General features: G+C 36.8%; 86 protein-coding genes, 10 tRNA genes, 2 rRNA genes, 2 pseudogenes, 2 riboswitches and 2 other annotated features (2 of these 104 running past the window's edge). Of the genes and pseudogenes, 78 read left to right on the top strand and 22 right to left on the bottom strand.

The annotated features are described in order from the left end of the window. A protein-coding gene (locus D1B17_RS04080; RefSeq protein WP_120142908.1) for a GH25 family lysozyme crosses the window boundary here: on the top strand, positions 1-560 show its 3' portion. It extends 466 nt beyond the left edge of the window; only the last 560 of its 1026 coding nucleotides appear in the window; its start codon lies beyond the left edge, outside the window; its stop codon occupies positions 558-560. Positions 561-830: 270 nt separating this feature from the next. On the opposite strand, the gene D1B17_RS04085 is transcribed toward D1B17_RS04080, so the two are convergent. Continuing rightward, positions 831-1034 carry a DUF2951 family protein gene (locus tag D1B17_RS04085; RefSeq protein WP_120142907.1) on the bottom strand — a complete coding sequence of 68 codons (204 nt, stop codon included), beginning with the start codon at positions 1032-1034 and terminating at the stop codon, positions 831-833. Positions 1035-1324: 290 nt separating this feature from the next. Beyond that, positions 1325-1396 (bottom strand) — tRNA-Arg (locus D1B17_RS04090). 202 nt (positions 1397-1598) lie between these two features. Between D1B17_RS04090 and D1B17_RS04095 the strand changes: the two genes are divergently transcribed. The 14 genes from D1B17_RS04095 (at position 1599) to D1B17_RS04160 (ending at position 19555) form a co-directional block, all read left to right on the top strand. After that, positions 1599-2666: a sugar-binding transcriptional regulator gene (locus D1B17_RS04095; protein WP_240704455.1), complete on the top strand. Its 1068-nt coding sequence runs from the start codon at positions 1599-1601 to the stop codon at positions 2664-2666. Between the two features lie 34 nt (positions 2667-2700). Further along, positions 2701-3729: a type I glyceraldehyde-3-phosphate dehydrogenase gene (gene gap, locus D1B17_RS04100; protein ID WP_120142905.1), complete on the top strand. Its 1029-nt coding sequence runs from the start codon at positions 2701-2703 to the stop codon at positions 3727-3729. Positions 3730-3851: 122 nt separating this feature from the next. Beyond that, positions 3852-5066: a phosphoglycerate kinase gene (locus D1B17_RS04105; protein ID WP_120142904.1), complete on the top strand. Its 1215-nt coding sequence runs from the start codon at positions 3852-3854 to the stop codon at positions 5064-5066. A gap of 26 nt (positions 5067-5092) precedes the next feature. Then, positions 5093-5845 (top strand): triose-phosphate isomerase, encoded by a 753-nt coding sequence (gene tpiA, locus D1B17_RS04110; protein WP_057888561.1) that lies wholly within the window; start codon positions 5093-5095, stop codon positions 5843-5845. A gap of 85 nt (positions 5846-5930) precedes the next feature. Beyond that, a complete protein-coding gene (gene eno, locus D1B17_RS04115) occupies positions 5931-7232 on the top strand; it encodes a phosphopyruvate hydratase (RefSeq protein ID WP_120142903.1) in 1302 nt (433 codons plus the stop codon). Positions 7233-7777: 545 nt separating this feature from the next. Further along, positions 7778-8836: an oxidoreductase gene (locus tag D1B17_RS04120; RefSeq protein WP_120142902.1), complete on the top strand. Its 1059-nt coding sequence runs from the start codon at positions 7778-7780 to the stop codon at positions 8834-8836. 15 nt (positions 8837-8851) lie between these two features. Then, complete coding sequence (locus D1B17_RS04125) at positions 8852-10393, top strand: ClC family H(+)/Cl(-) exchange transporter (protein ID WP_120142901.1); 1542 nt, start codon at positions 8852-8854, stop codon at positions 10391-10393. Positions 10394-10466: 73 nt separating this feature from the next. Then, the gene (gene secG / locus D1B17_RS04130; RefSeq protein WP_057892842.1) at positions 10467-10703 is read left to right on the top strand and encodes a preprotein translocase subunit SecG; all 237 of its coding nucleotides are present in this window, start codon (positions 10467-10469) and stop codon (positions 10701-10703) included. Positions 10704-11022: 319 nt separating this feature from the next. Next, a complete protein-coding gene (locus D1B17_RS04135; protein WP_120142900.1) occupies positions 11023-11760 on the top strand; it encodes an alpha/beta hydrolase in 738 nt (245 codons plus the stop codon). Positions 11761-11768: 8 nt separating this feature from the next. After that, the gene (gene rnr / locus D1B17_RS04140) at positions 11769-14096 is read left to right on the top strand and encodes a ribonuclease R (RefSeq protein ID WP_120142899.1); all 2328 of its coding nucleotides are present in this window, start codon (positions 11769-11771) and stop codon (positions 14094-14096) included. 5 nt (positions 14097-14101) lie between these two features. After that, complete coding sequence (gene smpB / locus D1B17_RS04145; RefSeq protein ID WP_120144275.1) at positions 14102-14572, top strand: SsrA-binding protein SmpB; 471 nt, start codon at positions 14102-14104, stop codon at positions 14570-14572. Between the two features lie 204 nt (positions 14573-14776). After that, positions 14777-15742: a S66 family peptidase gene (locus D1B17_RS04150; protein WP_120142898.1), complete on the top strand. Its 966-nt coding sequence runs from the start codon at positions 14777-14779 to the stop codon at positions 15740-15742. Positions 15743-15777: 35 nt separating this feature from the next. Continuing rightward, positions 15778-17580, top strand: a complete 1803-nt coding sequence (locus D1B17_RS04155) for a DUF2207 domain-containing protein (protein WP_120142897.1) — start codon at positions 15778-15780, stop codon at positions 17578-17580. A gap of 166 nt (positions 17581-17746) precedes the next feature. Continuing rightward, the gene (locus tag D1B17_RS04160; RefSeq protein ID WP_166806614.1) at positions 17747-19555 is read left to right on the top strand and encodes a DUF2207 domain-containing protein; all 1809 of its coding nucleotides are present in this window, start codon (positions 17747-17749) and stop codon (positions 19553-19555) included. A 54-nt stretch (positions 19556-19609) separates the two neighbouring features. Here the strand turns inward: D1B17_RS04160 and D1B17_RS04165 are convergent, their stop codons facing one another. Next, positions 19610-21895, bottom strand: coding sequence for a SpaA isopeptide-forming pilin-related protein (locus D1B17_RS04165; RefSeq protein WP_120142895.1), 2286 nt, complete (start codon positions 21893-21895; stop codon positions 19610-19612). A gap of 260 nt (positions 21896-22155) precedes the next feature. On the opposite strand from D1B17_RS04165, the gene D1B17_RS04170 reads away from it, so the two are divergent. From D1B17_RS04170 to D1B17_RS04230, 13 genes are all read left to right on the top strand, one after another. Then, on the top strand, positions 22156-22800 hold the full coding sequence (locus tag D1B17_RS04170) for a deoxynucleoside kinase (protein WP_120144273.1): 645 nt from the start codon (positions 22156-22158) through the stop codon (positions 22798-22800). Between the two features lie 746 nt (positions 22801-23546). After that, a complete protein-coding gene (locus D1B17_RS04175) occupies positions 23547-24041 on the top strand; it encodes a QueT transporter family protein (protein ID WP_120142894.1) in 495 nt (164 codons plus the stop codon). A 78-nt stretch (positions 24042-24119) separates the two neighbouring features. Continuing rightward, entirely contained in the window at positions 24120-25319 is a 1200-nt protein-coding gene (locus D1B17_RS04180; RefSeq protein ID WP_120142893.1) for a glycosyltransferase family 4 protein, read from the top strand. Further along, entirely contained in the window at positions 25312-26352 is a 1041-nt protein-coding gene (locus D1B17_RS04185; protein WP_120142892.1) for a glycosyltransferase family 4 protein, read from the top strand. Before D1B17_RS04180 ends, D1B17_RS04185 begins: the two co-directional genes overlap by 8 nt. Next, positions 26345-27388 (top strand): lysylphosphatidylglycerol synthase transmembrane domain-containing protein, encoded by a 1044-nt coding sequence (locus D1B17_RS04190; RefSeq protein WP_120142891.1) that lies wholly within the window; start codon positions 26345-26347, stop codon positions 27386-27388. Before D1B17_RS04185 ends, D1B17_RS04190 begins: the two co-directional genes overlap by 8 nt. Beyond that, positions 27388-29454: an LTA synthase family protein gene (locus D1B17_RS04195; RefSeq protein WP_120142890.1), complete on the top strand. Its 2067-nt coding sequence runs from the start codon at positions 27388-27390 to the stop codon at positions 29452-29454. The genes D1B17_RS04190 and D1B17_RS04195 overlap by 1 nt, the downstream gene beginning before the upstream one ends. Before the next feature lie 904 nt (positions 29455-30358). Beyond that, positions 30359-33115 (top strand): cation-translocating P-type ATPase, encoded by a 2757-nt coding sequence (locus D1B17_RS04200; protein WP_120142889.1) that lies wholly within the window; start codon positions 30359-30361, stop codon positions 33113-33115. A 610-nt stretch (positions 33116-33725) separates the two neighbouring features. Beyond that, positions 33726-35292, top strand: a 16S ribosomal RNA gene (locus D1B17_RS04205). 85 nt (positions 35293-35377) lie between these two features. After that, positions 35378-35452 (top strand) — tRNA-Ile (locus tag D1B17_RS04210). Between the two features lie 24 nt (positions 35453-35476). Beyond that, positions 35477-35549 (top strand) — tRNA-Ala (locus D1B17_RS04215). Between the two features lie 110 nt (positions 35550-35659). Beyond that, positions 35660-37568: a sequence feature (23S ribosomal RNA rRNA prediction is too short), on the top strand. 83 nt (positions 37569-37651) lie between these two features. Beyond that, positions 37652-37768 (top strand): 5S ribosomal RNA (gene rrf / locus D1B17_RS04220). Between the two features lie 9 nt (positions 37769-37777). Then, positions 37778-37850: transfer RNA gene (locus tag D1B17_RS04225), tRNA-Asn, on the top strand. A gap of 14 nt (positions 37851-37864) precedes the next feature. Then, positions 37865-37955, top strand: a tRNA-Ser gene (locus tag D1B17_RS04230). A gap of 139 nt (positions 37956-38094) precedes the next feature. On the opposite strand, the gene D1B17_RS04235 is transcribed toward D1B17_RS04230, so the two are convergent. After that, entirely contained in the window at positions 38095-38562 is a 468-nt protein-coding gene (locus D1B17_RS04235; protein WP_120142888.1) for a VOC family protein, read from the bottom strand. Positions 38563-38730: 168 nt separating this feature from the next. On the opposite strand from D1B17_RS04235, the gene D1B17_RS04240 reads away from it, so the two are divergent. Beyond that, a tRNA-Arg gene (locus tag D1B17_RS04240) sits at positions 38731-38804 on the top strand. An 88-nt stretch (positions 38805-38892) separates the two neighbouring features. Here D1B17_RS04240 and dapF read toward each other — a convergent pair. Together dapF and D1B17_RS04250 are read right to left on the bottom strand one after the other, a co-directional pair. Further along, positions 38893-39858 (bottom strand): diaminopimelate epimerase, encoded by a 966-nt coding sequence (gene dapF, locus D1B17_RS04245; RefSeq protein ID WP_120142887.1) that lies wholly within the window; start codon positions 39856-39858, stop codon positions 38893-38895. 13 nt (positions 39859-39871) lie between these two features. Continuing rightward, entirely contained in the window at positions 39872-41230 is a 1359-nt protein-coding gene (locus D1B17_RS04250) for an aspartate kinase (RefSeq protein ID WP_120142886.1), read from the bottom strand. 146 nt (positions 41231-41376) lie between these two features. Beyond that, positions 41377-41558, top strand: a riboswitch (Lysine riboswitch). Positions 41559-41635: 77 nt separating this feature from the next. Between D1B17_RS04250 and lysA the strand changes: the two genes are divergently transcribed. From lysA to D1B17_RS04305, 11 genes are all read left to right on the top strand, one after another. Then, complete coding sequence (lysA, locus tag D1B17_RS04255) at positions 41636-42919, top strand: diaminopimelate decarboxylase (protein ID WP_120142885.1); 1284 nt, start codon at positions 41636-41638, stop codon at positions 42917-42919. Between the two features lie 15 nt (positions 42920-42934). Next, the gene (gene dapD, locus D1B17_RS04260) at positions 42935-43639 is read left to right on the top strand and encodes a 2,3,4,5-tetrahydropyridine-2,6-dicarboxylate N-acetyltransferase (protein WP_120142884.1); all 705 of its coding nucleotides are present in this window, start codon (positions 42935-42937) and stop codon (positions 43637-43639) included. A gap of 2 nt (positions 43640-43641) precedes the next feature. After that, positions 43642-44799 carry an N-acetyldiaminopimelate deacetylase gene (locus D1B17_RS04265; RefSeq protein ID WP_120142883.1) on the top strand — a complete coding sequence of 386 codons (1158 nt, stop codon included), beginning with the start codon at positions 43642-43644 and terminating at the stop codon, positions 44797-44799. Beyond that, positions 44800-45669, top strand: coding sequence for a 4-hydroxy-tetrahydrodipicolinate synthase (dapA, locus tag D1B17_RS04270; protein ID WP_120142882.1), 870 nt, complete (start codon positions 44800-44802; stop codon positions 45667-45669). 11 nt (positions 45670-45680) lie between these two features. Beyond that, positions 45681-46454: a 4-hydroxy-tetrahydrodipicolinate reductase gene (gene dapB, locus D1B17_RS04275; RefSeq protein ID WP_120142881.1), complete on the top strand. Its 774-nt coding sequence runs from the start codon at positions 45681-45683 to the stop codon at positions 46452-46454. Between the two features lie 210 nt (positions 46455-46664). Next, on the top strand, positions 46665-47849 hold the full coding sequence (locus tag D1B17_RS04280) for an aminotransferase class I/II-fold pyridoxal phosphate-dependent enzyme (RefSeq protein ID WP_120142880.1): 1185 nt from the start codon (positions 46665-46667) through the stop codon (positions 47847-47849). A gap of 28 nt (positions 47850-47877) precedes the next feature. Further along, positions 47878-48936, top strand: a complete 1059-nt coding sequence (locus D1B17_RS04285; RefSeq protein ID WP_120142879.1) for an aspartate-semialdehyde dehydrogenase — start codon at positions 47878-47880, stop codon at positions 48934-48936. A 420-nt stretch (positions 48937-49356) separates the two neighbouring features. After that, positions 49357-50679: a hypothetical protein gene (locus D1B17_RS04290; protein ID WP_166806615.1), complete on the top strand. Its 1323-nt coding sequence runs from the start codon at positions 49357-49359 to the stop codon at positions 50677-50679. Positions 50680-50919: 240 nt separating this feature from the next. Further along, positions 50920-53130, top strand: coding sequence for an anaerobic ribonucleoside-triphosphate reductase (gene nrdD / locus D1B17_RS04295; protein ID WP_120142877.1), 2211 nt, complete (start codon positions 50920-50922; stop codon positions 53128-53130). Further along, the gene (gene nrdG / locus D1B17_RS04300; RefSeq protein WP_120142876.1) at positions 53060-53641 is read left to right on the top strand and encodes an anaerobic ribonucleoside-triphosphate reductase activating protein; all 582 of its coding nucleotides are present in this window, start codon (positions 53060-53062) and stop codon (positions 53639-53641) included. The genes nrdD and nrdG overlap by 71 nt, the downstream gene beginning before the upstream one ends. A 578-nt stretch (positions 53642-54219) precedes the next feature. Beyond that, positions 54220-56019, top strand: coding sequence for a heavy metal translocating P-type ATPase (locus D1B17_RS04305; RefSeq protein WP_120142875.1), 1800 nt, complete (start codon positions 54220-54222; stop codon positions 56017-56019). Here the strand turns inward: D1B17_RS04305 and D1B17_RS04310 are convergent. After that, entirely contained in the window at positions 56014-56631 is a 618-nt protein-coding gene (locus tag D1B17_RS04310) for a DNA-3-methyladenine glycosylase (RefSeq protein ID WP_240704468.1), read from the bottom strand. The genes D1B17_RS04305 and D1B17_RS04310 overlap by 6 nt on opposite strands. A 129-nt stretch (positions 56632-56760) precedes the next feature. Here D1B17_RS04310 and D1B17_RS04315 point away from each other — a divergent pair. Next, positions 56761-56832, top strand: a tRNA-Glu gene (locus tag D1B17_RS04315). Positions 56833-56836: 4 nt separating this feature from the next. Then, positions 56837-56909 (top strand) — tRNA-Val (locus D1B17_RS04320). Positions 56910-57161: 252 nt separating this feature from the next. Here the strand turns inward: D1B17_RS04320 and D1B17_RS04325 are convergent. After that, on the bottom strand, positions 57162-57809 hold the full coding sequence (locus D1B17_RS04325; RefSeq protein ID WP_120142873.1) for a hypothetical protein: 648 nt from the start codon (positions 57807-57809) through the stop codon (positions 57162-57164). A gap of 92 nt (positions 57810-57901) precedes the next feature. Then, a riboswitch (SMK box riboswitch) is annotated at positions 57902-57979 on the top strand. Between D1B17_RS04325 and metK the strand changes: the two genes are divergently transcribed. Both metK and D1B17_RS04335 read left to right on the top strand, forming a co-directional pair. After that, positions 57977-59170: a methionine adenosyltransferase gene (metK, locus tag D1B17_RS04330; RefSeq protein ID WP_120142872.1), complete on the top strand. Its 1194-nt coding sequence runs from the start codon at positions 57977-57979 to the stop codon at positions 59168-59170. Its footprint overlaps the riboswitch before it by 3 nt. A 74-nt stretch (positions 59171-59244) precedes the next feature. After that, a complete protein-coding gene (locus D1B17_RS04335) occupies positions 59245-60720 on the top strand; it encodes an MDR family MFS transporter (protein ID WP_120142871.1) in 1476 nt (491 codons plus the stop codon). On the opposite strand, the gene D1B17_RS04340 is transcribed toward D1B17_RS04335, so the two are convergent. Further along, entirely contained in the window at positions 60667-61317 is a 651-nt protein-coding gene (locus D1B17_RS04340) for a phosphatase PAP2 family protein (RefSeq protein WP_120142870.1), read from the bottom strand. The two genes, D1B17_RS04335 and D1B17_RS04340, sit on opposite strands and share 54 nt — an antisense overlap. Positions 61318-61397: 80 nt before the next feature. On the opposite strand from D1B17_RS04340, the gene D1B17_RS04345 reads away from it, so the two are divergent. The 3 genes from D1B17_RS04345 to D1B17_RS04355 all read left to right on the top strand — a co-directional run bounded on the left by D1B17_RS04345 (position 61398) and on the right by D1B17_RS04355 (position 67479). After that, positions 61398-62657 (top strand): glucosaminidase domain-containing protein, encoded by a 1260-nt coding sequence (locus D1B17_RS04345; protein ID WP_120142869.1) that lies wholly within the window; start codon positions 61398-61400, stop codon positions 62655-62657. Continuing rightward, positions 62656-62867, top strand: a binding site (T-box leader). (Overlaps the previous gene by 2 nt.) A 43-nt stretch (positions 62868-62910) precedes the next feature. Then, complete coding sequence (leuS, locus tag D1B17_RS04350) at positions 62911-65325, top strand: leucine--tRNA ligase (RefSeq protein WP_120142868.1); 2415 nt, start codon at positions 62911-62913, stop codon at positions 65323-65325. Between the two features lie 519 nt (positions 65326-65844). Then, on the top strand, positions 65845-67479 hold the full coding sequence (locus D1B17_RS04355) for a putative polysaccharide biosynthesis protein (RefSeq protein WP_120144271.1): 1635 nt from the start codon (positions 65845-65847) through the stop codon (positions 67477-67479). 157 nt (positions 67480-67636) lie between these two features. Here the strand turns inward: D1B17_RS04355 and D1B17_RS04360 are convergent, their stop codons facing one another. After that, positions 67637-68488 carry an NAD(P)H-hydrate dehydratase gene (locus D1B17_RS04360; RefSeq protein WP_120142867.1) on the bottom strand — a complete coding sequence of 284 codons (852 nt, stop codon included), beginning with the start codon at positions 68486-68488 and terminating at the stop codon, positions 67637-67639. Positions 68489-68555: 67 nt separating this feature from the next. Between D1B17_RS04360 and D1B17_RS04365 the strand changes: the two genes are divergently transcribed. Further along, positions 68556-68641: transfer RNA gene (locus tag D1B17_RS04365), tRNA-Leu, on the top strand. Between the two features lie 186 nt (positions 68642-68827). On the opposite strand, the gene D1B17_RS04370 is transcribed toward D1B17_RS04365, so the two are convergent. Beyond that, entirely contained in the window at positions 68828-69214 is a 387-nt protein-coding gene (locus D1B17_RS04370) for a hypothetical protein (RefSeq protein ID WP_120142866.1), read from the bottom strand. A gap of 165 nt (positions 69215-69379) precedes the next feature. On the opposite strand from D1B17_RS04370, the gene mscL reads away from it, so the two are divergent. Continuing rightward, positions 69380-69769 carry a large-conductance mechanosensitive channel protein MscL gene (mscL, locus tag D1B17_RS04375; RefSeq protein ID WP_120142865.1) on the top strand — a complete coding sequence of 130 codons (390 nt, stop codon included), beginning with the start codon at positions 69380-69382 and terminating at the stop codon, positions 69767-69769. A 115-nt stretch (positions 69770-69884) separates the two neighbouring features. On the opposite strand, the gene D1B17_RS04380 is transcribed toward mscL, so the two are convergent. The 3 genes from D1B17_RS04380 to D1B17_RS04390 are packed head-to-tail and all read right to left on the bottom strand — an operon-like array spanning position 69885 to position 72345. Then, positions 69885-70328 carry an ASCH domain-containing protein gene (locus D1B17_RS04380; protein ID WP_120142864.1) on the bottom strand — a complete coding sequence of 148 codons (444 nt, stop codon included), beginning with the start codon at positions 70326-70328 and terminating at the stop codon, positions 69885-69887. 18 nt (positions 70329-70346) lie between these two features. Then, positions 70347-71690: a sensor histidine kinase gene (locus D1B17_RS04385; RefSeq protein WP_120142863.1), complete on the bottom strand. Its 1344-nt coding sequence runs from the start codon at positions 71688-71690 to the stop codon at positions 70347-70349. Continuing rightward, positions 71653-72345: a response regulator transcription factor gene (locus D1B17_RS04390; protein WP_120142862.1), complete on the bottom strand. Its 693-nt coding sequence runs from the start codon at positions 72343-72345 to the stop codon at positions 71653-71655. Before D1B17_RS04390 ends, D1B17_RS04385 begins: the two co-directional genes overlap by 38 nt. An 807-nt stretch (positions 72346-73152) precedes the next feature. Here D1B17_RS04390 and D1B17_RS04395 point away from each other — a divergent pair. Together D1B17_RS04395 and D1B17_RS04400 are read left to right on the top strand one after the other, a co-directional pair. Continuing rightward, positions 73153-75522, top strand: a pseudogene (locus D1B17_RS04395) (glycosyltransferase family 39 protein). 21 nt (positions 75523-75543) lie between these two features. Continuing rightward, a complete protein-coding gene (locus D1B17_RS04400) occupies positions 75544-76518 on the top strand; it encodes a glycosyltransferase family 2 protein (protein ID WP_120142861.1) in 975 nt (324 codons plus the stop codon). A gap of 238 nt (positions 76519-76756) precedes the next feature. Here the strand turns inward: D1B17_RS04400 and guaC are convergent, their stop codons facing one another. After that, entirely contained in the window at positions 76757-77734 is a 978-nt protein-coding gene (gene guaC / locus D1B17_RS04405; protein WP_120142860.1) for a GMP reductase, read from the bottom strand. 339 nt (positions 77735-78073) lie between these two features. Here guaC and glnA point away from each other — a divergent pair, with 339 nt between their 5' ends. Both glnA and D1B17_RS04415 read left to right on the top strand, forming a co-directional pair. Further along, a complete protein-coding gene (glnA, locus tag D1B17_RS04410; protein WP_166806697.1) occupies positions 78074-79369 on the top strand; it encodes a type I glutamate--ammonia ligase in 1296 nt (431 codons plus the stop codon). 637 nt (positions 79370-80006) lie between these two features. Further along, the gene (locus D1B17_RS04415) at positions 80007-80444 is read left to right on the top strand and encodes a MerR family transcriptional regulator (protein WP_120142858.1); all 438 of its coding nucleotides are present in this window, start codon (positions 80007-80009) and stop codon (positions 80442-80444) included. Positions 80445-80744: 300 nt separating this feature from the next. Here D1B17_RS04415 and D1B17_RS04420 read toward each other — a convergent pair whose 3' ends face one another. Then, positions 80745-81026 (bottom strand): hypothetical protein, encoded by a 282-nt coding sequence (locus D1B17_RS04420; RefSeq protein WP_120142857.1) that lies wholly within the window; start codon positions 81024-81026, stop codon positions 80745-80747. Positions 81027-81281: 255 nt separating this feature from the next. Between D1B17_RS04420 and D1B17_RS04425 the strand changes: the two genes are divergently transcribed. The 9 genes and pseudogenes from D1B17_RS04425 to D1B17_RS04455 all read left to right on the top strand — a co-directional run bounded on the left by D1B17_RS04425 (position 81282) and on the right by D1B17_RS04455 (position 91123). Beyond that, positions 81282-82403, top strand: a complete 1122-nt coding sequence (locus D1B17_RS04425) for a hypothetical protein (protein ID WP_120142856.1) — start codon at positions 81282-81284, stop codon at positions 82401-82403. 69 nt (positions 82404-82472) lie between these two features. Continuing rightward, positions 82473-83909: a glycan biosynthesis hexose transferase WsfD gene (wsfD, locus tag D1B17_RS04430; protein ID WP_240704456.1), complete on the top strand. Its 1437-nt coding sequence runs from the start codon at positions 82473-82475 to the stop codon at positions 83907-83909. Between the two features lie 67 nt (positions 83910-83976). Beyond that, positions 83977-85443, top strand: coding sequence for a hypothetical protein (locus D1B17_RS04435; protein ID WP_137432103.1), 1467 nt, complete (start codon positions 83977-83979; stop codon positions 85441-85443). Between the two features lie 11 nt (positions 85444-85454). Beyond that, positions 85455-86707: pseudogene (locus tag D1B17_RS04440) on the top strand (glycosyltransferase family 2 protein). An 82-nt stretch (positions 86708-86789) separates the two neighbouring features. Continuing rightward, entirely contained in the window at positions 86790-88313 is a 1524-nt protein-coding gene (locus D1B17_RS04445) for a cellulose biosynthesis cyclic di-GMP-binding regulatory protein BcsB (RefSeq protein ID WP_338026093.1), read from the top strand. Further along, complete coding sequence (locus tag D1B17_RS12950) at positions 88310-88777, top strand: hypothetical protein (RefSeq protein WP_338026094.1); 468 nt, start codon at positions 88310-88312, stop codon at positions 88775-88777. Before D1B17_RS04445 ends, D1B17_RS12950 begins: the two co-directional genes overlap by 4 nt. Next, entirely contained in the window at positions 88767-89621 is an 855-nt protein-coding gene (locus tag D1B17_RS04450; protein ID WP_120142853.1) for a diguanylate cyclase domain-containing protein, read from the top strand. The genes D1B17_RS12950 and D1B17_RS04450 overlap by 11 nt, the downstream gene beginning before the upstream one ends. 484 nt (positions 89622-90105) lie before the next feature. Then, positions 90106-90228 (top strand): hypothetical protein, encoded by a 123-nt coding sequence (locus D1B17_RS12845; RefSeq protein WP_268872417.1) that lies wholly within the window; start codon positions 90106-90108, stop codon positions 90226-90228. A gap of 334 nt (positions 90229-90562) precedes the next feature. Then, positions 90563-91123, top strand: a complete 561-nt coding sequence (locus D1B17_RS04455; RefSeq protein WP_120142852.1) for a TetR/AcrR family transcriptional regulator — start codon at positions 90563-90565, stop codon at positions 91121-91123. Between the two features lie 85 nt (positions 91124-91208). Here the strand turns inward: D1B17_RS04455 and D1B17_RS04460 are convergent. Then, positions 91209-91279: transfer RNA gene (locus tag D1B17_RS04460), tRNA-Gly, on the bottom strand. A 165-nt stretch (positions 91280-91444) separates the two neighbouring features. Here D1B17_RS04460 and D1B17_RS04465 point away from each other — a divergent pair. The 8 genes from D1B17_RS04465 to D1B17_RS04500 all read left to right on the top strand — a co-directional run bounded on the left by D1B17_RS04465 (position 91445) and on the right by D1B17_RS04500 (position 101199). Then, entirely contained in the window at positions 91445-91927 is a 483-nt protein-coding gene (locus tag D1B17_RS04465; protein ID WP_120142851.1) for a hypothetical protein, read from the top strand. A gap of 470 nt (positions 91928-92397) precedes the next feature. Next, on the top strand, positions 92398-93630 hold the full coding sequence (gene arcA, locus D1B17_RS04470) for an arginine deiminase (RefSeq protein ID WP_120142850.1): 1233 nt from the start codon (positions 92398-92400) through the stop codon (positions 93628-93630). 54 nt (positions 93631-93684) lie between these two features. Continuing rightward, complete coding sequence (gene argF / locus D1B17_RS04475; RefSeq protein WP_120142849.1) at positions 93685-94728, top strand: ornithine carbamoyltransferase; 1044 nt, start codon at positions 93685-93687, stop codon at positions 94726-94728. A 77-nt stretch (positions 94729-94805) separates the two neighbouring features. Then, positions 94806-96218, top strand: a complete 1413-nt coding sequence (gene arcD / locus D1B17_RS04480) for an arginine-ornithine antiporter (protein ID WP_120142848.1) — start codon at positions 94806-94808, stop codon at positions 96216-96218. 12 nt (positions 96219-96230) lie between these two features. Continuing rightward, a complete protein-coding gene (locus D1B17_RS04485) occupies positions 96231-97337 on the top strand; it encodes an aminotransferase (RefSeq protein WP_120142847.1) in 1107 nt (368 codons plus the stop codon). 32 nt (positions 97338-97369) lie between these two features. Further along, on the top strand, positions 97370-98311 hold the full coding sequence (gene arcC, locus D1B17_RS04490; protein ID WP_120142846.1) for a carbamate kinase: 942 nt from the start codon (positions 97370-97372) through the stop codon (positions 98309-98311). 260 nt (positions 98312-98571) lie between these two features. Continuing rightward, complete coding sequence (gene argS / locus D1B17_RS04495; protein WP_120142845.1) at positions 98572-100266, top strand: arginine--tRNA ligase; 1695 nt, start codon at positions 98572-98574, stop codon at positions 100264-100266. A 12-nt stretch (positions 100267-100278) separates the two neighbouring features. Next, a complete protein-coding gene (locus tag D1B17_RS04500) occupies positions 100279-101199 on the top strand; it encodes a prenyltransferase (RefSeq protein WP_120142844.1) in 921 nt (306 codons plus the stop codon). 91 nt (positions 101200-101290) lie between these two features. On the opposite strand, the gene D1B17_RS04505 is transcribed toward D1B17_RS04500, so the two are convergent. After that, positions 101291-102193, bottom strand: a complete 903-nt coding sequence (locus tag D1B17_RS04505; protein WP_120142843.1) for an RluA family pseudouridine synthase — start codon at positions 102191-102193, stop codon at positions 101291-101293. 636 nt (positions 102194-102829) lie between these two features. Between D1B17_RS04505 and D1B17_RS04510 the strand changes: the two genes are divergently transcribed. From D1B17_RS04510 to D1B17_RS04530, 5 genes are all read left to right on the top strand, one after another. Then, entirely contained in the window at positions 102830-104902 is a 2073-nt protein-coding gene (locus tag D1B17_RS04510; protein WP_120142842.1) for a PBP1A family penicillin-binding protein, read from the top strand. A 9-nt stretch (positions 104903-104911) separates the two neighbouring features. Then, positions 104912-105253, top strand: coding sequence for a YlbF family regulator (locus D1B17_RS04515; protein WP_057891776.1), 342 nt, complete (start codon positions 104912-104914; stop codon positions 105251-105253). Positions 105254-106094: 841 nt separating this feature from the next. Next, positions 106095-107258, top strand: coding sequence for a metallophosphoesterase family protein (locus D1B17_RS04520; RefSeq protein WP_120142841.1), 1164 nt, complete (start codon positions 106095-106097; stop codon positions 107256-107258). 2 nt (positions 107259-107260) lie between these two features. Beyond that, on the top strand, positions 107261-109690 hold the full coding sequence (locus D1B17_RS04525) for an AAA family ATPase (RefSeq protein ID WP_166806617.1): 2430 nt from the start codon (positions 107261-107263) through the stop codon (positions 109688-109690). Positions 109691-109721: 31 nt separating this feature from the next. Further along, positions 109722-110621 (top strand): 3'-5' exoribonuclease YhaM family protein, encoded by a 900-nt coding sequence (locus D1B17_RS04530; RefSeq protein ID WP_120144269.1) that lies wholly within the window; start codon positions 109722-109724, stop codon positions 110619-110621. Positions 110622-110806: 185 nt separating this feature from the next. On the opposite strand, the gene D1B17_RS04535 is transcribed toward D1B17_RS04530, so the two are convergent. The 4 genes from D1B17_RS04535 to D1B17_RS04550 all read right to left on the bottom strand — a co-directional run bounded on the left by D1B17_RS04535 (position 110807) and on the right by D1B17_RS04550 (position 113239). Next, positions 110807-111265, bottom strand: coding sequence for a universal stress protein (locus D1B17_RS04535; RefSeq protein WP_120142839.1), 459 nt, complete (start codon positions 111263-111265; stop codon positions 110807-110809). A gap of 241 nt (positions 111266-111506) precedes the next feature. Next, the gene (locus D1B17_RS04540) at positions 111507-112409 is read right to left on the bottom strand and encodes a peptidylprolyl isomerase PrsA (protein ID WP_120142838.1); all 903 of its coding nucleotides are present in this window, start codon (positions 112407-112409) and stop codon (positions 111507-111509) included. A 106-nt stretch (positions 112410-112515) separates the two neighbouring features. Beyond that, the gene (locus D1B17_RS04545; protein ID WP_120142837.1) at positions 112516-112809 is read right to left on the bottom strand and encodes a hypothetical protein; all 294 of its coding nucleotides are present in this window, start codon (positions 112807-112809) and stop codon (positions 112516-112518) included. Between the two features lies 1 nt (position 112810). After that, entirely contained in the window at positions 112811-113239 is a 429-nt protein-coding gene (locus D1B17_RS04550; RefSeq protein WP_120142836.1) for an HIT family protein, read from the bottom strand. 89 nt (positions 113240-113328) lie between these two features. Between D1B17_RS04550 and D1B17_RS04555 the strand changes: the two genes are divergently transcribed. The 3 genes in view from D1B17_RS04555 to trmB are tightly spaced (at most 18 nt apart) and all read left to right on the top strand, a layout consistent with a single transcriptional unit that may run on beyond the window. Continuing rightward, on the top strand, positions 113329-114063 hold the full coding sequence (locus D1B17_RS04555) for an ABC transporter ATP-binding protein (protein ID WP_120142835.1): 735 nt from the start codon (positions 113329-113331) through the stop codon (positions 114061-114063). Further along, on the top strand, positions 114063-115280 hold the full coding sequence (locus D1B17_RS04560) for an ABC transporter permease (RefSeq protein WP_120142834.1): 1218 nt from the start codon (positions 114063-114065) through the stop codon (positions 115278-115280). The genes D1B17_RS04555 and D1B17_RS04560 overlap by 1 nt, the downstream gene beginning before the upstream one ends. 18 nt (positions 115281-115298) lie before the next feature. Beyond that, on the top strand, positions 115299-115343 hold the beginning of the coding sequence (gene trmB, locus D1B17_RS04565) for a tRNA (guanosine(46)-N7)-methyltransferase TrmB (RefSeq protein ID WP_120142833.1). 603 nt of this gene lie beyond the right edge of the window; only the first 45 of its 648 coding nucleotides appear in the window; the start codon lies at positions 115299-115301; its stop codon lies beyond the right edge, outside the window.

A 115343-nucleotide genomic window follows, 5' to 3' on the forward strand; every position in this document is an offset into this window, starting at 1 on the left:
CTAGTTATGGGTCAAGCGATTGTGGAGCAAGAGGTAACATTGTTGCTTGGCAGTACACTTCGAATTGGGGAGGTAGCTCTCAAGATATGAGTTACGACTGGGGAATCTTTGATAAGCAACCAGCTAAAACTGAAGCAGCCACACAACCTACAGTTGAACCTGAAAAACCTAAAGTAGAAAATGTTATCAAATTAACTGAACAAACACATCCAGTAGATAGATTAGGTATTGAAAGACCTGAAACATACGAGGTGGGTTCAACTTGGAAGAGTTCAGATATCGTTATGATCAATAACGAGCCGCATTACCAAATTGCTACCGATATTTTTGTTCCAATCTCTAAGACCACATTTAAGGATTTTATTATCGTTAAATATACGGACGATTCACCGGCACCTGTCTTTGATTCGAAGGGAAAACGTGTACAGAATGCGTCTGTCAGCACTGGAAAATCCTTTAAAACTGCTGGATTCAAAGTTATTAACGGAATTCCAATGGCAAAAATTGCTACTGATCAATTTATTCCATTCGAGTATACTTCTGGCTCAAGATTTGAATAGTAAAGACTAGACAAATATAATAATATGCGTTATCTTAATGTTGTTCATTGACGTTGACAATATTGTAATTACCTTGGTTTTGAATTAACTTTGATAGTGTTAGAAGAGCCCATCATCTATTAATTTAGGTGGTGGGCTTTTTTTATTTTAAACGGTTGGTTGATAATTCAATGCTGATTTTGTTTGCTATTGGAAAGTATGAACCGGCAAAATTCTTGGAATCACATTGTTCAATTAATGATTCGATAAAATAAAAAGCCAATTAAGGCTTTACTTAGTAAGTATTGCAACTAATAATCCAGTAAATACGGCTCCGAAAATTCCTAAAATCCAATATAATAATTTATTACTTGATTCAACTTGATTTTTTACATCAACAATTTTTTCTTCAATTACATCAGATCTATGATCAATTTTTTCGGCTAATAATTCTTGAGTGTGTTTAAGTTCTTCTTTACTAGCATATTTATCCATATTTGAACTACCTCCGTTACCCTTGTTATTATTGTCATTTCCATTATTACAGTTATTGTAATACACATTATAACGTACATAGCCAAGTATATTGGGAAAATAATATAAAAAAACTACCAGCCATTATTGACTGGTAGCTCTAAACTTGTTCCCACTTTATATATTTTTTTCGTGGCTCACTCGTGGCTCACTTTTGTTGAACTATATTGAATTATATAGAAACTTTAAATTTCATAAACGTTAATTTATCAGTAATTTGATACTATGTGAAATATATAGGTAGGGTACTATGCGCCACGTGGGAGTCGAACCCACATTCCAGGAACCGGAATCCTGTGTGCGATCCATTACACTAGCGGCGCATTACTATCCTATTCTATCGCATACCTATATAAAAAGTAAATCATGAAAAAAATAATATTAATTTGCCGAATTGTAAACTTATGACTTGATATTTTCACAAGAGAGTTTATACTTATAACTGTGCTTAAGAGATGACTTAGATTCATCCGGGCTTTTATTTTTTGAGTACATGGGTCGTAAACAGACATACAGGGACGATATTTGCCCCATGGAGTATATCAAATGACTAATAATGAAGATTTAGAATTGCTGGATTTAGTTGCCCCAGACTTCATTAAGACTCTGGAAAAGCGATTTAAAATACTTCAGAGTATCTCATTAATGGAGCCTGTCGGGCGCAGAGTGTTAGCTGATGATCTTAAGATTACTGAACGTGGTTTAAGAACTGAAACTGATCTACTGAAGAAGCAAGGCTTACTTGTTTCTTCGAAATCTGGAATGTCTTTGACACGAACGGGTAGCGATGCAGTAGATCGGTTGACTGATGTGTTAGCTGATTATCAAGGAACCGCTCTTTTAGAAAAACAATTGAGCAAGAAACTTGGAATTAGTCGTTGTATCATTTTACCTGGTAATGCTGACAAGCAGTATCGGGTGATCGATTCATTTGGTAGAAGACTTAATCAACTCTTAGGATCGATATTACCGTCTGGACAGTCAATGATTTCTGTTACCGGTGGTAGTACCTTGGCACAAGTTGCAAGAAATCTTTCGCCAGACTTATCTAAGAACCGTCAACTGGTTTTTGTACCAGCTCGTGGTGGTGTGGGTGAGTCGGTAACGATTCAAGCAAATAGTGTCTGTGCAGAGATGGCTTTAAAAACGCAAGGCCAGTACCGGGCTATGTACCTTCCAGAGGACATTAGCGAAAAAAGTTTTGAATCTTTGCAAAAAGAGACTTCAATTAAGTCGGTTCTTGAACTAATATATAGAAGTAGTGTTGTGATTCACAGTATCGGCACTGCAAGTATTATGGCAGATCGGAGAAATCTTTCCGAGCAGGAACAGAATGTTGTAGACAGTGGTAAAGCTGTTTCTGAAGCATTTGGTGATTTCTTTGATCAAAGTGGTAAACTTGTATATAAGGTACCTAGGATTGGACTTCATGTCCGGGACCTTGATAAAATAGAACATGTGATTGCAATTGCAGGTGGTCAGAGTAAGGCCAAGGCAATTCAGTCATATATGAAAAACGCGCCTCATCATACAGTATTGATTACTGATGAAGGTGCCTCAAAGCTGATTTTAAGGGATAACCCTTTAAAATAATATTTTTTTGATTTCCTGAAGGAGGAATTTTTGTATGACTACAAAAGTTGGTATTAATGGATTTGGCCGTATCGGTCGTTTGGCATTCCGCCGTATCGCTGCACTTCAAGCAGCTGGCAAGACAGATTTGGAAGTTGTTGCAATTAACGATTTAACTTCACCTGCTATGCTTGCTCACCTATTGAAGTATGATACAGCTCATGGTAACTTCGAAATTGACAAGATCAAGGCTGAAGATGCTGCTATCGTTGTTGATGGTAAGAAGATCCCTGTATATGCTGAAATGAACGCTGCAGACCTTAAATGGGTTGCAAACGACGGTGTTGATATCGTTCTTGAATGTACTGGTTTCTACACATCATCAGAAAAGGCACAAGCTCATATCGATGCTGGTGCAAAACGTGTATTGATCTCAGCTCCATCAGGTGACATGCCTACAGTTGTTTATGGTGTTAACGATGACATCCTAACAAACGACGTTAAGATCGCTTCAGCTGGTTCATGTACAACAAACTGTCTTGCACCTCTAGCAAATGCCGTAAACAAAGAATTCGGTATTAAAGCTGGTACAATGACAACTATCCATGCTTACACAGCTACTCAAAAACTTCAAGATGGTCCAGAACGTAAAGGTAATGTTCGTGCTGCACGTGCTGCTGCTGCAAACATCATCCCTCATTCAACTGGTGCTGCTAAGGCCCTAGGTCTAGTTGTTCCTGATTTGAAGGGTAAGCTTGATGGACATGCACAACGTGTTCCAGTTATTACTGGTTCAGTTACAGAATTAGTTGCAACTCTTGGTAAAGAAGTTACAGTTGACGAAGTAAACGCTGCTGTTAAGAAGTATACAGAAAACAACCCTTCATTCGGTTACAACGATGATGAAATCGTATCTTCAGATGTTATCGGTACATCATTCGGTTCAATCTTTGACCCAACACAAACACAAATTGTTGGTTCAGGTGACGCCCAAGTTGTAAAGACTGTTGCTTGGTATGACAACGAATCAGGATTTACTGCACAAATGGTTCGTACACTTGAAAAATTTGCTAGCTTAAACTAATTATTAGTTTAGATTAGTATCTAATTTAAGATAAAAACCTAATTTAGTGTGATTTAAATTGGCGGAGGGAGGAAAACTCCTTCCGCCTTTTTTTAAGGAAAATATTGGAGGATTTATTTACAATGGCTAAACTTATTGTTTCTGACGTTGACGTAAAAGATAAAAAAGTCTTGATGCGTGTAGATTTCAACGTTCCTATTAAAGATGGTGTTGTCGGCGATACAAACCGTATCGTTGGTGCTATCCCAACAATCAAATATGTTTCAGAACATGGTGGAAAGGTTATCTTGCTATCTCACTTGGGTCGTATTAAGAGTGATGAAGACAAGAAAGCTTTGTCATTGAAGCCAGTTGCTGCAAAACTTCAAGAATTAAGTGGAATGCCTGTTAAGTTCGTACCTGTAAACGAAGGTAAAGAACTTGAAGACGCTGTTAACGAACTAAAAGACGGCGAAATCCTACTTATGGAAAACACACGTTTCCAAGATATCGACAACGATTTCGGCAAACGTGAAAGTAAGAACGATCCTAAACTTGGCGAATACTGGGCATCACTTGGTGACGTATTTATCAACGATGCTTTCGGTACAGCCCACAGAAGCCATGCTTCAAACGTTGGTATCTCAACAGCTATGAAGGCTGCTGGTAAGCCAGTTGCTGCTGGTTTCTTAATGGAAAAGGAAATCAAGTTCTTAGGTAACGCTGTTGCTAACCCTGTACATCCATTCGTAACAATCCTTGGTGGTGCAAAGGTTTCAGATAAGATCGGTGTTATTGAAAACTTAATTCCAAAATCAGACCACATCATTATCGGTGGTGGTATGGCTTATACATTCCTTGCAGCTCAAGGCCACAAGATTGGTAAGTCACTATTCGAAGCAGATAAAGTTGACCTAGCTAAGGACCTCCTTCAAAAAGCTGGCGACAAGATCGTACTTCCTGTAGACCACATCGTTGCTAAAGAATTCTCAAATGATGCTGATGCATCAACTACTGATGGTGTTGATATCCCTGATGACGAAATGGCTCTTGATATCGGACCTAAGACAGTTAAATTGTTCCAAGATACTCTAAAGGGTGCAAAGACTGTTGTATGGAATGGACCAATGGGTGCATTCGAAATGAGCAAGTTTGCTGAAGGTACACTAGAAGTTGGACGTGCTATGGGTAACTTGTCAGATGCTATTACTATCGTTGGTGGTGGTGACTCAACTGCTGCTGCTAAGAGTCTTGGTATTGCTGATAAGCTAACACACATCTCAACTGGTGGTGGTGCTTCACTAGAATACCTTGAAGGTAAGACATTACCTGGTATCGATTCAATTTCTAATAAATAATTATTTTTCAGAGGAGAATTAATTTTATGCGTACACCTATTATTGCGGGTAACTGGAAGATGAACAAAAATCCTAAGGAAACTCAAGAATTTTTAGACGGTATCAAAGGTAAGTTGCCAGAATCAGGCGTAGAAACAATTATCGGTGCTCCAGCTATTGACCTTACAACACTTGTTGCAGGCGCTGAAGGTACACCTTTAAAGACTGCTGCTGAAAACTCATACTTTGAAGATGCTGGTGCCTTTACTGGTGAAACTTCACCTAAAGCACTTGATGAAATGGGTATCGACTATGTAATCATTGGTCACTCAGAAAGAAGACAATACTTCGGTGAAACTGATGAAGACATCAACAAGAAAGCTCATGCTATCTTGAAGAACAACATGCTACCAATCATCTGCTGTGGTGAAACACTAGAACAACGTGAAGCTGGCAAGGCTGAAGACTGGGTTACAGGTCAAATCGAAAATGCTGTTAAAGGTATTTCTGCTGCTGACTTAGCTAAATCAGTTATCGCTTACGAACCAATCTGGGCTATCGGTACTGGTAAGACTGCTACTGCTGATCAAGCACAAGAAATGGTTCACGTAATCCGTGAAAAGATTGCTAGTTTATACGATGCTGACACTGCTGACAAGGTACGTATTCTTTACGGTGGTTCTGTAAAACCTGCTAATGTTAAAGAATTAATGGCTAAAGAAGATATTGATGGTGGACTTGTTGGTGGTGCATCAATGGATCCAGAATCATTTATCGCTTTAGCAACTTTCAATAAATAATAACTTTTCGGTTAGATATTTATTTTAAGCGTTAAAAAGGTTAAAATTAGTTTTGTATTAAAATCAAAAAGGAGATTTTTAAAATATGTCTGTAATTACTGATATTTTAGGCCGTGAAGTTCTTGATTCACGTGGTAACCCAACTGTTGAAGTTGAACTATATACTGAACTAGGTGGCTTTGGCCGCGCACTTGTTCCATCAGGTGCTTCAACTGGTGAACACGAAGCTGTCGAATTACGTGATGGCGACAAATCACGTTTTGGTGGCAAGGGTGTTCTTAAAGCCGTTGCTAACGTAAACGACAAAATTGCTAAAAAGGTTATCGGCATGGACGTTACTGACCAACGTGCTATTGACCAAGCAATGATCGACTTAGATGGTACACCTAACAAGGGTGAACTAGGTGCTAACGCTATTCTTGGTGTTTCACTAGCTGCTGCTCGTGCTGCTGCTGACGAATTAGGTCTTCCATTGTACGAATACCTTGGTGGTCCTAATGCTCACGTATTGCCAACACCTATGATGAACGTTATCAATGGTGGTAAGCATGCTGACAACAACGTTGACTTCCAAGAATTCATGATCTTGCCTGTTGGTGCAAAATCAATGCGTGAAGCCGTACGTATGGGTTCAGAAACATTCCACTCACTTAAAGCTGTTCTTGAAAGCCGTGGCTTGAACACAGCCGTTGGTGATGAAGGTGGTTTCGCTCCTGACCTTGAAAACAACGAAGCTCCTTTCAAGATTTTGGTTGAAGCTATTGAAAAAGCAGGTTACAAGCCTGGTGAAGATGTTGCTATTGGTTTTGACTGTGCATCATCAGAATTCTACAATGCTGAAACACACAAGTACGAACTAAAGGGTGAAGGCGAAAACGGTGCTGTTCTTTCAACAGACGAATTTATCGACTTACTTGACGGTATCGTAAACAAGTACCCAGTTGTTACAATCGAAGATCCTATCGACGAAAACGAATGGGAAGACTGGCAAAAAGTTACTGCTAAACTTGGTAAGAAAGTACAACTTGTTGGTGATGACTTGTTCGTTACAAACACAGACTACTTGAAGAAGGGTATTGAAATGGGAGTTTCAAACTCAATCCTTATCAAGCTTAACCAAATCGGTACACTTACAGAAACATTCGAAGCTATCGAAATGGCTAAAGAAGCTGGCTTTACAGCCGTTGTTTCACACCGTTCAGGTGAAACAGAAGATACAACAATTGCTGACCTTGTTGTTGCTACAAACGCAGGTCAAATCAAGACTGGTTCAATGAGCCGTACAGACCGTATTGCTAAGTACAACCAATTGATGAGAATTGAAGATCAACTTGGTGACCAAGCTGAATTCAAGGGTATCAAGAGTTTCTACAACTTGAACAAATAATTACAAATAAGTGATTAATTAAAACAGCCTTCGGGCTGTTTTTTTTGTACAATAGAATAGTAAATAATTATGCCGTCTCCAGAGCCAAGAAAATATTAACTGGCTATGCGGACCGACCTGAGCCAAGGTCTCAGGTCTCGGTTTGAAGCCTTGCAAGACCGGCAAGTCTCCAAACGCGCCCGGTGGTGTAAGAGCTAAAGCTCTAACGCCACTTTCACAGCCAGTTAATATTTTCTCGGCTCTTCCGACTAGTGTTTTTAACGTTTTGTATATTCTCTTGCAAAATTTCATTATATATAATCGATAGACACAATGTTGTATTAAAAAAATTAACTAATACTAGCTGGAGGGAACAATGAATTTAGGTAGCAGTGCAGGTGGCGTTATGGCTTTAGCCATTACACCACGGGACGTATTTTGAAATTCGCGAACCTTGCGAAGTTCAAAATCGAGGTCTGAGACCTTGGCTCAGACCGGTCCCCACAGCCACCTAAATTCATTGGTCCCGGAAGCGGAATCCTTAATAAAATCTGGAGGATATATTCATGACTTTAAAGATTGCATTTATTGGTTTTGGTAAATCTGCTAATCGTTATCACTTACCATATCTAAATGTTAGAGATAATTTTCAAGTGAAGACGGTTTACACTCGTAAGGCTGTTGATGAAACTTTGGCACAACCTTATCGTGACAAAGGTGTGAACTTTACTAATGATTTAGCCGATATTTTAAATGATCCTGAAATTGATGTGGTTACTATTTGCACACCGGCTCAAACGCATTATGAATTGGCAAAGCAAGTTATTGAAGCTAAGAAATCAGTGATTGTCGAGAAACCTTTTGTTGATACGTTGGATCATGCTAAAGAATTGATTCAATTAGGTAAGGATAATGGTGTTTTGGTTATGCCTTATCAAAATCGTCGGTTTGATGGTGATTACTTGGCTGCCAAAAGGGTTATTGATCAAGGTTTTCTTGGAGATATCGTGGAAGTGGAGTCACATATTGACTACTATCGTCCAAACTCAGTTAACCAAAAGGGTACCAAAGAACAAGGAGAGTTTTATGGCTTAGGGATTCATTTGATGGATCGAATGGTTGCCTTGTTTGGTCGTCCTGATAAGGTTGTTTATGATATTCGCAATACTGAAGTGAGCGATGCGGTGGACAACTATTTTGATGTTGACTTGCATTACGGTACAAAAATGAAGGCTAAAATTAAAGTCAGTACCGATGTTGCTTCTGAATATCCACGTTTTATTATTCATGGTATGAATGGTTCCTTCATTAAATATGGCGCTGATCAACAAGAGAATGACTTAAAGGCTGGTATTATGCCGGGAACTCCTGGCTTTGGTGAGGATAGTCCAATGTATTATGGGATTGCCAAGTACCGTAATGCTAATGGGGATTGGATTAAAAAGCAAATTAAAACTCCGTTAGGGGATTACGGTTTGTATTATGATTCGGTTTACCAAACATTAGTTAATGGCAAAAAACGGCTTGTTTCAGATGAAGAAATTTTGACCGATATGGAACTGCTTGAAGCTGGCTTTTATCAAGCATCACCATCGATTTATGATGTACCAAAATTAAGTTTTTAGTTATAGGGGAAAATAATGAAGTTAGCTTTTACTGATAATGAAAAATTGAAACTAACAGTTGAAGGAATACTGGTAGGTATTTTATCTGGGTTGATTGTTAGTATGTTTCGCTGGACGATTGCCCATTCGTTAAAAGTATTTCAGGGACTGTATATTGCAGCTCGAACAAATGTGGCTTTGGTTGTTGGTTTAGTTGTATTGATGATTGTGGTTGGTTTCTTTGTCGGTTATTTACTGAAAAAGGAGCCAAATATTTCAGGTTCAGGTATTCCCCAGGTTGAAGCCCAATTGGGTGGAGAAATGCAGATGAACTGGTGGTCAATTTTATGGACTAAATTTGTGGGTGGAATTTTGAGTATTGGACCAGGTTTGTTTCTTGGTCGAGAAGGTCCATCGATCCAACTAGGTGCTGCCGTTGGACAAGGTGTTGGTGAATTAACACATGATAATGCGGGCGTTAATCAACGTGTTTTGATTGCGAGTGGTGCCGCTGCCGGATTATCAGCCGCCTTCAGTGCTCCAATTGCCGGGGCCATGTTTGTTTTGGAGGAAGTTTATCACAATTTTTCGCCGTTAGTCTGGATTACGTCTTTAGCTAGTGCTGTCAGTGCTAACTTGATTGCGTTGTATGTTTTTGGACTACAACCGGTGCTACAAGTTCCTTATAAATATAGTTTGCCGGTTAGATATTATTGGCATTTAGTTATTTTAGGAATTATTTTAGGCTTGATGGGACGTTTGTATCAAATTTGTACTTTATCAATGCCAGCGGTATTCAGCTTAACGCGCTTACCAAGATATATTCAGGGAATCATTCCCCTTATTTTGATTGTGCCTTTGGGAATGATGGTGCCACAATTTATCGGTGGTGGTAATGAGATTATTATTAGTTTGACTAAATATGGCACTAGTTTGATGTTGATGCTAGGGTTGTTTATTATACGTTTCGTCTATTCGATGATTTCGTATGGCTCCGGTGTGCCCGGTGGTATCTTTTTGCCCATTCTTAATTTGGGGGCAATAATTGGTGCCATTTACGCAATTGCAATGAATCAACTTGGATTGTTGCCACTTTATTTTGAAAGTAATTTGATTATCTTTGCGATGGCGGGTTACTTTGCTTGTATTGGTAAAGCACCGTTTACAGCTATTATTTTGGTGACCGAAATGGTCGGTTCACTTAAGCATCTGATGCCTTTAGCGGTGTTGTCATTAGTGGCCTATATCGTCGTTGATTTATTGAATGGAGCTCCAATTTATGAAGCTCTTAAGGAACGACTTAATCTTAATTCTGATTATCTCAATCGCGTTAGTAAGTTTAATGATCGTTTGGAAGTACCAATTTATGAAGGTAGTTCGATCGATGGTAAATATATTCGCGATATTCCTTTTCCAAAAGATATTTTGGTTGTATCAGTTTACCGTGGGGAGAGACAATTGATTCCTCGTGGTGATACTTTAATTAAGGCTGGGGACCGTTTGATTTGCATGGTCAATGCAGGACAACGAGCTAAAGTTGCTGCAAAATTGGCAGATTTGTTCAAAACTATAGACTAGAAATTTGACGTCATTTATGTTATTGTTTTAGGAGTGATTTCAGCTTTCAACACCATGAACGGAGGTTTTACAGGTGTATAATATTATCGAAACATTGTTGATAATCGTATCCATTTTGATTGTAATTGCCGTCTTAATGCAACCTACAAAGCAACAAGATGCTTTGAACGCATTATCTGGTGGTGGTGGGGACCTATTCAGCAACCAGAAGAAACGTGGTTTTGAAGCCTTCATGGTTAAGGTTACCTACGTTTTACTAGTACTGTTCTTCGCATTTTCGATCATTCTAGTATACTTATCATCTCACTAAGCAATTTATCCTCCTGAAAGTTACTCAGGAGGTTTTTTGTTATATATGTCGTCTCCAGAGCTGAAAATAGTCATTGGCTGTGCGGACCTCTTCGAGCCAAGGTCTCGAAGCTCGGTTTGAAGCCTTGCAAAATCGGCAAGTCTCCAAACACGTCCGATGTTGTAATGGCTAAAGCCATAACAACACTTTCACTGCCAATAACTATTTTCAGCTCTTCCGACTAGTTACTTTTGCTGGTTTGTATGTGTACGATTTTGTCGTGTATTGGTAAATTTGTACTTGTTAGTTTAGTACGGTGGATTTATAAGGAGTAAGTAGTATGAAAATATTACAACCCAAACCTTTTTATTTTGATAATGGACCGAAAGCGGTCTTGTTGTTACATTCGTTTTCAGGCACTTCCAATGATATGCGACTTTTAGGGCGTTTTCTTGAAAGAAATAATTATTCGGCTTATGCGCCGATGTTCGCTGGTCATGGAACTTCAGAGCCATTAGATATTTTGGAACAAGGTTCACCTGAGAAATGGTGGCAACAAACGCAAGCAGCTATTCAATTTTTACAAGAAAAACAGAAAACAAAGATCTATGTTTTTGGACTTTCTTTAGGCGCAATCTTTGCTACAAAGGCCTTAGAAGAGATTCCTTTTGTTGCTGCTGGTGGAGTTTTTGGTTCGCCACTGGGTAGTAGAGGTTTTAAGGGAATCAGGTCAGCCTTTTTGACTTATGCCAAAAAGGTGTATTCTATTCAACAGGACTTAACAGATATTGAGATTGATTCTAAAATGAGAATTGTTAGTTCCAAAATTGATGCGAAATTAACCGAAATCAGAAAAACTTCCGTTGATGTTACGAATCAGTTAGCTGAAATAAAGCGACCATATTTTATTGGTCAAGGTACGAGTGATAAATTAGTCAATCCAGAAGCTGCTCCGAAGGTGGCTTCAGCGGTTAAAACATCACAGCTACATTTATATAATGCAGGGCATGTTTTAACTATCAACCACGCTCACCATCAACTTGAAAGTGACGTGTTAAATTTTTTAGAAAATAATTGAGGATAGAAATGCCAGATAAAGATAATAAATTAATTGCAGACATACTAGAGGTTTTTAGAAGCAACCCCGACCGTCGCTACAAATCTGAACAGATTGAAGACGTGTTGAGAATGCACGGAGCATCAGCTTTCAAGCGTGTTGTTCAAGCTCTAGCTGTCTTAGAGGGTGAAAGTAAAATTACTTTGACCAATAAAGATGAATTCAAGATGGCCTCACCAGAGACTGTTGTTGAAGGAACATTTAAGGGTAATGACAAAGGTTTTGGTTTCGTTAGATATGACGAAGTTGATCCAGACGCTTTCATTGCCAGAACTAATACGATGTTTGCCGTTAATGGCGATACCGTTAAAGTTAAGATTACTAAACCTTCAAATCCTTGGATCGACAAGGGACCAGAAGGTGAAATCGTTGAAATTGAAGAACGCTCACTAACTAAAGCTGTTGGTGAATTCCATGCTTATAGTGATGCTCAAGTTGAAAAGACAGGCCACTATGGTTATGTCCAAAGTCACGAAAAGAAGATTGCTTCATACATGATCTTCATTTCGGATAAGGGACTACATCCACAAATTGGTGATATGGTTCAAGTTTCAATTGATGAATATCCAGATGCTAAGCATCCCCAAAGTATGGAAGGTACAGCGCTAGAGATCATCGGTAACAAAAATGATCCTGGTGTCGATATCATGTCAATTGTTGTTGACAATGATATTAATCCAGAATTTCCGAATGAAGTTTTGAAAGAAGCTGAAAAGGTTCCTGACCATGTGTTAGATTCTGATCGAGTTGGTCGTAAAGATTTAACTGACAATATGGTTATCACAATTGATGGGGACGATTCAAAGGATTTTGATGATGCTGTTGGTCTTGACATGTTGCCAAACGGTAACTTCCACTTGGAAGTTGATATTGCCGATGTAACACACTACGTTAAAGAAGGTTCTCCATTAGATGAAGAAGCTTATGCTCGTGGGACAAGTACTTATTTAGTTGACCGAGTAATTCCAATGTTGCCATTTAGATTGTCAAACGGTATTTGTTCATTAAACCCTGGTGAAGACCGTTTAGCTTTAACTTGTGAAATGGAAATCAATCATCATGGGGATGTTGTTAAGCATGAGATTTACCCTAGTGTAATCAGATCTAAGTATCGTATGACTTACAACAATGTTAATGAAATTCTTAAAGGCGACGAAGAGTTGACTGAAGAATATGCCCCAGTTGTACCAATGCTTAAACAAATGGCTGAATTGCATGAAATCTTGTTCAACAAACGTCATGAACGTGGTGCCATTGACTTTGAAGAAACAGAAGCACAAATCATTGTTGATGAAAATGGTAAGCCAATTGATATTAAGTTAAGAGAACGTGGAACTTCTGAAAAGATGATTGAATCATTTATGTTGGCAGCTAACGAAACAGTTGCTGAACATTACAATGTGAAACATGTTCCATTCTTATATCGTGTCCATGAAAAACCTGATGAAGAAAAAGTTAAGAACTTCTTTGAATTTGCTGCCGCTATGGGTGTGCAAGTTAAAGGTAATTTGAAAGAAATTACACCAAAGATGTTCCAAAATGTTTTAGCAAGTGTTGTTGGAACTCCAGAAGAACAAGTTGTTACGATTATGTTGTTGAGAAGTTTACAACAAGCTAGATATTCTGATGAACCACTAGGCCACTTTGGGTTAGCTGCTAAGTATTACACACACTTTACATCACCAATCAGACGTTACCCTGACTTGACAGTCCACCGTATGATTCACAGTTATGCTGAAAATGGCTTTACTGATGAAGAACAAACTAAGTGGGGCAACAAACTTCAAGAAATTGCTGAACACACATCTGGCCGTGAAAGAATTTCAATTAACGCCGAACGTGCAGTTGACGATTTGAAGAAGACTGAATACATGGCTGATCAAGTTGGAAATACTTTTGATGCCGTTGTAAGTTCTGTAACTAGTTTTGGAATGTTTATTCAATTGGATAATACTGTTGAAGGTTTGATTCATATTTCAAATATGAAGGATGACTTCTATGAATATGATGAAAAGAGCATGTCAATGCATGGTCGTGGAACTGGTAAGACCTTTAAGGTTGGTGAACCAATTAAAGTTAAACTTATCAGAGCTGATGTTGAACACAGACAAATTGACTTTGAACGTGTCTTAACACCAGAAGAACAAGAACAGGCTGATAAACGTGAAGCAGAGTTTAAGAAGAAGCGTTCAATGCAACATGGACGCGGACGTGGTGGTCACGGTCGCCACAATGATAATAAGGGCCGTGGAGATAAGAATAGCCATAAGAGACGTGGTAAATACGAAAGACGGTGATTCTTTTGAAGAAACATCATACAAAAGCTGCTAATGAAGTAGCTAACAATCGTAAAGCTCGTCATGATTATAATATTTTAGAAACCTATGAGGCGGGTATTTCGTTGACAGGGACTGAGATTAAATCAGTTCGTGCCAGCAAAATGAACATTAAAGATGGATTTGTTCAGGCAAGAAATGGTGAACTGTGGTTGGAAAATGTTAACATCAGCATTTATGATCAAGGTAACCAATTCAATCATGATCCATTGCGTAATCGCAAGTTGCTTTTGCATAAAAAGGAAATTAGAAAGATTGCGGCTAGTGTTCAAGAAAAAGGTATTACAGTGGTACCTTTGAAAGTTTATCTGAAGCATGGTTTTGCTAAGGTATTGATTGGCGTGGCTGAAGGTAAGAGACAATACGATAAACGTGAAACAATTAAAAAACGTGATCAAGAGCGAGAAATTAGACGTGTTATGAAGAATGCATACTAAGTTAGAGAGTGGGGCAAAACATGTTCAGCTTTCGAGCATTAAGGCAAATAGCGCCAGTAATCCGATTTCGGATTGCTGGCGCTATTTTGTTTTAAGCGGAACAAGCTATGTTTTGTTCCACGTTTATGCTGCATGCTTTAATACGATAGTAGTTTTGAACAAATTTTGGAGTATTCTTAAGTGTAAATGATAGGGGATGATGTAATGAAAATAGGTTTCTTCTCAAGTTCAACGCCAATTACAGCAATTTCACCAGAACGTTTTGCCAGAGCTAAAAAGTTTTTGAAAAGTAAGGGATGTACTTTAGTTGCTGGTGATTTAACTGGTCGTAAAGATTGTTACCGAGCAGGTAGTATTAAACAACGAGCGACAGAAATTAATCAGTTAATTCATGATGAGACGATTGATGTCTTAATGGCGACGATTGGTGGGTTGAACACGAACTCCATTTTGAAGTATATCGACTTTGATTATTTACAAGCTCATCCCAAGATTATCGTTGGCTATTCCGATACGACAGCTTTTTTATTAGCGGTTTATACGCAAGCACCAGCCTGCCGAGTTTTGTATGGGCCAGCATTAGTTGCCTCATTTGGGGAATTTTCGCCGCTAGTTGATTATACTTGGACTAGTTTTGAACAAATTATCGACAACCCTACAAATATTACAATGACGGCACCACAATTTTGGACAGACGAACAATTGAATTGGGATAATTTCACACAGCCAAAGAAACTTATTTCAAATCACTGGGGTTATACGCAAGCATCTACTTTGGAAGGTAAAATTGTCGGTGGCAATTTGGATACGATGTCAGGAATTATTGGTTCGAAATACTTTCCTAAATTTTCAGCTAATGATTTATTACTGATTGAAGATGCCGAAAAAGATGCTGCGATTGTTGAGAAAAATTTTGCGATGCTGGATAACTTAGGCGTATTTGACCAAGTTAAGGGTATAATTTTAGGTAAACATGCATCGTTTGATGATTTAAAAACACAACGGCGGCCAATCGATATTTTGTTAGGAATTTTGGGTCCAAGACCGATTCCAGTTATTTATGATTATGATTCATGTCACACGGTTCCAATGATGACAACGCCACTTGGGAGTTATGCCAAGTTTAACGCCAAAACGATGCAGGTCAGTTTTTCAAAATATTCAATATGATAAAATTAAGTTAATAAGTTCTAGCGGGGGAAATAATGAAAAAAATATGGGGTGTCTGCCTAGCTTTTTTTGGTATTTTATTAGCTCTACATATGACGTCAATCAATGTTTTGGCCGATAATAAGTATCGAATCAAAAATTACAATATTGTGGCGAATGTGCAAAAAAATGGTGATATTGTAATGACTCAGCGTTTGAATTATCATTTTGACGGCGACTTTCATGGTGTCTACTACAATCAGAGTTTAAATAAACTTAAAGGTGTTACACAACCACAAGTGTTTATTGATACTGGTGCTCAAGTTATTCCAGCTAAAGTGTCAAACAGCGGTGCTGATAATACAGTTAAGGTAACCAAGACGAAGAAAAAACTCGGTTTAAAAGTTTATCATAAGGTTTCGACTTCAGATGTAACATTTATTTATAAATATACGCTCCAAGGTGCTGTCATAAATTATAATGATACCGCCGTTTTGAATTGGTTAGTTTTGAGTGGTTGGGATCATGATTTGAGCAACGTTAAAATAACGATTAATTTGCCAAAGAAGAATATCCCTCAATTGCAAGCTTGGGCGCATGGTCCGTTGATTGGTAATAATCAAGTCAACCGTAAAAAAGGTCAAGTCATTATGACAGTTCCTGAATTACCAGATGGCGAATCGATTAGAAGTAAAATGCTGTTTCCAGTGAGTGTCACGTCAGCCAATCCCAATGTGGTTCGTAAGAATATGAAAGCCAAGGTGAGAGCTGAGGAAAAGCAATATGCGATTGCTGCTAACAGATCACGTCGTAAACAAGATGGAATATATTGGTCATTGATGGCTTTTGGTATTTTAGTCATTGCTGCAATTTATTTGTACAAGATTATTGATTTGAAAAAACACCCAGCGACAAAACATCAAATTCCGACCCCTTTGTATCATAGTTTTGATGCTCCAGAATTTTTACCTAGTTTTAGCAAGGTGATTTTGGAACGACTTCATGATGCTGACAGTCAGTCATTGACAGCTGATTTGATGAATGAAGTGGGACATCGAAGAATGAAGTTGGAGAAGGTTGGGAATACCTTTGAAATTACGGCCCTAGTTCCACCGACAAACGACTTTTTTAAGTACATGATCAATGATATTGGCGATGGCAAAAAGGTCACGCTTCGTGAAATTAGGAGTGAAGCTACCAATGATTATGATAGTAAGAAACGTGTTTCTGATAACTTTGACAATTGGGCTGAAAATGCGGCCAAGAATCGTGAGCAATATTTAGATTTGCATAATATAGATATCGTAAAAGGGTTCAGTTTAGCGGCAATTACCACTGATATTATTGCCCTAATCATGTTTATGATAACTTTGCTATTCGATAAGTCGTTATTGTGGTCAGCAATTACCTCTGCAACTTTGGCTATTTTGGTCTGGGTTGTCTACTGGCTGGTTTATAAACGAGTAACTCCTTATACTGATAAAGGTGAAATCGTGGTTAACCAGATTCGAGCTTTCAAACGAATGCTTGAAGACATTAACGATATTAAAATGGCTGAAGTCGGCGATATTATTTTGTGGGAACAATTTATTCCTTATGCGGTTGCCTTTGGTATTTCTGACAAAGTTATCAAGGCTTTAAGAGTTCAATTTACACCAGAACAATTAGGACAATCGATTGCGGTGCTAAACTACATTGGCTTTTCAAATGCCTTTGGTTCCGCAAGTTACGGATTCCAGACGGCCTTTATTGGCGCTATCGGTGCTAGTGGCTCTGCAAGTATTTCTGGAGGATCAGGTGGATTCTCCGGAGGTGGCGGAGGCGGTGGTTTTGGAGGAGGTTCTGGTGGAGCCTTTTAGAACCACGTATTATTTAAAATAGACTAGATATTCTTTCAAATGAATATCTAGTCTGTTTTTTTAATTATGTAAGGTAGAATAACCCGATTTTGAACTACTATTGTTATTTTCCGTAAGCAATTACTAAATATGATAAAATATGCCTATCAAAGAAACGGGGGTAAGAATGAAAAAAATATGGGGCTTTTTCCTCGCGTTGATTAGTATTATTTGTGCCTTTAACGTGACGACAAATGTTAAAGCTGATGGTGACTATCAAATTGAAAGATACCATGCCCAAGCTGATATTCAAAAGAACGGTGATATTGAATTGACCCAACGCATAAATTATCAGTTTGATGGTGACTTTCATGGGGTTTACTACAATCAGAATATCCAAGGAATCAAGGATGTGACTGATCCACAAGTCTTTATTCAAGATGGTAAGAATGAAATTCCATTAGTTAAATCGGAGAGTGGTCAAGAGAATACATTTAAGGTCACTCGTTCAGCAAATGAGATGGGCTTGAAAGTTTATCATTCAGCTTCAACTGAGAATTTAACTTTTATTTACAAATATCGCTTGCTTGGTGCGGTAACTAATTATCTCGATACGGCTGAATTGAATTGGAAAATGATTGGCGGTGGCTGGGATAAAACCTTGCATAATGTTGAATTGACCGTTAATTTACCACAAGGGGATGTTCCTAAATTACAAGCGTGGACTCATGGACCTTCTGAAGGTTATACCGATGTCAATCGAAAACAAGGTCAAGTAAAAATGACTTTAGATGAGTTGCCGGCACATCAAGTAGTGGAGACACATATGATTTTTCCAATTAGTGTAACGGCGGATAATCTAAATGTTGTTAAGAAGAAGCGTAAAGCAAAAGTGTTGTCACAAGAAAAGCAGTTGGTATTGGAAGCCAATGCTCAACGTGAACGTAAAAAAGTAATTTATCGTGCCATCATGGCATTTGGATTGGTGGTGGTACTGTTAATTTACATAGTTCGCTTTTATCAATTCCGAAAGCACCCTTTCAACAAACATACTATTCCTACACCGTTACATCATTACTTTGATGAACCTGATTTCTTACCTAGTTTTACTAAAGTATTGTTAGATAAGACTGATCGAGCGAATAGTTTATCATTGACCGCCGATTTATTAGTTGAGGTTGGTCAAAGACGAATGAAAATTGATAAGGTCAAGCGTAGCTATGAAATTACAGCTTTAGTACCACCAACTGACCCATTCTTTAAGTATTTAATTGAAGAAATTGGGGATGGAAAAAAGGTAAGTTTGAAGCAAATTAAGCTATCAACTAAAGGTACCGGTAAAAAGTCTCGAAGATTGAGCAAAAAATTCGAGAAGTGGACTAAAGCAGCAGCTAAGGGACGCGAAAAATATTTGGACCTAGATAATTTGAATGCGGTGAAAAATTTTCAATTGGCAGCAATTTCGACAAGCATTATTGTCTTTTTGATGTGGATCGTATCAATTATTTTTGATAAAAATATTATAATTAGTAGCATTTTGATGGTAGTTTCTATGATAATCTTTTGGACAATTTATTTGATTGCTAAAAGAAAGATTACGCCATATACCGATGTGGGTGAGGATGAGATTAATAAAATCCGTGCTTTTAAACGTATGTTGAAAGATATCGATGATATCAAGATGGCTGAAGTCGGAGATTTGATTCTTTGGGAACAATTCTTGCCATATGCGGTCGTTTTCGGAGTTTCTGATAAAGTTATTAAGGCTTTGAAAGTTAACTTCAGTGCGGAACAATTAGACAATTCGTTAGTGATTCCATACTACATTGGGGCGCATAGTTTTATTAATTCAAGTTCTTCCGGATTCCAAGCATCATTTGGTAATGCAATATCGAGTGGTAACGGTAGTTCATCAAGTGTATCTGGTGGGTCAGGTGGTTTCTCTGGCGGATCATCAGGCGGATTTGGTGGAGGTTCCGGTGGTGGAGCTTTCTAAATTAGAGTAAAAAAATAGGCTGAGAAATTTCTCAGTCTATTTTTGTATCTTCAATTAAGCGTGACGACGTTTGAAGTAAACAGTACCTAGTAGAACAACTAGACCAATCAAACTTGTAGCTAAACCAGATTTTGAACCAGTTTGTGGAAGTGTGTTGTTTGTGTTAGTTGAGTTGTTGTTACCGGGGTAAGTGATAATTCCACCATTATTGTTGTTATTACCATTGTTATTTGAACCAGGGTGGTTTGGATCGACAATTATGCCACCGCCGTTATTGTTATCTTCATTGCCATTGTTGTTATCTTCGTTACCGCCGTTGTCGCCATTACCATCAACATCAGGATTGCCTTCGTTGTCTTCTTCATTATCATCTTTTTCGTCAATGTCAGGGTCTTCAGGATCGGTAGTATTACCACCGCCACCGGACTCTTCAGTACGTGAGTCAACAGCTTGAATAGTTTGGATATCTTGTTCACCAGATTCGATTGTGAAGTAAAGTTTATCTTTATTGATTTCATAACCGTTTGGAGCACTAGTTTCTACAAAATAGTAATCACCAGGTTTTAAACCATCGATGGTAATCATACCATTTTCATCAGTAACTTTTTTTTCTACAAATTCGCCCGCAGCTGTATATAAGGAATATTCAGCGCCGGGAACACCAGTTGACATATCTTTCTCATCAACTTTATGTAGTTTGACAAAGTATGAATCGTCAAACACTAAATCTTCATCTTTAGTATTTTCAAAGGTAATTAAATCAGGCGTAAAACTCCCGTCTTCGTTATTATCTCCAATTGTAACTGTATGAATTGTATCAGATAATTCATAACCTGCAGGAGCATCAATTTCTTGAATAGTATATGTTCCTTGCTTGAGATTATACATATGTCCGATACCCAAATTGTCAGTCGTGATAGTTCCAACTTCATTACCGTCTGAATCTTTAACGATAAATTTTGCGCCAGCTAGACGATATTGGGTATCTTTATCGACCTTCATAATGATGATTGAACCCTCTTCATCTTCATGAGTTTCTGTTGAAGGTTCATCCTTAGTAATTACAGAAACTATTTCTGAATTTTTACCAGAAATTGTGAAAGGAATCTTTGCAGTGTTAATTTCATAACCGTCAGGTGATTTTGTTTCGATAAAGTAATAGTTTCCCTTATCCAATTTATCAACTGAAAGTTGTCCTTTTTCGTCAGTAGTTAGATTTTTTGCAACGAGAGTACCATCTTCTTTGTATAGACTAAATTCGGCACCCTTTAAAGGTGAATCGTCATCAGCACTTAGCTTAGTTAACAAAACTCCGCCTTTAATATCAACACCGTTACCATTTCCGGAGTTGGTTCCACCTGAGACACTACCAGAAGCATTATCTTGGTTAGTCGTTCCGCCGGTACCAGAACCATTTGTTCCCCAAGTAAAGGAAGCGTTATTCTTAAATTTATGACCATTAGTTGTATTGCCTTCGTCAACTATTTTAGTCTGAAATTTAACAACGTAAAATTGATTCTCTTTTGGTAAATTCGAAATTGTAAATTTATCAGAAATGTTAGCTTCATCAGGATTTACCGTATAACCAGAAATTGGTTTATTTTTGTCGTAGTTATAGAATCCTGGTGAAGAAGTAGACCACTTAGCCTCATAAATATTTAATGAACCTGGAATATAAGTCTGGTCATCATTGATTATTTCTTTGATTTGAAGATTTGGAAATGAGGTACTGTTTCTATTGACCAAAATTGACCATGTTATTATCGAATTTCCATCGGCGTCTTTTTCAATAACACCTCGTTTAGAAAAGTCATCGTCAGAATCAGTGATAGTCATATTATCATGAATATCGCCAATTTGAACATCGTTGTTACCAATAACGTAGTTTTTTCCAACACCAATACCATCAGTAATGTTTAAAGACCCCTCATAATCGGTCTTACCGTCGACATTGTCAAAAGTAACTTTGACATAGCTAACGCCATTATCATCGACACCTAATACAGCATTTCCGATAACATCACCATTATCATCAACAACTTTAAAAGTTTCACCTGGTTTTTTAACTTTTAATTGCTCAGGCAATTCGACTGTCCAAGTATCGCCGTTAGCTAAATCGGGCTGTAAGTCTTTTGAAGACCAATCGAGAGTTAGATTAATGTTACTAGCTGTACCGTAATTCTTTTGCTGAATCGACATTCCGGTTAACAGTCCGTTATTACCAGCACTGGTAGTATAGTCAGCAGCCTTTGTAGTTGTCGTCTGACTAGCAAATGCTAAAACCACTAGTCCAAGAGCAGCAACAAAAGCTACTAAAAAATTGCGTAATTTTTTCCCCATAAAGATTTTCCCCTTTCTATTTGAATACAAATATAATTATAGAATGAATAAATTATAGTGAAAAGGGGATAGAGAAATTAATTATTAATAAATTAATTTTTCCTTCTAAGCCTTACTAATAGGAAGTTTCTCGTTTGTAACTGCTACCATATATTGTGAAATTTTGGAAAGCTATACAATATGTTGGATAGAAGTGATATCATAATGAATGTTGTTTTTTTACAAATAGAGAATTAATTGAGGTATGGAGGAGAATAATGATGATCGTATTGAGCGGCGCAATTGGAGCCGGTAAGAGTTCATTGGCAAAATTATTATCAGAACATTTAGGAACAGAGGCTTTCTATGAACAGGTTGATAATAATCCCGTTTTGCCACTATTTTATAAGGACCCTAAGAAGTATGCATTCTTGCTACAAATCTACTTCTTGAACAAACGTTTTGAATCAATCAAGAAAGCTATGGTGCAAGATAACAATGTTTTGGACCGTTCTATCTATGAAGATTCACTATTTTTCCATATGAACGCAGATATGGGAAGAGCTACTCCACAAGAAGTTAAGGTTTATGATGAATTGCTAGATAATATGATGCAAGAATTACCATACGCTGCAGCTAAAAAAGCTCCAGATTTGTTAGTACACTTGGATATTTCATACGATACAATGATTCACCGTATTGAAAAACGTGGCCGTTCATACGAACAACCAGAACAAGATCCTACACTTCCAGAATATTATCACCAACTATTAGACCGTTATGACGGCTGGTATGATGAGTATGATTACAGTCCTAAGATGAAACTAGACGGAGACAAATACGATTTTGTTGAAAATCCAGAAGATCGTCAAAAGGTACTTGATTTAATCGATGAACAATTACGTCAACGTGGAACATTAAAATAGAATATTTTTACAAGAAGCTAGGGTTTGATACAACCTTAGCTTTTTTTTGTTTTAAATAACGCGAGGTGCTAGTTAAATATGCCGACTCCAAGAGCAAGAAATTTAGGTCGCTATGGGGACCGCCAAAAGCCAAGGTCTTTCGGCTCGCTTTTGAACCTCGCACAAATCGCGAGTTTCAAAAGTCGTCCCGTGGAGTAAGCGCTGAAGCGCCAACACCACCTGCACAGCGACCTAAATTTCTTGCTCTTTCCGTCTAGTTAAATATTAGTTTTTGAATCAGTAGTAAATAATTTAAAGTATGGTTTGTCATTGGTGACTATGATAATAGTAATTAAAGTATATTCTGAAGTTTCTTGACTTTAAGAATCGGCTGGCATTACACGTTAGATAAGTGGTTTTATTGGCCATTGATAATCAAATTTTTTGGAAATGCTTCCTAGTACATAAAATAAAGAAGAAAAAATGAATTAGTCGGAAGAGCTACGAGCATCCATCTGCTGTGAAAGTGGCGTTATGGCTTTAGCCATTACACCACCGGGCGTGTTTGGAGACTTGCTTGCAAGGCTTCAAACCGAGGGACGAGATCTTGGCTCGGCCCGGTCCGCATAGCAGATGGATGCTCGTAGCTCTGGAGACGGGTTCCCTTAATGACATTCACTTGCGACCAAACCCAAAATAAGATAACCTATTAAAGGCAGTTTGCACTGGTAACCTGCTATATTAACTAAAACAGTGGAGGTTTTACTTTGAGTAATTTAAAAACAAGAGATATCACCCAATTGGCATTGATTGCGGCCCTTTATGTGGCTGTGACAATTGCACCAGGAATTTCGGCCTTTTCATATGGTCAAATTCAATTCCGTGTTTCTGAAATTTTAATGTTATTGCCATTCTTTAATCATAAGTACAGTTGGTCATTGATTGTCGGATGTTTCATTTCAAATCTTTTCAGTGCTCAATTAGGGATGTATGATATTGTCTTAGGAACTTTAGCAACGGCGATTGCCTGTTATATTATCACTAAGATTCCCGCACGTAACAGTTTACTTTGGACAGTTCCAGTTGTCTGTGCCGTAGTTAACGGTATTATTGTTGGAGCCGAATTGCACTTCGTTTTGAAGCTACCATTTTGGTTGAACTTTGTGACAGTTGGTTTTGGTGAACTAGTTGTTGTTGCAATAGGTGCAGTGATTTTCTATTTCTTAATGAGAAATAAGAGTTTCAGCAAATTAATAGGGTAAGACGAGGATGAGGGAAGTGATTCCTTCATTTTTTTGTTATAATCTACTTTATAAAGTATTGTGAGGAGATGTGTTTATATGAATATCGGAATTTTTACCGATACATACTTCCCCCAAGTGAGTGGGGTAGCTACATCAATCCAGACATTGAAAAATGATTTAGAGCGCAAAGGTCACTCCGTATATATTTTTACAACGACTGATCCTAACGTACCCAAGAATACGATTGAGCCTAATATTTTTCGTCTGGCCAGTGTACCTTTTATCTCATTCACCGATCGAAGAATTGCTATCCGCGGAATGTTTCATGCTGTTGATTTAGCTAAAGAATTAAAACTAGATATTATCCACACACAAACTGAATTTTCATTAGGAATGATGGGAAAGTTTGTGGCTAAGCAGTTGAAAATTCCATTTGTTCACACATATCACACAATGTATGAAGATTATTTACATTACGTTTTAAATGGTCATTTATTGAAGCCTTATCATGTTAAGCAAATGACACGTTTATTCTTGAAAAATGCTTCTGGAGTTGTAGCCCCAAGTGTGCAAGTTAAAGAAACAATGGATCGTTATGATATTAAGACACCAATCTCAATCATTCCAACCGGGGTCGACTTGTCAGAGTATACGAAACCTGTCAATGCCTCAGCTGTTCGTGAGAAATTGGGTATCGCTGAAGACACGCCGGTAATTTTGATGTTGAGTCGAATCGCTTTGGAGAAAAAAATTGACCACATGTTGAAGTCAATGCCAGAGCTTTTGAAATACAATCCTAAAATTATGTTGGTAATCGTTGGTGATGGTCCTGATATGGACGAGTTGGTTCAAATGAGCAAGGACTTGGGCATCGGTGATAATGTTATTTTTACTGGTGAAGTTGAACATGATCAAATTTCACCTTATTATCACATGGCTAATATTTTTGTTTCTTCTAGTGATACGGAATCGCAAGGTTTAACTTATATCGAAGCAATCGCATCAGGGACAAAAATCATTGTTCGTAGTGCTCCATATACGGACAGCTTGTTGACTGATCCTTCAGTTGGTGTAACATTCAACGAAGATGACCAGTTAGTACCTAAGATTAAGACGTATCTCGATCACCCTAATTCATTTGATGACCGTGAAGCACGTCAAAAGGTACTATATGGTATTTCATCTGATGGATTTGGTAATGCGATTCTTGACTTCTACCGTCGAGCTGAAGACTACTTTGTCAGAGAGAAGCTTTCAGATTCATCAATTGATCCAGAGGAGTATTCGAATGATTAAAATTAATATGTTTTCATCTGCAGATAAAGTTGCCGGCCAAGGGGTTGGTAGTGCTTATAAAGAGTTGATTGGTTTATTAAAAGACCATTTCAGTGATGAATTTGATGTTAAAATCAATGACTTTCACGCTAGCGATTTGAGTCACTATCACACAATTGATCCGCAATTTTACTTGTCAACTTTTTCTAAGAAACGTGGCCGTAAAATCGGTTATGTTCATTTTCTACCAGAAACGCTTGAGGGTAGTATTAAATTACCTGCACCAGCAAAGAGTGTTTTTTATAAATATGTCATCAGTTTTTACAAACGTATGGATCAAATCGTTGTCGTCAACCCAACTTTTATCGATAAGTTAGTTGCTCATGGTTTGGATCGTAAGAAGATTAAATATATTCCAAATTTTGTTTCAACCGAGAATTTCTATGAAAAGACGGCTGAAGAAAAAGCTGATTTCCGTAAGAAACTAGGTATTCCTGAAGATAAATGTGTAGTTTTCGGGGATGGTCAAGTTCAAGAACGTAAGGGTGTCGATGATTTCTACAAGTTAGCTCAGACAAATCCTGATATTCAATTTATTTGGGCCGGTGGTTTTTCATTTGGCAAAATTACTGACGGTTACGACCGCTATAAAGATATGATTGACAATGCGCCAAGCAATATGAAGTTCACAGGGATTGTTGATAGAAACGATTTAGTCAACTACTATAATATTTGTAATTTATTCTTGTTGCCTTCATATGATGAATTATTCCCAATGTCAGTTTTGGAAGCATTCAGTTGTGGGGCACCAGTGTTGTTACGTGATTTGGAATTGTATCGTGCTATTATTGATGGATACTATCAAAAGGCTGATGGTTTTGCGGATATGAATGCTTTCATCAATAAGGCTAATCAAGATCGTTCCATTTTGGATGATTTTAAGAAGAAGTCTAAAGAAGCTGCTAATCAATACTCAGAAGAAAATTTGAGTAAAATTTGGTATGATTTCTATACGAGTCAATATAATATTGCAAACGGGATAAATAATGAGTAGAAAACAAATTGCTGCACTTTTTGTAATGCTGGGATTAGGTATCGGTATTTTCTGGTGGGAAGCTAGAAAGATCGATTTCAATTCCTTAGTTTCAACTTTTAAAAGTCTGAACTACTTTTGGCTAGCGGTGGCATTCTTGTCAATTTTGTTATCGTATGGTGTTGAAGCTTTAGTTTTGCATACACTTTTAAAGAAAAAAGAAGATCGCAAGTTTGGCTGGTGGGAAATGTATCGTATTCCATTGATTCAAGCTTTGTTTAATGCGATAACGCCATTCTCATCTGGTGGTCAACCAGCTCAGTTAGTTGGTTTGATGCAGTCAAAGATTGATGGTGGTCGTGCTAGTTCGGTGTTACTGATGAAGTTTGTTATTTATCAGGCAATGGTTTTAGTCAACTTCATTATTGCAATGTTAGTTAGTTTCAATAGTGTGGCTAAACACTTTTCAGGATTAGCGACATTAATCGTATTTGGGATGGTCATTCACGTTGTTACAATTTCATTCTTATTAATGATCATGTATTACTACGATTTCACAAAAAAAATGGTCCAAATTGTTTTAAAACCGGTTTTATTTTTTCTTAAAGAGGAAAAACGTGATAAAATTTTACAGTTAGCTACGAACTATATCGATAGCTTTTATCAAGAGAGTTTAGTATTGAAGCGTGAGAAGAAAAAGGTAATCAAAGCTTCATTGCTAACTATCTTGCAACTATTCTTATACTATTTCGTAGTTTACTTTGTTTTACTAGCTTTAAATTGCGATCACGTTAATGTCGTCGATGTCTTAGTGATGCACATTATGATCGTTATGATTGTCTCAATTTTCCCAATCCCTGGTGGATCAGGTGGGGCGGAATTCAGTTTCAAGACTTTGTTTGCTGGATTTATACCTTCTCCTTCAGGATTGATCTTGGGTATGTTTTTATGGAGATTTATTACGTATTATTTGGGGATGTTCTTAGGGATTATTGCTGTTTCGAAGAAACCGAAAATTGAACAACAAGTTGCTAATAAATCTATGGAGCGAAAATAATGAAGCGTATTACTAAAGGTATTTCTAATTTTTTAAATACTAGGCTAGGTTTTGTGATCCTAGCTGTATTGCTATACACTCTTAAAACCATTTATGCTTATGAAACTAAGTTTAATTTGGGTGTTAAGGGTTCTATTCAAACATTCTTGATGATTATCAATCCAATTCCAGTTATGTTATTGCTGTTTGGTATCTCATTGTATATGAAAGGGAGAAAGTCTTATATCTTCCTTTTGGTCATTGATTTCTTGGACACTGTCTGGTTATTCTCGAATATTTTATATTATCGTGAATTTTCAGACTTTTTGACAATGGTTTTGATCAAGGGTTCAGGTTCAGTTTCAAATAACTTAGGTAAGAGTATCTTAGGGATTTTGAAACCATCTGATTTCTTGGTCTTTACCGATGTGATCATTTTGATATTATTGTTGGCATTCCATGTTATTAAAATGGATGTTAAACGACTCAACTGGAAGATACCAGTTTTGATTAGTTCGCTAGCAGTATTACTATTTGGAGCTAACTTAACTTTGGCTGAAAGTGATCGTTCACAATTGTTAACCAGAACTTTTGACAATAACTATATCGTTAAATATTTGGGGCTAAATGTCTTTAATGTCTACGATATGATAAAAACGACGAAAACCAATGCTGTTAAGTCGCAGGCAAAGAGTTCAGATATCAACTCGATTGAAAAGTATATGAAGGATAATTACGTTCAACCCAATGTAGAATATACTGGGGTTGCTAAAGGTAAGAATGTCTTTATTATTCATTTGGAAAGTTTGCAACAATTCATGATTGACTATAAGTGGGATGGACAAGAAGTAACACCTAACTTAAATAAGCTCTATCACGAAGATGATACTCTGAGCTTTGATAATTTCTTTAATCAAGTTGGACAAGGTAAAACAGCCGATGCTGAATTGATGCTTGAAAACTCACTCTTTGGATTGCCAGAAGGATCAGCTATGGTTACAGATGGTACAACTAATACCTTCCAAGCTGCGCCGGCTATTCTTGATCAAGAAGCGGGCTATACATCAGCCTCATTCCATGGGGATGTTCCAAGTTTCTGGAATCGTGACAACGCTTATAAGTCATGGGGTTACGATTACTTCTTCAGTTCCAACTATTATAAAGAGAAGAAGAGTTATAACGTTGGTTATGGTATGAAGGATAAGATTTTCTTGAGAGATTCAGCTCAATATATCGAACAATTGCCACAACCATTTTATGCAAAACTAATTACTGTTACGAACCACTATCCATATACTTTGGACAAGAAGAATCAAACAATCGAAAAGACTGATACTGGTGATAAGACTGTTGATGGCTATGTTCAAACTGCTCATTACTTGGATCAATCGATTGGTGAGTTCATGGCCTGGTTGAAAGAAACTGGCTTAGATAAAAATAGTATGATCGTACTTTATGGTGATCATTATGGTATTTCAAATAACCATAAGAAAGCTATGGCTAAGTTAACTGGTATTAAAGGATTCAATGAGTTTAACGACGCTCAATATCAACGTGTACCGTTTATGATTCATATGGATGGATTAAAAGGTGGCATCAATCATACTTACGGTGGTGAGATTGACGTTCTACCAACTATCTTGAATTTATTAGGCGTTGATAATAAGAACATGGTTCAATTTGGTAGTGATTTGCTATCCAGCGAACATCCACAACTCGTAGCCTTTAGAAATGGTAATTTTGTTTCACCAACAGTAACAAAGGTTGGAGGAACTTACTACAATACTAAGACGGGTAAAGTAGATAAAAATATTTCGAAATCAGAAAAAGAAAAACTCTCTAATAGGGTAACAACCGAGCTGTCGTTGTCAGATCGTGTTATTAATGGGGACCTATTGAGATTCCATAAATTACCTGGCTTTACAACTGTTAATAAGAAGGAATACTCATATAAGAAGAGTACCGCTTTGAAAGAGTTGAAGAAGGCTCAGAAGAAGAACGGAACAAGTCTTTTGGCTCAAAATGACAATAAGTCAATGGTTGATCTCTATCAAACCGATGCACCAGAATTGAGTTCTGATAAATAATAAAGTTGATTAGTTGCCGTCTCTGGGTGCAAGAAATGTTGGCGCTGTGGGGACCGGTTCGAGCCAAGGTCTCGAACCTCGATTTTGAACTTCGCAAAGGACGCGAATTTCAAAACTCGTCCCGTGGTGTAATGGCTAAAGCCATAACGCCACCTGCACTGCTGCCAACATTTCTTGCACCCAGAGACTAATGTATTCGTTGCTTTTTATACGATATAACCAATTAATTTGATAAAAGAGTTACGCATTATTTGAAATTGAATATAAGTTAGGAGGCTAGATGTTTTTTCTGGATTTATACCAGGAAATACATCTAGCCTTTTTGTATTCGGTTCTATAACCGAAATTTATAGGGTCCCCAAAGTAGGATTACTGGAGCTTTTTGGGGATAACCCAAAATCCATATTTTATTCCGAAATCGAGATTAATGGGGTAAAACAGTTTAATTCGTTATGCTGTAGTTTTTCAGAATATAAGATAGCAATTATTATATATTCCACATTCTGTATAAAAAATAATGAATAAACTAGCCGGAAGGAGCAAAGAAATTAGGTCGCTGTGAAGGTGGCGTTATGGCTTTAGCCATTACACCACGGGACGAGCTTTGAAACTCGCGGTTTTTGCGAGGTTCAAAGTCGAGTCTGGAGACCTTGGCTCCAGGCGTTCCCCATAGCGACCTAATTTCTTTGCTCCTGGAGGCGGCATAGCAGATATAACTTTCAATTTTTTAAATCAGAAGTACAAATAATATATAATAGGAAGACTTTTACACTTTTAATCAATATATAGACAATATATTATTAGATTATGCCATTTTTCTTGAGAGATATAAAAATAATTGTTAAAATAAAAGAAGACTTAAGTGTTAATTGAGTAAATATGCCAAATTAAAGGAGGCGTGGAGATGTTTTACAATCAAAATATAGATAGGATATTCACTGAACTGAAAACTAGTCGTCATGAAGGGTTGACTGCCAAGGAAGCACAGGCTCGACTTGAAAAGTATGGACGAAATGAGATGCAACAGGATCCACCCACGCCCATTTGGAAAATATTTATTCGTAGTTTTAAAGAGCCACTAGTAATAATTTTATTACTAGCGGTTTTGTTATCTTTGATAAGTGGAATTTATGAATTGACCAATGGTGGAGATCTTCAGCATGCGAGGTCTTCTTTTTATGAATCGATAGCTATTATGATCTTGATTCTAATTAATAGTGGACTTTCGATTTGGCAAACGGTCAATGCTAGGAAGTCTTTAGATAGTCTTAAAGAGATGAATAATCATCAGGTTTCAGTTTTGCGTGATAGTAGCTGGGAGAAAATGTCAGCTACTTTGTTGGTGCCAGGAGATATTATTGGTGTAAAGATGGGCGATTTCATCGAGGCAGATGTGCGCTGGTTCAAAGTTTCGGAATTACAAGTCTTAGAAGCACATTTGACTGGTGAATCAGAACCTATCAGTAAAGTAACTGCTGAATTGGCCGACGAAACGGACTTGGGCGATCGTAAGAATATGGGATATTCAGGCTCAACAGTTACGAATGGTAATGGTTACGCAGTGATTGTTGCAACTGGAATGGACACTGAACTTGGAAAAATTGCAGGACTACTGAAGAATGTGCCTGATTCCAAAACGCCAATTGAAAAGACTATTAATGAATTGACGCAGAAGTTAATGTACGTTGCGGCTGGGGTAGTGTTATTTACGCTGGTTGCCGGGGGATTCAAAACTTGGTTGACCACGGGAACATTTTCCTTTACTAGTTTTACGGCAATTCTTTCAACGGCAATTGCTTTAGCAGTGGCTGCAATTCCCGATGCACTGCCGGCGGTGTTATCAATTGTTTTAACGATTGGTGCAAAAGTTTTATCGAAAAGTAAGGGACTCATCAAGTCGCTTAATAGTGTTGAAACATTGGGCTCAACAACATTTATTGCTTCAGATAAGACCGGCACTTTAACGAAAAATGAGATGACAGTAACTCGATTTTTTACTAACGGAATTGAATTTGAAGTTGAAGGGCGCGGATATGAACCGTTGGGAGAAATAACTCCGAAGGATATGACGTCTGCGAGGCAGTTTATTGTTGCAAGTATTTTGAATAATGAAGCTAATGTATCAATAAATGAAACTGGAAATTACGTACCCTTTGGTAATCCAACCGATGTGGCTTTAGTTGTTCTGGGATTAAAATGTAATATCGATCGTCACGAGTTATTAAATCAAAAGGCAGAAATTGACTATGATATTTTACGGATTTTTCCATTTGACAGCACTAGAAAAATGATGAGTGTTGTTGTTAAGGCAGGAAATGAGTTTAAAGTGTTGACCAAAGGTGCTCCAGACGTATTGCTAAGTAGGGCAGATGCAAAAACTGACCAGCATGCTTTTGAAATGAAAGTTAATAAATTTGCCAGTGAGGCGCTTAGAACTTTGGCAGTAGGTGAACGCATTATCTCTGAAGATGAAGCACTTAACTCTACAATGGAAGAATTAGAGAATAATATTTCAATTTTAGGACTAGCCGGTATAATTGATCCACCTCGTGAAGAAGTAAAGCAATCTGTTGAAACACTACATGACGCCTCGATTAATGTTGTTATGATCACTGGTGACCATGCTAAAACGGCACAAGCAATTGCTGCTAAGTTGGGAATTATTTCCGATGATGAGTCACAAGTTATTGAAGGCAAGCAGATTGATAAAATGTCTGATGATGAATTGTTCAATACTGTAGAGGATATTAGGGTATATGCACGGGTGTCACCTGAACATAAACAACGAATTATCAAGCAATTACAGCGACATGGTGAAGTTGTTGCTATGACTGGTGATGGAGTGAATGATGCACCTGCGCTTCGTTCTGCTGATATTGGAATTGCGATGGGAATAAATGGAACTGATGTCACGAAGGAGTCAGCTGATTTAATTTTATTAGATGATAAGTTTACGACGATTGAGCACTCAGTTGCCGCTGGTCGAACTATTTTTACTAATATAAAAAACTTTATGCGTCATGAGTTGACAACCAATGTGGCTGAAGTTTTGTCTTTGATGTTTGGTTTGTTGTTCATTACAAGAGATATCGGTCATGTAAGTAGTAGTACCCCAATATTGACAGCTTTAATGGTGCTGTGGGTAAATATGATCAGTGATGCGTTGCCTTCGTTTGCTTTGGGATATGATGTGCCAGAGTCGGATATTATGAATAAGCCTCCTCGTGATACACATAAAACGATTTTGGATAGCAAAATGATGATGCGGATAGTTGTCCGTGGAGTTACGATGGGACTAGTTGTTTTCGGAGCATTCGTTTTGGCAGCTAGAAAAGGAATGCAAGTTGAAGAAGCACAAACGGTAGCATTCTTGACACTAGTTTTCGGTCAGTTATGGAATGTGTTTGATGCTAGAAGTTCAAAGACCTTGTATCATCGAAATCCATTCAGTAATTCTAAGTTGATCATGGCAGTAGCTTTCTCAGCACTAAGTTCATTATTTGTAACGATGTCGCCTTTCTTTAATGAAGTTATGGGGACGGCAAGACTAAGTGCTGGTGTATACTTGATGCTCATATTTGTTCCGGCAATTCCAGTATTTCTTATCTCTGGGATTAAGGCGGTGTTGTTAAAAGGCAATCTTTATGAGGTCACTGATTAAAACTACTATTGTCTTTAAAAGTACAGCATAAACGTGGAAATAATGGCTCCAGTAATTTGATCTTGGATTGCTGGGGTTATTATTTTAAGGGTTAAGGCCTAAATAGGTCACAAATCTATGGTTTTAGCTGATAACTGGTGTTTTATAAGGCACTTTGATTGACTTTTACAAAAAAATTCAACTTTTTTGTAAAAAAGGGTTGCGCACACCTAATCTAATTGGTAATATATATCTTGTTGTTGCGACAGAGCAACGGCGTCAACGGTTTGAAGCTTTATCGCTTCTCCAAACGCCTTTAATTATTTTAAAAAAGTTCTTGACTTGGTCTTGTAACTTCGATATGATAATTAAGTTGTCTGTTGAGATAACTTCTAACAAATCATCATTTCATTGATAATTTGTTAGAAAAATTATTTTAAAAAGTTCTTGACAATCATTTGTCAGCTTGATAAAATAATTAAGTCGCTGATGAGCGTAAGCGCTTAATCAGCTGGTAGACCTTTGAAAACTGAACAAAGTTTTAACACTAAATTGTGTAGGCCAACATTTATTTGTTGGATTTACAACGAAGTCAATTCGCTAGTATAATTTTTTATGAGTCACAAACTTTTAATATGAGAGTTTGATCCTGGCTCAGGACGAACGCTGGCGGCATGCCTAATACATGCAAGTCGAACGAACTCTGCTGATGATTGAAGCTTGCTTCATGAATCAGTTTTGAGTGAGTGGCGGACGGGTGAGTAACACGTGGGTAACCTGCCCAAAAGTGGGGGATAACATTTGGAAACAAGTGCTAATACCGCATAACAACTACTTTCACATGATCGTAGCTTGAAAGATGGCTCTGCTATCGCTTTTGGATGGACCCGCGGCGTATTAGCTAGTTGGTGAGGTAATAGCTCACCAAGGCAATGATACGTAGCCGACCTGAGAGGGTAATCGGCCACATTGGGACTGAGACACGGCCCAAACTCCTACGGGAGGCAGCAGTAGGGAATCTTCCACAATGGGCGAAAGCCTGATGGAGCAATGCCGCGTGAGTGAAGAAGGTTTTCGGATCGTAAAACTCTGTTGTTGAAGAAGAACATGCGTGAGAGTAACTGTTCACGTACTGACGGTATTCAACCAGAAAGCCACGGCTAACTACGTGCCAGCAGCCGCGGTAATACGTAGGTGGCAAGCGTTGTCCGGATTTATTGGGCGTAAAGAGAATGTAGGCGGTTTATTAAGTTTGAAGTGAAAGCCCTCGGCTCAACCGAGGAAGTGCTTCGAAAACTGGTAAACTTGAGTGCAGAAGAGGAAAGTGGAACTCCATGTGTAGCGGTGGAATGCGTAGATATATGGAAGAACACCAGTGGCGAAGGCGGCTTTCTGGTCTGTAACTGACGCTGAGATTCGAAAGCATGGGTAGCAAACAGGATTAGATACCCTGGTAGTCCATGCCGTAAACGATGAGTGCTAAGTGTTGGAGGGTTTCCGCCCTTCAGTGCTGCAGCTAACGCATTAAGCACTCCGCCTGGGGAGTACGACCGCAAGGTTGAAACTCAAAGGAATTGACGGGGGCCCGCACAAGCGGTGGAGCATGTGGTTTAATTCGAAGCAACGCGAAGAACCTTACCAGGTCTTGACATACCATGAAAAGCTTAGAGATAAGTCTTTCCCTTCGGGGACATGGATACAGGTGGTGCATGGTTGTCGTCAGCTCGTGTCGTGAGATGTTGGGTTAAGTCCCGCAACGAGCGCAACCCTTATTATCAGTTGCCAGCATTCAGTTGGGCACTCTGGTGAGACTGCCGGTGACAAACCGGAGGAAGGTGGGGACGACGTCAAATCATCATGCCCCTTATGACCTGGGCTACACACGTGCTACAATGGTCGGTACAACGTGTTGCGAACTCGCGAGGGCAAGCAAATCACTTAAAACCGATCTCAGTTCGGATTGTAGGCTGCAACTCGCCTACATGAAGCTGGAATCGCTAGTAATCGCGGATCAGCATGCCGCGGTGAATACGTTCCCGGGCCTTGTACACACCGCCCGTCACACCATGAGAGTTTGTAACACCCAAAGCCGGTGGGGTAACCCTTCGGGGAGCTAACCGTCTAAGGTGGGACAAATGATTAGGGTGAAGTCGTAACAAGGTAGCCGTAGGAGAACCTGCGGCTGGATCACCTCCTTTCTAAGGATATGATGCTTATGCATCAACGGAAATACACAATTGTTAAAACTTTGTTTAGTTTTGAGAGGCCTACCGGGCGTTTTTCGGGCCTATAGCTCAGCTGGTTTAGAGCGCACGCCTGATAAGCGTGAGGTCGATGGTTCAAGTCCATTTAGGCCCATTCTCATTTTAATAGTATTAAATTGGGGGCTTAGCTCAGCTGGGAGAGCACCTGCTTTGCAAGCAGGAGGTCATCGGTTCGATCCCGTTAGCCTCCATTGGCAGAAATGCCAATGTTCGTACCTTGAAAACTGGATATTAAGAATTAATGAATTAAAGAAACACCGAAAACTGCGCGATAAAAATGATTAATTTCATATTTTGTCAAGATTAAGTTATAAAGGGCGCACGGTGGATGCCTAGACACTAGGAGCCGATGAAGGACGTAACTAACGACGATACGCCTCGGGGAGCTGTAAGTAAGCTTTGATCCGGGGATTTCCGAATGGGGGAACCCAAATATCGTAATGGATATTTACTTGTTTGTGAATACATAGCAATCAAGAGGTACACGCAATGAACTGAAACATCTAAGTAGTTGCAGGAAGAGAAAGAAAATTCGATTCCCTGAGTAGCGGCGAGCGAAACGGGAATAGCCCAAACTAAAGAGCTTGCTCTTTAGGGTTGTAGGACTGATGTTGTGAGAACAAAAGGTGACGATAGTTGAACAAGCTGGAAAGCTTGGCCAAAGAGAGTGAAAGCCTCGTAAACGAAATCTGACCCACTCCATTCAGTATCCTGAGTACGGCGGAACACGAGAAACTCCGTCGGAATCTGGGAGGACCATCTCCCAAGGCTAAATACTCCCTAGTGATCGATAGTGAACCAGTACCGTGAGGGAAAGGTGAAAAGTACCCCGGAAGGGGAGTGAAATAGATCCTGAAACCGTGTGCCTACAAGTAGTCAGAGCCCGTTAATGGGTGATGGCGTGCCTTTTGTAGAATGAACCGGCGAGTTACGTTAACATGCAAGGTTAAGATGAAAAGTCGGAGCCGTAGCGAAAGCAAGTCTGAATAGGGCGATCTAGTATGTTGATGTAGACCCGAAACCAAGTGACCTACCCATGACCAGGTTGAAGATGCGGTAAAACGCATTGGAGGACCGAACCCGTGTATGTTGAAAAATGCTGGGATGAGTTGTGGTAGCGGTGAAATTCCAAACGAACTTGGAGATAGCTGGTTCTCTCCGAAATAGCTTTAGGGTTAGCCTCGGGGATTAGGATTATGGAGGTAGAGCACTGTTTGGACTAGGGGCCCGTCTTGGGTTACTGAATTCAGATAAACTCCGAATACCATCAATCTATACCCGGGAGTCAGACGATGAGTGATAAGATCCACCGTCGAAAGGGAAACAGCCCAGATCACCAGTTAAGGTCCCAAATTCATGCTAAGTGGAAAAGGATGTGGAAACGCATAGACAACTAGGATGTTGGCTTAGAAGCAGCCATTCATTCAAAGAGTGCGTAATAGCTCACTAGTCGAGTGATTCTGCGCCGAAAATGTACCGGGGCTAAGCATGATACCGAAACTGTGGATGTGTCGTAAGACACGTGGTAGGAGAGCGTTGTAAGAGATTGAAGCTGTACCGTGAGGAGCAGTGGAGTTCTTAGAAGTGAGAGCGCTCAAAGGTTCGCTCAGAATGGTTGGAAATCATTCGCAGAGTGTAAACGTACAAGCGAGCTTGACTGCGAGACTGACAAGTCGAGCAGGGACGAAAGTCGGAGTTAGTGATCCGGTGGTACCATATGGAAGGGCCATCGCTCAACGGATAAAAGCTACCCTGGGGATAACAGGCTTATCTCCCCCAAGAGTTCACATCGACGGGGAGGTTTGGCACCTCGATGTCGGCTCATCGCATCCTGGGGCTGTAGTCGGTCCCAAGGGTTGGGCTGTTCGCCCATTAAAGCGGTACGCGAGCTGGGTTCAGAACGTCGTGAGACAGTTCGGTCCCTATCCGTCGCGGGCGTAGGAAATTTGAGAGGAGCTGTCCTTAGTACGAGAGGACCGGGATGGACATACCTCTGGTGTACCAGTTGTGCCGCCAGGCGCATCGCTGGGTAGCTACGTATGGACGGGATAAACGCTGAAAGCATCTAAGTGTGAAGCCCCCTCGAGATGAGATTTCCCATTCCGTTAAGGAAGTAAGATCCGTTAGAGAATATGACGTAGATAGGCTGCGGGTGGAAGTGTAGCGATACATGGAGCTGAGCAGTACTAATAGATCGAGGACTTAATCGAGTAAGAGTTTACAGCAGTTTGAAGTGATTCAAGATTTAATTCATTAACTTAATATCTAGTTTTGAAGGTACGAGCGAAAATAGTGTGGTGGCGATAGTGAGAAGGATACACCTGTTCCCATGCCGAACACAGAAGTTAAGCTTCTCCGCGCCGAAAGTAGTTGGTGGGAAACTACCCGCGAGGATAGGGAGTTGCCACGCTGTTATTATTCCGGTTTAGCTCAGTTGGTAGAGCACCTGACTGTTAATCAGGTTGTCGTCAGTTCGAGTCTGACAACCGGAGTTTTTTTTTATCTTGGAGAGTTGTCCGAGTGGTTGAAGGAGCATGATTGGAAATCATGTATACGGGTATTGACCTGTATCAGGGGTTCGAACCCCCTACTCTCCGTTAACTGAATTCAAAAGGGTAAGACCAATAGAAAAAGAGCATGACAATTACGTCAGCTTTCGAATGTTAAACAAATAAGACTAGTAATCCAATCGGGTTACTAGTCTTATTTGTTTTAGTGTGTTACAGCGCAGTTTTCTTACTTTGTCTGATGATCTTGAGATTGTGACCAAGGGGAGGTGTGTAACATCCAATTGATACCATATTTGTCAGTAAAGCTACCCATTTTACCACCCCAAAATTGTTCAGCAAAAGGCATATTAATAGTGACTTGTTTAGATTGAACTAAATGTTCATAAAATTCATCGGCTGCTTGAGCACTCTCTGGATCTTCATTATTGATATCTAATAGGAGTGAAACTTGCTCAGAAGGGTTTGTATCACCATTAAAAGCATCAGCACATTCAAGCTTCATGCCAAGGATAGTGAATCCAGCATGCATCGTTAGATTGTCTAAGTCAGTACCTTCAGGAATATCAAATTGCTCAGCCTGTTGGGGTTGAGGGCTTAAACGATAAATCTCAGTCGCACCAAAAACTTCTTGATAATATTTAAGTGCTTCTTTGGCGTTTTTGAATGCGAGGTATGGATAAATTTGTGATTGCATAGTATCTTCTCCCAATGATTTTGATGAACAAATTGTAACAAATAATTGTCATAAAATGTACAAATTACCTTTGGAAATATTCAACAAAATTTATTGAAAAAAGTGTAAAAAAAAGTATACAAATTTCCGATATGTATGCTATAATTACTTTTGTTGAGTTATTGGTATGCGCCTATAGCGCAATTGGATAGAGTGTCTGACTACGAATCAGAAGGTTGTAGGTTCGACTCCTACTAGGCGCACTAAGTTAAAAGACTTACGAGTTTATCTCGTAGGTCTTTTTTTTGTCTATCAAAAAAGACACCATTTAATTGATGTCTTTGGTTTACCTTATTGAGCAATACTTTTAACAAATTTTTGATAATCGGCTTCTTCGTCAGTATTAGTAATGTTGATGTTAGTTAGATTGTTGTCGTGTAGATCATGTTCATTGATTTCTAATTCATGTGTAAAAGTTGCATTGCCGATTAATCGTAACTGGCTGTTTTCTTTAACGGCACTCAATGTAACGTGAGTTTTAACCATACCGCCAGGATTGAAGATACTAATATCTTGTTCGGAATCAAACTTATCGGAATGTAGTAGTGCAAATGCTAAACTCGTGGCTGACATTCCAGTACCACAGGCATTAGTGAAGCCAACTCCGCGTTCATACGTTTGAACAAATAATTTATTCGTATCGAGTATTTGGCTAAAACTAACATTAACACCTTCAGGAAAATATTCGTTTTGACCATTGAGTCTTTGTCCTAGATCACCTAATTCTAACTGACTTACTTCGGGAACAAAACTAATTAGGTGAGGATTAGGAACCGCAATGGCAGTAAAAGTTTGGTCGGGTAGGAACTCAGGGACACGTTGACCAATCATTTCTGTTTCGTGTTGATAGGAAAATGGTAGATCAGTTTGCTTAAATGAAATAGGAGAAATTTCAACACTGAATGCAGGTACTCCGGGATAGAAATCAGTCGCTTTGGCAACATCCAGATTAGCTTCCATAGTTTCCACTTGAAATTCATCAAGCTGATATTTCTCGGATAAATAGCGGCTGACGGTTCTTAGGCCGTTACCGCACATTTTTGCTTCACTGCCATCAGCATTGATAACCCGCATCTTTCCTAAACAATTTTCACTTGTATCAATTACTAATAGTCCATCTGCACCCTCAAGGATGTTGCTGCAGAAATTAATGGCAACTGATTTCAATTCGCTATCAGTTAATGGTGTTTCTAGGAGTGTTTGATCTAAGATAAAAAACTTATTTTCTGAACCATGTACTTTGAGTAGTTTTACCATTTTAGTCACCTCATTAGTTGAAGAATGTTTTATAAATTTGTTTTACTGCTTCATCAGCGTCAGATTCTTGTATTCCAATCATGATAGAAATGCGTGAAGCGCCTTGGTTAATCATATGGATGGCAATGTTATTTTTAGTTAATGAGTCAATAATTTCACCCAATGTATTGACGTTATGTGCAATTCCTTCACCGACCACCATAATAATTGCGTAGTCATCGATCCATTCCAAATAATCAGGTTGAAGGATTTCTTTAACGTCGTGGCAAAGGTGTTTGATAGTTGTTTTATCAAGTTTACTACGATCAAAAATAACAGTTAAGTCATCAATACCAGATGGCATATGTTCGTATGAAATATTATATTTATAAAAAATTTGGAGTAGTTTCAAAGTAAAACCAACTTCTTTATTCAACAAATAGCGGTGGATATATAATGCCGAAAAGCGTTTTGAACAGGCAATTCCGGTAATTTGATTAGAAGGATTAAAGAGGAATTGTTCCGGCACAATCAAAGTTCCTTCAGCGCTAGGATTGTTAGTATTTTTAACGTTGACAGGTACTTGTCCTTTCACAGCGGGAATGATTGCTTCATCTTGGAAAACTGAAAAACCGGCATATGAAAGTTCACGCATTTCTCGATAGGACATTTTTTTGATGGCTTGTGGATGTTTAACAACATGGTTGTTAGCTGCATAAATGGCATCAACATCGGTAAAGTTTTCGTATAAATCAGCGTGCAAACCTCGACTAAGTAGGGCGCCAGTAATGTCTGATCCACCACGTGAGAAAGTATAAATACTTCCATCTTGACTGTAACCAAAGAAACCAGGAAAAACTACTTTGGCATCGTTGGGTAATTGTAATTTATCTAAATTAAGGTAAGTTTCTGGTGAAATATCAGCATCGTTAGGTTGACCATGAACAATAATCCCGGCATCTTTTGGATCAATGAAAACTGACTTGATTCCTTGTGCATTTAGGACGGAATTTAAGAGGATGGCGTTGAGAAGTTCCCCGTGTGCTTTGAACGCTGCCATTAAATATTTTTCATCAACAAAGTTTGTTTTAGTAAGATTAACTAATTTATCTTTTAGAAGTTTAATAACGGAACCATCGAGTTTAAAATGGTCGCTTATTTCACGGTATCTTGAGATAATCTCTTTGACAATGTTTGTGGAATCAACATTCTCAATAACTGCATTTGCGTACTCAATTAATAAATCAGTAACTTTAGTATCGCCTGTGAAACGTTTTCCTGGAGCAGAGGTTACAATAACCTTTCTTTCAAAGTCATCACTGACGATATTAATGACCTTCTCAAACTGTTCTCCAGTGGCGAGGGAACTGCCCCCAAACTTAACGACCTTCATACAATACACCTCTAAAATTAAATAGTTTTTAATGATGAGTGTATCATTTTTTGTTGTTATAACAAGAAAAATATATTATTTTTGTTTAAAAATGAGAAATTTATTAATATTACTTGACGAATTATGAGTGCTGTTATAATCTTAGTATCAATAAAAGAGGTCGCAATCAACATCAGTAAATGGGAGAGCTTCTGTAAGAGCTTTGAACTCATTGAAAGGGAAGGTTGCCGAAGCGTTAAATGTTGCAGCATTTAATAAGCTGGGGCGTATTAATAAGAGGATACGAACTGTCGTGGCTAATGGTCGGTCACGTTGAGCTTATGACAAAATTGATGCAGATTGTTTATGGATCTCTTTGTTATTAAGCAAAGAGGTCTTTTTTTATTTGGTAAAGGAGAGAATATTATGATTACAGATGATTTAAAGAGCAAGAATGGACATTTGATGATAGGTGGAGTCGACAGTGTTGATTTAGCAAAAAAATATGGCACACCTTTGTATGTATTTGATGTTTCTAGTATCCGTGACCAAATAAGAAAATTTAAATCTGCTTTTGAGAATGCAGGACTACATTATCAAATTAGTTATGCTAGTAAGGCTTTCGCCGTTAAGGCAATTTACCAAGTAATGAAACAAGAAGCTGTTCATATTGACGTTGTTTCCGGTGGTGAATTACAAACAGCCTTGGCAGCCGGCTTTCCTAGTGACAAGATTAGTTTTCATGGCAATAATAAAACTTTCGAAGAGTTAGTTATGGCAGTTCAAAATCATGTCGGAGTAATTATGTTAGATAATTTTCATGAAATTGACTTATTATCACGTATTTTAAAAACAGACCATGAAAAAATTAACGTTATGTTGCGATTGACGCCAGGTATTTCCGCCCATACTCACAAATATGATCAGACTGGTCAGACGGATAGCAAATTTGGTTTTGATGTTGAATCTGGTCAAGCTAAAAAAGCCATGCAGTTAGTTTTAGAAGATGAAAATATGAATCTTTTAGGAATCCACGCTCATATCGGTTCACAAATCTTTGGTACACAAGGATTTGTCATGTTGGCTAAAAAGATGATTGCCATTGCCAAAGATTTTAAGCAAGAATTTAATTACTGGCCCGAAGTATTAAACCTCGGAGGCGGTTTTGGTATTAGCTATACCGAAGATGATGATCCAATTACCGCGCAAAAATTTATTCAACAAATTGCTGATGAATTAAAGAGTGACTGTGATAAGGTCCCAGAAATCTGGATCGAACCGGGACGTTCAATTGTAGGTCCGGCTGGCTATACACTTTATACAATCGGTTCACGAAAAGATATTCCAAATTTAACGCCTTATGTTGCCGTTGATGGTGGTATGGGTGACAACATCAGACCAGCTTTGTATCAAGCCAAGTATGAAGCGGTGGTAGCTAATAAGATGGATCAGCCAATTGTTGAGACAGCTCATATTGCTGGTAAGTATTGTGAGTCAGGTGACATTTTGATTGATAAACAACCTTTACCTGCTACTAAAGCGGGTGACATCTTGGCCGTTCTTGATACTGGTGCTTATGGATACTCGATGGCAATGAACTACAATCGCAATCCAAGACCAGCAGTCGTTTTTGTGGAAAATGGTCATGATAAATTAGTTGTTAAACGTGAAACTTATTCAGATTTACTTAGTTTAGACTTGGATTATTAATTGGAGGAAATTTTGATGACAAAAATGGATGCACAAGAAATTATCAATTATATAGGAAACTCGAAGAAAACTACGCCGGTAAAAGTTTATCTGCAAGGGGATGTTTCACAAATTCAATTTCCTTCAGCAATTCATATTTTTAAGAGTAATGATCTAGCAATTATTATTGGTGATTTTAAAGTTATTGAACCGATTTTAAAAGCTAATAACTTAACTGATTATTATGTCGAAAATGATGGTCAAAATACTGGGGTACCAATGTTAGATATTAATCACATCAATGCACGGATTGAACCTGGTGCTATCATTCGTGACAAAGTAGAAATCGGTGATAACGCCGTTATAATGATGGGTGCCGTTATCAATATCGGTGCTGAAATTGGCGCTAAAACAATGATTGATATGGGAGCTGTTTTAGGTGGCCGTGCTATTGTTGGTGAAAATTCCCATATTGGTGCTAATGCCGTTTTGGCCGGTGTGGTAGAGCCAGCCTCCGCTCAACCTGTAAGAGTTGGAAATAACGTAATCGTCGGTGCTAATGCCGTTGTTTTGGAAGGTGTTCAAGTAGGTGACGATGCGGTCGTTGGCGCTGGTGCTATCGTTACTAAAGATGTTGCTCCAGGAGCTGTTGTTGCTGGTGTTCCTGCAAGGGTTCTTAAAGTGAAAGATCAAAAGACGACTGATAAAACGCAAATTGAGAGTACTTTAAGGAAGTTATAGACATGACATTATCAAGTGACCAATTGATCCAGATTAGACGACATTTACACTCGATTCCCGAGTTAGCAATGCAAGAAGTCAAAACACATGAGTATGTTTTACAAGTGATTCAATCATTTTCTCAAACCAATTTGGAAATTAAAGAGCTACCAGAACTACCAACTGCTCTGTTGGTGTTGGTTAAAGGAACTGATCCACAAAGAAATATTGGATATCGTTGTGACATGGATGCTTTACCGGTGACGGAGAAGAATGGTTTAAGTTATGCTTCAACGAATCCTGGAGTAATGCATGCTTGTGGTCATGATTTGCATACGACGGTAGCCTTAGGAATCCTCAATTATTTTAGTGAACATCAACCAAAAGATAATTTAGTATTCTTTTTTCAACCAGCTGAAGAAAGTGACAGCGGTGGAAAGGTTGCTTATGATCTGGGAGCGTTTAGCGGCAAATTTAAGGTCGATGAATTTTATGGCTTGCATGACAATCCTTTGTTGAAGACAGGTGTTATTGGTTGTCGTGAAGGGACACTTTTTGCTGGTACGACTGAAGTTAACGTTATAATTCATGGTAAAAGTGGTCACGCCGCTTATCCTCATTTGGCTAACGATGCGATTGTCATTGCAGCTAATTTTATCAATCAAGTTCAGACGGTAATTTCTCGAAGTATTGATCCAATTAAATGTGGTGTGATAACTTTTGGAAAAATGGACGCTGGAGTGATTCGCAATGTCATTGCCGGTGAGGCGCGTATTGAAGGAACGATTCGTGGTTTAACGCAAGATATGATTGAATTTATTCGCCAAAGAATTGTTGAAATTGCGAAGGGGTTGGAAAAATCCTTCAATTGTCGAATTGAGATTGAATACAATCAAGGTGGTTATTATCCTGTTGAAAATAATCCATCTTTGACGAAACGATTTATCAATTATATGAAAGAAAATAAAAAAGTTGATTTTGAAGAAACGGAACCAAAGATGACTGGGGAAGATTTTGGTTACTTGATTAATAAAATTCCTGGGACCATGTTTTGGCTCGGTGTCGAAAGTAAAGGGGCACTTCACTCAGCAGATTTCCTACCGAATGAAGCAGCTATTCAAAAAGGAATTGATGCGATGGTTGGTTTTTTAAACTATCGAATGAATTTGGAGGAAAAGTAAATGGATGATGCGATTGATTTAATGACAGCGATTATTACGCCATTTGATGATAATGATCAGATTGATTATTCGGCGCTGACTAAACTGACGGAGCACTTATTATCGACTGGAAGTCAGGGCTTTGTTATTGGTGGAACTACTGGTGAAACGCCAACGTTATCGGAAGATGAGAAATTAACTTTATATCAAAAATTTGTCAAAATTGTTGCAGGACGTGTACCAATCATTGCTGGAGCTGGTAGCAATAGTACAGCCGGAACAATTGATTTCATTCATAAGTTGGCCCAAATTGATGGTATTGATATGGCATTAGTAGTTGTGCCTTATTACAACAAGCCTAACCAACGCGGGATGATTGCACACTTTGAAACGGTAGCTAAAAATTCTCATTTACCAATAATGATTTATAACATTCCTGGTCGAACCGGAGTCTTAATGGAAAAGGAAACGGTCGTCAAGCTGTCGAAAAATCGTAATATTGCAGGTGTTAAGCAGTGTAATACTTTGGAAGATTTGGAATATATCGTTGAACATACTGATGATGATTTTGTTGTTTTCAGCGGTGAAGATGCCCAAGCACTCTTTGCCAAAGTAATTGGTGCTAATGGTGTTATCTCAGTGGCATCACATATTTATGGTAACGAAATGACTGAAATGTACCGCTCACTTACTGAAGGTAATTATCAAATTGCTGGTAAGATTCAACGTCAATTGACACCTAAGATGAATGCACTTTTCATGTATCCATCTCCATCACCAGTTAAAGCGGCCTTGAACCGGACTGGCTATCAAGTTGGTAGTTGTCGCTTGCCTATTTTGCCGTTAGATAAGGCAGAACAAGATAAATTGTTTAAAATCTTAGATATTTAAGGAGTTTTTTGATGATAAGAGTTATAATTTCTGGTTTTAGTGGTTCAATGGGACAAAAAGCAGTCAAAATGGTCTCTGATTCTGATGACATGGAATTAGTAGCGGGATTTAATCCGGTAGTTACAGACCTTGATCCACAATCATATGGTTTGAATAAAAATGTGAAAATTTTTAATAAATTAACTGAAATTGATATTTCTGCGGATATTTGGATTGATTTTTCGATTCCTGGTGCAGTATTTGATAATACTAAATTTGCGATTGAACATGGAATTCGTCCCGTTATTGGAACTAGTGGTATGAGTGAATCACAAACTTCAGAATTGAAAAAAATGGCTGATGAAAAAAATCTTGGTGGAATTATTGCCTCTAATTTTGGTTTGTCAGCAGTTTTGATGATGAAATTCGCACAAGTGGCAGCTAAGTATTTCGCCGAATCGGAAATTATTGAAAAGCATCATGAAGATAAACTTGATGCACCATCAGGAACCGCTTTAAATACAGCACGCTTGATTTATCAAGCCAGAGGACATAATCAAATTCAACATAGTGATGATGATCCTTTAGGTACGCGTGGCGGTGATTATCATGGGACAAAAATTCATGCTTTACGTTTGCCAGGATTTGTTGCCGATGAAGAGGTTATCTTTGGTGGCGTAGGTGAAACCTTAACTATTTCTCAAAGTACGACCGACCGTCAAAGTTTTATGACAGGTGTAAAACTAGCTATTCACGAAGTAATGCAACAGGATCACTTGGTTATTGGCTTGGAACAAATTATTTAGGAATTATTCAAATGAAAGTTTGTGTGAAATTTGTGAGGTTTAGTCGCTTGATTAGACGTATTTAGTTTCATATCAGTCTTAGTTGCGATTTTTTAAATTTATACCATTTCACAAATTGAGAAAATATTTAAAAAGATTACAAAAAATCTAATATTTTGATTGGATTTGTTATATTATTAAATTACATTAATTTTTAAGGAGTGTTGAAGAATGCCAGAATTAGATTCATCAGTTAAAGATGTAGTAAATGAAACAATTGCCCCTATGGGTAGATCAATGATTAGAGAATTTGCTGAAAAGTTTGCAAAGATTCCTGGGTTAGTTAAATTGACTCTTGGTGAACCTAACTTTAACGTTCCCGAACACGTTAAAGATGCCGCCATTGAGAGTATCAAAGAAAATGAATCACATTACTCAGATCAAAAAGGATTCTTAAGTTTAAGAGAAGCCATTTCAGGTTACTTGAATAAGCAATTTGATTTGCAATATGATCCTGAAACAGAAATTATCGTTACGATTGGTGCAACCGAAGCTATTTTTGATTCACTTGCCGCCATTATTAATCCCGGTGACAAAGTAATTATTCCGACACCAACTTTTGCACTGTATATTCCAATCGTTAAGATTCTTGGTGGAATCCCAGTACAAATTGACACGACTGACGACGGTTTCCGTATGACGGGTAAACATTTGGAAGAAGTTATTCAAGCTGAAGGTCCAGACCAAGTTAAGGCCATGATGCTTAATTTCCCAGGCAACCCAACCGGTTTCGTATATTCCAAGGAAGACTTACAAGAAATTGTTGATGTTGTAAAAGATAAGAACATGTTCGTTATTTCAGATGAAATTTATGCCGAATTGACATATGGTCACAAGCACTTGTCACTTGCTAAGTTAATGCCAGGGAAGACAATTTTAATCAATGGTTTATCTAAATCACACGCAATGACTGGTTACCGTATCGGTTATATCGCTGCACCTAAGGACTTTGTTGAACAAGCAAATAAGATGCATGCCTTCACTGTTACAGCTCCTTCTAACCCAGCTCAATTTGCTGCCCAAGAAGCTTTAACAAATGGAATCGATGATCCAATTGCCATGCGTGATGTTTATCAAGAACGTCGTGATTTCTTAGTTGATCAACTAAATGACATGGGTTACGAAACAGCTTTACCAGAAGGTGCATTCTACACATTCTCTAAGATTCCTGCCAAGTTCAATTTGAACTCAATTGATTTTGCTAACAAATTAGCTGAAGAAGGCCTAGTCGGAGTAACACCAGGTGTTGCTTTTGGTAAAGGTGGCGAAGGTTACTTCAGAATTTCTTATGCAGCTTCAATGGAAGATATTCAAGAAGCTATGAAACGTTTGAGAAAGTTCACAGCTAGTTTATAAATTTTTATAGTTAAGGGATGGATTTTTTATGAGTGGATATACAGTAGCAATTTTAGGTGCCACAGGTGCCGTTGGAACACGTTTAATTCAACAATTGGAACAATCAACTATTCCAGTATCACAAGTTAAATTACTAGCTTCTAGCCGTTCTGCTGGTAAGAAGTTACAATTTAAAGGTGAAGATGTCACGGTTGAGGAAGCTAAACCGGAATCATTTGAAGGTGTTGATCTAGTTTTGGCATCAGCAGGTGGAGCTGTTTCAAAGAAACTTTTGCCTGAAGCCGTCAAACGTGGGGCTGTTTGTGTTGATAATACAAGTGCTTTCCGTATGGAAGAAGACGTACCTTTGGTCGTTCCTGAAGTGAATGAAGCTGCTCTATATAACCATCATGGAATCATTGCCAATCCTAATTGTTCAACAATTCAAATGATGGTTGCTTTGGAACCAATCCGCAAAGCCTTTGGGTTGAAACAAATCATTGTTTCTACTTATCAAGCTGCTAGTGGTGCCGGTCAAACAGCCTTAGATGAGTTGTATTCTGAAGCACAAGATTACTTAGATGGTAAAGACATGAAAGCCGATATTTTTCCAACGAAGGGCGATAAGGAGCATTATCCTTTAGCTTTCAACCTCTTACCACAAATTGATGTTTTGGAAGATAATCTTTATTCTCATGAAGAGTGGAAAATGATTCATGAAACTAAGAAGATTATGTTAGGTGATATGAATTCACCTGAAATCAAGGTCACGGCTACTTGTGTCAGAGTGCCAGTGCCAATTAGTCATGGTGAGTCAATTTATATTGAAGTTGCCGATAAGTCAGCCACAACTGAACAGATTCAACAATTGATCAAAGACGCACCAGGTGCAGTGTTACAAGATGACCCAGCACATCAAGTATATCCACAGCCAATTAATGCTGTTGGTAGCCGCGATACTTTTGTCGGGCGGATTCGTCCAGATTTGGAAAACAAGGGAGCCTTTAATATGTGGGTCGTTTCTGACAATCTATTAAAAGGTGCTGCTTGGAATACCGTTCAAATCGCTGAGAGATTAGTTGCTGATGATTTAGTTCATGTAAATTAGGCAATTCTTGCACCCAGAGACTAATATATTTGTTGTTCTTTATATGATGTAACTAATTCGATAAACAAGTGCAGTATTAGTTAACATTAAATATAATCAGAAAAGCTAGATATTTTCTTGGATTTATATAAATTCAGAAAATCATCTAGCTTTTTTTATATTCGATTCTGTATCCAGAATTGAAGAAGAACCGATTTTTTGTTGGGGTCATTTGCTTTAAACGGAAAAAGCTATGTCTAAATGCACTGCACATTTAAGGTGAAAGATAGTTTTGTCACAGCCTTTGTTGATAATTAGTAATGTGGTGGATTCTGGAGATGGCATTTTTAATTAGTTTCGTTCCAAGCTCTATTTTTTCGGTTATTTCTGTTAAAATGTTTAAAGACATTTAATTTCAGGTGAGAAAAAATGAAGCGAATAATGAATATATTTAACGAAGGTGTTTTGGACCTTTTGGCCAATGCCGGCGTCGCGATACCGTATTTTTTCTGTTTGACATTATATAACCAAAATAAGAGTGTTTTTGCGTATGCCTTGCCATTTTTAATGCTTTATACTTTTAGAGCATTGGGAATGTTATTGACGACGTTTATTACATTGCCTGCATCAACAATGTTAGCAATGTCTAGTTGTTTTGGCGTGATTGGATCACTCTTTATTTTGGGTGCCGGAAATCCCATTATGGGGATATTTGGTGGTGTTTTACTAGGGCTGGCCTCGAGTTGGATCTGGCCATATTATTTAACCGTTCGCTCGCGTGGACAGATGGATAAAGAGTTTAAATTTAATCGGATGCATGGTCTGTCAGTTCTTTTAACCTTGATTATTTTGTTGATAGTACAATTGATTGCTACTAAGACACAATTTTTGAATCTTTCCTTTATCTTATTGGCATTTCTTTTCTTCGCCGCAATGGTCGGAGGGATGCAAATAACGCATCGATTGACTTTTTACCAAGGGCTGGAAAAGAAACCTAAATTTCACGTTAATTCGTTATTTAGTTTGATTGTCCTAGCCAGTTTGGTCATGTTGGTATTCATTATTCGCTATACAAGACTAAAAGAAGTCTCCAATACATTTGATTTATTGATCAGTATGGCTGCTATCGTTTTATTTTTCTTTCTGGCATATTATCAACTCGATATTCATCGAAAACTGTTTCCATTGAGTATGGCTGCGGTTAACCGTGGCGTAGTGATGAATTATGTAATGTTATATGCTATTTTTGATAGCACGATTCGTTTTGGATTTAACAGTTTGATGTTAGTTTATACCATTTATTTGGTAGGTTTTCAGGTGGGACCATTTTTGAACAAGCGTCATCGGAACTTACGTTATCCACTCTTGTTATTAGGCCTTGTTTTAGCCTTGTTTAATCCAACATACTTTATTGGCTTATTCCTTTGTGCGGTCTTTGTGGGAGCTGATAATCGTATTTTAAATGATGAATTGTATGCCAATACGAATATTGATACGGAACGTGCCTTTTTGATCAAATATCAATTATCAAGTGTCGGGAATGTCTCACAACAATTAGTTTATATGACTACAATTTATTTCATCAGTTACTTTATGAAGATTGATGCGTTAGGATTCTTCAATAATAATATTAATGGTGGACCAACGATTGGCGTCTTGTATGGAGTACATATTTTTATTACTGCGGTCGTATTTGTTTGTGCCGCAATTACATTTTATTTTGTTCGCAAAAGAGAGCAAAAAAGGACCATTACAACGTTATAAAGTAAAATTTAATCAAAATTTTTGAGCATGAACGTATGTTTGAATATCAATAATTTAACCGTGGTATAACGACGATTTGTGAAATCAGTAGAATTATGTTTTGCTGAAAAAGAAAATAAGACTACTATATCTAGTATTTATGTGCTATATAACACATCATCTAGTATTTAGTAGTCTTATTTTTTTATTTATAATTTTGTAGAATGATATCAGTATTAAGCAGGTGTAGGAGGAAAATTTATGACTGCCAAATTAGATGAATTGGTATCCATTCCCGTTGAAAAAAGAAGTGGTGTGAAGACCGCTTTTTATCCATATAAAATAAACTTTGTCTTAGATCAATTGCAATTGACGGCGGAGCAACGCAGTTTTGTTGTCGATAAATTGGTTCAAAAGTTTCGTGACGTTCAGTTAATCAATACAGTTGAATTACATAAGTTTATTTTTCGTGTCTTAAATGATAACGGTATGGCTGAAGAAGCCATGGCCTATGAAACTTACTTTCGACAAGACCAAGAGAAATTTGCTCAAGCTACAAATGTTCAACTAAACATTGAGCGTTTGTTTAATCGCAATGAGGATGTTGTCCATGAGAATGCTAATAAAGATAGTAATATCTTCAATACACAACGTGATTTAGAGGCCGGAGTCGCTAGTCGAGCTATGGGTTTAAAGATGTTGCCAGAGATTGTTGCAAAGGCGCATTTGAGAGGTGATATTCATTGGCATGACCTAGACTACTCACCAGTAACGCCTGAAACTAATTGTTGTCTAATTGACTTTGATGAAATGCTTAGCAATGGTTTTAAAATTGGTAATGCCTGGGTCGCCTCACCACGTTCGATTCAAACGGCGACTGCCCAGATGTCACAAATTATCGCGAATGTTGCCTCGTTACAATATGGTGGCTGTTCGGCTAATCGTATTGATCAATTGTTGGCACCATATGCGGAAATTAATTATCAAAAGCACTTGAAAGATGCCAAAAAGTGGATTGTTGAAGATAAGCAAGTCGAGTTTGCTAAAGAAAAGACTCGTAAAGACATTTACGATGCCATGCAAGCGCTTGAATATGAAATCAATACACTTTACTCATCACAAGGTCAAACACCGTTTACCACCATTAATTTTGGTTTGGGGACCAATTGGCTTGAACGGGCAATTCAAAAAGCAATTTTGGAAATTAGAATTAAAGGTTTAGGAAAAGAACACCGAACAGCGATTTTTCCTAAGTTAACTTTTACAATCAAACGTGGCTTGAACCTAAATCCTGGTGATCCAAATTATGATATTAAAATGTTGGCACTGGAATGTTCAACTAAGCGGATGTATCCCGATTTGTTGATGTATGACAAAATTAAAGAGATCACCGGTAGTTTCAAGACCCCAATGGGATGTCGGTCATTTTTGCAAGGTTGGAAAGATGAAAATGGCAAAGAAGTAAATTCCGGGCGAATGAATTTAGGCGTTGTAACGGTCAATTTGCCACGAATCGCCTTGGAATCAAAAGGGGATATGGATTTATTCTGGCAAATATTTGAAGAAAAAATGCGGATTTGTCATGCTGCTCTAGCATATCGGATTGAACGGACCAAACAAGCCAAACCCGAAAATGCGCCGCTGCTTTATATGTATGGGGCATTTGGGAAACGTTTGAAAAAAGATGACAGTATCGATGAACTATTCAAAAATGAGCGAGCAACTGTTTCATTAGGCTATATCGGTTTGTATGAAGTATGTACAGAATTCTTTGGTAATAATTGGGAGAACAATCAAGAGGCCCATGATTTTGCCGAAGAGATTGTCAAAGCGTTACATGAAAAATGTGTTGGTTGGGCTAAGGAAAGTGGGTATCATTACAGCCTTTATTCGACTCCAGCGGAATCATTGACTGATACTTTTTGCCGTGATGATTTAGAGAAATTTGGCGTTATAGCGGATATAACGGAGAAAGAATATTACACTAATAGTTTTCATTATGATGTTAGAAAGCACCCTAATCCTTTTGAAAAATTGACCTTTGAAGAAGTATTTCCAAAATACGCTTCAGGTGGATTTATTCATTATTGCGAATATCCTAATTTACGACAAAATCCTAAGGCTTTAGAGTCTGTTTGGGATTGGGCATATGATCATGTGGGTTATCTAGGAACCAATACCTCAATCGATCAGTGCTTTGAATGTGGTTTTAAAGGTGAATTCAATGCCACAGCGCGTGGCTTTGTTTGTCCACAATGTGGTAACCACAATCCCATGACTTGTGATGTCGTTAAGCGGACCTGCGGATATTTAGGTAATCCCCAACAAAGACCAATGATTCATGGTCGCCACGTGGAAATTGCTTCACGTAGAAAAAATATGACTTCGGAGATGATAAAACATGCGGCAGAATATGAGAGAACCAAACAATCCGACTCCCAAAGAATGGTTGAGCGAGGACCTCAGTCTTAAAAGAATTGCCGATTATAAGCCGTTTAATTTTGTTGATGGTGAAGGTGTAAGATGTAGCCTATATGTTTCGGGGTGTCCATTTCGTTGTCCGGGGTGTTATAACGTTGCAGCTCAAGATTTTCGGTATGGAAAACCTTATACGAAAGAATTAGAAGATAGAATCATTAAAGATCTTAGTCAAAGTTATGTTCAAGGATTAACTTTTTTGGGTGGAGAACCATTCTTGAATACTCAAGTGTGCTTGTCGTTATGTAAAAGAATTAGAAAAGAGTTCGGACATACCAAGGATATTTGGTCATGGACTGGTTATTCATGGGAAGAGCTATTAAAGGATTCCGATGATAAGTTAGAGATGCTCTCGTTGATTGATATTCTAGTTGATGGACGTTTTCTACTACCTAAGAAAGATTTAACGTTACAATTTCGTGGATCATCTAATCAAAGAATCATTGATGTACCAAAGTCCTTAGCTAGTGGGAGCGTTACAATTTGGGATAAATTAGTTAAATAAGCTTTATCAAGCGATAAACGTAAAAATGAAGACGTTGCAATATAACTTTTAATAGACAAGAGAGTGGGACAAAACATGTTCAGCTTTCGAGCATTAAGGCAAATGTCCCCAGTAATCCGATTTTGGATTGCTGGGGACATTTGTTTTAAGCGGAAAAAGCTATGTTTTGTTCCACGTTTATGCTGCATGTTTAAAGACGACAATAGTTTTGTCCCAAACTCTTGCCTATTTTAATGCTCTAAAGCTGACCATATTTTGTCATGCGCTCTATTAACCAAAGCTACACAAGAATTTTAGATGGGGTTGTTATATTTTTTGTGCCATATTGTTCTTATTTTAACAAATAAATGCGGGATATTTTATTTGCTAAAATTGACTGGAATTTGACATAATCTATGCTACATGAATATCTTTCTGCTTAAAGCTATTTACCAATAATCTACTTATGTAGCCAATTGTAGACCACTATTTAAAATGATAACTAAATAAGAATGATTCCAAATAAAGGTTCACTTTCTTGATTGATGAATGTATAATCAAGTTATAAATAGAATTATCCATGGGAGGGTTGTGATTTTATGAACTCAGACAAAATTAAGCTATATGGTACGTTGACCATCGGTTTTGTAGCCGCAATTCTTGAGTTTGGTTTCCGTCAAGCAGGGTATGCACAACTTATTATCAGTATTTTGGGGTTACTGTTAGCTCTAATCATGTTTGTTGATATGATCAAAGTTCTCAAATCGGGTAACTTTGGAATCGACTTACTGGCCATTACGGCGATTGTCGCTACAATCTCGCTTGGTCAATATTGGGCTGGTTGGATTGTTTTGTTAATGCTAACTGGTGGTGATACTTTGGAAGAGTACGCCGCAAATAAAGCTAAAAGTGAATTGAAATCACTATTGGACAATACACCTTCAAAAGCCCATCTACTAGACAATGGTCATGTTAAAGACATTGATATTGACGATGTTAAAATTGGCGACGAGCTGTTGATTCGTCCTAAGGAACAAGTTCCAGTTGATGGGACAGTTTATGAAGGTCAGTCTGAGGTTGATGAGTCTTCACTTACAGGGGAGTCAGTTCCCATTAATGTAGCTGAAGGTAAGTATGTTATGTCAGGTTCTATTAATGGCGAAAATCCTTTTAAGATTCGTGCGGAAAAAATTGCGGCTGATTCTGAGTATCAAGCTATTGTTAAGTTAGTTAAAGAATCGGAAACACATCCAGCACATTTTGTTCGATTAGCGGATCGTTATGCGGTTCCATTTACGTTGATTGCGTATGTGATTGCCGGGATTGCTTGGTATATTTCGAAAGATCCAGTTAGAATTGCCCAAGTTTTGGTTGTTGCTTCACCTTGTCCCTTGATTTTGGCTGCACCAATTGCTTTCGTATCAGGAATGAGTCGCACTAGTCGTAACGGGATTATTATCAAATCTGGAACCGCTTTGGAAAAACTTAATTCGGCCAATACGGTGGCTTTTGATAAAACAGGTACGATTACCATGGGAAAATTAGTAGTTAATCAGTTTAAAACGGCAAATAATTTCAAACCTGAGACAGTCATGTCGTACGCAGCTTCGATTGAACAAAATTCGAGTCACGTTATGGCCGAAGCAATTGTTAATTACGCCAAAGATCGTAATTTATCAATCATTAATGCTGAAGACTTGAAGGAGGTTACGGCTGAAGGGATTGTTGGTAAAATAGATGGACATGTCGTTAGGGTTGGTCAAGGTAAGTTTGTGACTGATGAACCTGTTGATGAAGTAGAAGGTTCCGGTGTGTACATTTCGATCGATGGTAAGTATGCTGGTGTTTATAGTTTGCTTGATAAAATCCGTCCAGAATCGAAATCAACAATTCAAAAGTTAAAAGATTTTGGTATTAAAAATATTCTGATGATTTCAGGGGATAAAAAAGAAGCAACCGAATTAGTTGCTTCAGAAGTTGGTATCACTAAGGCTTATCCTTCAAGTTTGCCAGCTGATAAGGTTAAAATTATCAATGGTTTGGATAAAGAGTATCATCCAACAGTTATGGTCGGTGATGGTGTCAATGATGCACCGGCACTAGCTTTAGCAGATGTTGGTATTGCAATGGGATACAAGGGTGCTAATGCTGCCAGTGAATCAGCAGATGCCGTTATTTTGCAAGACGACCTAAGTAAGGTTAGCTTAGTTGTTAAAATAGCTCGCGATACGATGAAAGTTGCTCGTGAGGCGGTGTTAATTGGTATTTTCATCTGTATTGCTTTAATGATTGTGGCCGCATTTGGTTTAATTCCAACCATCATTGGGGCATTGTTACAAGAAGTCGTTGATACAGTTGCAATTCTCTATGCCTTACGTGCTCGTAGCGACCGCTTATAACCAACCATAAGTTTCAAGATTCATATCACGTTTAGGTAGCTTAGAGACGTAGGGGTTGCCTTCAACAATAAAACGCATATTTTTAGAAGTCCAGGGTTCCTTATTTTTCACACCGATACGTGGTGTTGCTAAAATATTTTTAGGAGTCTGGACTTTTTTTGCTGAAAAAATAAAGTTGTTTTCATTCAATTTAGTTCCAGAAAGTTTTTTATCTTTAATACCGAAAGCTGCCATCCATTTGGCAGGGCCATTTGTTACTTCAAAACCAGTCCGATTGCGATTTAGTTCCATTTGTTCAAGACCGTCGATTGGCTGTAAAGCTCTGATTAGTACTCCATTAGGGGTACCAGTTTTTTGAATACTAATATCCATATCAAGCCAGCTATGAATTGAATAAATATAAATAGTACCACCGGCTTGGTAGAGTGGGTCATTAGCTGGTGTATGACGTCCGTTGTAACTGTGGGCAGCCATATCGATAGGTCCTAAGTAGGCCTCGGTTTCGACAATCAGTCCTGAAAAAGTTCCTTGGTCAGAATTATAGGTAAATGTATGTCCTAGCATATCTTGGGCTAAGTCCATTGTTTCCGCTGTTTCAAAGTAATTTTGCACGTTCAAAATCCATTATCCTCCTGTTTTTGAAAAAAGTTCAAAAAAATTAAAAAAAAAGCTTGCTACACCTTTATTATTATTGTATTATATTTCTTGTGCTTGAGAGAGCAATACATAAATAAATTTTATGACCCCTTGGTCAAGTGGTTAAGACACTGCCCTTTCACGGCAGTAACATGGGTTCAAATCCCGTAGGGGTCATTTTGGAGGATTAGCTCAGCTGGGAGAGCATCTGCCTTACAAGCAGGAGGTCACAGGTTCGATCCCTGTATCCTCCATTCCAAAACAACTTTAACATCTAACTTCGGTTAGGTGTTTTTTTGTGCCATAAATTATTCTACAAAAAAGTCTGGGACAAAACTATTATTTTCTTTAAATATGCAGTATAAACGTGAAATAAAACGTCACTTTTACGCATAAAGCAAACAAGACCCGCAATCCAAAATCGGATTCGGGTCTTGTTTGCCATAATGTTCGAATTTTGTCACACGCTCGCTATTTTCTTTAAATAATTAATATTAAGTTTCCAATTATACGATAGAATAAATTTGATTGTACAAAATTTTTGTATTTTTTAGTAAACACATTGCAACAACGAATACGATAATTGCTAAGGCTGTCCAGAGACTGATGTAGTTTAATAGGAATAAAATTGCACAAAGGCCAGAAATAGCAGCTAATTCAATATAATCTTGGCGAGTTCCTTCAAAATAGTTAATTAATACGGTTGCTAAGTTGATTAATAGTAACGGCACGACGAAATTAACCGAAATGAAGTGCATGTAGGTAAAGGCTAGGGCAATTGACATAAAACTAGGAACGACGAAATTTTCTACCAAAGAAACTAAGTTTTGATATTTATCGGGTAAATATTTCACCATATATAGGAAAGCTAATTGTGCAAAAATTAATATTGTTACGAAAAGGTTTAACGAATGCAACGAAAGAATGGCTAATAAAACGTAGATTCCGCTGTATAAAATGTGAAAATACTTATTAGGATTCAATGTTAAGATGAATTCTTTGTATAAAGCTACCATAGCCACCATGATGATTAAAAATCCGTGTATGGAGTAATTATTCAAATTGTGGATGAAGATAAAGATAAAGGGAAAGATATGATAACTGATAAACTCGATAAAAGCTGATAATAGTTTTTTAGATTTTAATTTATCCATGTTAGCTCCTTTGACTCATAAAATCATATTAATGTAGAAAAACTTCAACGTCAAACCAATATTTTTCATGAAAATGGCTTAATTTTATGTTAACCTATTAAAAGGTTCCTGATGGGATCCTTTTTTTGTTTAAGGAGAGGCCCTGTAACCGAAAAGGTGGAAAAGATATGTCAAAAAATTATTTATTTACTTCTGAATCAGTTTCAGAAGGACATCCAGATAAAGTTGCTGATCAAATAAGTGATGCAATTCTCGATGCTATTTTAGCAAAGGATAAAGATGCACGTGTTGCCTGCGAGACAACTGTTACAACTGGACTAGTGTTAGTTGTAGGTGAAATTTCAACTTCTGCATATGTTGATATTCAAAGTGTCGTACGTAAAACAATTACCGATATTGGCTATGATGGTGAAAACCCTGGCTTTAATGGTAATAGTTGTGCCGTATTAGTTGCACTAGATGAACAATCTCCTGATATTGCTCAGGGTGTTGACGATGCATTAGAAGAACGTGGTAACAATGATAAAGATCCATTGGACCAAATTGGTGCCGGGGATCAAGGTTTTGTTTTTGGTTTTGCTACTAATGAAACAAAAGAATTTATGCCATTGCCAATTTCTCTCGCTCATAAGTTGATGAGAAAGACTGCTGAAGTTAGAAAGAACGGAACGATTGATTACTTGATGCCTGATGCTAAGTCACAAGTTACAATTGAATATGATGAAAATGATCATCCGGTTCGTGTTGATACAATTGTTTTGAGTACACAACACAAAGCTGAAGCAAGCCTAGAGCAAGTTCAAAAGGATATTAAGAAATACGTTATCGATGAAGTTGTCCCTGCTAATATGATGGATGACAAGACAAAGATTTTAATTAATCCTACAGGTCGTTTCGTTATCGGTGGACCAGAAGGTGATTCTGGACTTACTGGCCGTAAAGTTATCGTTGATACATATGGTGGATTTGCCCGTCATGGTGGTGGTGCCTTCTCAGGTAAGGATGCTACTAAGGTTGACCGTTCAGCAAGTTATGCTGCCAGATACATTGCTAAAAACCTTGTTGCTGCAGGAGTTGCAGAAAAGGTTGAAATTCAAATTGCTTATGCCATTGGTGTAGCAAAACCCGTATCAATTCACGTTGATACATTTTGTACTAGTGACTTTTCAGAAGAACAAATTGAAGAGGTTATCAATAAGTTCTTCGACTTACGTCCACTAGGTATCATTAAAATGCTTGATCTACAAAGACCAATTTATAAGAAGACGGCCGCATATGGTCACTTCGGACGTACAGATATCGATTTACCATGGGAAAAACTTGATAAAGTTAATGATATTAAGAGTTTCTTGAAAATTTAATCGATGATTACAGAGGCGTTCTTTAAAGTTTAACTTTAGGGAAAGCCTCTTTTTTTTATGGGAGGAATTAATTAATGGAACAAAAGAATCAGTCAAACGTTGTAATCGTCACGATTGCGGTGTTTATTGCGACATTTATGACGGCAATTGAGGGAACAATTGTTTCGACCGCCATGCCGACAATTATCGGGAGTTTGCATGGGGTCAGTTTGATGAATTGGGTTTTCTCAATTTATTTATTAATGACAGCAGTAGCAACACCAATTTATGGGAAGTTATCAGATATTGTAGGACGTAAGCCAGTCCTTTTAATTGGTTTAGTTATTTTTGTTATCGGTTCAACACTCTGTGCGATGTCAAATTCCATGTTGACGCTTATTTTAGCGCGAGTGATTCAAGGTATTGGTTCTGGTGCCATTCAGCCACTAACGTTTACAATTATTGCTGATATTTATCCACTAGAAAAACGTGCTCGTATTTTAGGATTAAACGGATCGGCATGGGGAATTGCCGCCGTTATTGCACCGTTATTAGGTGGTTTCATTGTTGAAAAACTTAGTTGGCACTGGGTATTTTTAATCAATCTGCCAGTTGGTTTATTGACGATGGCCCTCATTTGGATTTTCTTTAAGGAAGAAAAACGTGAACATGAAAAACTGAAAATTGATTATATGGGTACGATCATGCTGATTCTTGTTTTGTTGCCATTAATGTTGGCATTACAAAACATTGGTGGCTCATCAATTTGGTTGCCATTAGGTCTAGCAGCCATCTCCGTTATTTCAATATTTGTCTTTATTCATGTAGAAAGACATGTGAGTGATCCCATTTTGCCATTGGAATTATTCAAAAATAAGACGTTCGTGATTCAAAACGTCTTAGCTTTACTTGTCAGTGGCTTTTTAATCGGATTTGAAGCTTATATTCCTACTTGGATGCAAGGAATTCTAGGACTAAGTCCATCAATGGGTGGATTTGCTGTTACCCCAAGTTCAATTGTTTGGATCTTTGGATCATTCTGGGCTGGGACGTTAATTAAAAAAATGGCACCAAATCGTGTCATTTACATTAGTTTATTCTTCTTAGCCATTGCTAATGGTCTATTGTTAGCTGCTGGTCCAACTACGCCATTTTGGTACTTCTGTATGTTAGCTGGAATAGCTGGACTTGGTTTTGGTCTAACGATTACGACAACAACGGTTACTGCTCAAACAGTTGTTGAACCAGAGAACGTCGGTGTGGCAACAAGTTTTAATACTTTGCTTAGAACAATTGGCCAATCAATGATGGTTTCTGTTTGCGGAATTGTTTTAAATACTGCTTTAGCCAAAGGTGCAGCTGAAAATAAAGGTATTACCATTGATATGATGAACAAATTGATTGATCCACAAACGGCAAATAGCTTGCCACATCAGCTTTTACCCAAAATGAGACAAATTCTTTTTTCTGGATTGCACAACATTTACGTTGCTACTCTTGTACTATTAATAGTGGGACTAATTCTTAACGCCTTGGAATTGAAGAATCGAAAGATTCTTGGTTCTAAATAATAGAGTATTGAAAGTCAGGATAGTAGCTGCAAGTAGGTATCCACCTAGAACATCACTTGGATAGTGAACTCCTAGAAAGATACGACTATATCCGATTAAAAATACCATCAGAATACATATTGTACTAATGGTTATTTTTAATTTGATTTTTCTGAAAATATATAAACTAATAATCATTATCGAGATATAAAGTGCGAACGAACTGGCTGAATGACCGCTGGGAAAACTATATCCTCCAGCATAAACATAATGTGTATGGCTAGGACGAGGGCGTTCAACAATAATTTTGATAAGACTATTAAGTCCAGCGACAATAACTTTATTCAACACTAAATAAATAGCGGCATAATAATATCTTTTAACGATTAATAGCAAGAAGATGATTGCGGTTACAAGAATGGTTGCGAAAGTATCACCGATATTTGTTAACGGTTCAAAAAAGCTTAGTGTCCAATTATTGTGATGATAAATCTGACTGATCAATAGTGAATCGAAGTTTTTAATAAATTGGGATTGGATGGCGACATTGATTGCCCAAATAGTAAAGATTATTAGTAAAGATATTGCTAGGATGGATATTTTCTTAGATATTTTCATATTTTTTGATCTCTCTATTGTTTAAGTTTTTGTTAAGAAATATAATAAAGTATAAAGATTTTGAGGGAGAGCAGATATTTATGGTTATGACACGTCATGAACGCAAAATCGAAGATAGTCGTTTGACTAGATTAAATAATAAAAAGAGTAAGAACGCAAACTTACGCAAGAATATGTCGATTTTAGGATCAAGCATGTTTGTTGGTGCAACAGTGGCTGAGGTTGCCAATATTTCTGCTCCAACGCCTGTTAAAGCCGAAGCTTTATCTGTAAGTAATTTGTTGAATCAAAATTCAGCAGCAGTAGCAACTCCAGTTACATCAACCGGTGTTGGAGACCAACAGTTTATTGATTACATTGGTAATTCAGCACGTAAGTTGGCTTCTAATAACGACTTGTACGCATCAGTTATGATTGCTCAAGCATTAGTTGAAAGTGGCTGGGGAACTAGTGGTTTGGCTAGTGCTCCCAATTATAATCTTTTCGGGATTAAAGGTGATTATAAGGGTGCATCAGTTAATATGGGTACGCAAGAAGATGACGGAACAGGTAGTCTTTATTCAATCAGTTCCGACTTTAGAAAGTATCCTTCATATAAGGAATCACTTGAAGATTATGTATCCTTACTTCGGGGTGGAACTTCCGGTAATTCCCAAATGTATGCTGGTACTTGGAAGAGCAATACTAACTCATACAAGGATGCTACAAAGTATCTAACGGGCCGTTATGCTACCGATACAACTTATGCAGACAAGCTCAATAGTGTCATCGAAAAGTATAATTTGACACAATTTGACACTGCTGCTACTGATAAGGATCAGACATACACAGTCGCTCAAGGTGATACTTTACAGTCAATTGCCGATAAATTTAACATGACGACTGATACGTTGATGAGCTTAAATAATTTGAAGACGGATAATTATCTTTATGCTGGTAAGACACTAGTTGTTAGACAAGTTATTGGAGCTGATGGTCAACCATTATCAATGAGTAATTTGTCGAATAAGAATACATCGACACAAGATACAGGTAACGTTGGAGATGCTTACGGCAGTCAACAAGCACCGGTAATTGTGCAAGATGAACGTAACGGTGTGAAGAAGTATGTACCATCAAATGATTCAGATTCTGATTCATCGTCAATCAATGTTCAAAATGATTATAGTGCCAATGACTCAAATGATTCAGGCAGTCAAAAAAGTAAATCAGTAACCGTTCAAAGCGGTGATACGATTGACTCTATTGCCTCACAAGCAGGTACAACTGTTGATAACGTACGCCAATTAAATAACTTAAATTCAGATTTATTGGTTGTCGGACAATCATTATTGGTATAAGATATAAAACAACGGAAGTAGTAGATAATAAAAAACTTTTCAGAAAGCGTATGTTGCTGTGAATGCGTAAGTTTTTGTTTTCGAACTCGTCCACTAACAATAGTTGCCGAACCAAAGTAAGTGACTGCGCCTAATCCTCGTTAAGGATTTCAAGAGTCGTGCTTATTTAGGTACGGAACTTAGGTGGTAACGCGATAACTCGTCCTATGATTAATTAATAATCATAGGACTTTTTTTGTATAGGAGGAAAAATATGTACAATCACAATACCGTGGAAAAGAAATGGCAAAAGTATTGGAAAGAAAACCAAACTTTTAAGACAACTCAGGATCCAAATAAGAAGAATTTTTATGCGCTAGATATGTTTCCATATCCATCAGGCCAAGGTCTTCATGTGGGACATCCAGAAGGTTACACAGCCACAGATATCATCGCTCGTATGAAGCGTGCTCAAGGATATAATGTTTTACATCCAATGGGCTTTGATGCCTTTGGTTTGCCAGCAGAACAATATGCTTTGAACACTGGTAATAACCCCGCTGACTTCACTGAAAAAAATATTAATAACTTCAAGCGTCAAATCAATTCTTTAGGTTTCTCATATGACTGGGACCGCGAAGTTCGTACGACTGATCCTAAGTTCTACAAATGGACTCAATGGATTTTCGAACAAATGTACAAAAAAGGTTTGGCTTATGAATCAGAAACACTAGTTAACTGGTCACCAGATCTAGGTACAGTGGTTGCCAATGAGGAAATTATTGACGGTAAGACAGAACGTGGTGGTTTCCCAGTTGTTAGAAAGCCAATGCGTCAATGGATGTTGAAAATCACTGCTTATGCTGACAGATTACTTGATGATTTGGACGATATCGATTGGCCAGAAAATATCAAGGAAATGCAAAGAAATTGGATTGGACGCTCAGTTGGGGCACAAGTGACATTTGATGTGGCTGATTCAGATGATAAGATCAATGTCTTTACAACTAGACCAGATACAATTTTTGGTGTTGAATATATGACTTTAGCACCGGAACATAAGCTAGTTGATAAGATTACTACACCTGAACAAAAAGCCGCGGTTGATGCATATAAGGAAGAAGTTTCACATAAATCAGATCTTGATAGAACTGATTTGAATGATGAAAAGACTGGTGTCTTCACTGGTGCATATGCAATTAACCCAATTAATGGTAAGAGAATTCCAATTTGGATTTCAGATTATGTTTTGGTTACTTATGGTACTGGAGCAGTTATGGCAGTGCCTGCACATGATGAACGTGATTATGACTTTGCTAAGAAGTTCGATCTTCCAATGCAACAAGTGATTGAGGGTAACCTTGATGATGGCGTTATAACGGCTGATGGCAAGCATATTAATTCTGATTTCTTAGATGGTTTGCACAAAGAAGATGCCATTCAACGTGCCATTGAATATATGGAAGACAAAGGCTTTGGTGAAAAGAAAGTTAACTATCGTCTACGTGACTGGGTCTTTTCACGTCAAAGATATTGGGGTGAACCAATTCCTGTTATTCATTGGGAAGATGGGACAACTTCATTAGTTCCAGAAGATGAGTTACCACTTAAATTACCAATGGATTCAGATATTAAGCCATCAGGTACCGGTGAAAGCCCACTAGCTAATTTGACGGATTGGGTTAACGTTGTCGATAAGAATGGCCGTAAAGGTCGTCGTGAAACAAATACAATGCCACAATGGGCTGGTTCATCATGGTATTACTTGAGATATATCGATCCTAATAATGATAAAGAATTGGCTGACTATGATTTATTGAAACAATGGTTGCCAGTTGATCTATATATCGGTGGAGCAGAACATGCCGTACTTCACTTGTTGTATGCTCGTTTCTGGCACAAGGTATTATATGATTTGGGTGTTGTCCCAACTAAAGAACCTTTCCAAAAACTCTTTAACCAAGGGATGATTCTTGGAAAAGGTCACGAAAAGATGTCTAAATCAAAGGGTAATGTCGTTAATCCTGATGATGTAGTTGAACAATATGGTGCCGATACATTGAGAACTTATGAAATGTTTATGGGTCCTTTGGATGCTTCAATTGCTTGGTCAGAAAATGGCTTGTCCGGTTCATCTAAGTTTTTGGATCGTGTTTGGAACTTGTTTATCAATGATGATGATTACAGCACCTTGAAAGATGACTATGTTACTGATGAAAATGACGGTAAACTTGATAAAGTTTATAACGAAACTGTTAAGAAAGTTACTGAAGACTACGATGCCTTACGTTTCAATACAGCTATCTCACAAATGATGGTCTTCGTTAATGAAGCTCACAAAGTTGATACAATGCCAAAGGCTTATGCTGAAGGATTAGTTCAATTGTTAGCTCCAATTGCACCACATATGATGGAAGAGTTGTGGAGTAAATTTGGCCACACAGATTCAATTTCATACGCTAAATGGCCAACCTATGATGAAGCTAAATTAGTTTCTGATACAGTTGAAATTATCGTTCAAGTTAACGGTAAGCTAAGAGACAAGCTTCAAGTTGCTAATGGTACAGCTAAAGAAGAACTTGAAAAACTTGCAACAACTGATGAAAAAGTTCAAAAGTTCATTGATGGTAAAAATATTGTCAAGGTAATTGTTATTCCTAATAAGATTGTTAACATCGTTGTTAAATAATTGAATTAAAGACACAAAAAAGGCTTCGGAAATTAATCCGAAGCCTTTTTTTAGATGACAAATTGGAAAGTAAACACAAATTGATTGTTCAAGCGTTTATATTATATGAAGGAATTTCAAATCATGAATAATTGCAAAATAGAGATTTTAGGTGAGTTTGTTTTGAAATGTTTACTTTCCAACATTCAACAAACATATTTTAGCATTTTTTGATTATTTTGTTACTTTACAATTTTAGTATTTTGTAAAAATTGGTATATTTGTGGCACGATTTTTAACACCGATTGAGAGTTATTCAGAAAAAGGTAAGGGATAGTGTAGAAAATATTTTTCTGTTTTGAAGAAACGCTTTCAATAAAACCAATTTGAATCTTAAGTTCTTAGAAATTAATTTGCTTTTTAGACAATTTAAGTGTAATTTAAAATTTTTAGGAAGATTATTTTGCTATAATTAAATGGACAGTTTTTAAGGTGGTGCATGTTTTGGGCGTAAATAATAGCCATGATGAAGAAGAAGTAATGCCAGTAATAGATCCTGAATCTTCTCAGGATACGATGTTAAAAGGTTCAGCTTGGATGACCGCTGGTAGTATTTTTTCTCGTATTTTAGGTGCAATCTATATCATTCCATGGATGGCATGGATGGGATCATATTATCCAGCAGCTAATGCATTGTATGCTAAAGGCTACAATATTTATAGTTTGTTTCTGATTGTTTCAACAGCGGGAATTCCTGGTGCAATTTCTAAGCAAATATCACATTATAACGCACTTGATCAATACGCGACTGGTAACAAGTTGTTCAAGCATGGTCTCAAGATTATGACTTTCATGGGAGTTATTTTTGCGGCAATAATGTACTTTGGAGCTCCCATTTTGGCAACTATATTTACTGATGGGGATCCTAGAAGTATTCCAGTTATTAAATCATTGGCAATTGCGGTTTTAATTATTCCAATCTTAAGTATCTTACGTGGATATCTGCAAGGATATTCAGATATGGCTCCATCAGCTATTTCACAGTTTATTGAACAAATTGCTCGTGTAATTTATATGCTGTTGGCTACTTATATCATTATGATTATGAACAAGGGAAGTTATATTAATGCTGTAGTACAATCAACTTTTGCGGCTTTTATCGGAGCTGCGGTTGCGATTGGCATTTTAATATTGGCCTTGTTAAAGCGATTACCAAAACTGAGGCATTTGTCACGTAATGGTCAACCAGTAGCAGATGTAAATGAAACTAACTTTACACGTGAAATCTTCCAACAAGCGGTTCCATTTATTATTTTGGATGCCGGTATTACATTCTTTAACTTATTTGATCAATCAACATTCAATCAATTTATGAGAATGTTTGTTAGTGCCACTGGTGCACAGTTAGATAATTACTATTCATTGTTTGGTTTTCAAGCCAATAAGTTAATTATGATAATTGTTTCATTGTCCACGGCGATGGCAGTTACAGCAGTTCCAATCTTGTCGGGGTTGTACTCTAAAGGTAACAAGAAAAAAATTGAGGGACAGATTTCTAATACGCTGGAACTATTTTTCTTTATTATGATTCCTGCTTCATTAGGAATGTACGCCGTGGCACAACCATTGTGGACAACCTTTTACCGCTATGACGCTTTGGGCGTTTTGATGTTACAATTTTCATCAATAATCTCTATTTTACTTGGTTTATTCACGGTTTTATCAGCCGTTTTACAAGCGTTATATCGTAATAGATTAGCTATTAAATACTTTGTTTATGGTTTTATTGTCAAAGTCGCGATGCAGTTGCCTATGATTTGGCTCTTCCACGAGTTTGGACCGCTTGTTGCAACAAGTATTGGTATGGCTGTCGTTTGTTGGTTAATGATCCGTGAATTACATGCGATTTATCCATTTAATACCGGACGAATTTCTCGAAGAATTAGTGGAATTATTCTCTTTTCATTGATTATGTTTGTCTCGGTTATGTTGGTTAATTGGATTGTATTCCATTTCGTTGGCAATTCAGACCGAATCATCAGTGTTGTCGTCCTAGTTGTTGAGGCAGGATTGGGTGGCACGATTTATGGTTACCTAGTTTTAAAGACAATGTTAGCTGATAAGATTCTTGGAGCTAGAGTAGAACGAATTAGAAGAATTTTTAATATTAGATAATTTGATTTATATTATTTGAAAATAAAGAGCTAGATATTTTTTCTGAATTTATATCAAGAAAAATATCTAGCTCTTTTTTTTGTAGGGATTGTGACATAACTATTTTTGTATTAAACGTGCGACAAAACATAGCTTTTTCTGCACTCTCTATTTTACGTTAATTTTTATTCGTCGTTTGTTGACTGAATTCGTTCATATATTTTGGCAGTTTTTCAATAATCTTTGAAGGTAAGACTACGTAATTCTTTTTGTAGAGTTTGTCACCAATAACACTATGGATTAGTAATGCTGCTTGGATTGTTGCTAAAGAGTAACCAAATTGACTGACGAATCCTGTTAAAATACCAGTTAAAGTATCGCCCATACCACCTGTGGCCATACCGGCATTACCAGCAGTGATTTGAAAGGACATGTCTTGATAATATATCTCAGAACCATGTTTTTTAAGAATCAGGACTGCATCGGGATTGAGTGCATGTAATGCTTCAAAATTTTTAGCTTCTGTTTGCTCAGGGATACCTAGTTGAGAAAGCCGACGCCATTCGCCTTGATGTGGTGTCATAATGATATGTGCAGTGGTTTGGAGAGGAATTTTTTCTTCCGCAATGATTGTTAGTGCAGAGGCATCTAAAATCACGGTTTGGTCAGTTTTAGTATTGTTAAGAACGGCTTTGACTAAGCCAATCGCTACACTAGACGTTCCCAGGCCCGGTCCAATCGCAATAACCTTATTATTAAGGATGGCTTTCAAAAGCTCTTTTTTATTGTGATAATCTAAAGTCATTGCCTCAGGAATCGTAGAATTGATGGCACTGAACTTTTCGGGAGTAGTGGCAATAGTTACTAGACCTGCTCCAGAATTAACAGCAGCGCTACTAGCAAGGATTGCGGCACCACCAAATTGAGTTGAACCAGCAATAATTAAGGCCTTACCATAGTTTCCTTTGTATGATTCAGGGTTTCGAGGCGTAATAACTTGATTTAAAATAGTTTTACTAATTTTTTCCATTACAAGACCCTCCATTTGTAGTATCATTTTCATTGTAATCTAAATAAGTAATTATTTAAATTATGTTGCCACTGTGGCGGAATTGGCAGACGCGCAGCGTTCAGGTCGCTGTTCGGGGTTTCCTGAGTGCAAGTTCGACTCTTGTCAGTGGCAGAGAAAATAGAATAGAAAAATGATTTAGGAAAGATAGGAATGCTGTTAAAACGGCATTCCTATCTTTGATTCTATATAAAATATAATGTTTTATAAAAATACTTAGCACAAAATTTTGCATCAAATAAGGACAATACCAATCGTTCTCCACAGAAACTTTGTTCCTAAGGGGCACATGTTACTTTATTAGAAAATTAGTGATGCCAGTGCCTTTGTTAGATTCTTTGGTTCCATTGGTTGATCATTGGTTTTTAAGATAGCTTTGATTTGTTGTTCAACATCGTCTTCTTGTAGTTTTTTTAAGTATTGAAAACCTTGAATCGTCAGTCCATTAATTTTAATTAAGGTGACATATTTAAGTGGACTAATAATTCCCGATATTAAGCCATCATTAACCATACTAATGACTGAGTCTTGCATATCTTTAATAAGAAATTGGTTGGGATTTTCACTAGCAATGTAATTTTTAACAATTTGATAATGCTGAGCATTGTCGAGCAATTCTTGGAAGTCCTTTGGATTTTTCTCGGAAATAATTTCGAGTATCATTTTATAGATATCTAATTTATTCATAATTTCACAGCCTTTCACTCTGATTATAAATGAAATGCCTTTTATTGATGATTTTTTAATTGATTTTTTAGACGATTTGTATCGGTTAGACAGGTGAAAAGTTTGCAAAAAAGTCCCGAAAACGTTCATAATTAAAGGAGAAATCATTTTTAGGAGATTTTGAATATGATAAAAGAATTTAAAGACTTTATTAGCCGTGGTAATGTCATGGACCTAGCTGTTGGTGTCATTATGGGTGCTGCTTTTACAGCTATTGTACAATCGCTTGTTAGTAATTTGATCAATCCGTTGATTGGTTTGTTTCTAGGTAAGATTGATTTAAGCAATTTGGTATTTAAAGTTGGGGATGCAACTTTCAAATATGGGACTTTTATTGAGTCAATCATCAATTTCTTGATTATCGCCTTTGTTGTTTTCTTGCTTGTTAAGGTAATGAACAAGATTATTAAAACGCGTGACGAAGAGGAAGCGGAAGAAGAAACAACTAAAGAAGATGAAATAGTAATGTATTTGAAGAAAATTTCTGATTCTTTAGATGATAAAGCAAAGAAATAGTGGGAGAAAGTATAGTTTCTTCTGTTAAAAATAAAGAGGGCTAGGTATCTTTCTGTGGTATAAATCCGGAAAGATATCTAGCCCTCTTTATTATGTTTTAAGCTATCTGATAATACTAATAAACGCGTTCAAATACTTCGCAAAGACAAGGCATATCAGTAGTAAATTCTTTGCCAGCTTCTTGATACTCTTTGGTAAAGAAATCTTCGTGGACTTGACGCCATTCAGCTAATGTTCTTGAGTCTTCACCCTCATGATAAGCATGTTCTGCGCTAACTAAATTAAATGGAATTACTTCAGTGACGAGTGTTTTAGTAATACAGATCGGATTTTCTTGACCATCTAAAATGATGTTATAATCACCGACTTCTGGCATATATTCAGTTGGCTCGTATAAATCATAAGCAGAGGAAGTGGCCGTTTTAGTACCGTTATAAACTAGTTTGGCTAAACGGTCGGGATCTCCTCCAAAAATGGTGAGATCACCTAATGGATAGTCTAAAGGATTTTTATCCTTGAGAAAGTCGAACCAATACTTTTTTATTTTTTCTTTATTCATAATACTTATCCCTCGTTTTTAATTGTGTTTAATTGGTAATTCCACGACAAATTCACTGCCTTGAGGCAAATTATCACGTACAAAAATATGTCCATGATGAAGATCAACAATCTGTTTAGCAATCGCTAACCCTAAGCCGTGACCACCACTGTTGGTATTTCGAGATTTATCAACACGATAGAAACGGCCAAAAATTTTCTTTTTATCAGCATCACTGATACCTATGCCAGTATCAGAAATAATAAATTGATATTTTGACCCCTCAACTTGATCGTATATTCTTATCGTACCATTTTTAGGGGTGTATTTTGTCGCATTATCTAACAGTATAATTAATAGTTGCTTAATTTTGTCACGGTCCAAGAGCATAGTAGGTTGGTGTCTGAGATTGATCTGAAAGACTTTTGACTGTGAGTTAATGATATCTTTAAAAGGTTCAATTGGATCCTTTAAAAAAAACGCTGGTGTTGTAAGTTGAAATTCATATTTAGTGGTAGCTGAATCCGAACGAGCCAAGACAAGTAGGTTGTTGGTCAGTGAATTGAGACGATTAACTTCATCAAGAGAAACAGAAATAGCTTCAGCTTCATCCAAAATAGTTTGTTTTGGTTTAGTAAGCATATATTCTAATTTTCCTTGAATGATTGTTAAAGGTGTCCGCAACTCGTGGGCGGCATCATTAACAAATTCAGTTTGTTGTTTCCAAGATTTCACTATTGGCAACATATTGATTCTTGCTAAGAAATAAGAAATAACAAGAGCAATGATCCAAAAGATGAAAAATGTAATGGCAAGGATTTCTTCAAAGTTTTTGATTGCCTGAATTTGGGTATCTATGTTTTGCATAATTAAAACATAGTGTCCTGCGTACATGGGATTATGGTTCTTGGAGGATACCTTAATCAAAACCGAACGAAAATTCATCTTGTTAACAACAATTGTTTGCTTGAGATTGACATTTTTTTTACGTAATTTGATGTTTTTTAAAACGGAATAGCGATTACCCAAACTGGATTTATTGAGTAATTTACCTGAATCGTCGAAAACCAGAATTGAAGCCTGAAAAGGGGCTTTAGGTTCTGGTTTTTTATTTTGGTCAATCATGTGGTTAGGGTCGTGAGGATCTGGAACGGCTCGTTTAGTAAATTTAGGTTGTTTTTTGATCGAAATGACTTGTTCACGAATATCCTTATCAATGCTGCGATAAGTTGAAGATTGAAAGAGATTAAAAATAATCACACCGAGGGTCAGGAATAAAATAGCAAAGGCCGCCATGATGGAAAGAAAAAGTTTAAATTGTTGATGTCTGGTAATAGTATTTTGTCTAGTTTTCAGTGTCATCTTGGAAAATATACCCGACATTTCTGATAGTTTTAATTAAATTATCGTTTTTAGAAGCTCGTAATTTCTTTCTTAGATTGCTCATATAGACTTCAACAACCGTAATCGAAGTATCAGAGTCAAAGCCCCAAATACGTTCGAAAATTTGATCTTTAGTTAAGATAGTATTTTTATTCTGCAATAAATAAACTAATAAATCGTATTCTTTCCCATTAAGAGTAATTGGCTTACCAGAAGCATCTATTTCGTGAGTATTGAGATTAACTTCGAGGTTATTTATTTTTAAAGTTGAATCATCCGCTAATACACCACTGCGCTTTAATAAAGCTTTGACGCGAGCTTGTAGTTCCTCACGGTGAAATGGCTTCGTCAAATAATCGTCTGCTCCAAGATTGAAACCGTGAATTTTGTCATCAATTTCTGCTTTAGCAGTCAAGATTAAGACAGGCGTGTTGATTTTATCAGCCCGAATATTTTTTAAAACATCGTACCCATTCATTTCGGGCAACATGATATCTAAAATTATGAGATCGTAAACATTTTCAGTCGCAGCAAATTTGCCACTGAGACCATCATTTTCAATATCGACTTCGGAAAAATCAGCTAAAAAAGACGCAATATTATTAGCCAAATTTTCATCATCTTCTACTACTAAAATCTTTATATTATTTACCATATATAACTCCTATTTGGTTTATTAATTAAAGGTTGAAAGTTCCCAACTGAACTTCAAATTATTTATATTATGGGTATGCCGTCTCCAGATTCGGACAGTGGTTACTGGCGGTGCGGAACGGTCCGAGCCAAGGTCTCGGACCTCGGTTTAAGCCTTGCAAGTTCGGCAAGTCTTAAACGCGCCCGGTGCTGTAAGAACGACAAAAACGGTCGTCCTAACACCACTTTCACTGCCAGTAACCACTGTCCGAATCTTCCGACTAGTTCTTTATTAACTCAAGAATAACTTGATATCTCAAATATTTTTCATGGCTTTTATTACTGTCTTGATAGGATTATGGAGCAACCATACTCTTAAAATATTTATCCATACCAGAGTAAATTCTTGTCAGATTAATTTGAATATAAACCCTAGCCGGAAGGAGCAATGAAATTAGGATGCAGTGCAGGTGGCGTTAGCACTTTAGTGCTTACACCACGGGACGAGCTTTGAAACTCGCGGGTTTTGCGAGGTTCAAAGTCGAGACTCGAGACCTTGGCTCGAGTCGGTCCCCACAACAACCTAATTTCATTGCTCCTGGAGGCGGAACCCTAAAAACATCAACTGTCAGTCATAATTATAAAACATATTTTTTGATTTAAGTTTAATTTAAGTTAGTTTGGCTAATCTTATCCCTGTTGTTAAGAAAGGAATTTGAATAAATGAAAAATAATTCACAGATAAAATCAATTTTATTATCGATTTTAGTTTATTCAATCATTTGTTTCTTTGTAAAGATAGCTTTTTAGAGATTGGAGAAGATAAATGATGGAATCCAAAGAACCGAGTCGTGTTCAAAAAAATGAAAAACTTGGATTTTTCGATAAATTAAGAAATATTAAGTATGATTATTGGCTAATTGCCATCTTAATTCTAGCGGCGTTCTTATATGCCTGGAATATTTGGGAGGCGGGTGAGGCAAATAACTTTTACACTGCCGCAATTGTCAGTATGACTAAAAGTTTTAAAAACTTCTGGTATGCCAGTTTTGACCCGGCCGGATTTATTACGGTTGATAAGCCACCAGTTGCACTTTGGTTTATGACCATTAGTGCCAAGATTTTTGGGGTACATGGCTGGAGTGTTGTATTACCGTCAATCCTTTTTGGAATTGGTTCGGTATATCTCATTTACAGTCTGGTAACCAAGAGATTTGGCAAAATTCCAGCCCGTATTGCTGCTTTAATTATGACTTTGACACCGATTGTGGTGGCCGATTCGCGGACAAATAATATGGATGCTACATTAGTATTCTTTTTATTATTGTCAGTTTGGTTCGTACAAAAAGCTGTATTAAAACAACAGCAACGTTACCTTTGGATTGGTTTCGCACTGATTGGAATATCTTTCAATATTAAAATGTTACAAGCTTTTATGGTTTTGCCAGCGTTATATCTCTATTATTGGTTAGCAGCCAAAGTTAATTGGAAGAAAAAATTGCTTCACTTATCAATTGCAACTGTTTTTCTGGCCATTTTCACATTGATTTGGCCTTTGTCAGTTGATTTGACTAATTCCAACAGTCGTCCATATGAAGGTGGCTCTGAAACTAATTCAGCTTTGGAATTGGCTTTTGGTTACAATGGAACGCAAAGATTGCTTGGACAGACCACTGGTACCGGTGGTGCCTTCCCAGGAATGGGCAGTTCGTCTAAGAAGGGTGGTAAATCAATGACACCACCAAGCGGCTCGAAAAAAGTAAGTGGCTCCAAATCTTCAAGTAATGCTCCAACACCACCAAGCGGTTCTAAGAAGAAAACTGGAAATCCTCCCGCTAAGCCATCAGGATCTAAAGGTGGCGCCCCATCAATGGGTGGCAAAGGTAAAGGAGCAGGTGCAGGTACCGGTGGTGGCGGTGGCGCCTTTAATATCGGTACAGCTTGACCATTCAGACTATTACAAAAAGAATTAGGTCCACAAATCAGTTGGTTGATGTTACTAGCCGTTTTTGGTGTCATCTCAAGTTATGTTTACTATCAAGACCCCAAGAAAAAATGGTATGCACTTAATAATCAAAGAAAAGATCTTTGGTTGTGGTTAGGCTGGATGGTACCAGTAGCAGGATTTTTCTCAGTAGCCAGTTTCTTCCATCCTTACTACACGATTATGTTAGCTCCAGCGATGGCGGCTTTAGCTGGTATCGGAATTTATACGATGATCAAACAATGGCGTGAAAAATCCATCTGGTCAATGTTGTTACCAATTTCGATTTTGACAACTAGTTTATTGCAAGCTTGGTATTTAACCGACTATTATCCAACCTTAGCTTGGGTATTGTTAATCGCGGGAATAATTATTTCCATTCCACTGTTTGCATTGCCTTGGATTGCTATTCGTCTCAAAAACAAGCGTGTTTGGCCAGTTATCGCTCTGATTATCGTCATGCTAGCTCCAACTTGGTGGTCGTTAACGCCAACTTTAGCTGGATCAAGTAATGGTATTCCTAGTGCTGGACCATCACTCTTGTCAGCTGGTGGTGGCGGAGGTATGGGTGATTCTTCAGTTAATAATTCTTTATTGAAATATCTGGAGAAACATCAAGGTAATGCCGAATACTTATTTGCTACTGATGATTCCAGCACTGCCGCACCTTATATTATTAAAACAGGTAAAGCGGTTATGGCCATGGGTGGCTTTAATGGAACCGATAATGCAATCACTTTGAAACAATTTAAGAAGCTCGTGAAAGAGGGCAAAGTTAAGTATTATTACTCCGGTGGTAAAGCTGGTGGTAATAACAATGAAATTGTTACTTGGATCAAGAAACATGCTAAAAAAGTTACTCTTTCTAATAGTACAGTCCAAACTAATAATTCAAGCTCTGTAACAGTTTCTACAAAAACTAAAAATACAGCTCCAAACACTGCTGGACAAGCACCAGGGGGAACTGCTCCTAGTGGAAATAGTAATGGTTCAACTCCTCCAGCTAAACCAAGTGGTTCCAATGGACAAGGTAATAAAGCTCCATCTGGAAATGGAACTAAGCCTTCAATGGGTAAGAAGAAATTAACTAAAGCTCAATTAAAGAAAATGAAAAAACAAATGAAGAAATCTTCCGGTGCCTCAGCAATGCGTGGTGGCATGGGTGGACCTGGACAATCAGGCACACTTTACGATTTATCAAATATCTACAAGTAATCAATGAAAGGATACTAGCTTATGAAAAATCAATTAATTTCAATTGTTTTGCCAGTTTTCAATGAAGAAGCAGGAATTCAGGCAACGATTGATACTTTATTAAATTATATAGAGCAACAAGAGGAACAGTATGAATTGATTTTCGTTGATGATGGATCAAAAGATAAATCAGTTTCGATTATTAATGCAGCTATTCGACAACACGATAATATTAAGTTGGTTGAGTTTTCTCGTAACTTTGGGCACCAGTTAGCAATTACTGCTGGTTTACAGTACACCAAAGGGGATGCTGTGGTTGTGATGGATGCTGATTTGCAAGATCCACCAGAAGTAATTCCCCAGATGATTAAAAAGTGGAATGAAGGTTACGAAATCGTCTATGGAAAACGAATGCAACGTGATGGCGAGACCATTTTTAAAAAGTTAACTGCCAAAATGTTTTATCGTACTTTTAAACATTTAGCTACGATTGATATGCCACTTGATACAGGTGACTTTCGCTTGATGGATCGTAAAGCGGTGCATCAGTTGTTGAAATTACACGAGCAAGATCCATTCGTTCGCGGACAAGTAACTTGGATAGGCTTTAAACAGACTAGCGTACAGTATCACCGTCAAGAACGAGTCGCTGGTGAAACAAAGTATCCATTGTCGAAGATGGTGAAACTAGCTTTGGACGGTATTACTTCTTTTTCGATGAAACCTTTACAATTTGTCAATATTTTTTCGATTATTCCGTTAGTAAGTGGCGTTTTCTCGCTAGGATATTTAATCGCTAGTGGTAGTTATAGTTTGGCCAGTGTAGGTATAACGATTTTATTATTTACTCTAGGTTTACTAATGCTATCAATGGGAATTCTAGGTAGCTACTTAGGACGTGTCTTAGACCAAGTTAATAATCGACCCCGGTTTATTGTTAGTAAGACAGAAGGATTTGAAGAACGAAACAAGGGAATTCATCACTTTACTGACCATCTAAATCAACGCGTAGAGTAAAATGATAAATTTCTCAAAAAATTAGAAAAAATCTTTTTTACTTTAAAAGTTTTCATACTTTTTAATTATCTATTAATGTGTTACAGTTATGGTAAATTTGATGGATGCTAAAGTTGTTTGATGGACAACCAATGCTTATCAAATTGAACATGAACTATCCCATTCATAAAAAAGAAGCTGACGAACACCCAGTCGTCAGCTTCTTTTTCTTTTGTCTTATTGTATTTAAGCAACGTATTTAATAAACGTCACCATTGTAAATTGAGTTTTTAACAATTACGTAATCTACTTTACGTAAGGAATTCAAGTCCTTACCACCTGCATAAGAGATGGAGGATTGTAAGTCTTGTTTCATTTCGGTCAACGTATCCATGATTTCACCCTTATAAGGAACGAGCATACGCTTGCCTTCAACATTTTTGTATTCACCTTTTTGATATTGAGAAGCAGAACCAAAATAAGCTTTATATTTTTGACCATCTTTTTCAATGATTTTACCAGGTGATTCTTTATGGCCAGCAAGTAGGGAACCAATCATTACCATATCTGCTCCAAAACGGATTGATTTGGCAATGTCACCATCATTTCTAACGCCACCGTCAGCAATAATTGGTTTGCTAGCGGCTTTAGCACAGAGCCTTACAGCAGCTAATTGCCAACCACCGGTACCAAAACCGGTTTTTAATTTAGTGATACATACTTTACCAGGTCCAATTCCTACTTTAGTTGCATCAGCACCGGCATTTTCTAGTTCACGAACGCCTTCAGGTGTACCAACGTTACCAGCAGTTAGGAAAGAATCGGGTAAATTCTTTTTAATATATTTAATCATTTCGATGACACGATCACTGTGACCATGAGCAACGTCGATTGTAATGTAGTCAGGTTTTAAATGTTCAGCGACTAAGGTATCAATAAATTCAAATTCGTCTTTTTTGATACCAACACTGATTGAAGTAAATAAATCTTTTTGATTCATTGTTTTGATGAAGTTAACACGTGTCTCTGGTTCAAAACGATGCATGACGTAAAAATAATCATTGGCAGCCAATTTTTCAGCCAGATTTTCATCAATGATTGTTTGCATATTCGCAGGGACGACAGGAATCTTAAATGTTTTTGGTCCAAATTTGATGCTTGTATCGCATTCTGAACGACTATTGACGATACATTTATTCGGTATTAGTTGGATATCTTCATAATCAAAAACTTGCATTTATTATTCACTCCATTAATTACGAACAATTATTATTTTTATATTCTGTTTCGTTCGTATCTATAATTTAACGGGAAAACTCTCAGAAGTCAAATTTAATGTGCAATTAATTGTGATAATTATGATAAAATTTTCATATACAAAAATTTAGGATTTAATATTAGGATTGTTTGAAAATGACAATGAAAATATTTGACACCTAGATTTGTAATTGGTATTATCATCATATTATTAATAGAACGGTATATTAATAACGTTTATTAGTGACCTCTAAAAAATCGGTATATCCAATAGGAGTGGTTAAAAGTGCAACATTATACTGCAGAAGATATTACAAAAATGGTTAACGATGAAAACGTTGAATTTATTTGTTTGATGTTTACAGATATCAACGGAATCATCAAGAATGTCGAAGTTCCTGTTTCTCAACTAGATAAAGTTCTAGCAAACAAGATTACTTTTGATGGTTCATCAATCGATGGCTTCACACGTATTGAAGAGAGTGACATGCTATTACATCCTGATTTATCAACTTGGTTGATTTTCCCATGGGGTGAAGAACACGGTAAAGTTGCTCGTTTGATCTGTGATATTTATAAGACAGACGGTACACCATTTGAAGGTGACCCTCGTGTAAACCTAAAACGAATTATCAAAAAGATGCATGGTATGGGATACACTAACTTTAATATTGGACCTGAGCCAGAGTTTTTCTTATTTAATACAGATGAACATGGCAATCCAACACTTCATCTAAATGATGATGGAAGCTATTTCGACTTTTCACCTGTTGATTTGGGTGTTAACGTTCGTAAAGATATCGTTTTAGGCCTAGAAAAGATGGGCTTTGAAGTTGAAGCTAGTCACCATGAAGTTGCACCAGGACAACAAGAAATTGATTTTAAGTATCAAGACGCATTGTCAGCTGCAGACAGTATTGAAACCTTCAAACTTGTTGTTAAGACGATTGCTAAGGAACATGGTTTATATGCAACATTTATGCCAAAACCTGTTCAAGGAATCAATGGTTCAGGGATGCACATCAATATGTCATTGTTTAACGGTGATGATAATATCTTCGATGATGAAAATGATATGTTATCTGAAACAGCTAAGAAGTTCTTGAGCGGTATTTTGAAGCATGCTCGTGCTTTGACAGCTGTAAATAATCCAACTGTTAACTCATATAAACGTCTAGTACCAGGCTATGAAGCTCCTACGTACATTGCTTGGTCAAGTAAGAACCGTTCACCATTAGTACGTGTACCCGCTGCTAAAGGTAAGTCAAAACGTATTGAAATGAGAAGTGTTGATCCAACAACTAATCCATATTTGGCCATTGCATGTATTCTTGATGCTGGTCTTGATGGTATTGACAGTAACTATGATTTGATGCCAGAAGTTAAAGATAATATTTACGAAATGTCAGAAGATAAGCGTCGTGAAGAAGGTATCGTCGATCTTCCTTCAACATTGCATAATTCTTTGAAAGCTTTACGTAAAGATGAATATGTTCAACAATCACTTGGTAAGGGACTTACAAATAGTTTCTTCGCTGCCAAGAATGCTGAATGGGCAAGATATCAACAAACAGTTTCCCAATGGGAACGTGATACATATATGTCACAATATTAGAAAGTGGGACAAAACAGGTTCAGCTTTCGAGCATTAGAATAAATGGTTCTAGTAATCCGATTTTGGATTGTTGGAACCATTTTTTTAATGTGGGAAAAGCTATTATTCCACAGATATACTGCAGTCGTAAAAATTCGGAATTAAAGCCATAACTGGGTTCGGTACTTTAGCCGAAGTGATTAAGTTCACCCAGCGTTACATACATGAAATGTTTAAATTGTAAGACTCGTGGTGCTAGTTGATTTTTTGACTATAGAATTGAAATAATTTTGCGAATAATTTTTAAAGTCAAAAGATTAAGAATATATTCTATATCCTATAATTCTAGTCATTGATGGCAAAATAATACTTAAAGTTATTTACTATTAATTCAAAAAAACAATGAACTAGCCGGAAAGAGCAAGAAATTAGGTCGCTGTGAAGGTGGCGTTAGCACTTTAGTGCTTACACCACGGGACGAGCTTTGAAACTCGCGGTTTTTGCGAGGTTCAAAGTCGAGAGACGAGACTTTGGCTCGGCTCGGTCCCCACAGCGACCTAATTTTCTTGTTCTTGGAGGCGGCACATTTAACTAGCACCACGAGTATTGTAAGGTATAATACTACTAATAATATTTTAAGAGAAAGAAGAGGGCCGACATGGCATATTCAATTGGGCAAGTAGCAGAAAAGACCGGTCTTTCTAGTTACACACTGCGCTATTATGATAAAGAAGGTTTGATGCCTTTCGTTCACCGCGGGAATGGGGGACGTCGTGAATTTACTGATGATGACATGGATTTTGTTGACTTGATTTCTTGTTTGAAACAAACGGGGATGTCTCTGAAAGAAATTAGAGAATTTGTCAATATGTCTATGGAAGGAAATGACACTTTAGAAAAAAGACTAGAGATGTTTAAGCGACAACGTGATGAAGTCATGAAACAAATCGAGCAGTCACAGCGATATTTAAAGAAACTAGACTATAAAGTAAAGTATTTTGAAGCAGCTTGCGCTAATGGTTCTGAAGATGGTTTAGAAGAATTTTGTGATACTTTGGAAGCTACTTCAAAAGTCAATCGTTCAATCAATAACTAAATTTTTGTATGTGTGCTTTTCTCTGGAAATTGTGTTTTTTTAATGTTAATATTTGGCGTAATCAAAATTCTGATTACTGCTTTCCCCCCAGAGAGCATAAAGGACCCAGTCAATTGACTGGGTCCTTTTTTTTGAGAGTGGGACAAAAAACATGTTCAGCTTTCGAGCATTAAGGCAAATGACCCCAGTAATCCGATTTTGGATTGCTGGGGTCATTTTTTTTAAGCGGAAAAAGCTATGTTTTGTTCCACGTTTATGCTGAATGTTTAAAGACAATAATATTTTTGTCCCAAACTGTTTTTAATCTCTAGTTATACTTAAAATAGCGGTCGTCTTCAAAGAATTCTTGTTGTCTTTACCAATAGTTATCCAATCAGCAGCACTGATCAAACCTTCCAACTTGTTTTCTTCGTCCTCTTCAGTGATTTTTCCATCTTCGAAACCACCCTTGAAAATACAGTCAAGATAATAATGATCAGCATTACTTGCCATCATTGATGATTGATATTTCCATGCGATGATATATGTTTCTTCAGTGATATGAATACTGCGGCCGTTCACCAAATTAATATTTAAAGCCATGCCTACCGCCTCCTTACGTTAATTATAGCAAAGAGAATAGTAAAAATAATTTTTTTTGTAGTTTTAAGCGTACCTCTTAGAATTCTAAAATGAATTACTAAAAAAATTTGATATATCTCTGAACTATATTTGGAGCATAGAATTTTATTTATAATAATATGCTGATTACATTTAATTTTTGAAAGTAAATCAATTAGGTTGAAGAGTATAATATAATTTATAAATGAGCGAACATTTATTGGGGTGAATAAGCAGATGAAAAAGAAGTTATGGATACTTGTATTTTTAATTCTTTCGATTGTTGCTGGTTGTCATAAAGAAACGAAAGTAGTATTACCGAAAAATAAAGATAGTGATTTTGCTGTAACGAGTAATTATGGCGATTACAATAATCAAGAAAAATTATTATTCAAATTTGTTGATAACAAAATGATTACCAATGAGGGAATTTATACTAACTATTTAAATATAAAAAAATCAGACCAAAATAATGCAGTCGGTCACGAGATGTTATCGGAATCATCTGGTTTTTGGTTGGAATATCTAATTTATCAACATAAATATAAAAAATTTCGTGAGTTTTATAAGAAAACAAAAAAAACCTTTAACCAAGGAACTCAATTCAGTTATCGGTATGATCCTAATAGTAATAAGAAAGCTAATGTTAATGCTACACTGGATGATTTTAGAATTATTCGGGCATTGCAAATGTACTATGAAGCTACAGGAAATAATAAATATCGTTATGAAGCCGCAAAACGCTTCGCGATGTTGAAAAATAATGTAATAAAAAAGGGACGTATTACTGATTTTTATGATGTTAAAGAAAAGAAGAGTAGTACGGATAGTTCATTAGCTTACTATGATTTATCAACTTTAAAGTATTTTGAAGCGGATACAAAAAAGGAGAAAAAGTACTATCAGAATCAACTCAAGATGGTTCAACGTGGTTATCTGGGAGATGCTTTTCCACTGTATGCATCTAGTTATTCCTGGGAATTTGGAGCGTACAGTAGAGATGATTTGAATACTTCTGAAGCATTAGAGACAATCTTGCACTTATCAGAGGTTGGTAAGGTTAAAAGAGTTACATTAAATTGGTTGGCGCGCCAAGTGAAATCACATGAACTATATAATAGTTATTCAGTTAATGGAGCGGTTGTAAATAAGAATCAATCATCTGGTAGTTATGCATTGGCAGCTATGATCTTTGCAAATAGCCATGATGAGAAGATGTATCGCTACACAATGAATTTGATGTGGAATTCTCAAGTAACCGATGAAAATTCACCGATTTATGGAGCTCTAGGTGTTGAAAAACAAAAGCAAGCCTATTCATTTAATAATTTATTGGGATTGGTTGCTTCAAAATATTAAGGAAATAAATTTTTGAGTAAATATATGAGGATAAGTTTTAATAAATTTAAAAAATATATTTCCCCAGCAATGATGGCTATGATTTTGGCGGCCGTGATTAGCGGTTTTTTGTTATTTATTCCACCGATACAAGGCTTAGCCGATAACGGTGATTTTTATCGTGCAATGAATAGCAATGGCGTTTATCGATTGCCCACACACTATAGTCAATCATTGGATTATGTAATTACAAAATTCGGGATATATCAATATTATAATGAGAATTCAGCGGCTGTTTTTACCTCGCAGGCGATGATAGTTAAGCTTGCTGTCTTTTTGAACAAGATTTTTTATAGTAAGACTATTTTTGATATTCGTTTTTTAGCAATTATTTATTATGTGTTCTTCCTGGGTGCAATTTACTTATTGACTAAGTCCTTGGTCTTCCCATATCGTCGAATCAGAAGTTATGTTGTTGCACTTTTAGTAGTTTTTATTTTTGCTGACTCGTCATTTACATTATATTTTAATTCCTTTTTTGCTGAACCAGGTATGTATATCGTAATGCTTTATTCTTTTGCTTCTATTCTGGCAATCTCACGTGACTGTTACCAGAAACGATGGCCTATGATTTTATTGTTCTTTACAAGTACCATAATGTTGTTGACTATTAAACAACAAAATGCTCCATTAGCTTTAACTTTTGCAGTTGTTGCAATTGGACTGATGTTCTTGCCTAATTTTAAAGCACGTCGCTTTGCTATTTTGGGCGGGATTGTAGCGCTATTATTTGCAGGCGTATTTACATATAGCAAAATCAATTCTGAATTCAACGATGTAAATCAGTATCAGTCTTTTACACATGGAGTTTTAATGGAGACTGGCGATCCCAGTAAGAAGCTGTCTAAGGCTGGAATTAGTCCACAGTACTCATTGATGAGAATGCAGGAATATTACCCTAGAACGTATGACACGGTCCAACCAAGTAGCAAGTATGTTGAAAAGCACTTGATTCAAAAGACAGGTATGGGATGGCTAATCAAGTATTATATACATAATCCCAAACAATTTGTCCGTTTATTAGATGTTTCTACAAAAGATATCATGGTTACGCAAGTAAAAGCAGTTGGAAATTTTACTAGAAATTCAGGACATAAACCTAGGGAGCATACTAAATATTTTGTGCTTTATAGTACTTATGCAGGGACCTTTTTTCCAAATAAATATGGATTCATTGGTTTATATGTATTGGGATATACGATTGTTTATGCAATTAGTTGTTTTTTGGATTTTCGTGCTGGCCGATATCAGGGAGTTGTTAGATTTCTACTAGTATTTGGAATGATGACAATTATTATTTTTATTCCGATTATTTCTGTTTTGGCTGCTGGTGAAGCGGATTTAGCTAAACATCAATTCATTGTTCCAATTACTTTAGATTTAACATTTATTCTTTTTGTAAGCGATATTTTGCATCATCGTTTGTGGAATACAGTGATTAAGGATGGTGATAGTGATGAGAAGTAAGTTTTTAAGCTTTATTTTGGTATTTATGGCACTAGTGTCGGCTTTTATCACTATACCTATAGCTAATGTGCAGGCTACAACACAGGAAAAGATTTTATTAGTATATGATTCTGAAAATAATGTTAATCAGTCAGATAAACAAATTGATTCGTTACAACGGTTGTTGGCGAGCCTGAATTTATCGGTTAAAACAGTTTCCCAAGACGACTATACTTCTGGACTTGTTAAAAAGTATTCAGGCGTTATAACGATGATAAATTGGCCTCAAGTGGGAATGAACAATAAAAATTTTATCCATGATCGTGATAAGTTTACAGGGATAAAATTACATGTAGGTGACAATTTGACTGCTAATGAAGTTGCCCAACTAGGTGGAAACAATAAAAGAATCTATCGGCAACAATTTATTTTAAAAATTAATCGAGATGAGCAGTTGTTACCTTTTAGCGAGACGATAACCGTTTTGAAAAATCTTTCAAATTCAAGTAAAACTGTTGGTGTACTGTCGACGCAAGAAGAAAATCAAAAGAAATATCCTTATGGAGTTATTAATGGAAGGAATGGCTATTTACCATATTTTCAATCTAGTGGTTTAAGCTCATTGGCAGCTTGTCAATTGATTTCCCAACTATTTGGTCGCACAGAAAGATATCAACCAATGTTGACTATAACTAATGTAACTCCGTACAGTAATTTGAAAATCTTGGATGACTTGAGTTTATATTGTTATCAAAAGGAGATTCCATTTGCAATTAGTGCGAGCTCAGTGAGTGATAATACTCAAATGAAATCCTTCACCAATTACACAACCGTTTTAAATAGGATTGAGAATCGAGGGGGAGTGATTTTTGCTCAGATGCCAATTGTTGGAGCCCCGCCAATCAATAGTGGACCAGAGTTGAATCAAATTTTTTCGAGTTACATGGTTAGTCTTGCTCGTGAAAATGTGTATCCAATTGGAATAAGTTCCTTTGGCTATTGGAATCAAGATCAAGTGTTGCGTGACAACGCGCTAAAAAATACTAATAGTTTGATTTTGTTGCCAAATGAAAAAGTTGTTTATGTTAAACAAGATAATAATGCGTTAAGTACGAAAATGAGTTTTTATGGTATGCCAGTTTCATCTTTGAAAAAGGTTAAAAAAAGTTATGACATGTCATTTTCAATGCCGACAGCGCTAACTGTTAAACTTCCAGATTCTATGGTTGGATTGCACGACTTAAAACAAGAAGTTGGTCATTTACAGATCAACTGGTTTGACCCGATTAATCTAGACACGACGATTAAAACAGGGACTTCCATTATGAATTATCGTCATGGTGATTATTATATGAATGGTCAGAGAGAAAATATTCAAAATACAAAAAATACTAATGATATCCCTATCTATGCAACAAAGAAAGAAGCGTTATTTAGTAATTTCTTTCATGTACAGGGTAATATTTTGACTATTTTCTTTGTCATTGTTTTGTTAATTTTAATTATATTTACATTATTAGGACGGAAGATTTATAAAAATATGTTTAAAAGATAGAAGGTGTAATTATTTCAATTTTAGATTTTTTTCTACTTATAGCGATTATCTCAATTTGGGGTACATTAGTAATTAATTTAATCTTAACGATTGCCGGATATACTTGGTATTTGAGGCAATCATCCAAGCTGACACCTCAACTGCCAGATAAAGTGCCATTTGTTTCTATTTTAGTTCCAGCACACAATGAGGGAATTGTTATCGTCAAGACTGTTTTATCTTTGCTTAGTTTTGATTATCCACAAGATAAGTACGAAGTTATTGTTATTAATGATAATTCTAGCGATAATTCGTCACAGCTTTTAGGTAATTTACAGAATGAATTTGGGGAAAAACGATTGAAGGTAATAAATACTGATAAAACTAATGGTGGTAAGGGAAAATCCAATGCTTTAAATATTGGATTGAAATCCGCGCAAGGAAGTATAATTTCAATTTACGATGCGGATAATACACCTGAAGCACCAGCTTTGAGAATTTTGGTGGCTGAATTATTAGCTGATGATGGCCTTGCCGCTGTAATTGGAAAATTTAGAACGCGTAACAAGAATGCTTCTTTGCTAACAAGGTTTATTAATATTGAGACTTTATCTTTTCAGTGGATGGCGCAAGCTGGCCGTCAGCAATTATTCCATTTATGCACGATTCCGGGAACAAATTATGTTATTCGTCGGAGTGTAATTGAAAAAGTTGGTGGATGGGATGTTAAAGCACTGGCTGAGGATACTGAAATCAGTTTTCGAGTTTATCAAATGGGATATAGGATTAAATTTCAACCACGGGCTGTTACTTGGGAACAAGAACCACAGACCCTTGATGTTTGGTTTCACCAGCGAAAACGGTGGGTTGAAGGTAATATTTATGTAATTGTAAAAAATGCTAAGTTACTCTTCCAGAAGAAAGGGCGTCCTATTAGATTTGATTTAATGTATTTCTTATCAGTGTATTTTTATTGATGACATCATTGATCTTATCTGATACGGTTTTTGTATTATCTGTTGCTGGTGTGGTTCATTCTGATCTACAGGGATTTAGCAATTCATTATGGCTTTTTGCAGTTACAATGTTCGTAGTAAGTACTTTCTTAACAATTACAACGGAAAAAGGTGAATTGACTTTCGCTAACTTTTTATTAATCATTTTTATGTACTTAGTTTATAGTCAAATGTGGCTCGCAGTAGCTGCTTACGGAATGGTGGGGTATATTCGTGAACAAGTCTTTCATAAACAGGCAAAATGGTATAAAACCAAGCGATATCAATAAATTTATTTGGATTGGACTGTTGTTTTTCTTAAGCTGTTTAAGTTTTTTTGTTCAATCAAGCGATGTTCTCGCAGCTGAAAATTTGACATATACACAAAACTTTCAAAATGAAACGACAACTTTATCTGGAAAGTCTGTACAGTCCAACATGTATTTTACCAAGATGGATTATTGGGATATTAAAAAGGCCACATTCAATTTGAATTTTCAGATCTCACAATTGTCTTCCAGACAAGTTTCTGATATAACCGTGTCAATCAATGGTGTTAAATTTGATTCCTTCAGGCCAAAAGACGAAACTGGGGCACAATCTCAACAAATTGAAATACCTTTAAATTTATTGAGTGGAACTAATAAGTTACAAATTAATGGTCAAATTTTAAATCAAACTAGTGATAAGGATTATCAATTGCAACAGACTCCAGCCAATTGGTTGACAATTAATCAGGGATCAAATGTTAATTTTGAATATTCACTAAAACCAGCTGAGAATACTCTGCATTCCTTTTATCATCACTTTTCAGGACAAGATACGGTTTCGTTTCAACATTCTAAAATTGTCACAAGCAATAATCCTAGCGCTGATGAACTAACTGCTAGTATGATTGCTTTATCGGGAGAGTCACGGGTTATTTCGACTGATAATGATCAAGTTCATGTTGTAAGGATGAATAATAGTCACCCTAAAAAGGACGACTACTTAATGGTGGTAGCCAAGTATAATAAATTACCAGATAATTTGAAAAAGCAGATTAATTCTAATAAAATTAATAACCAAGCTATTATCAAAACCTATTATACTAATAATCGTTATTATCTAATTGTTACAGCTCAAACTGGTTCTCTGTTGAAGAAAGCAGCTCGTTTTGTGGCGAACGAGGAATTAATGAATGAGACTGATAAAGCAAGTGAGATGGTGGATGCGAATACAGACACATTTACGTCTTCGCTACATGACAATGGTCATTATCAACTTAGCAGTTCGGAAGATAATGTTCAGGGCGCGGGTCACCAAGAAACTAGTTACTTTATAACGTTACCGAATGATCATACCAATATTGATGATTCGTTACTCAAGTTAAAATTTCGTTATAGTAAAAATTTGAACTTTAATCGTGCTTTGGCCACAGTTTATATCAATAAAACGATCGTTGGCAGTAAAAAGTTGAGTGCTGCCAAAGCTGATGGCGATACAATGACGGTTAATGTTCCACGAGGGATTGCACTAGGCAATAGTTTTCAAGTTAGAGTGGCGTTTGATTTGGAAATGCTAGACCAAAATACATCTGATAATTCCAATACGCCTTGGGCACAGATTGAACCGAAGTCGAGTATTTACGTAAAATCTGAACGTGGGAATGATTTGCTATTTAGCAACTATCCAACGCTATTTATCAATAATCAAACCTATGATAATTTGGCAGTGGTTATTCCTAAGACATTAAGTAATTATGATTTTAAAACATTAACAAATATTTTTAATCTAATTGGTAACTTTTCAAAGAGTAATACTGGTAAAATCCAGTTTTATACCGCAAAACCAAATAAAAATGTTTTGCGAAATAGCAATGTTATAGTAGTTGGTACGCCCAAAACAATGATATGATTAAAACTTTGAATTCAAAACTTTATTTTAGATATTCAAATGGATTCAATCGAATTGTTTCGAACGAGAAGCTAAGTATTGAAAGAGATTATGGAAAGACGATTGGGACAGATCAATTACTGCGCTCGCCTTATAATGAAAAGAAAGGTTTATTGGTTGTTACTGGCCCCAGTCCAAAAGCAACTTATTTGGCGTCAACACAGATTAATTTTCAAAAGAACATTCAGCAATATAACGGGGATGCTATTATAGTTGATCCAAATAATGCACATTACAATTATCGTTTTAAGAAAAATAAAGCAATTGATAAATCGTTAAATACGAAGAATTTTATCAGCCGTAATTCACAGTTATTAATTTATTTGGGCTTTTCTATCGTTGTTTTAATACTAATAGGTGTTGGTATTTTTCTAACACTTAGAAAACAGAGTATAAATAATGGAGGGAATAAGAATGGAAAATAAGGATGAAAAAAATTCCCTCTTTGCAGATGTTGGAACTCTGACTTTTTTAGCACTTTTTGGAGCAACAGCAATTTTAATGACGTTAAGTGGAAATATTTTTTTGAATACAATTTATTTATTTTGCACAATTGGATTGTTGATGATGACTTATTTCTTTGGAATTTTACCTAGTTTAATTTCGAATATAACGTTTATTGCCATTCAGGCAGTGGTCATGATTTATCAATATATGAATAAGGTGAGCGCTATTCCTTGGCAGTTGAGCTTTTGGATGGTTATACCAATTTTGTTGTCTTTGTCACTTTATACTATGACCAAAAATCAAGTGGCTCTACAAAGGTCTAACGGCGAATTGCGGACAGCTTTAATTGAGCGAGGTGCATTTGATGAACAGACCAATCTTCGAACGACGGTGGCCTATATAGAAGATATAGCGGTGTTTGCAGAAACTAATCGACGGTTTGAAATACCGGTGACAACAGCAATTATCAAAATCCGTTATTTCGATGATTTGAAAAGAATGATGGGTTCAAATCAGTTACAACATTTATTGAAGTTGACAACAGATTCAATTAAGGAAAAAACTAGGACAAATGATATTACATATTTGTTGAATAATGAAGATCCCACATGGGCGATACTTCTTTATACAAATAATAAAGGTGCTGGTATCGCTACACAGAGAATTAAAGAAGGCTTTGAGAAAAATGTTAAAGCTGATATTTCATTAAATACTATGGCTATTTCCATGGTTATTGGTATTGCTTCATGGGATGGTGACACAATGAAAACCCCATATGATTTGATGAATGCTGGGATACGTGAAACACAGTATGATGTTTAAAAAAAGAAAACTATTTTTGTCTTAAACATGCAACAAAACATAACTTTTTCCGCTGAAAACAAATGACGCCAGCAATCCGTTTTTGGATTACTGGCGTCATTTGCCTTAATGATTGAAAGCAGAACATGTTTCGTTCCACTATCTTAATGATTTATTATAAGTAAAAAAATCGCAAAAAAGATAACATCCAGAATGGCCGACCATTCGTACCACTTATCTGGCTTATTAAACTCTACTGTGTTATGCCCCCGTTTACGAGGGTACCACGACGGATATTCTTTTTTGGACATGTTCTTCATTTTGCATCTTCTCCTTATTATCTGTACCTCATTATATCTAGATTTGGAAAATTATGCTACCCAAAAAACAGATTATCATGGATTTATTAAAAAGAAAGGGCTTGCATTTTAATAAATAAAGAATATAATTTCATTTATTATCCGTTGAGCAGATATAAAGAAATAAATAATTGGGAGGTAAACAAATGAAATATCGTGTTGAGTTAAATACAGAATCTCAATTGTTTACTGTTGAAGATAAAAACACTCACGTTTTTGCAGATGGTAAAACAATTGAAGAAGCAGTCGGTAAATTGAAGACTGCCTAGAAAAAAGACTGATATGTAAAAGAGTTGAACAGAACATGGTCAGTTCTTGAATATTCAGGCAAATGGCTCCAGTAATCCAGTTTTGGATTGCTGGAGTTTTTTTAAAAGTAGAAAGATATGTTTTGTTCTACGTACTAAAGGCGATGACAGTTCAGCCTTCAAAAATTTTTTAACTCTTAGTAAATAATAAAAAATCTATATTTTTTATATTTATTTAAATCATTTTTAATTCAAAAAGCGTATTGTATTGACTTTGATACTATAAGAAAATTGAATGAATATTTAATTAGCACAACGTGTTACATGCTTGATTTTATTTTCGGGGGATAAGTTTATGTACAGTATAGATGAAAAGATTCAGGCGTCATTGTTGAACTTGATGAAAGAAAAGCCATTGGATAAGATTACGATTATCTCAATTGCTGACAATAGTAATGTTGATCGGACGATAGTTTACCAAAAATATCGTGATAAATTCGCCATATTGCAGGTGATTGAAGATAATATTTTGAATGGGTTAGATAATACGACTGAGGATACTTATCAATTAGAGTCACAAAAGTTTGTAAGTGAAACACAAATTCTGAGGATTTTAGAAGCTGTGAATGAAAACCGAGAGACGATTAGTATTTTACTGAGTGAAAATGGGGATCCTAGATTTTATGAATACTTTGTCAAATTCTTGGTGGATAAAGGATTAAAAATTATTGATAACGACCCACAGTTTAATGGCTTGGATGCTAGACAAAAAGAGCTGTTAGTACAATATTTGTCTTCAGCACTATTAGGACTTGTAAAGTATTGGTTGCTGCATCCCGAGATGAGTGCAGAGGAGTTAAATAACTTCTTTGAAAATCTCTTTCGTAATGGAATAAACAGTTTTACAGAGCAATAAAGTAAATATTAAAAAATAGCCAGCAATCCGAACTTGGACTGCTGGCTATTCTGCGTTAACGTTTTGATTTTGATTAAACTTCTAAAGCGAACTACGAGAATCGAACTCGCGACACTAGCTTGGGAAGCTGGTATTTTACCATTAAACTAAGTTCGCATTTCACAACTCTCTTATTATACAATAATTTATTTCAAAAAGATAAGAAATATTTAAAAAAGTCCGCATAATTTACAATATAAATTGATTTTTGTTTTTCATTACCATAAAATCAAGAGTGATGATAGATTTCTATCAATAAATTGCATCAAGGAGAAGATTATAATGAAAAAAACATTGGTTACTTTTATGGCCGCTGTTTCATTAATGGGTGGTTTTGCTACCGTTGCTACTGGTTGTTCAAATGCAAGCAGTACAAAACAAGTAGAACAACATTCTGCTAAGAAGATTACTAAAGCAGAAATCAAGAATCATGATTATGTTGGTGTAAGTGAAGACAATAAGGATGAATATCTTACATTCTTCACAGGTAAGGATCACAAGACTGTACAATTTGTCCGTGTCAGCAAAGATGGTTCCGAAAAGGCTATCTCAGATTTCAAGAAATCTAAGTTAGTTATGGATAAAAAGAACCCTAAGAAGTTCAAGATTGATGGCTTTAGAGTAATGAAGGAACCTGATTTTAACAATTGGGTCTTTGTTAAAGTTGGCAAGACAACTATCAAAACTCCTGATGGCAAAAAATGGAAATTATTCAACGGTACACATAAACAAGCTGTTAAGGCTGTTCAAAAGAACGGTAAATAATGTAAAGAGAAGTGATGACTCACTTCTCTTTTTTTATTATCAACTTTCCAATAAGAATAGACTTATAAAACGAATATCTTATTCTTTTGCTAGAAAAACGATTCAAATCCCATGCAACTCACAGATTATTAAAACAAATCAACTGATTGACCATTCTTTTTTTATATAGAATGGTCTTTTTTTTGAATCATTTTGGACTTTTTATTGAACAAAATTTTATAAATTTGATTGTTTCAGAAAGCGTTTGCGATATCTTGTCTAGGTGATGAAATTTTTTTAAAATTTATTTTTGATTAAAAAAAATTTAATTAGTCGTACCCCTTGCCAGTTATGGCGCCAATCGTGGTCATTTATAAAATTAAAAATCATATAATGTTACATGTGTCAACTCTGAAACCGCTTGCAAATAGTAGACGTGTCGGATATAGTAGATGTCGGTAACGGAATTCAAAATTAAGGAGTGATTTTTTATGACAAAACCAATCCATGTTACTTCAGAAATTGGAAAATTGGATGTAGTAATGTTGAAACGTCCCGGACAGGAAGTTGAAAACATTACACCCGACACAATGCCCCGACTATTGTTCGATGACATTCCATATTTGCCAATTGCCCAAAAGGAACATGACAATTTTGCACAAATCTTGAGAGATAACGGAACAGAAGTTCTTTATCTTGATGATTTAGCTGCTGAAGCTATTGACGCCGGAAACATCAAAGATGCTTTCGTTGAAAAGATGCTTCGCGAATCAGATTATGCTACAGGTGCAGATCATGACGCATTGAAGGAATTCTTGATGAGTCTTGATACTCCAGCTCTAGTAAATCAATTGATGATCGGTGTTCGTAAGAATGACATTGACTTTAACCCGACAGATCTTGTCAGTGCCGCTGAAGACTCAGATTATCCATTCTTTATGGATCCAATGCCAAATCTCTACTTCACTAGAGATCCGGCAGCATCAATCGGTGATGGTTTAAGTATCAACCATATGACTTTCGCTGCAAGACAACGTGAATCAATGTTTATGGAAGCAATCATTAAATATCATCCACGTTTTGCAAACAAAGGTTTACATGTATGGCGTGACAGAAACCACACACACCGTATTGAAGGTGGGGACGAATTAGTTCTTAGTGATCACGTATTAGCAATTGGTGTTTCTCAAAGAACATCAGCAACTGCTATTCAAGACATTGCTAGAAACTTATTTGCAGACAGCAACTACGATACAGTTATTGCTATCAGAATTCCTCATAATCACGCTATGATGCATTTGGATACTGTATTTACAATGATTAACTACGATCAATTTACAGTTCATCCAGGTATCCTTGGCGAAGGTGGCAAGATCGATACATGGACAATTCATCCAGGTAAAGATGGCGACCTAACAATGGAACACAACCAAGATCTAAAGGGTGTTCTTAAGAAAGAACTTGGCTTAGATGACCTTGACTTGATTCCAACTGGTAATGGTGATCCAATCGTTGCTCCTAGAGAACAATGGAACGATGGTTCAAATACATTAGCAATTGCCCCAGGTGTTGTTGTTACTTACGATCGTAACTATGTATCTAACGAAATTCTAAGAAAGCACGGCTTGAAAGTTTTGGAGACAGTCTCAAGTGAATTGTCACGTGGTCGTGGGGGCCCTCGTTGCATGAGTATGCCATTAGTTCGTGAGGACTTGAAGAAATAGTTAACTAACTGAAAACTATTTTAAAAAACTAATTCTAATTCTCGATTTGGAGGAATGATTTTGGATTATAAAGGTAAAGAAACTTCAGTATTTCAAGGAAGAAGTTTACTAGCAGAAAAGGATTTCACACCTGCTGAACTAGAATATTTAATTGATTTCGGACTACATTTAAAGGCTCTTAAGAAGAAGGGCATTCCTCATCATTATCTAGAAGGCAAGAACATTGCATTGTTATTCGAAAAGAATTCAACACGTACACGTTCAGCTTTCACAACTGCATCAATTGATTTAGGTGCACATCCAGAATTCCTAGGATCAAATGACATTCAACTTGGTAGCAAGGAAAGTGTTGAAGATACGGGTCGTGTGCTAGGTAGCATGTTCGATGGTATCGAATTCCGTGGATTCTCACAAAAGACTGTTGAAGATCTTGCTAAGTACTCAGGCGTTCCTGTATGGAATGGTTTGACAGATGAATGGCACCCAACACAAATGCTAGCCGATTTCATGACAATGAAAGAAACATTTGGCGAAATCAAGGGTAAAACTTTGACATTTGTTGGTGATGGTCGTAACAATATGGCTAATAGTTTCTTGGTTACAGGTTCAATGTTGGGTGTAAACATCCATATCGTTGCTCCTAAGGAACTATTCCCTGACCAAAGTGTTATTGATACTGCACAAGCTTACGCTGACAAGTCAGGTAGCAAGTTTATGATTACTGATAACATTGACGAAGGTGTTAAAGGTACTAATGTTATCTATACTGATGTATGGGTATCAATGGGTGAAGAAAGCCAATGGGCTGAAAGAATTAATTTACTCAAACCATATCAAGTAAACATGGACATGATCAAGAAGACAGGTCAACCAGATGACCAAATCATCTTTATGCACTGTCTACCAGCATTCCATGATACAAATACAAAATATGGACAAGACATTAAGGCTAAATATGGCCTAAATGAAATGGAAGTAACAGATGAAGTCTTCAGAAGCAAATATGCACGTCAATTTGAAGAAGCTGAAAACAGAATGCACTCCATTAAAGCCATTATGGCAGCAACTCTAGGTAACTTGTTCATCCCTAAGGTTTAATCAGTTATTGAAGAAGGGCTAATCGTAATGGTTGGCCCTTTTTTCATTCTTATATTTTTAAAAAAGGAATGATTCATATGGAAGAAAAGAAGGGTCTATCACTAGGAGCTCTAACAGCGGCCGTTGTTACGAGTTCTATTGGCTCAGGTGTATTTACCTTAACTAGCTCGTTAGCAGGAGGCGCAGCTCCTGGTCCAGTTCTATTAGCATGGTTAGTTGTTGGATTCGGTATCATGATGTTAGCTTTAGCGCTAAATAATCTCTTACTGAAACAACCAGAATCAGAAGGAATCCAAGCTTATGCCCAGGCTGGCTTTGGAAATTTTGCTGGCTTTGTCAGCGGATGGGGATATTGGCTGAGTGCATGGCTTGGAAACGTGGCCTTTGCGACTGTTTTAATGAGTTCGTTGGGTTATTTCTTCCCAGTCTTTAAAGGTGGACAAAACGTTCCGTCAGTAATCCTTGCAAGTATTGTTTCTTGGATTTTGACTTACATCGTTAACCGCGGTGTTGAGTCGGCTGCTGCAATGAATACAATCATTACAATCTGTAAGTTGATTCCACTATTTGCATTTATCGTTGTCGGAATCTTTGTTTTCAAAGGTGGTATTTTCACAGCTCACTTCTGGTCAAATGTGGCCTCAGGTGTAGCCGGAAATGCAAGTGTCACCGGTCAATTTAGATCTTGTTTGATGATCATGATGTGGGTTTTCGTTGGTGTTGAAGGTGCAAGTATGCTTTCATCTCGTGCTCAAGATAAGAACGATGCCGGAAAAGCTACTATCATTGGTATTATCAGTTTATTAGTAATTTATGTTTTAGCATCAGTTTTGCCATATGGTTACTTGTCACAAAACGAATTAGCTAAGATCAACCAACCAGCAATGCTCTATATTTTCCAAGATATGGTCGGAAAATGGGGCGGTGCCTTTATCGGTATCGGCTTGATTATTGCTATCCTTGGTTCTTGGTTGTCATGGACAATGCTACCAGCAGATACGACAATGTTGATGGCTGAAGAAAAACTCTTACCAGCTTCATTTGGTAAAAAGAATAAAAACGGTGCACCTACATTTTCATTGGTGTTAACCGCTGCCTTGATTCAAGCATTTCTATTAGTTCTCTTGTTCTCTGAAGAGGCTTATAACTTTGCACTATCACTATGTACAGCCGCTATCGTTGTGTGCTATATCTTCGTTGGTTTATATCAAATCAAATTCTCACTCCAAAATAAAGATATGAAACAACTCTGGATTGGTATCTTCGCTGCCGGCTTCCAAATTATTGCGATTATTTTAGCCGGACTACATTTCTTAATGTTAGTTTGTATCGGTTACTTACCAGGAATTTACTTCTACTATAAGGCCAAGAAAGATTACAACCTTGATGGTGGTAAATTGACAAAGTCAGAAATTCTCTGGTCAATCTTAATCGTGGCATTTGCAATTATCAGTATTGTGATGGTCGCAACTGGATCAATTAAAATCTAGGAAGTGTTTGAAATGAAAATAGCCGGATTTGGCGTTGAAGAGTGGTTGAACGTCCACGAACGCGAAGCTAAATACGATTTAGCACAAAGTACGATTACTTCATTTTCAATGAATGAAATTAAGGATTTGACGCAGGCTGATATCTACGGTCAGCTTGATGATCAAAAAATGAATTATGGGTGGATCGAAGGTTCACCAACGTTTAAAAAAGAAATTAGTAAAATGTATCAGAATGTTGACCCCGATAACATTCTGCAAACAAATGGTGCAACTGGCGCCAATCTCTTAGCTATTTATTCACTAATTGAACCTGGTGATCATGTCATCAGTGTTTATCCAAGTTATCAACAACTCTATGATATCCCGAGATCATTAGGGGCAGATGTTAGCTTTTGGAAATTGCGTGAAGATAAGAATTGGTATCCAGATATTGATGAATTGAAGAAATTGATTCGTCCAAATACTAAGATGATCTGTATCAATAATGCCAATAACCCAACTGGAACGGTTTTGGATAGGAAGTTTTTAGAGCAAGTCGTTGAAGTTGCGCGTTCTGTTGGTGCCTACATTTTGGTTGATGAAGTCTACTTACCATTTGATGAGTCAGTTGATTTTGCACCAATCGTTGATTTATACGAAAAAGGTATTTCGACAAATTCTTTGTCTAAAACTTATTCCATGCCTGGAATTCGTGTAGGTTGGACAGCAACTAATGCTGAACTAGCTGATATTTTTAGAAAATATCGTGACTACACGATGATCTGTTCCGGAGTTTTCAGTGACCAAATGGCTTGTTTGGTTTTGGAAAATAAGGATAAAGTTTTAGCACGTAATAAGAAGATTGTGCTAGATAATCTAGCTTATTTCAAAGCTTGGGTTGAAAAAACTCCAAAAATTAGTTGTGTCTTTCCAAATGGTGTGTCGACGTCATTTGTGAAGTTAGATACAAAAAAATCCAGCTTAGAATTTTGCCGTGATCTATTGAAAGATACAGGGGTCCTACTAGTCCCTGGTGAAGCCTTCGATGTTCCTGGCTATGCAAGATTAGGTTATTGTGCACCTCATGAAACACTTACCAAAGGTTTAGAAGTTTTAGGAGAGTATTTACAAGACAATTAAAGCAAATTCGCTTATTCTGAGGAGAAATGATTATGACAAAAGAACGTATCGTGGTTGCCTTAGGTGGTAACGCTATTTTAAGTACAGACGCTAGTGCAAAAGCACAACAAGAAGCTGTTAAGAAGACATCTGAGTCACTTGTTGAGTTCGTTAAAAGCGATAAAGACTTGATTATTACTCATGGTAATGGTCCTCAAGTTGGTAACTTATTATTACAACAAGCTGCTGCTGACAGTGAAAAGAACCCAGCTTTGCCACTTGATACGTGTGGTGCTATGACTGAGGGTAGTATCGGTTACTGGTTCCAAAATGCTATGAAGGAAGTTATGCTTAAAAACGGTATTAACAAACAAGTCGTAACTTTGATCACACAAACAATTGTTGATAAGGATGATCCTGCTTTTGGAGATCCTACAAAGCCAATTGGCCCATTCTATACAGAGGATGAAGTTCCAGGCTTAAAATCAGCTCATCCAGATTGGACAATTGTTGAAGATGCCGGTCGTGGTTATAGACGTGTTGTTCCATCACCAAAACCAGTTGAAATTAATGAATATCCAGCTATTGAAGCTATTTCAAAAGCTGGCGTTATTCCTATCGTTGCTGGTGGTGGCGGTATTCCAGTAGTTAAAGATGGTGATCGTTTAATCGGTAAGGAAGCTGTTATCGATAAGGACTTCGGTGCCTCAAAGATTGCTCAATTGGTTGACGCTGATAAGTTGATTATTTTGACTTCTGTTGGGGGAGTATTCTACAACTTCGGCAAACCAAATCAAGAAGAAATTTTTGATGTAACAGCTGATGAAATTCAAAAGCATATTGATAATGATGAGTTTGCTAAAGGTAGCATGATGCCTAAAGTTCAAGCTGCGGTTGCCTTTGTAAAAGCAACGGGCAAACCTGCTGTTATCGGTGCTTTGGATGATGTTAAAGAAATTATTGCCGGTAATAAAGGAACAGTTATTCACAAATAATTATTGTTATTGATAGTTTTATGTGCTATCATACTTGTGCAAAAGAAGGAATAATTGATTGTGAGATTTAAAGCGAGGCTAAGTTTTGGTGAGAGTTAGCTAATTCGATGATCAAGTCGTACCCTTCTTCATAAAAATAAATAATTCAATTAATGAGTGGATATTAATCAATTAGAGTGGTACCGCGGGAAATCTCGTCTCTTTCAGTAAACAGTTATGTTTATTGGAAGAGGCGTTTTTTTTATCTAAAGGAGGAAAATATGGATTTTAAACAACAAGTAGTAGATGCACTAGTTAAGGTTTTACCAGAGGATATTACAGAGGAGCAAGTTACAAAGCTAATCGAAAAGCCTAAGACTTCAGATCTTGGTGATTATGCTTTTCCAACATTTATCTTGGCAAAGTCATTGCATAAAGCACCAAATATGATTGCTGAAGACTTGGTTGGCAAAATCGATACAACTGGTTTTGAAAAGGTTGTAAATACTGGTGCCTACATCAACTTCTTCCTAGATAAAGCAGCGTTTTCAAACAATGTTTTGCACGAAGTTCTAACACAAAAAGATGCATATGGTAATGCTGATGAAGGTAAGGGCCGTAACGTTCCTATCGATATGTCATCACCTAACATCGCTAAGCCAATGTCAATGGGTCACTTACGTTCAACTGTTATTGGTAACTCAATTGCTAAAATCATTTCAAAATTAAACTATCAACCAGTTAAAATTAACCACTTGGGTGATTGGGGAACTCAATTCGGTAAGTTGATTGTTGGATACAAGATGTGGGGTTCAGTTGAAGAAGTTGAAGCTGACCCAATCAACAATCTTTTGAAGTATTACGTTCGTTTCCATAAAGAAGCAGAAGATAAGCCAGAACTTGATGACGAAGCTCGTGCTTGGTTCAAGAAGATGGAAGATGGTGATGAAGAGGCCTTAGCACTTTGGTCATGGTTCAAGGAACTTTCATTGAAAGAATTCCAAACAATTTACGATCGTCTAGATGTTCAATTCGATCACTTCACTGGTGAATCATTCTACAACGATAAGATGGATGCGATTGTTAAGACTCTTGAAGACAAACATCTTCTTAAAGAAAGTCGTGGTGCTGAAATCGTCGACTTGTCAGAATACGACCTTTCACCAGCCTTGATCAAGAAGACTGATGGTGCCACACTTTACATCACACGTGACTTGGCAGCTGCTAAATATCGTAAAGATACTTTCGACTTTGTTAAATCACTTTATGTTGTTGGTAGTGAACAAGCAGAACACTTTACAAAACTTAAGATTGTTTTGAAGAAGATGGGTTATGACTGGTCAGACGATATCGACTACATCCCATTTGGTTTGATTACAACGGGTGGTAAGAAGCTTTCAACACGTAAAGGTAACGTTATCTTGCTTGATGATGTTTTAAACGATGCTGTTGCGCTTGCTAAGAAACAAATCGAAGAAAAGAATCCAGACTTGAAGAATAAAGATGCCGTTGCTGAAGCAGTTGGTGTCGGTGCGGTTGTCTTCCATGATTTGAAGAATGATCGTCGTGATAGTTTCGACTTTAATCTTGAAGAAGTTGTTCGTTTTGAAGGTGAAACTGGTCCTTACGTTCAATATACAAATGCTCGTGCCTTGAGTATCTTGAGAAAAGCTGGCGATGTTGATTATATCGATGTTAAAGACATGGCCGTTACAACTCCAGAAGCTTGGGACACAATCAAGTTACTTCAAGACTTTGGCAACGTTGTTGATCGTGCTGCTAGAGAATACGAACCATCAGTTGTTGCTAAGTATGTTTTGAAGCTTGCTAAGAGTTTCAACCAATACTACGCACACAGCAAGATTTTGGCTGATGACGAAGGTTTGAAGGCTAGACTTGCTTTAGTTAAGTCAGTTTCAATCGTTCTTCAAATGTCATTAGGACTCTTAGGTGTTAAGGCTCCAGAAGAAATGTAGGGTGAATCGGTTTTGGATAGAAAACTTTTTAGCGAACTATCAGAAATAAAAACAACCACACTAGATTTAGCGTGGCTGTTACTGGCAATTGGTTTTACTTATCTGAATTATGAAACTTTTAATTTCTTGTATGGACTCTTAGGTTTTGTAGCAGTTTTCTTCATTCATTTATTTATTAATTTTCATAATAATTATATGGATTATAAAAATGCCACGAGTCAAGAATATCGAGAGAAAATCAGCACAATTGGTATTAATCGCGAATCACTGGCAATAGTCAAAAAATGGATGTACGGTTTGGCCATTTTTCCATTATTAATTGGAGCCTTTCTTGTTTATAAGACAGGTTGGGTCACCTTAGCAATCGGGGTTGCGGGTGTCTTGATTGGTTTGTCATATTCATCAGGTCCAAAGCCACTGAACTCAACAATGTTTGGGGAAGCAGTGGTGGCTATTGCCATTAGCCAGTTGATTCCAATAGCCTACTCCTATCTAGGGCTAGCGGGAACAGCTAAGTTTGATTCTAGTACGGCCATTTCGGTGATCCTAGTCAGTTTACCGAATACCTTCGCATTTTTCTGTGCGGAGTTGAGTAATGGTACGTGCGATTTGGAAGCAGACATTAAAAATGGTCGTCACACATTGGTGAGTAAAGTAGGGAAAGCCAATGCTTTGAGTTTGTTTAAAGCTAGTTGGTCCTTAGCCTTCCTGCTAGTTCCAATTTTAGCGATTTTGAAAGTAGTACCTTACATTACACTCCTAATCGTGTTGCTTTATCCAAACATTTGGGACGATTTACGTCCTTATCTGAAGGAACAAGTTAAAACAAAGACCTATCCTTTAGTAATCAAAGCTGTAAGTAAATTCTCCGTAACGTATATTTTATTAGTTGCTGTCGGGGCAATTATTAAACTAGTTATGTCAGCAATTTAATTGCAGCACCTCAGAAAGAGTAAAATGATAAAAAAATCACTCCTAAAGCTTCTTTCTGAACAAAAAAAGAGAGCTCACCTAATTGTCGGGATTAGGTGAGCTTTTTGGTTGCCTTTAAATCAGCACATATTAGATTATACATATTTTTTGATATTTTTGCTTGAATAATTTTAGTTTTATCGCTAAAAGGTTGTTTAAATGCCAATTTATGAGCAAATAAGCTTAAATTTCCAGTTTTAGTATGTGAATTATATAGTGGGTCATTAACGATTGGCCAGTGGTTATGTGCCAGATGAACCCGTAATTGGTGAGTACGTCCAGTTAACAAGTTTAATTGTAGTAAAGCAAAGTCAGAATTTTTTTTCAAGACTTCATATTTAGTTATCGCATTTAAACCATCGGAAGTAACCATACGTTTGCGAACATCAGTTGGATCCTGACCGATAGGTAAATCAATAGTTCCTTTGTTATCAATGGGAGCATCCAAGTTCACAAGCGCTAAATACTCTCGATGCAAAGTTTTGTTACTCAATTGACGATTAAAAATAGGCACAAGGTAAGGCGACTTACTAATTAAAACTAAACCAGATGTTTCCATATCAATGCGATGAACCATGTAGGGATGACCATCTTTTAAATAAGCTTCAACATCATTCATCAAAGAATCATCCTCGTCAGCTTTATTAGGGTGCGTTTTTTTACCAGCTACCTTGTTGACAACGATAATATCATTATCTTCATAAACTACATCGACAGGATCATGTCCAGGTAAATAATGTTGTTCAGTTCGAGGTGGAAAATTGAAGTTTAGAGTCACAACGTCATTGTCTTGAACGATAGTGTTGAAAGAGTTGTATTTACCATTGATTAAGACATCTTGTTGAATACGAAAAAAATGTTGCCATTTTTTGGGAATTAACCACTTTTTTAAAAGTTCACGAATTGATAATTCTTCGTTGTTTTCACGATGATAAGTTATTACTTTCTGGTACATGTATTTTTGTCTCCTTGAAGTTGTTTAAAATATTTATATTGTAGATATGCCGTCCCCAGATTCGGACAGTGGTCACTGGCAGTGCGGAACGGTCCGAGCCATGGTCTCGGACCTCGGTTTAAGCCTTGCAAATTCGGCAAGTCTTAAACGCGTCCGGTGCTGTAAGAACGACAAAAGCGGTCGTCCTAACACCACTTTCACTGCCAGTGACCACTGTCCGAATCTTCCGACTAGTTCATTATTAACTCAAGAGTGACTTGATATCTCAAATATTTTTCATGGATTTTATTATCGTCTTAATAGGATGCTGGAATAACCATGCTAATAAAATATTTATCCATATCAAAATAGATTTTTATCATACTAATTCAAAGACAAACCCTAGCCGGAAGAAACAAAAATTTAGGTCGCTGTGCAGGTGGCCTTAGCACTTTAGTGCTTACACCACGGGACGAATTTTGAAACTCGCGGTTCTTGCGAGGTTCAAAATCGAGACTTGAGACCTTGGCTCAAGTCGGTCCCCACAGCGACCTAAATTTTTTGTTCCTGGAGGCGGCCCCCATAAAAATTAAGACTAATTTTTTAAATACTCCGATAATGTGATAAAATTTGTTCTTATACAGAGGTATTTAAATAATGAATAATAACAATGGTTTTTGGGATTGGCTTAAGCCCAAATTACTAGTTGCTTGGTCTTTTATAAAAAAATATTGGAAGAGATTCCAGCTAACACGTTGGATAATCCTATTAATTTTGACAGTTATTTTAGTTTTAAGTAGTTTTTGGACTTATAAAGCTAAAACTAGCAACGTAGACGATCTGCAATCATCATTGCAAACGAAAACGACTATTTTAGATAAAGACGGCGATGACGCTGGTCAATTATATGCTAATAAAGGTACGTACGTTAGTTATGATAAAATTTCCAAGAATATTCAAAATGCGGTTATTTCAACTGAGGACCGAACTTTTTGGACTAATCCTGGATTCAGTATCAAAGGTTATGCTAGAGCGGCATTAGGTTACTTGATTCATCACGGGATTTCCGGTGGTGGTAGTACACTAACGCAACAATTGGCTAAAAACTCGCTGTTAACTCAAAAGCAGACCCTTTCTAGAAAAGGTGAGGAACTTTTCTTATCGATTGAAATCAATCGTGTCTATTCTAAAAAAGAAATTATTACGATGTATTTGAATAATGCTTATTTTGGTAATGGTGTCTGGGGTGTTCAAGATGCTTCTGAAAAGTATTTTGGAAAAAATGCATCTGAACTTAATCCAGCTGAGGGTGCTGTTTTGGCTGGTATTTTAAAAGCTCCGAATGCTTATAATCCCATAGATAGTATGAGCAATTCAACATCCAGACGTAATTTAGTCTTGGACCTAATGGTTCAAAACAAGAAGTTAACTACATCTGAAGCTTCCTATTACAAGAATACCGCAATTAACTTGAATGACAATTACGAGGTAAGTAGTTCTTACAAATATCCATATTTCTTTGATGCGGTTATTGACGAAGCTGTTAATAAGTATGGTCTCAAAGAAGACGATATTTTGAATAAAGGTTATAAGATTTATACGACGTTAGACCAAAAGATTCAATCTTCAATGCAAACGTCATTTGATAATATTTATTTGTTCCCAGGGAACGCTTCTGATGGAACCAAGGTTCAAGGTGCTTCAGTTGCGGTTGACCCTAATAATGGTGGAATATTAGCTGTCGTTGGTGGACGTGGTGAGCATACTTTCCGTGGCTTTAATCGAGCTACCCAAATGAAACGTCAACCGGGATCAACTATCAAACCATTGGCCGTCTATACACCAGCCATTGAAAATGGTTATAGCTATGACTCAGAGTTACCTGATCAACCAACTACTTTTGGTAAAAATAAATATGCCCCAACGAATGCTGATGGAATTTATCAAGATTCAATTCCAATGTACAAGGCTTTATATCAAAGTGAAAATATCCCAGCAGTTGCCTTATTGGATAAAATTGGTGTCAAAAAGGGTGTTAGTTCAGTTGAGAACTTTGGAATCAAGGTTCACAAAAATGACCAAAATTTGGCCTTAGCCTTAGGTGGATTGGAAACAGGAGTTTCACCTCTACAAATGGCTCGTGCTTATACGGCTTTTGCTAATGAAGGTAAGTTGGCTGATACGCATTTTATTACCAAGATTGTCGACTCAACTGGGACAGTCATTGTTAATAATACAAGTAGTTCAACTAAGCAAATTATTAGTAAGAATACGGCCAAAGAAATGACCAGTATGATGCTTGGTGTTTACAACGAAGGAACCGGTAAGTTAGCAAAACCCGCTGGCTATCAAATTGCTGGTAAGACTGGTAGTACTGAAGTTCCTCAATCTTATGGTTACGCTGGTACCAAAGATCAATGGATGATAGGTTATACGCCAGATGTGGTCGTTGCCAGTTGGATGGGCTTTGATAATACTGATATTAATCATTTCTTGACTGGTTCCAATGAAAATGGAATGTCGACTTTATTTAAGAATGAAATGACCAATATTTTACCTGACACTAAAGAAACCGATTTTGGTGTTAAGGATGCCTCAAGTTTAGCCCAAGGAAATACTTCGGATAGTGGCAAAAATGACATTGCTAAATCTATCCAAGATGGGGTAAACAACGTTAAAAATAAAGCTACAGAATGGTATAATGATATTAAGAACTTTTTTGGTCAATAGGAGGATCATATGAACATTTACGATAGTGCTAATCAACTCGAACAAGATTTAAGAAAGACAACCGAAGTTGCTGAATTAAAGCTTGCTTTTGAAGCTGTTAAAGCCAACGACTTGGCTTACAAGCTTTTCGACAAGGTTCAAAACAAACAATTTGAACTACAACAAAAGCAAATGCAAGGTCAAGAAATTACTGATGACGACATTAAAGCAATGCGTGAATTGACAGATCAACTTTCAAATTACACTGAAATCCAAAACTTAATGGAAAAAGAGCAAAAGATGAATTCAATGATGGATGAATTGAACAAAATCATTTCAAAGCCTATCGCAGAAATTTATCAAGATAAATAACAAGGACTTAGGGCTTAAGTAATTTGCTTAAGTCCTTTTCTTTTACAAGTTTAACGGTTGAAAATTAAATGTGCCGCCTTTAGGCCGCCTCCAAGAGCAAGAAATTTTGGTCGCTATGGGGACCGATTCGAGCCAAAGAGCGGTCTCGAATCTCGATTTTGAACTTCGAGAAAACCGTTCGAATTTCAAAAGTCGTCCCGTGGTGTAAGAGCTAAAGCTCTAACGCCACCTGCACAGCGACCAAAATTTCTTGCTCTTTCCGGCTCGCTCACTCTTTGATTTTTAATCAGGAGTGAATAGTTTTAAGTATCATGATGTCATTGATGACTAGGGTTATAGAATGCAGTGTATATTTTGATTTTAAATGTAATTTTTAATCCGTAATCAAAAAATCAACTGTGGTCTGTCTTCAAGCTATCCTTGAGTTAAGAAAGAACTAGTCGGAAGATTTGGACAGTGGTTACTGGCAGTGAAAGTAGTGTTAGGACGACCGTTTTTTGTCGTTCTTACAGCACCGGGCGCGTTTAAGACTTGCCGAACTTTGCAAGGCTTAAACCGAGGTTCGAGACAGTGGCTCGGGCCGTTCCGCACTGCCAGTAACCACTGTCCAAATCTGGAGACGGCATATCCATAATATAAATAATTTGAAGACACATCCTGCCACACATAAATTTAATATAAATTATCGTAAATTATTTCTTTTTATTTTTTCTTAAGGATTAAAATTGTAAAATTAATTATAGGTTAAACATGGTGCCAATTAGTTTTTTGAATATGAGTTTTAATAATCTTTGTATTCTTAAAATAAATCTTTCGTATATAGAAGCAAGGGAGTTTGAGAATGAAGTTTTTGCATGCAGCAGATTTACATTTAGATACACCTTTTATCGGTATTAGTAGTTTTTCAAAAGAACTTCAAAAAGAACTGCAAGAGTCAACTTATTCAGCAGCTAAAAAGCTCTTTGCTACTGCTTTGGAACAACAAGTTGATTTCGTTATTTTAGCGGGCGATATTTTTGACGATACTGATAGTTCGCTAAAGGCACAAATGTTTTTGCGTGATGAATTTGAAAAACTAAGGCAGGCTGAAATAAAGGTTTATTTAATTTATGGTAATCATGATTATTATCGTAATAATTTTGCTGTAGTAAAGTTCCCTGATAATGTGACTGTTTTTGGCCAAGATGTTACAACGGTCACACAGATGACGAAAGATGGTCAACGTGTTGGTCTGACTGGGTTCAGTTATTATCAACAACACATTAAGGAGTCAGTCGGTGCATCTTATCCTCAACGGGGTGATTTTGATTATCAAATTGGAATCTTGCATGCGGGTGTTGGTGATGACAATTATGCGCCATTTCAAGTTAACGACTTAATACAAAAGGGTTATGATTACTGGGCTTTGGGCCATATTCATAAGCGTCAAATATTGCATGAAACACCAATGGTCGTCTATCCAGGTGATCTGCAAGGGCGCAACCAAAACGATACTACGCCAAAGGGCTTTTATCTTGTTACCGTTGAAAATCAAGTGACTGAGATGAAGTTTGTCAAAAGTAGCCTTTATACTTGGGACAAAGCGACGATTGAAGCTCGAATTGAAGATACAACTGATTCTTTAATTAATAAGATTACTGATGTCTTGGATAGTCCGGAAGTTCTATTAACTTTAACAATCAATAATGCTCAAAAACTGAATACTGATGTTTTGAAAATGTTGAAGCGAAATGAAATTCTTCAACACTTTAATAATGTCAAAACGCCAAGTGTTCTTTATAAAATATATTTAAAATTTAATGATAATCCCCAATTATCACAAATTGATCAAAAATATTGGGACGAGGCCGAAGAAACAACAATTAATTTAGATGATATTAAAGACCTTGATAGTAAATTGTATTCCTCAAGTATTATTCGTGATCACATTAATGATCCTGATTTCTTGAAAGTCATAACGGAGATGACTCGTAATACGATTAATCAAAAATATACTGGAGAATAATCGTGAAATTAATTAGAGCAAACGTATACGGTTTCGGTAAATGGGTTGACCAAGAATTTGATTTTGCGCAAGATTATCAAGTTATTTTTGGTGCTAACGAGGCCGGTAAGACAACCTTACTGAATTTTATCCAAAGTATTCTCTTTGGTTTTGCTTCAGCACGTGGTGAAAATAAGTTTTTACAATATAAGCCACGTAACAGCAGTAAATATGGTGGTGAATTAATTTTTCAAGCGGATGATGGTAGTAGTTGGACTGTCAAAAGAATCGACGGTAAAGGCGACGGTGATCTCACACTTTTCCACGACGACCAAGAAGTTCCGGGGGAATTGCTTTCAAAAATTATTGGTAGTTTCAGTAAAGATGATTTCGTCAATACACATGTCTTCGATGATAAGAACATCTTGTCGATCTATGGTTTAGATGAAAGCAAATTGGAAACGGAAGTCATGTCGATTGGAGCTGTTGGCAGTAAAGAGTGGTTAGCAACTGCCGATGGCTTGGAACACGCCGCTGATGATATTTACAAAGCTCGAGGGCAAAAGCAACCGCTAGTCGTGAGTTTAAAGCGTTATGACGAACTGATTGAAGAAAAGTCGGAAATTGAAAACCAGCAAGTAGCTTATCAACGAGTTAAGAATAAGTTGGATGAGACTGAAACCGATTTTAATAATAATGCAATTCAATTGAAACAGATGAGTGAGACCGAGAATAGTTTACGTAATTTGGATAAGAAGTGGTCACGCTATGAACAATTGCAACAAAGCTATGACTCGGACCATAATGCCAAAATTATTGATAGTGAAGATTGGGAGCGAGTGCTTAAAGCAAATCAAGAATTGAGTACGCTTAAGGAAACGGCCACTCCCAATAAAATTGCTGACTTAGATAATGTTGAGAAAAGCATCTTAAAAAACTATCGCATTAATCAGACTCGCTTAGATTATGTACGTAATCAAAAATTTGAGTTACAAAACTTGCAGTTTCACCGCGATGATATGAACTCTAAACTTTTAAAAGTCGATACCCAAGTTGATCAGTTGTTTAAGAATCACCCAGAATTATCTGAGAAAATGTTACCTTTGACGGGTGATGAGATTGACCAATTGTCGCCGCAAACGAATAGAAAAAATAATTTATCTTTAATAGTTTGTTGTGTTGCGGTAGTTTTAGCTTTCATTATTAGTCCGTTACGTTGGTTGTTTATTTTGGCAGCCTTAGGTAGTGGTGCCTGGTACGGATATCAGGAGTGGAGTAACCGACAAAAATCGGATTTGAACAATTACCCATTTCTCCAAGTTAAAGGTTATTCGGGGTTATCTCGTGAAGCAATTTTGGGTATTCAGGGAACTGTAATTGCACTGGATAATTTTCACACCACCCAAAACGGATTGATCGATGGAATTAAATCAATTGAAGTTGATTTGAATAAGTGGCGCAAGATATTGTTGGAATTGAATGTTCTTGAAGGTTCATATAAAGATGATAACTACAATGAACAAATTGAGAAATATTTTGCTAGATTAGACCAAATTAGAGCTAAAGCGGATGTAGCCGAACAAAGTCAAGCGCAGTCACAAAAGATTGCCGATGAGCGGGAATTACGTTTGAAGCAATTAAATAAAGAAATTTTTGCCATCTTACAAAAATATCAAGCCGTTAATATGAATATGTTCACGCAAATGCATACCCAACAAATTGAAAACCAAAAGACTTTGTCACAAATTAAACAAGATAAAGATTTCTTAGGGAATGACCTGTCGGAGTTGAAAAAGTATGCTAATCATGAGGCTTTGAGTCAAGAATTGAATCAAGCAACCATTAAGAAAACTGACTTAGCTAATAAAAATAATGAATTGAGTCGGCAAATGGGGTCTTTAAAAGAACGAATGCAACAAATTTATGACAATAAACAATATCAACACATCGTGACGGAATTAGCACAAAATAAGCAGGATATTATTGAGTATTATGACGAATGGATCTCCAATAAGTTAGCAAGTAGTTGGATTAGAAATATGTTGAATATTGCGACTGAAAATCGTTATCCAAAGATGATTCAAAAGGCGACTCAGTATTTTAGTTTGTTGACCAATCGTCACTATATTAAGATTGATTTTCGGAAAAAAGATATTGTTGTAACAAGTGATAATAAAAATGTTTTTGACGTTCATGAGTTATCCAAGGCGACGACGATACAGTTATATTTAGCCTTACGTTTAGCTTTTGTAACGGAAATATCTGATTTGATCAAGTTACCGATTTTAATTGACGATGCATTTGTTGATTTTGATATTTCACGGAAAGAAAATGTCTTTGATTTAATTAAAGAAATTGCTAAAAATAATCAGGTTATTTATGTAACTGCTAATCAACCGGAAGACATTCCAGAGAATCACATTTTGAAATTGGGGGAAAAAGAGATTGCCTAAGCGTATAAATGAATTTAATCAAGGCGAAGACATGAGTTTAGAAGTAATTATTAAGCGTTCTGATTTTCGTCTAGCCAAGAATGGGAAAAATTTTCTATCATTAGTTTTTGAAGATAAATCAGGACAAATACCTGGTAAATATTGGGATGCCAGTCAAGAAGATGCTCAAAAGTATCGTGTCGGAACAATCGTTCAATTAGAAGGCCGTCGTGATTTGTATCAAGGCAAGCCACAAGTTAACATTACTCGATTAGGTTTGTTGGATCCGGAAACGGTTGATATGTCACAATTCGTTCAGACAGCACCTATGAAACGTGTTGATATGGAAAATGAATTCGATGATGTTTTCTTGCAAATCACTAATGGTGCATGGAATCGTGTCGTTAGATATTTATTTAAGAAATATCACGATCGATTTTTCACTAGTGCCGCTGCTAAGACTAATCACCATGATTTTCAGGGAGGTTTGGCTTTTCATACTTTAAGTATGGTGCGAATGGCAGAAAATATTTCTGATCAATATCCCCAAATCAATCGAGCTTTATTAATTGCCGGTGCTTGTTTGCATGACTTTGGGAAAGTAATTGAGCTGACAGGTAACCTAGATATTGAATATACTTTCGAAGGAAACATGCTAGGTCACATTACGATAGTTGATGAAGAAATTGTAAAAGCGGCTGAGGAGCTAAAAATAAGCCTTGAGAGCGAAGATATGATCTTACTTCGTCACATGATTTTGTCACATCATGGTTTACTTGAGTATGGCTCACCTGAACGTCCTAAATTGTTGGAGGCGGAGGTTTTACATAACATTGATATGATGGATGCTTCCATCAATATGATTACGAAGGCGTTAGATAAAACTGAAAGTGGTAAGTTTTCGGAAAGAATTTTTGGTTTGGATAATAGATCATTTTACAAGCACAGTTAGTTGTTGTTAATTTGCTGTCTCTGAGCACAAGAAATATTGGCGCTGTTTTTTATACAATATAACTGATTAATTCGATAAAGGATTCCGCGTTATTTGAAATTGAATATAAGAAAAGGCTAGATATTTTTTCTTGGTATAAATCCAGAAAGATATCTAGCCTTTTGACTATATTCAATGTTTATAGTTTATCTAACAACGATAACAGATACTGGAGCTCGTTTGGCCAATCTGGGACCGATTGCACCAGTAATTTTAGAGTGGGGGAATTGTGTATCTGCTCCGGTTACAAGTAGGTCGGGTTTAAAGTCGGGAATAACGTGTTTTAGAATGACATCGTCCACATCACCGCCATCATAGGCAAGTGGGGTAACATCTTTGACTCCGTTATTTTCAGCTTGTTCGACGTATTGATTGATAATTGTTTTAAGTTCTTCGCGTTTTTGACTAATTTTTGAAGGGGTTAATGAATCAAAAATATTGATATCTTCACTTTCCATTACTGATGCGATACCTAGATGAGCATCGTAATCATGGGCGAGTGTGCAGGCAAGTCGAAAGGCACGGACAGTTGATTCGTGGTCATCAGCATCTACAGTTAGTAAAATTCGTCTGTAAACTAAGGGGTCTTGAAGTTCATTATCCATAAAGATGGTCCTCCTAATCATTGATTACTATCTTTATCATAAACATAGATTTTTGGATAAAACAAGCACAAAGAGTACGTTTCGTTGCAGTGAAAAAAATAGTTTAGGGGGACGTAATTTTCGTTACTCTTTGCTTAGGGTAAAACAAATGGCACCAGCAATCCAAAACCGGATTACTGGTGCCATTATTTATCAAAAGCTGAACATTTTTTGTTCTACTTTCATGAATTAAAAATTTAAATTACTTCTTTGATGAAGATGATGATGAAACGTAACCTGAAAGAACATCTTTCAAGTCGCTATCCTTGATAGAAACATCAGCCTTCTTCAAGACTTTAGAAACAACTTTTTGCATAACTGTTGAATCTTGCATCCATGAGGCATATAGCTTAGCTTTAAGTTCGGCTGTGTGATCACTCATCTTACCCTTAGCAGGTTTCTTAACAAGTTTGATAACACTGTAACCGTAGCTTGTCTTAACAGGTGTATCTGTGTAGTCGCCAACTTTGTTTAGCTTGTATGCAGCTGTCTTAAAGTCAGTGTCGATACTTGTACTGTCGTTATCAAAGGCAGCCATCTTACCACCCTTGTCCTTTGTAGCAGAGTCAGTTGAGTATTCCTTAGCTAACTTAGCAAAGTCTTCACCGTTTTGAAGTTTTGTAATAACTTCTTTAGCAGTATCTTCTTTACTTACAAGAATTTGTGCAACTTGGATCTTAGGTTGGTAACTCTTCCATTCCTTCTTAAGATCTTTGTTTGTAACGGTCTTGTTCTTCTTCAAAGCAACCTTTGTAAGAAGGTTAGTACGAATATTCTTCTTGAATTGGGCAGTTGTCATACCGTTTTGTTGAAGAATTGAGCTAAATGATGAACCATATTGACTCTTGTACTTGTTGTATTCACTATTAACTTGTTTTGTGGATACATCTTTACCATATTGGTCTTCCAAGGCCTTTGTGATAATCATAGTTTGAAGTGTTTGCTTACCAGATGAAGAACTCTTCATTTCTTTATAGTATTCATCTTGAGTAATTCTGCCACCTTTAAGAGTAGCAACAGTCTTGTTACCAGAACAACCAGCAACAACTGTTATCATAAATAGACCAGCAATAGCTAGGATCCATTTAGTTAAACGTTTATTCATCTTTACACATCCTTAATTAATATGTCTACAATTGAAAAGACTACCATAAAAAATCGTGAATAGTTTATCATTTTACGAAAAAATCACAAAAAATTCATATTTGGCACTATTGTTTCTTAAACTTGTCCAGATTTTCTTGCATATCTTGAATCGAGGCTTGTAATTCCTCAACATCTGGCTTGATACTAGTTGAATAATCATTAAGGTCTTTTTGAATACCAGATAATACTTCTGGAACAACGCTGGAATTTTTTTGTAGATCGGCTAATATATCTTTAAAATCTTTTATATTATGAAATAACTTGGTATCATTGATACTAGGTGTGACATCTTTTGATTGAAATAGTTGTAGGGCAGCCCCTGAAATGGTTCCAATCATGAATCCAGCAAAAAATTTCATTTTAATCCTCCAAGTTTTGTTTGATCTTGTCGGCACGTGCTTGCAATTCTTCATTACTTGCTAGACCGGTGTTGTCTCCCCAGTGCATTGAGAAATCATCGTCTTTTGAATAGCGGGGTACTAAGTGGATGTGTGAATGCATAACACTTTGATAAGCAATTTCACCGTTATTTTGGCAGATGTTCATGCCGATAATGTCGGGATTTGAAGCTTTGATGGCACGGGCAATCATCGGAACCTTTTTGAAGACACGTTCAGCCAAATCCTCGTCATAGGCGAAGATATCCTTAACGTGTTTCTTAGGAACAACAAGGGTATGACCAGGTGTGACTTGTGAAATATCGAAGAATGCCTTGATATCATCATCCTCGTAGATTGTTGTGCTAGGAATTTCATTGTTAATTATTTTGCAAAAGATGCAATCATCCATAGAAAAATCTCCTTTCAAAAAACAGCATTATATTTACTATAATGCTATCATAATAACATTATTAAAAACAGATATAGGTGGTTTAAACCATGACTTTAGAAGTAAAAGAACTGACCGGTGGATACGGTCAAGTATCAGTTTTGAAGAAAGAGACTTTCACCGTTGAAAGTGGACAAGTAGTCGGTCTAATTGGACTGAACGGGGCTGGTAAATCAACGACAATCAAGCACATTATTGGTTTACTGACACCTCGTGGCGGTCAAATCTTGATTGACGGTATTAGTTTGCACGATGATGTTGAGAAGTATCGTAAAAAGATTGCTTATGTTCCCGAAATGCCAATTCTTTATCCAGAGTTGACTTTAAAGGAACACATAGATTTAACAATCATGGCTTACGATTTGGATCACGATAAAACTTGGGCTAACGCTAATAAATTATTGAAGACTTTCCGACTCGATAATAAGTTAGACTGGTTCCCACAGAATTTTTCTAAAGGTATGAAGCAAAAGGTGATGATTGTCTGTGCCTTCATGACTGATGCAAGTTTATTCATTATTGATGAGCCGTTTACGGGACTTGATCCTTTAGCGGTAAATGATTTGCTGAATATTGTTGAAGCAAAGAAAAAGGCTGGTTGTTCAGTTTTGATGTCAACCCATGTTTTAGCTACTGTACAAAACCATGCCGATAAATTTGTTTTGATTAACCATGGTCAAGTTAGAGCAGATGGGACACTTGATCAATTGAAGTCTAAATTTAACATGGAAGCTGACTCAAATTTGGATGACATTTATATTAAGATGTCAAACGAGGACTTATAATGTTAAAACTTTGGAATGAACGACTAAGAAGACATCAACTTAGTCAATTTAAATATCTTAGATTGATTTTTAACGATAATTTTGTCTTAGCCTTTATTGTTTTAATTGGGGCGCTAGGCTTTTGGTATTCTAATTTGCTGGGAACGATTCATCATACCTTAGTTTTGGGTAAGCCAATTGTAATTATTTTATTGTTTTTGGCTGTACAAGTTGGTGGGATAGCCACGTTATTAGAAGAACCTGATAGCACGTTCTTACTAGTGAAGGAAAAAGATTTTTATAAATATTTTAAAGCAGCTAAGAATTACAGTAGTTTTGTCCCAGTTGTAACCTTGGCATTAGTTAACTTTTTATTGTCAGCCTTTGCTTCTCGGGGAGCTGGCTTAAAGGTTATTGATATTGTGGCGATTGCAGTTGGTTTAATCGTTTATAAATTAGCTTTTTTGAATGTAAACTTAATGGAACTTTATGACCGTGCTCATTTCGGTAGTATTAGTATGCGTTTGGCATCAAATATCTTGTTAATAGTAGCTTTGATTGTTTCAACCTATTTGTTTAGTTGGACGATGCTAATCGTGGGAGTAGTTTATTACCTTTATTTAAATACTCAAGTCCAGACGTTGGAAACTAGTGGTCAGTTACAATGGAAATTAGCTATTGAAACGGAAAATCAACGAATGTTTCGGATTAAACGTTTCTACAACTTGTTTACTGATGTTCCGGGTGTTAATAGTAAAATCAAACGTCGTAAGTGGCTTGATGGTTTATTGACGCCAATCAAACCGGTCGCAAGTAATACGTATTTATATTTATTTGCGCGTGGATTTGTTAGAAATAATGAATACATTGGGTTATTCTTGCGTTTGACAATTATTCAAGCTATCATGCTTGCTCTGATTGATAATTTTTATATTTCGCTGATAGTTGAAATGCTCTTTATTTATTTAGTTGGTTTCCAATTGAAGCCTTACTTTAAAGAGGTTATGCAAAACTTGATGCAACGGCTTTATCCAATCAGTGGTAAGACTAAAATCGCTGATTTTACTAAATTAAGTACGATAATTTTGTCAATTCAGTGGTTAATCAGTGCATTGGCAATTCTTTATAAATTTGGTTTAAGTTTGAATAGTTTAATTATCATTGTAGCTGGTTTGGCTGTATTGATTTTCGTCAACTATTTCTACATGCCAAGACAATTGAAAAAATATCTAGATTAATGGAGAGAATTAATATTTATGAGATTAAGAAACAAACCTTGGGCTAAAGACATGATCAATGAC

Origin of the sequence: Companilactobacillus zhachilii (assembly GCF_003606365.2) — a bacterium.
Classification (GTDB): domain Bacteria; phylum Bacillota; class Bacilli; order Lactobacillales; family Lactobacillaceae; genus Companilactobacillus; species Companilactobacillus zhachilii.

Coding starts and splice junctions, on each gene's coding strand:
- dapD (WP_120142884.1), top strand. CDS start 42,935: ATGACAAAAATGGATGCACAAGAAATTATCAATTATATAGGAAACTCG.
- D1B17_RS04385 (WP_120142863.1), bottom strand. CDS start 71,690: ATGTCGGGTATATTTTCCAAGATGACACTGAAAACTAGACAAAATACT.
- D1B17_RS04345 (WP_120142869.1), top strand. CDS start 61,398: ATGGTTATGACACGTCATGAACGCAAAATCGAAGATAGTCGTTTGACT.
- guaC (WP_120142860.1), bottom strand. CDS start 77,734: ATGCAAGTTTTTGATTATGAAGATATCCAACTAATACCGAATAAATGT.
- D1B17_RS04155 (WP_120142897.1), top strand. CDS start 15,778: ATGAAAAAAATATGGGGTGTCTGCCTAGCTTTTTTTGGTATTTTATTA.
- leuS (WP_120142868.1), top strand. CDS start 62,911: ATGTACAATCACAATACCGTGGAAAAGAAATGGCAAAAGTATTGGAAA.
- D1B17_RS04535 (WP_120142839.1), bottom strand. CDS start 111,265: ATGGATAATGAACTTCAAGACCCCTTAGTTTACAGACGAATTTTACTA.
- D1B17_RS04450 (WP_120142853.1), top strand. CDS start 88,767: ATGGAAAATAAGGATGAAAAAAATTCCCTCTTTGCAGATGTTGGAACT.
- D1B17_RS12950 (WP_338026094.1), top strand. CDS start 88,310: ATGATTAAAACTTTGAATTCAAAACTTTATTTTAGATATTCAAATGGA.
- D1B17_RS04415 (WP_120142858.1), top strand. CDS start 80,007: ATGGCATATTCAATTGGGCAAGTAGCAGAAAAGACCGGTCTTTCTAGT.
- D1B17_RS04540 (WP_120142838.1), bottom strand. CDS start 112,409: ATGAATAAACGTTTAACTAAATGGATCCTAGCTATTGCTGGTCTATTT.
- D1B17_RS04465 (WP_120142851.1), top strand. CDS start 91,445: ATGAAAAAAACATTGGTTACTTTTATGGCCGCTGTTTCATTAATGGGT.
- D1B17_RS04195 (WP_120142890.1), top strand. CDS start 27,388: ATGAAGCGTATTACTAAAGGTATTTCTAATTTTTTAAATACTAGGCTA.
- D1B17_RS04340 (WP_120142870.1), bottom strand. CDS start 61,317: ATGAAAATATCTAAGAAAATATCCATCCTAGCAATATCTTTACTAATA.
- D1B17_RS04165 (WP_120142895.1), bottom strand. CDS start 21,895: ATGGGGAAAAAATTACGCAATTTTTTAGTAGCTTTTGTTGCTGCTCTT.
- D1B17_RS04120 (WP_120142902.1), top strand. CDS start 7,778: ATGACTTTAAAGATTGCATTTATTGGTTTTGGTAAATCTGCTAATCGT.
- D1B17_RS04355 (WP_120144271.1), top strand. CDS start 65,845: ATGCCAGTAATAGATCCTGAATCTTCTCAGGATACGATGTTAAAAGGT.
- D1B17_RS04180 (WP_120142893.1), top strand. CDS start 24,120: ATGAATATCGGAATTTTTACCGATACATACTTCCCCCAAGTGAGTGGG.
- D1B17_RS04280 (WP_120142880.1), top strand. CDS start 46,665: ATGCCAGAATTAGATTCATCAGTTAAAGATGTAGTAAATGAAACAATT.
- D1B17_RS04160 (WP_166806614.1), top strand. CDS start 17,747: ATGAAAAAAATATGGGGCTTTTTCCTCGCGTTGATTAGTATTATTTGT.
- wsfD (WP_240704456.1), top strand. CDS start 82,473: ATGATGGCTATGATTTTGGCGGCCGTGATTAGCGGTTTTTTGTTATTT.
- D1B17_RS04425 (WP_120142856.1), top strand. CDS start 81,282: ATGAAAAAGAAGTTATGGATACTTGTATTTTTAATTCTTTCGATTGTT.
- D1B17_RS04515 (WP_057891776.1), top strand. CDS start 104,912: ATGAACATTTACGATAGTGCTAATCAACTCGAACAAGATTTAAGAAAG.
- D1B17_RS04555 (WP_120142835.1), top strand. CDS start 113,329: ATGACTTTAGAAGTAAAAGAACTGACCGGTGGATACGGTCAAGTATCA.
- rnr (WP_120142899.1), top strand. CDS start 11,769: ATGCCAGATAAAGATAATAAATTAATTGCAGACATACTAGAGGTTTTT.
- D1B17_RS04545 (WP_120142837.1), bottom strand. CDS start 112,809: ATGAAATTTTTTGCTGGATTCATGATTGGAACCATTTCAGGGGCTGCC.
- arcA (WP_120142850.1), top strand. CDS start 92,398: ATGACAAAACCAATCCATGTTACTTCAGAAATTGGAAAATTGGATGTA.
- D1B17_RS04380 (WP_120142864.1), bottom strand. CDS start 70,328: ATGAATAAAGAAAAAATAAAAAAGTATTGGTTCGACTTTCTCAAGGAT.
- D1B17_RS04290 (WP_166806615.1), top strand. CDS start 49,357: ATGAATATATTTAACGAAGGTGTTTTGGACCTTTTGGCCAATGCCGGC.
- dapF (WP_120142887.1), bottom strand. CDS start 39,858: ATGGTAAAACTACTCAAAGTACATGGTTCAGAAAATAAGTTTTTTATC.
- D1B17_RS04510 (WP_120142842.1), top strand. CDS start 102,830: ATGAATAATAACAATGGTTTTTGGGATTGGCTTAAGCCCAAATTACTA.
- D1B17_RS04105 (WP_120142904.1), top strand. CDS start 3,852: ATGGCTAAACTTATTGTTTCTGACGTTGACGTAAAAGATAAAAAAGTC.
- argF (WP_120142849.1), top strand. CDS start 93,685: ATGATTTTGGATTATAAAGGTAAAGAAACTTCAGTATTTCAAGGAAGA.
- D1B17_RS04530 (WP_120144269.1), top strand. CDS start 109,722: ATGAGTTTAGAAGTAATTATTAAGCGTTCTGATTTTCGTCTAGCCAAG.
- D1B17_RS04370 (WP_120142866.1), bottom strand. CDS start 69,214: ATGAATAAATTAGATATCTATAAAATGATACTCGAAATTATTTCCGAG.
- nrdG (WP_120142876.1), top strand. CDS start 53,060: ATGCGGCAGAATATGAGAGAACCAAACAATCCGACTCCCAAAGAATGG.
- lysA (WP_120142885.1), top strand. CDS start 41,636: ATGATTACAGATGATTTAAAGAGCAAGAATGGACATTTGATGATAGGT.
- D1B17_RS04135 (WP_120142900.1), top strand. CDS start 11,023: ATGAAAATATTACAACCCAAACCTTTTTATTTTGATAATGGACCGAAA.
- D1B17_RS04390 (WP_120142862.1), bottom strand. CDS start 72,345: ATGGTAAATAATATAAAGATTTTAGTAGTAGAAGATGATGAAAATTTG.
- metK (WP_120142872.1), top strand. CDS start 57,977: ATGTCAAAAAATTATTTATTTACTTCTGAATCAGTTTCAGAAGGACAT.
- gap (WP_120142905.1), top strand. CDS start 2,701: ATGACTACAAAAGTTGGTATTAATGGATTTGGCCGTATCGGTCGTTTG.
- D1B17_RS04305 (WP_120142875.1), top strand. CDS start 54,220: ATGAACTCAGACAAAATTAAGCTATATGGTACGTTGACCATCGGTTTT.
- D1B17_RS04485 (WP_120142847.1), top strand. CDS start 96,231: ATGAAAATAGCCGGATTTGGCGTTGAAGAGTGGTTGAACGTCCACGAA.
- D1B17_RS04265 (WP_120142883.1), top strand. CDS start 43,642: ATGACATTATCAAGTGACCAATTGATCCAGATTAGACGACATTTACAC.
- D1B17_RS04455 (WP_120142852.1), top strand. CDS start 90,563: ATGTACAGTATAGATGAAAAGATTCAGGCGTCATTGTTGAACTTGATG.
- D1B17_RS04250 (WP_120142886.1), bottom strand. CDS start 41,230: ATGAAGGTCGTTAAGTTTGGGGGCAGTTCCCTCGCCACTGGAGAACAG.
- D1B17_RS04150 (WP_120142898.1), top strand. CDS start 14,777: ATGAAAATAGGTTTCTTCTCAAGTTCAACGCCAATTACAGCAATTTCA.
- D1B17_RS04550 (WP_120142836.1), bottom strand. CDS start 113,239: ATGGATGATTGCATCTTTTGCAAAATAATTAACAATGAAATTCCTAGC.
- D1B17_RS04235 (WP_120142888.1), bottom strand. CDS start 38,562: ATGCAATCACAAATTTATCCATACCTCGCATTCAAAAACGCCAAAGAA.
- eno (WP_120142903.1), top strand. CDS start 5,931: ATGTCTGTAATTACTGATATTTTAGGCCGTGAAGTTCTTGATTCACGT.
- dapB (WP_120142881.1), top strand. CDS start 45,681: ATGATAAGAGTTATAATTTCTGGTTTTAGTGGTTCAATGGGACAAAAA.
- D1B17_RS04360 (WP_120142867.1), bottom strand. CDS start 68,488: ATGGAAAAAATTAGTAAAACTATTTTAAATCAAGTTATTACGCCTCGA.
- D1B17_RS04170 (WP_120144273.1), top strand. CDS start 22,156: ATGATCGTATTGAGCGGCGCAATTGGAGCCGGTAAGAGTTCATTGGCA.
- nrdD (WP_120142877.1), top strand. CDS start 50,920: ATGACTGCCAAATTAGATGAATTGGTATCCATTCCCGTTGAAAAAAGA.
- D1B17_RS04200 (WP_120142889.1), top strand. CDS start 30,359: ATGTTTTACAATCAAAATATAGATAGGATATTCACTGAACTGAAAACT.
- D1B17_RS04335 (WP_120142871.1), top strand. CDS start 59,245: ATGGAACAAAAGAATCAGTCAAACGTTGTAATCGTCACGATTGCGGTG.
- D1B17_RS04560 (WP_120142834.1), top strand. CDS start 114,063: ATGTTAAAACTTTGGAATGAACGACTAAGAAGACATCAACTTAGTCAA.
- D1B17_RS12845 (WP_268872417.1), top strand. CDS start 90,106: ATGAAATATCGTGTTGAGTTAAATACAGAATCTCAATTGTTTACTGTT.
- argS (WP_120142845.1), top strand. CDS start 98,572: ATGGATTTTAAACAACAAGTAGTAGATGCACTAGTTAAGGTTTTACCA.
- D1B17_RS04400 (WP_120142861.1), top strand. CDS start 75,544: ATGAAAAATCAATTAATTTCAATTGTTTTGCCAGTTTTCAATGAAGAA.
- D1B17_RS04505 (WP_120142843.1), bottom strand. CDS start 102,193: ATGTACCAGAAAGTAATAACTTATCATCGTGAAAACAACGAAGAATTA.
- D1B17_RS04190 (WP_120142891.1), top strand. CDS start 26,345: ATGAGTAGAAAACAAATTGCTGCACTTTTTGTAATGCTGGGATTAGGT.
- tpiA (WP_057888561.1), top strand. CDS start 5,093: ATGCGTACACCTATTATTGCGGGTAACTGGAAGATGAACAAAAATCCT.
- D1B17_RS04325 (WP_120142873.1), bottom strand. CDS start 57,809: ATGGATAAATTAAAATCTAAAAAACTATTATCAGCTTTTATCGAGTTT.
- D1B17_RS04520 (WP_120142841.1), top strand. CDS start 106,095: ATGAAGTTTTTGCATGCAGCAGATTTACATTTAGATACACCTTTTATC.
- glnA (WP_166806697.1), top strand. CDS start 78,074: ATGGTTAACGATGAAAACGTTGAATTTATTTGTTTGATGTTTACAGAT.
- arcC (WP_120142846.1), top strand. CDS start 97,370: ATGACAAAAGAACGTATCGTGGTTGCCTTAGGTGGTAACGCTATTTTA.
- D1B17_RS04085 (WP_120142907.1), bottom strand. CDS start 1,034: ATGGATAAATATGCTAGTAAAGAAGAACTTAAACACACTCAAGAATTA.
- arcD (WP_120142848.1), top strand. CDS start 94,806: ATGGAAGAAAAGAAGGGTCTATCACTAGGAGCTCTAACAGCGGCCGTT.
- D1B17_RS04125 (WP_120142901.1), top strand. CDS start 8,852: ATGAAGTTAGCTTTTACTGATAATGAAAAATTGAAACTAACAGTTGAA.
- D1B17_RS04185 (WP_120142892.1), top strand. CDS start 25,312: ATGATTAAAATTAATATGTTTTCATCTGCAGATAAAGTTGCCGGCCAA.
- mscL (WP_120142865.1), top strand. CDS start 69,380: ATGATAAAAGAATTTAAAGACTTTATTAGCCGTGGTAATGTCATGGAC.
- D1B17_RS04420 (WP_120142857.1), bottom strand. CDS start 81,026: ATGGCTTTAAATATTAATTTGGTGAACGGCCGCAGTATTCATATCACT.
- D1B17_RS04285 (WP_120142879.1), top strand. CDS start 47,878: ATGAGTGGATATACAGTAGCAATTTTAGGTGCCACAGGTGCCGTTGGA.
- dapA (WP_120142882.1), top strand. CDS start 44,800: ATGGATGATGCGATTGATTTAATGACAGCGATTATTACGCCATTTGAT.